83 protein-coding genes (1 of these 83 only partly in view) are annotated in these 84,598 nt (G+C 66.0%); 40 read left to right on the top strand and 43 right to left on the bottom strand.

All coding sequences use genetic code 11. The annotated features are described in order from the left end of the window. Together QRN53_RS20260 and QRN53_RS20255 are read right to left on the bottom strand one after the other, a co-directional pair. The coding region (locus QRN53_RS20260) for a hypothetical protein (protein WP_285245600.1) at positions 1-216 on the bottom strand (216 nt) is incomplete at its 3' end. A gap of 106 nt (positions 217-322) precedes the next feature. After that, a complete protein-coding gene (locus tag QRN53_RS20255; RefSeq protein ID WP_285245599.1) occupies positions 323-1,000 on the bottom strand; it encodes an ABC transporter ATP-binding protein in 678 nt (225 codons plus the stop codon). Positions 1,001-1,136: 136 nt separating this feature from the next. On the opposite strand from QRN53_RS20255, the gene QRN53_RS20250 reads away from it, so the two are divergent. Further along, positions 1,137-1,604, top strand: coding sequence for a hypothetical protein (locus QRN53_RS20250; RefSeq protein WP_285245598.1), 468 nt, complete (start codon positions 1,137-1,139; stop codon positions 1,602-1,604). Positions 1,605-1,639: 35 nt separating this feature from the next. On the opposite strand, the gene QRN53_RS20245 is transcribed toward QRN53_RS20250, so the two are convergent. Both QRN53_RS20245 and QRN53_RS20240 read right to left on the bottom strand, forming a co-directional pair. Next, complete coding sequence (locus QRN53_RS20245) at positions 1,640-3,124, bottom strand: sensor histidine kinase (RefSeq protein ID WP_285245597.1); 1,485 nt, start codon at positions 3,122-3,124, stop codon at positions 1,640-1,642. Further along, positions 3,121-3,831 carry a response regulator transcription factor gene (locus QRN53_RS20240; protein WP_285245596.1) on the bottom strand — a complete coding sequence of 237 codons (711 nt, stop codon included), beginning with the start codon at positions 3,829-3,831 and terminating at the stop codon, positions 3,121-3,123. Before QRN53_RS20240 ends, QRN53_RS20245 begins: the two co-directional genes overlap by 4 nt. A 173-nt stretch (positions 3,832-4,004) precedes the next feature. Here QRN53_RS20240 and QRN53_RS20235 point away from each other — a divergent pair, with 173 nt between their 5' ends. After that, a complete protein-coding gene (locus QRN53_RS20235) occupies positions 4,005-4,514 on the top strand; it encodes a hypothetical protein (RefSeq protein WP_285245595.1) in 510 nt (169 codons plus the stop codon). A 97-nt stretch (positions 4,515-4,611) separates the two neighbouring features. Here QRN53_RS20235 and QRN53_RS20230 read toward each other — a convergent pair whose 3' ends face one another. From QRN53_RS20230 to QRN53_RS20220, 3 genes are all read right to left on the bottom strand, one after another. Further along, positions 4,612-5,541, bottom strand: a complete 930-nt coding sequence (locus tag QRN53_RS20230; protein ID WP_285245594.1) for an undecaprenyl-diphosphate phosphatase — start codon at positions 5,539-5,541, stop codon at positions 4,612-4,614. Positions 5,542-5,614: 73 nt separating this feature from the next. Continuing rightward, entirely contained in the window at positions 5,615-7,435 is a 1,821-nt protein-coding gene (locus QRN53_RS20225) for a glycoside hydrolase family 15 protein (RefSeq protein ID WP_285245593.1), read from the bottom strand. 1 nt (position 7,436) lies between these two features. Next, entirely contained in the window at positions 7,437-8,486 is a 1,050-nt protein-coding gene (locus tag QRN53_RS20220; protein ID WP_285245592.1) for a glucose 1-dehydrogenase, read from the bottom strand. A 199-nt stretch (positions 8,487-8,685) separates the two neighbouring features. Here QRN53_RS20220 and QRN53_RS20215 point away from each other — a divergent pair, with 199 nt between their 5' ends. Further along, complete coding sequence (locus QRN53_RS20215; protein ID WP_285245591.1) at positions 8,686-9,192, top strand: DUF2127 domain-containing protein; 507 nt, start codon at positions 8,686-8,688, stop codon at positions 9,190-9,192. A gap of 121 nt (positions 9,193-9,313) precedes the next feature. Beyond that, positions 9,314-12,232, top strand: coding sequence for a PKD domain-containing protein (locus QRN53_RS20210; protein WP_285245590.1), 2,919 nt, complete (start codon positions 9,314-9,316; stop codon positions 12,230-12,232). A gap of 66 nt (positions 12,233-12,298) precedes the next feature. Here QRN53_RS20210 and QRN53_RS20205 read toward each other — a convergent pair whose 3' ends face one another. From QRN53_RS20205 to QRN53_RS20190, 4 genes are all read right to left on the bottom strand, one after another. Then, a complete protein-coding gene (locus QRN53_RS20205) occupies positions 12,299-12,766 on the bottom strand; it encodes a cupredoxin domain-containing protein (RefSeq protein ID WP_285245589.1) in 468 nt (155 codons plus the stop codon). Between the two features lie 56 nt (positions 12,767-12,822). Beyond that, positions 12,823-13,548, bottom strand: coding sequence for a class F sortase (locus QRN53_RS20200; RefSeq protein ID WP_285245588.1), 726 nt, complete (start codon positions 13,546-13,548; stop codon positions 12,823-12,825). A gap of 33 nt (positions 13,549-13,581) precedes the next feature. After that, positions 13,582-14,334, bottom strand: a complete 753-nt coding sequence (locus QRN53_RS20195) for a hypothetical protein (protein ID WP_285245587.1) — start codon at positions 14,332-14,334, stop codon at positions 13,582-13,584. 131 nt (positions 14,335-14,465) lie between these two features. Beyond that, positions 14,466-14,870 carry a hypothetical protein gene (locus tag QRN53_RS20190; RefSeq protein ID WP_285245586.1) on the bottom strand — a complete coding sequence of 135 codons (405 nt, stop codon included), beginning with the start codon at positions 14,868-14,870 and terminating at the stop codon, positions 14,466-14,468. 487 nt (positions 14,871-15,357) lie between these two features. On the opposite strand from QRN53_RS20190, the gene QRN53_RS20185 reads away from it, so the two are divergent. Then, positions 15,358-15,870: a hemerythrin domain-containing protein gene (locus QRN53_RS20185; protein ID WP_285245585.1), complete on the top strand. Its 513-nt coding sequence runs from the start codon at positions 15,358-15,360 to the stop codon at positions 15,868-15,870. A gap of 15 nt (positions 15,871-15,885) precedes the next feature. Here QRN53_RS20185 and QRN53_RS20180 read toward each other — a convergent pair whose 3' ends face one another. Further along, positions 15,886-16,800 (bottom strand): DMT family transporter, encoded by a 915-nt coding sequence (locus QRN53_RS20180; RefSeq protein ID WP_285245584.1) that lies wholly within the window; start codon positions 16,798-16,800, stop codon positions 15,886-15,888. A 51-nt stretch (positions 16,801-16,851) separates the two neighbouring features. Next, positions 16,852-17,916 carry a sodium:calcium antiporter gene (locus QRN53_RS20175; protein ID WP_285245583.1) on the bottom strand — a complete coding sequence of 355 codons (1,065 nt, stop codon included), beginning with the start codon at positions 17,914-17,916 and terminating at the stop codon, positions 16,852-16,854. A 191-nt stretch (positions 17,917-18,107) separates the two neighbouring features. Here QRN53_RS20175 and QRN53_RS20170 point away from each other — a divergent pair, with 191 nt between their 5' ends. Then, positions 18,108-18,521, top strand: coding sequence for a hypothetical protein (locus tag QRN53_RS20170; protein WP_285245582.1), 414 nt, complete (start codon positions 18,108-18,110; stop codon positions 18,519-18,521). A gap of 27 nt (positions 18,522-18,548) precedes the next feature. Here the strand turns inward: QRN53_RS20170 and QRN53_RS20165 are convergent, their stop codons facing one another. Continuing rightward, positions 18,549-19,316 (bottom strand): VOC family protein, encoded by a 768-nt coding sequence (locus tag QRN53_RS20165; RefSeq protein ID WP_285245581.1) that lies wholly within the window; start codon positions 19,314-19,316, stop codon positions 18,549-18,551. Positions 19,317-19,532: 216 nt separating this feature from the next. Here QRN53_RS20165 and QRN53_RS20160 point away from each other — a divergent pair, with 216 nt between their 5' ends. Both QRN53_RS20160 and QRN53_RS20155 read left to right on the top strand, forming a co-directional pair. Next, positions 19,533-20,210, top strand: a complete 678-nt coding sequence (locus QRN53_RS20160) for a peptidoglycan-binding protein (RefSeq protein WP_285245580.1) — start codon at positions 19,533-19,535, stop codon at positions 20,208-20,210. Positions 20,211-20,216: 6 nt separating this feature from the next. Then, complete coding sequence (locus tag QRN53_RS20155; RefSeq protein WP_285245579.1) at positions 20,217-22,685, top strand: hypothetical protein; 2,469 nt, start codon at positions 20,217-20,219, stop codon at positions 22,683-22,685. 91 nt (positions 22,686-22,776) lie between these two features. On the opposite strand, the gene QRN53_RS20150 is transcribed toward QRN53_RS20155, so the two are convergent. From QRN53_RS20150 to QRN53_RS20120, 7 genes are all read right to left on the bottom strand, one after another. Beyond that, positions 22,777-25,230, bottom strand: a complete 2,454-nt coding sequence (locus QRN53_RS20150; RefSeq protein ID WP_285245578.1) for a hypothetical protein — start codon at positions 25,228-25,230, stop codon at positions 22,777-22,779. 385 nt (positions 25,231-25,615) lie between these two features. After that, complete coding sequence (locus QRN53_RS20145; protein WP_285245577.1) at positions 25,616-26,035, bottom strand: hypothetical protein; 420 nt, start codon at positions 26,033-26,035, stop codon at positions 25,616-25,618. Positions 26,036-26,236: 201 nt separating this feature from the next. Continuing rightward, complete coding sequence (locus QRN53_RS20140) at positions 26,237-26,443, bottom strand: hypothetical protein (protein ID WP_285245576.1); 207 nt, start codon at positions 26,441-26,443, stop codon at positions 26,237-26,239. A 406-nt stretch (positions 26,444-26,849) separates the two neighbouring features. Further along, on the bottom strand, positions 26,850-28,961 hold the full coding sequence (locus tag QRN53_RS20135) for an Ig-like domain-containing protein (protein WP_285245575.1): 2,112 nt from the start codon (positions 28,959-28,961) through the stop codon (positions 26,850-26,852). Continuing rightward, positions 28,958-29,449: a hypothetical protein gene (locus QRN53_RS20130; RefSeq protein WP_285245574.1), complete on the bottom strand. Its 492-nt coding sequence runs from the start codon at positions 29,447-29,449 to the stop codon at positions 28,958-28,960. Before QRN53_RS20130 ends, QRN53_RS20135 begins: the two co-directional genes overlap by 4 nt. A gap of 1 nt (position 29,450) precedes the next feature. Continuing rightward, a complete protein-coding gene (locus QRN53_RS20125; RefSeq protein ID WP_285245573.1) occupies positions 29,451-30,587 on the bottom strand; it encodes a COG1470 family protein in 1,137 nt (378 codons plus the stop codon). A gap of 78 nt (positions 30,588-30,665) precedes the next feature. Continuing rightward, on the bottom strand, positions 30,666-31,136 hold the full coding sequence (locus tag QRN53_RS20120; RefSeq protein ID WP_285245572.1) for a hypothetical protein: 471 nt from the start codon (positions 31,134-31,136) through the stop codon (positions 30,666-30,668). A 689-nt stretch (positions 31,137-31,825) separates the two neighbouring features. Between QRN53_RS20120 and QRN53_RS20115 the strand changes: the two genes are divergently transcribed. From QRN53_RS20115 to QRN53_RS20105, 3 genes are all read left to right on the top strand, one after another. Beyond that, entirely contained in the window at positions 31,826-32,641 is an 816-nt protein-coding gene (locus QRN53_RS20115; RefSeq protein WP_285245571.1) for a response regulator transcription factor, read from the top strand. Positions 32,642-33,051: 410 nt separating this feature from the next. After that, on the top strand, positions 33,052-33,558 hold the full coding sequence (locus QRN53_RS20110; RefSeq protein ID WP_285245570.1) for a hypothetical protein: 507 nt from the start codon (positions 33,052-33,054) through the stop codon (positions 33,556-33,558). After that, positions 33,555-34,259: a DUF4832 domain-containing protein gene (locus tag QRN53_RS20105; RefSeq protein WP_285245569.1), complete on the top strand. Its 705-nt coding sequence runs from the start codon at positions 33,555-33,557 to the stop codon at positions 34,257-34,259. The genes QRN53_RS20110 and QRN53_RS20105 overlap by 4 nt, the downstream gene beginning before the upstream one ends. 34 nt (positions 34,260-34,293) lie before the next feature. Here the strand turns inward: QRN53_RS20105 and galE are convergent, their stop codons facing one another. The 5 genes from galE to QRN53_RS20080 all read right to left on the bottom strand — a co-directional run bounded on the left by galE (position 34,294) and on the right by QRN53_RS20080 (position 40,861). Then, entirely contained in the window at positions 34,294-35,328 is a 1,035-nt protein-coding gene (gene galE, locus QRN53_RS20100; protein ID WP_285245607.1) for a UDP-glucose 4-epimerase GalE, read from the bottom strand. Continuing rightward, entirely contained in the window at positions 35,324-36,406 is a 1,083-nt protein-coding gene (locus tag QRN53_RS20095; protein WP_285245568.1) for a putative glycoside hydrolase, read from the bottom strand. The genes galE and QRN53_RS20095 overlap by 5 nt, the downstream gene beginning before the upstream one ends. Then, the gene (gene pelF / locus QRN53_RS20090) at positions 36,403-38,148 is read right to left on the bottom strand and encodes a GT4 family glycosyltransferase PelF (RefSeq protein WP_285245567.1); all 1,746 of its coding nucleotides are present in this window, start codon (positions 38,146-38,148) and stop codon (positions 36,403-36,405) included. The genes QRN53_RS20095 and pelF overlap by 4 nt, the downstream gene beginning before the upstream one ends. 75 nt (positions 38,149-38,223) lie before the next feature. After that, positions 38,224-39,684, bottom strand: a complete 1,461-nt coding sequence (locus QRN53_RS20085) for a hypothetical protein (protein WP_285245566.1) — start codon at positions 39,682-39,684, stop codon at positions 38,224-38,226. 715 nt (positions 39,685-40,399) lie between these two features. Continuing rightward, the gene (locus tag QRN53_RS20080; RefSeq protein WP_285245606.1) at positions 40,400-40,861 is read right to left on the bottom strand and encodes an Lrp/AsnC family transcriptional regulator; all 462 of its coding nucleotides are present in this window, start codon (positions 40,859-40,861) and stop codon (positions 40,400-40,402) included. A 160-nt stretch (positions 40,862-41,021) separates the two neighbouring features. Here QRN53_RS20080 and pdhA point away from each other — a divergent pair, with 160 nt between their 5' ends. From pdhA to QRN53_RS20065, 3 genes are read left to right on the top strand one after another with little or no spacing between them, the layout of a single operon-like run. Then, positions 41,022-42,248, top strand: coding sequence for a pyruvate dehydrogenase (acetyl-transferring) E1 component subunit alpha (gene pdhA / locus QRN53_RS20075; protein ID WP_285245565.1), 1,227 nt, complete (start codon positions 41,022-41,024; stop codon positions 42,246-42,248). Next, positions 42,245-43,357 (top strand): alpha-ketoacid dehydrogenase subunit beta, encoded by a 1,113-nt coding sequence (locus QRN53_RS20070; RefSeq protein WP_285245564.1) that lies wholly within the window; start codon positions 42,245-42,247, stop codon positions 43,355-43,357. The genes pdhA and QRN53_RS20070 overlap by 4 nt, the downstream gene beginning before the upstream one ends. A 2-nt stretch (positions 43,358-43,359) precedes the next feature. Next, positions 43,360-44,895, top strand: coding sequence for a dihydrolipoamide acetyltransferase family protein (locus QRN53_RS20065; protein WP_285245563.1), 1,536 nt, complete (start codon positions 43,360-43,362; stop codon positions 44,893-44,895). A gap of 52 nt (positions 44,896-44,947) precedes the next feature. Here QRN53_RS20065 and QRN53_RS20060 read toward each other — a convergent pair whose 3' ends face one another. Together QRN53_RS20060 and QRN53_RS20055 are read right to left on the bottom strand one after the other, a co-directional pair. Next, positions 44,948-45,778 (bottom strand): class I SAM-dependent methyltransferase, encoded by an 831-nt coding sequence (locus tag QRN53_RS20060; protein WP_285245562.1) that lies wholly within the window; start codon positions 45,776-45,778, stop codon positions 44,948-44,950. Between the two features lie 35 nt (positions 45,779-45,813). Beyond that, on the bottom strand, positions 45,814-46,443 hold the full coding sequence (locus QRN53_RS20055; protein WP_285245561.1) for a TMEM175 family protein: 630 nt from the start codon (positions 46,441-46,443) through the stop codon (positions 45,814-45,816). Between the two features lie 169 nt (positions 46,444-46,612). On the opposite strand from QRN53_RS20055, the gene QRN53_RS20050 reads away from it, so the two are divergent. Then, positions 46,613-47,218, top strand: a complete 606-nt coding sequence (locus QRN53_RS20050) for a DUF1214 domain-containing protein (RefSeq protein WP_285245560.1) — start codon at positions 46,613-46,615, stop codon at positions 47,216-47,218. Then, positions 47,215-47,874 (top strand): DUF1254 domain-containing protein, encoded by a 660-nt coding sequence (locus tag QRN53_RS20045; RefSeq protein WP_285245559.1) that lies wholly within the window; start codon positions 47,215-47,217, stop codon positions 47,872-47,874. The genes QRN53_RS20050 and QRN53_RS20045 overlap by 4 nt, the downstream gene beginning before the upstream one ends. A 240-nt stretch (positions 47,875-48,114) precedes the next feature. On the opposite strand, the gene QRN53_RS20040 is transcribed toward QRN53_RS20045, so the two are convergent. Together QRN53_RS20040 and QRN53_RS20035 are read right to left on the bottom strand one after the other, a co-directional pair. Further along, entirely contained in the window at positions 48,115-49,362 is a 1,248-nt protein-coding gene (locus QRN53_RS20040) for an RNA polymerase sigma factor (protein ID WP_285245558.1), read from the bottom strand. After that, positions 49,362-49,697, bottom strand: a complete 336-nt coding sequence (locus QRN53_RS20035; protein ID WP_285245557.1) for a YciI family protein — start codon at positions 49,695-49,697, stop codon at positions 49,362-49,364. The genes QRN53_RS20040 and QRN53_RS20035 overlap by 1 nt, the downstream gene beginning before the upstream one ends. 408 nt (positions 49,698-50,105) lie before the next feature. Here QRN53_RS20035 and QRN53_RS20030 point away from each other — a divergent pair, with 408 nt between their 5' ends. Then, entirely contained in the window at positions 50,106-51,554 is a 1,449-nt protein-coding gene (locus QRN53_RS20030) for an FAD-dependent monooxygenase (RefSeq protein WP_285245556.1), read from the top strand. A 333-nt stretch (positions 51,555-51,887) separates the two neighbouring features. Here the strand turns inward: QRN53_RS20030 and QRN53_RS20025 are convergent, their stop codons facing one another. Beyond that, positions 51,888-52,625 carry a GAF and ANTAR domain-containing protein gene (locus QRN53_RS20025; protein WP_285245555.1) on the bottom strand — a complete coding sequence of 246 codons (738 nt, stop codon included), beginning with the start codon at positions 52,623-52,625 and terminating at the stop codon, positions 51,888-51,890. A gap of 143 nt (positions 52,626-52,768) precedes the next feature. On the opposite strand from QRN53_RS20025, the gene QRN53_RS20020 reads away from it, so the two are divergent. Then, positions 52,769-53,938: an acyltransferase family protein gene (locus tag QRN53_RS20020; RefSeq protein ID WP_285245554.1), complete on the top strand. Its 1,170-nt coding sequence runs from the start codon at positions 52,769-52,771 to the stop codon at positions 53,936-53,938. Positions 53,939-53,952: 14 nt separating this feature from the next. Here QRN53_RS20020 and QRN53_RS20015 read toward each other — a convergent pair whose 3' ends face one another. From QRN53_RS20015 to QRN53_RS20000, 4 genes are all read right to left on the bottom strand, one after another. Further along, positions 53,953-54,876 carry a cation diffusion facilitator family transporter gene (locus tag QRN53_RS20015; RefSeq protein ID WP_285245553.1) on the bottom strand — a complete coding sequence of 308 codons (924 nt, stop codon included), beginning with the start codon at positions 54,874-54,876 and terminating at the stop codon, positions 53,953-53,955. Between the two features lie 3 nt (positions 54,877-54,879). Beyond that, positions 54,880-55,638: a cation diffusion facilitator family transporter gene (locus QRN53_RS20010; RefSeq protein ID WP_285245605.1), complete on the bottom strand. Its 759-nt coding sequence runs from the start codon at positions 55,636-55,638 to the stop codon at positions 54,880-54,882. Then, positions 55,638-55,964 carry an ArsR/SmtB family transcription factor gene (locus tag QRN53_RS20005; protein WP_285245552.1) on the bottom strand — a complete coding sequence of 109 codons (327 nt, stop codon included), beginning with the start codon at positions 55,962-55,964 and terminating at the stop codon, positions 55,638-55,640. Before QRN53_RS20005 ends, QRN53_RS20010 begins: the two co-directional genes overlap by 1 nt. A 69-nt stretch (positions 55,965-56,033) precedes the next feature. After that, on the bottom strand, positions 56,034-57,569 hold the full coding sequence (locus tag QRN53_RS20000) for an LCP family protein (RefSeq protein WP_285245551.1): 1,536 nt from the start codon (positions 57,567-57,569) through the stop codon (positions 56,034-56,036). Between the two features lie 201 nt (positions 57,570-57,770). Between QRN53_RS20000 and ftsW the strand changes: the two genes are divergently transcribed. Next, positions 57,771-59,015: a putative lipid II flippase FtsW gene (gene ftsW / locus QRN53_RS19995; protein ID WP_285245550.1), complete on the top strand. Its 1,245-nt coding sequence runs from the start codon at positions 57,771-57,773 to the stop codon at positions 59,013-59,015. Positions 59,016-59,064: 49 nt separating this feature from the next. Further along, positions 59,065-60,270 carry an MFS transporter gene (locus QRN53_RS19990; protein ID WP_285245549.1) on the top strand — a complete coding sequence of 402 codons (1,206 nt, stop codon included), beginning with the start codon at positions 59,065-59,067 and terminating at the stop codon, positions 60,268-60,270. A gap of 471 nt (positions 60,271-60,741) precedes the next feature. Here the strand turns inward: QRN53_RS19990 and QRN53_RS19985 are convergent, their stop codons facing one another. Continuing rightward, positions 60,742-61,500, bottom strand: coding sequence for an ANTAR domain-containing protein (locus QRN53_RS19985; RefSeq protein ID WP_285245548.1), 759 nt, complete (start codon positions 61,498-61,500; stop codon positions 60,742-60,744). Positions 61,501-61,721: 221 nt separating this feature from the next. Between QRN53_RS19985 and QRN53_RS19980 the strand changes: the two genes are divergently transcribed. Both QRN53_RS19980 and QRN53_RS19975 read left to right on the top strand, forming a co-directional pair. Then, positions 61,722-62,240: a MarR family winged helix-turn-helix transcriptional regulator gene (locus QRN53_RS19980; RefSeq protein WP_285245547.1), complete on the top strand. Its 519-nt coding sequence runs from the start codon at positions 61,722-61,724 to the stop codon at positions 62,238-62,240. Positions 62,241-62,302: 62 nt separating this feature from the next. Further along, a complete protein-coding gene (locus QRN53_RS19975) occupies positions 62,303-62,752 on the top strand; it encodes a hypothetical protein (RefSeq protein ID WP_285245546.1) in 450 nt (149 codons plus the stop codon). Positions 62,753-62,921: 169 nt separating this feature from the next. Here QRN53_RS19975 and QRN53_RS19970 read toward each other — a convergent pair whose 3' ends face one another. Beyond that, entirely contained in the window at positions 62,922-63,245 is a 324-nt protein-coding gene (locus tag QRN53_RS19970) for an aminoacyl-tRNA hydrolase (protein WP_285245545.1), read from the bottom strand. A gap of 203 nt (positions 63,246-63,448) precedes the next feature. Here QRN53_RS19970 and trxB point away from each other — a divergent pair, with 203 nt between their 5' ends. Then, entirely contained in the window at positions 63,449-64,426 is a 978-nt protein-coding gene (trxB, locus tag QRN53_RS19965; RefSeq protein WP_285245544.1) for a thioredoxin-disulfide reductase, read from the top strand. 28 nt (positions 64,427-64,454) lie between these two features. On the opposite strand, the gene QRN53_RS19960 is transcribed toward trxB, so the two are convergent. Beyond that, on the bottom strand, positions 64,455-64,796 hold the full coding sequence (locus QRN53_RS19960) for a hypothetical protein (protein ID WP_285245543.1): 342 nt from the start codon (positions 64,794-64,796) through the stop codon (positions 64,455-64,457). A gap of 162 nt (positions 64,797-64,958) precedes the next feature. Here QRN53_RS19960 and QRN53_RS19955 point away from each other — a divergent pair, with 162 nt between their 5' ends. The 3 genes from QRN53_RS19955 to QRN53_RS19945 all read left to right on the top strand — a co-directional run bounded on the left by QRN53_RS19955 (position 64,959) and on the right by QRN53_RS19945 (position 67,499). Continuing rightward, the gene (locus QRN53_RS19955) at positions 64,959-65,396 is read left to right on the top strand and encodes a hypothetical protein (protein WP_285245542.1); all 438 of its coding nucleotides are present in this window, start codon (positions 64,959-64,961) and stop codon (positions 65,394-65,396) included. A 76-nt stretch (positions 65,397-65,472) separates the two neighbouring features. After that, complete coding sequence (locus tag QRN53_RS19950) at positions 65,473-66,690, top strand: MFS transporter (RefSeq protein ID WP_285245541.1); 1,218 nt, start codon at positions 65,473-65,475, stop codon at positions 66,688-66,690. A 107-nt stretch (positions 66,691-66,797) separates the two neighbouring features. Beyond that, positions 66,798-67,499, top strand: a complete 702-nt coding sequence (locus QRN53_RS19945) for an esterase/lipase family protein (RefSeq protein ID WP_285245540.1) — start codon at positions 66,798-66,800, stop codon at positions 67,497-67,499. Between the two features lie 102 nt (positions 67,500-67,601). Here QRN53_RS19945 and QRN53_RS19940 read toward each other — a convergent pair whose 3' ends face one another. The 3 genes from QRN53_RS19940 to QRN53_RS19930 form a co-directional block, all read right to left on the bottom strand. Beyond that, the gene (locus QRN53_RS19940) at positions 67,602-68,717 is read right to left on the bottom strand and encodes an ABC transporter substrate-binding protein (protein WP_285245539.1); all 1,116 of its coding nucleotides are present in this window, start codon (positions 68,715-68,717) and stop codon (positions 67,602-67,604) included. Between the two features lie 81 nt (positions 68,718-68,798). Continuing rightward, complete coding sequence (locus tag QRN53_RS19935) at positions 68,799-69,683, bottom strand: ABC transporter permease (RefSeq protein ID WP_285245538.1); 885 nt, start codon at positions 69,681-69,683, stop codon at positions 68,799-68,801. After that, positions 69,680-70,534 carry an ABC transporter ATP-binding protein gene (locus tag QRN53_RS19930; protein ID WP_285245537.1) on the bottom strand — a complete coding sequence of 285 codons (855 nt, stop codon included), beginning with the start codon at positions 70,532-70,534 and terminating at the stop codon, positions 69,680-69,682. Before QRN53_RS19930 ends, QRN53_RS19935 begins: the two co-directional genes overlap by 4 nt. Before the next feature lie 186 nt (positions 70,535-70,720). On the opposite strand from QRN53_RS19930, the gene QRN53_RS19925 reads away from it, so the two are divergent. The 8 genes from QRN53_RS19925 to QRN53_RS19890 all read left to right on the top strand — a co-directional run bounded on the left by QRN53_RS19925 (position 70,721) and on the right by QRN53_RS19890 (position 76,718). Further along, the gene (locus tag QRN53_RS19925) at positions 70,721-72,361 is read left to right on the top strand and encodes an ATP-binding protein (protein WP_285245536.1); all 1,641 of its coding nucleotides are present in this window, start codon (positions 70,721-70,723) and stop codon (positions 72,359-72,361) included. Continuing rightward, positions 72,345-73,022, top strand: a complete 678-nt coding sequence (locus QRN53_RS19920; protein ID WP_285245535.1) for a response regulator — start codon at positions 72,345-72,347, stop codon at positions 73,020-73,022. The genes QRN53_RS19925 and QRN53_RS19920 overlap by 17 nt, the downstream gene beginning before the upstream one ends. Positions 73,023-73,197: 175 nt before the next feature. Beyond that, complete coding sequence (locus QRN53_RS19915) at positions 73,198-73,737, top strand: alternate-type signal peptide domain-containing protein (protein ID WP_285245534.1); 540 nt, start codon at positions 73,198-73,200, stop codon at positions 73,735-73,737. Positions 73,738-73,808: 71 nt separating this feature from the next. Beyond that, positions 73,809-74,417 carry a hypothetical protein gene (locus QRN53_RS19910; protein WP_285245533.1) on the top strand — a complete coding sequence of 203 codons (609 nt, stop codon included), beginning with the start codon at positions 73,809-73,811 and terminating at the stop codon, positions 74,415-74,417. Next, positions 74,407-75,036 carry a signal peptidase I gene (locus QRN53_RS19905; RefSeq protein WP_285245532.1) on the top strand — a complete coding sequence of 210 codons (630 nt, stop codon included), beginning with the start codon at positions 74,407-74,409 and terminating at the stop codon, positions 75,034-75,036. Before QRN53_RS19910 ends, QRN53_RS19905 begins: the two co-directional genes overlap by 11 nt. After that, positions 75,037-75,534, top strand: a complete 498-nt coding sequence (locus tag QRN53_RS19900) for a hypothetical protein (RefSeq protein WP_285245531.1) — start codon at positions 75,037-75,039, stop codon at positions 75,532-75,534. A gap of 189 nt (positions 75,535-75,723) precedes the next feature. Further along, positions 75,724-76,098, top strand: coding sequence for a VOC family protein (locus QRN53_RS19895; protein ID WP_285245530.1), 375 nt, complete (start codon positions 75,724-75,726; stop codon positions 76,096-76,098). A 308-nt stretch (positions 76,099-76,406) separates the two neighbouring features. Then, a complete protein-coding gene (locus QRN53_RS19890; protein ID WP_285245529.1) occupies positions 76,407-76,718 on the top strand; it encodes a hypothetical protein in 312 nt (103 codons plus the stop codon). 16 nt (positions 76,719-76,734) lie between these two features. Here the strand turns inward: QRN53_RS19890 and QRN53_RS19885 are convergent, their stop codons facing one another. Then, a complete protein-coding gene (locus QRN53_RS19885) occupies positions 76,735-77,640 on the bottom strand; it encodes a phosphatase PAP2 family protein (RefSeq protein ID WP_285245528.1) in 906 nt (301 codons plus the stop codon). Positions 77,641-77,676: 36 nt separating this feature from the next. After that, entirely contained in the window at positions 77,677-78,855 is a 1,179-nt protein-coding gene (locus QRN53_RS19880; protein ID WP_285245527.1) for an MFS transporter, read from the bottom strand. 52 nt (positions 78,856-78,907) lie between these two features. On the opposite strand from QRN53_RS19880, the gene QRN53_RS19875 reads away from it, so the two are divergent. The 6 genes from QRN53_RS19875 to QRN53_RS19850 all read left to right on the top strand — a co-directional run. Continuing rightward, positions 78,908-79,900: an ABC transporter ATP-binding protein gene (locus tag QRN53_RS19875; protein ID WP_285245526.1), complete on the top strand. Its 993-nt coding sequence runs from the start codon at positions 78,908-78,910 to the stop codon at positions 79,898-79,900. 1 nt (position 79,901) lies between these two features. Next, entirely contained in the window at positions 79,902-81,524 is a 1,623-nt protein-coding gene (locus tag QRN53_RS19870) for an ABC transporter permease (protein WP_285245604.1), read from the top strand. After that, complete coding sequence (locus tag QRN53_RS19865; protein ID WP_285245525.1) at positions 81,521-82,015, top strand: GbsR/MarR family transcriptional regulator; 495 nt, start codon at positions 81,521-81,523, stop codon at positions 82,013-82,015. Before QRN53_RS19870 ends, QRN53_RS19865 begins: the two co-directional genes overlap by 4 nt. Next, entirely contained in the window at positions 82,012-83,028 is a 1,017-nt protein-coding gene (locus QRN53_RS19860; RefSeq protein WP_285245524.1) for a magnesium and cobalt transport protein CorA, read from the top strand. The genes QRN53_RS19865 and QRN53_RS19860 overlap by 4 nt, the downstream gene beginning before the upstream one ends. Before the next feature lie 61 nt (positions 83,029-83,089). Continuing rightward, positions 83,090-84,103: an o-succinylbenzoate synthase gene (locus tag QRN53_RS19855; RefSeq protein ID WP_285245523.1), complete on the top strand. Its 1,014-nt coding sequence runs from the start codon at positions 83,090-83,092 to the stop codon at positions 84,101-84,103. 224 nt (positions 84,104-84,327) lie between these two features. Beyond that, positions 84,328-84,598, top strand: partial view of a PhoX family protein gene (locus QRN53_RS19850; protein WP_285245522.1) — the 5' end (the start) only. 1,796 nt of this gene lie beyond the right edge of the window; only the first 271 of its 2,067 coding nucleotides appear in the window; it begins with the start codon at positions 84,328-84,330; its stop codon lies beyond the right edge, outside the window.

The following is an 84,598-nucleotide window of genomic DNA, read 5'->3' as shown; positions in this document are numbered from 1 at the left end:
CACCAGCGGGCAAATCAACTGGCCGCCCGTGGGCAGAAACAAATGGCCATTGACAATCTGCCAATGCGCCGCCGTCAGGCCCACCGTGCCCAGGCTCCGCCCCGCAATCTCTTTGCGAAGCGCCACGACCAGGGACGCCGCCACCAAGAGCACGCACCCTCCGGCCAAGGCGTACGAGTACACATCCATGAAGGTCTCGCGGACCGATGAACGCACGCTGTTGTATCGCCGGGTCCTGCTCCGGGTGAAGCGGACCACCTCCCGTGCAAGGTGCGACGTGTCCCCGTCGGACGTCTTTTGTTCCGATAACGGCCGCATCGAGTCAGGCGCCAGCAATAATCTCCGCACCCCGTTCCGTATCAACTGTCTCCACAACCTCATCAATGACCAGACATGCGGTTGCTGTCCGAACGAGCAACCGGGGGTCGTGCGTTACAAGAACTACCGTGGTGCCGGCGTCGGCAAGCTGTCTAATGCGTTCGGCAAGCGCGTCCCTCATCACCGGATCCAATCGCTGCTCCGGCTCATCGAGAATCAAGAGAGACGACGGCCGGATGAAAGCCGCGGCCAGGAGCAATCGCCGGCGCTGGCCCGAGGACAGCGCGTCAGGTACAGCATGCGACCGCTCTGCAAGACCGAAAAAGCCCAACTCTGCCTCGACCGCTTCCTCGGGGGAGCTCAGCGAGTGGCCCCGCGCTACCAACAGCAGATGCTCACGGACCGTCAACGACGGGAAAAAGACATCTTCATCGAATACAGCCGCAACGTAACGCCGGAACCACACCGCGTCAGGCATCACGGGCAACCCATGCACACGCACGTCTCCGGCCAAGGGGTCCTGGCGACCAGCCAAGGTCCGGACCACCGTGGACTTACCAGCGCCGTTGAAACCCACCAACGCAAGGACCTTCCCGGCAGCAACACCGAAGGAGACCTCTCCACATACCGGAGCCCCGGCATACCCCACTAACAATCGCTCAGCCTCAAGCACATCCCCCATCTTTCAACCCTATAGGGGAGTCCAGTGCCCTGGCTCACCACATTTCAAGTCGAGGTGTTGCGATGTTTGTCTGAAACTGCCCTCCCTTCTGTGCGCTGATTGGACGGCCGAATACCGTTTCCGTGACGATGGTGGGGTGAACGGAAACCGCGGTGTCCCGGAGGTGGCATTTTCGACTCCCATGCCGCGTCCATACCGTGCCGGCGTGATTGTCCTCGGCGCGGTGACCACTGCTGCCGTTGTGGTTCCGTTGGCCGCCGAGAACTCGATTGCCATGAGCGTGGTCCTGGTCATTTTGCTGGGAGCCCTGTTCTGGGCCGTCTTGAGCATGCAAACGGTGGTGCGCCTCGGAGTCGACGAGGTGCGCATCCGTGTGGCAGGCGTCTTCTCGACGACCATTCCCTACAGCCAGATCACCGGAGTTGCCCCTGACAGGGCTACGGGACTTCGTGAGGGAATGGGACTGCGTCTGTTGTCGAACAGAACCACTGGCTACCTGGTCGGCGGCCCCTCGGTGCGTATCAACACCAGCGGCGGCACCGCTGTCCTCGTCTCATCAAACATGCCGCAGGAACTTTCCGAGGCCATAAGCCGACACGTCTGAATTCAGCGGCGGCTGAGGCAACCAGGGCGGGTACCTTAAACGGCCGCCGAGCGGGGCAGCCGGATACAGAAGCAAGCCCCCGGTTGCTCCGGCGTGGAAGGTTCCACGGTGAGCTGGAGGTTCATGCGCTGCGCCAGCCGGGCGGCGATGGACAGGCCCAAGCCGGTGCCGGTGGGGCGTTGGCCGTTGTACCGCCGGGCCAGCACACCGCGGTCAAACGCGACGGCGGCGTCCTCGGGAGTCAGGCCCGGGCCGCTGTCACGGACCAAGATGGCAACGACGACGGGCGCGCCGGAGTGCCCCGCCGCCCCGGGTGCCTGGCCGGGGGAGCGGTGTGGGCCTTCGAGCCTGGCCTGCAGGACGAGGGGTTTCCCGGGTGGGGTAACGCGCAGGGCGTTGCCGATGAGCCCGTCAATGATCTGGCGGAGCCGTTGCGCGTCAGTCGCGACCATCAGCGGTGCCCCGGCATCCGGAGCGGGCAGCTCGAGCCTGAGGTCCACGCCGCCCTGCGCCGCCGCCGGCTGCCAGGCCCGCTGCGCCTGCTCCAGGAGCGCGGCGACGTCGACGGCGTGGACGTCGAGGGTGAAATCGTCCGCCTCCAGCCGGGCCAGGGCCAGCAGGTCACGGACAAAGCCGTCCAACCGGTCCGTCTCCGCAGCAAGGGTCTTCCCCACGTTCGCCATGTCGTCAGGTGGTATCAACCCGTCCTGCAAGGCCTCGGCGTAGCCGCGCAGGGCTGTCAACGGGGTGCGGATCTCATGCGAAATGGAGAGCAGGAACTCGCGTTGCCTGCTCTCGCTGGCCAGCAGCGCATGGTCGAGGGTGTTGATGGCTTCGCCCACGGCCCGGACCTCCGTGACCCCGGCCGGGCTGAGCTGCACGGTCCGCTCGCCTTGGGCCATCCGCCGGGCCGCCGCAGCCGTTCGAACCAGCGGGCCGGAGAGCCGCCGGGCCAGCAGCATGCCGGCCAATACCGCGATGAGCAGGCCCGCCGCCAGGGCCAGAAGCATGGGCTGGAGGAGCCGGGCGGAGGCCGCGTTTACCTCGGCCAGCGACCGGATAAGGGCGATCCCGCCGCCCTTGGTCAGCGGCCTGGCCTCTACGAGATACTGGACACCGTCCCGGGTGAGGGTACGGGAGACCTTCTGTCCGGAGAGCACCGGCCGGACCTCGTCCGGGCCCAGGACCCTGCCCGCCGCACCCGTGACCGAACCGGACGGGGTGATCGACGCGAGGTCGTAATTGTCAGGGCCCAGCAGGTGGCGTTCCCGCAGGTCCAGCGCCTGGGATGCCACCGGGGCCGCGCTGAACGCATCGGCCTGCCGGGAAAGCTGCTCGCGGGCCTGGGTCACTGCCGCGGAACGGACCAGGGGGAAGGCGACGCTGCCGGTCACCAGGACGGCCAACACAGCGACGGCGGCGGTCACCAGAGTGGTTCGGCCCGCCAGGGAACGCAGCCAAAGCACTGGCCCGCGGGGTTGCTGCTCCTGCGCCGCAGTCCCGGCCTGGCGGACGCTCATGCTCCCTCCGCGTCCGCGGAGTAGCCGACGCCGCGCAGGGTGCGCAGCGGGTTGCCGGCGCCGAGCTTGGAACGCAGCTGGGCGATGTGGACGTCCACGGTCCGCCCCGCGGAATAGTCTGCCTGGCCCCAGACCGCGGAGAGCAGCTGCTCACGGCTGAAGACCCGGCCAGGACTGGCCATCAGGTAGGCGAGCACATCAAATTCCCTGGCGGTCAGTTCCACGGCCTCGCCGTCCACGGTGGCGGCACGGGTCTCCGGGTCAAGGGCCACCGACCCGACGCGAAGGACGCCCCGGCGCGGCATTCCGCCGCTGCGGCGGAGGACCGTCTTGAGCCGGGTCACCAGTTCGCGCGGCGAAAACGGTTTGGTCAGGTAGTCGTCAGCGCCCAGTTCCAGTCCGAGGAGCATGTCCACTTCGTCATCACGGGCGGTGACGAAAATGATCGGGGTCCAGTCGTTCCGCGCCCGCAGCCGCCGGCATACCTCGATCCCGTCGATATCGGGAAGCCCAACGTCCAGGACCACCGCCACCGGTCGCAGCCCCCGGATCCGATCCAGGCCCCCTTCTCCGGTGGTTTCCACGTGGACCCCGAATCCTGCCCGGCTCAGGTAGATCCGCTGCACATCGGCGATGGCGCGCTCGTCCTCAATGACCAGCACCAGGCCGCGGGACTGGGGGGCGCCGGCAGCTGTTGGTTGTTCCATGTATCAATTGAACCCTCCGGCAACGCCGGCCCGGGGGCACCGCTCCCGGACTTTACGTTCCTCTTACATTCCCCGAACACGTCCCGGATCTGGCCGCGCCAGAGTAGGAAGCGCACAACACCACAGCCCCTGGCACAGACCGCCAGGGCATGGGATCTCTTGAGGAGCACAGCATGAACACCACACCCGCCGGGTCCGGCAACCGCATTGCACGACTTTGGGGAGTCCGAGGACGCACCACCGCCGCCGCGGTTGTCCTCGTCGGGGGAGCGGTCTTTGGGGCAACAGCAGCCTCGGCAGCCAGCCAGAGCCCCGCCCCTTCGGCCCCGGCAACCGCCTCCCCATCCGCAGCGGCCTCCGCCGGTGCAAAACACCCGGGCGCCCACCCCTTCGTCGCAGCACTCCGAACCGAACTCCGTGTTGATATTAAGGGCGGCGACGGCTTTGGAGACAAGGCCCACGAGATTGCGTACCGGCTGATCCATCGCACCGCAGCATTCGCCAAGCTCCCTGCCAACCTGCAGGCGGACCTGAAAACCCTGGAAGGCGCCGCGGCTTCCGACCGGGACGGCGATGCAGCCAAGATCAAGGACACCGCCCTCAACGGCGGCTACGGGGACAAGATCCAAAAGGAAGCAAAAGCCATCCAGGACAAGGTAAACCAGGCCCCGGCCAAGCAGTAACCGGTCCTGTTCCGGACGGCCCTGGCCCGTCAGGACGGTGGTGCTGCCCCAGCCGTATGGCTGGGGCAGCACCACCGCCGGAAACGGCCGCCCGTTCTTATCCCAAAAACAGCATGGCCGCGAAGTAGATCGCACCGCCGGCAACGCAGTAAATGGCGAACGGTATCAACGTCCGGGTCTCGAAAAACCTCAGCAGGAACTTGGTGGCCAACCACGCAGCAACTCCCGAGCACAGCGCTCCGACAAGGAAAACGCCGCGTTGATCGGCCATTGCCGGACTAAACAACTCGGGGAGCTTAAGGACCGCCGCCGCCCCAATGACGGGAGTTGCGAGCAGGAAACTGAACCGTGCAGCATTTTCGTTGTTCAGCCCTGACAGCAGGCCTCCCACCATGGACGAACCGGACCTGGAAATGCCCGGCAGGAGGGCCGCAGCCTGCGCAGCGCCAATGCCCAGGGCCTGTTTCCAGGACAGCGCAGTCGCGATCCCGGCGTCAGGGTCCCCGGTTGCCGCCGGCTGCGGCGTGCCCGCGTTGCTCACCGAGTCAGCCCGGGCGGAAACTCCACTCGGTTCAACCAGTTCCTTCTGCCGGGCCCGGAGGCGTTCCGCGGCGAACAAGACAAGTCCGTTCAGGACCAGGAACGCCGCGGCGGTCAGCGGGGAGGCGAACAGGGAACGGATGGGCTTTTCCAGGACCAGGCCCAGGATGCCGGCCGGGATGGTACCGACGATCAGGAGCCAGCCGAGTTTGGCGTAGGTGTCAGTCGGGCTGATTTTTCGGTGCCGGATGGAGCGGGCCACACCCTTGAAAATCTCGATCCAGTCTTTGAGGAAGAAGAAGAACAGGACAACTGCGGTGGCCAGATGGGTGGCGATGAGGAAGGTAAGGAAGTCACCCGAGTTCTGGTCCAGGTTCCACCCGAACAGCTTTGGGAGGATGACGCTGTGGCCCAGGCTGGAGATGGGAAAAAGCTCGGTGAGGCCTTGGAGGAAGCCCAGGATTGCAGCCTGGATCATGCTAATCATGGACGGACCCTATCCACTGTTGGTTTCAGGAAGAAAAACAAAGCGCGAACTCCAGGTCACGCCGGTGCGCGGTTCACCCTTGACCCTGCCCGTCACCAGGATGGGCCGCCGGAATCTGTTCATCGCTCCGGCCCGGCTTTCCGTGCTGGAGTTGAAAGGCCGTGGTGACCAAGGCGAAATGGCTGAAAGCCTGCGGAGTGTTGCCCAGCTGACGGCCTGCCTGGGCATCCCATTCCTCGCTGAGCAGGCCCACGTCATTGCGGAGGGCCAGCAGCCTTTCAAAAAGTTCCGTGGCTTCGGTCCGCCGCCCGGCACCCAGGAGGGCGTCTACCAGCCAGAAGGAACACGCAAGGAAGACGCCCTCAGTGCCTGGCAGCCCGTCGTCGCTATGTTCCGGCCGGTAACGCAGGACAAACCCATCCTGTGTCAGGTCACGCTGGATGGCGTCGATGGTCCCGACGACGGCGGGGTGGTCCGGCGGCAGGAAGCCGACGCGCGGAATAAGGAGCAGGCTGGCGTCCAGTTCAGTGCCGCCGTAGGACTGGACGAAAGAATTCATCGTGGCGTTGAAGCCGTGATCCATAACGTCTTTATGGATCGTGTCCCGCAAATCTTCCCACCGGTCCGCCGGGCCCGGCAGGTGAAACTGGCGGACGCCCTTGATCATGCGGTCCACAGCCACCCAGGCCATGACCTTGGAATGCGTGAAATGCCTGCGAGGTCCGCGGACTTCCCACAATCCGTTGTCGGGCTGCTGCCAGACACTCTCAAGGTGTTCCATCAGGGCAGTCTGGATGTCCCAGGAGTCGTCCGGGACGTGCAGCAGCGCGTTGCGGGTCAGGGAAAGCCCGTCGATGACCTCGCCCCACACATCCAGCTGGAGTTGGTCTGCCGCGGCGTTGCCCGTCCGGACCGGCGACGATTTTTCGTAGCCGGCCAGCCAAGGGAGCTCGGACTCGGGCAGCCGGCGGCTCCCGTCGAGGGAATACATGATCTGCAGGTCTGCGGGGTCCCCCGCTACCGCCCGGAGCAGCCACTGCCGCCAGGCCTTGGCTTCGTCCGTGTAGCCGGCCGTGATGAGCGATTGCAGGGTGAGGGTTGCATCCCGGAGCCAGCAGTACCGGTAGTCCCAGTTGCGCGGACCGCCGGGCTGCTCAGGCAGGGAGGTTGTGGCGGCCGCTACGATCCCGCCAGTGGGGGCGAACGTCAGCGCTTTCAGCGTGATCAACGAACGCTGGATGGCTTCACGGTACGGCCCGGCGGCTCCGCTGCGGGACGACCACTCCTCCCAGTAGTCCACGGTCTGGGAAAGCGCGGCAAAAGCATCCACCGTCCGGGAACGCTGACGGTAGCTCGGGGTCCAGGTCAGAACGAACGGAACTTTCTCCCCTTTACTGACGGTGAACTCGCTGAAGGTGCGCCGGTGTTCGCCGTGCATGGGGACAGATGAGGAGACGTGCACAGAGTCCGGGCCGGCGACGGCGTGGATCCCGGTTTTGGTCCGCCGCACCCACGGGACCACATGCCCGTAGTCGAAGCGCAACGCCAATTCGCTGCGGACCGTGACGGTGCCCTCCAGTCCCTCAACGATCCGGACGAGGTCGGCGGCCTCATCCCGGGGAGGCATGAAGTCGGTGACCCGCACCCGTCCCGTCCCGGTCTCCCACTCTGTTTCCAGTACCAGGGTGTCGTGGCGGTAGCGGCGGCTGGTGCAGCTGCCGCCATTCACGGGTGCCAGGAGCCACCGCCCGGCCTCAGGAGTGTCCAGGAGAGCCGCGAAACAGGCGGGGGAGTCGAAGTGCGGGAGGCACAGCCAGTCGATGGAACCATCCGTGCCCACCAGTGCGGCCGTGTGCAGATCGCCGATGATGGCGTAGTCCTCGATCTTCCGCATCTCAGCGGTCCTCGAAGCTCAGGACGACTTTCACGTCGTCGTCCCTGCGCCGGAAGGCATCGTCGAAGTCGGCCAGGGGGACCCGGCGGGAAATCAACCGCTGAAGCCAGCCTGCGTCCGCCTTTTCCAGGGCAGCAACGGCAGCCTCGTAGTGGCTCCGGTTCGCATTGACGCTGCCGAACACCGATTCGTTACCCAGAACCAGGCTCCGGTTGACGGAACCGACGTCCACGGGGTCGGTCTTGCCGGGAGAGGAAACCCCCGTCAGGCAGGTGACCGAATCCACGGCCCGGCATGTCATGGTCTCCAATACCACCGAGGCCACACCGGTGCACTCGACGAGCACGTCGGCTTTCACCCCGGACGTCGCAAGGCTTTCCGAGTGATAAATGGCGCCGAGGTCCGAGACGAGTTCTGGTTTGGGGCCGGTGGTCACTTGATCAAAAACGTGCACTTCCAAACCGCGCTGCACGCCCAGGAGCGCAGCCAGCAGGCCCACGGGGCCGGCTCCAGTTACCACAGCGGTCTTGGGCTCGAAGAAGGCGCGCGAACCAATCGCATCAATGTGCTGCCACGCCTTGGCGACGATGGTGGTGGGCTCCAGCAGGACGCCCACGTCTTCCATCGACGATGAAAGCCTTACCAGTGCTTGAGGATCGGCGCGGTAACGGTCGCGGGCAAACCCGTGCAGTCCCTTGATCCCATGTTCGGTATAGCGGCCGTTGCGGCACATGTCCCACTGACCGGCCGCGCAAGCCGGGCACGGGACAGGATCCGGACGCCGCACGATGGCCACCACCAGGTCCCCGGCGCTGAGTCCGCTGTCCTGCGGGGCTTCAAGGACCCGTCCGAGGTTCTCGTGGCCCAGGACAAGGAAGGGGGCACCCCCCGGGGCTTCGCCGTACTTGCCGGCGGTGATTTCCATGTCCGTCCCGCAGAGACCTACCGCCAGGGTTTCAACGAGGACTGAGCCTTCGTCAGTAGCGGGCTCGGCGATCTCCCTGATCTCCAAGGAATCGGCGGAACCGGGGACAACAGTCAGAGCTTTCACGATTTTCTCCCTACCTCAGGACAACACTTCCTGTGGCCGTTCAACCGGATCCGTGCAGAAATCGTGCGAATCCCCCGGCGCTTCACGTGAGCCTACGCAAAAAGCCTGAACGCCGGCCCCGAAAACGCTGGGATACCCAACATCACTGATCAGCGCGTGGTTCCCGGCATAGACTGCAGGGGTTGTCGAAGGGATGCGCATGGAAAAAACCCGACCGGGAACGGGCGTGCTGGACAGGACTTTCCGTGTCTCCCTTATCCTCAAGGGGCTGGACGGAGTCCTGGAGCTCATCGGCGGCATCCTCCTTCTGGTGGTCACTCCGGTTCAAATCAGCGATCTGGCCCGCTTCCTCACCCAGCACGAACTCGCCCAGGATCCGCGGGACTTCGTGGCCAACAGCCTGCTGCACCTGACCTCCAACCTGTCGGGATCGGCGTCGCTCTTTGGCGCTATCTACCTCCTGCTGCACGGCATCGTGAAGATCGTCCTGGTCTGGGCTGTCCTGAAGGAAAAGTTGTGGGCCTACCCCTGGATGATCGCGTTCCTGCTCGTTTTCATCGCCTACCAGGCGTACAGGATTTCGGTGGCCTTCTCATGGGGCATGGTGCTTCTGACCGCCTTTGACATCTTCATCGTGTGGATAACTTGGCACGAGTACAGGATCCGACGGGCGCAAAAACGGCTGCCTGCCAATGATGTGTTTTAGTTCTTGCGCTGTTTTGTATTGAGGTCTATCGTCTGGGCTAACTTTGAAATTTCGCTGTAACTGGGCCGGCGGATATGAGCAAATCAAAAAGTGCTAAATCCTAGCGCCCAGGAGTCCGTCCGTGAAGATCAAGCGTTCTCTGACGTGGTTGTCCCAAGCCGTTGTTGCGGCGGTAATCGTTGCGGGGTCCCTTCTGGCGTTGTCGCCGGCGGCCTCGGCCGATACCGTCTACGGTACGCAGAGCATCTCCTATTCCGGGGTGGCAAATCCGCCCACCTCGGATAAACCCCAGAGCAAACTGTGGTGGAACGACGGCTCCTGGTGGGCGGATATGTGGACCACCGGCAGCGGCTGGCATATTTACCGCCTGGACCGGGGAACCCATACCTGGGTGGATACCGGACTACTGAATGACGCGCGCGGAAATACCCTGGCCGATGTGCTGTGGGATGGCACACATTTGTATATTGCCTCCCACGTTGTTGGGGTTTCGACCAATTCCAGCCCGGTAGTTTCGGTGACCGGCCAGCCCGCCAATCTTTACCGGTACAGCTACGCCGGGGGCACGTACACGCTCGACGCCGGTTTCCCCACGGTCATCACGAACAACAGCAGTGAATCGATGACCATCGATGAAGACAGCACCGGCGCTATCTGGGCCACCTGGACCCAGGTGGCCGGCAACTCCACCGCCGGCTACACCAACACGGTGTATGTGAACGACTCGGCGCCGGGCGGCACCAGCTGGGCCAGCCCGTTTGTCATTCCGGTCTCCAACCCCAAGGCCTCCCCGGATGACATCTCTGCGGTTGTCGCGTTCGGCAAGAACAAGATCGGGGTGATGTGGAGCGACCAGCTCACCGGGTCCGTCTGGTGGGCCACGCGCACCGACGGCACTTCCCCCACCGCTACCTCGTCCTGGAACTTCCAACCCGCCATTCAGGGCAAAGGGCAGGCTGATGACCACCTCAACCTCAAGTCGCTGCAAGCAGATCCCAGCGGCAGGGTTTTCGCGGCCGTAAAGACCAGCCTCAACGACACCTCCACCGACCCCACGCTGCCCCAGCTTCTGCTGCTCGTCTTCAAGCCCGGTACCGGCGCCTTTACGAAATCGACGATTTCCACCATCGGTGACTGCGTTACCCGGCCCCAGATTGTCCTGGACACCCAAAACAATCTGGTCCACGCCTTCCAGACGGCACCCCCCACCTCGGTCAGCGGGTGCGCCTACTCGGGCGTGGCCGGCAGCATCTACGAGAAGACCGCGTCCATGGACAACCCGGTATTCGGCTCGGGCCGTGGAACCCCCATCATCCAGAGTGCATCGTCGTCGAACATGAATGACGTGACCACCACCAAGCAGGGCGTGAATGCCACCTCCGGCCTGGTGGTGATGGCCAGTGATGATGTCGCCAAGCGCTATTGGTTCTCGGACCGGCCGCTCGGACCGGTGGGTGTTGCTCCCGTGGCGTCGTTCACGGCCACGCCCACGTCCGGGACGGCGCCGCTGAATGTGGCTTTCACCGACACCTCTACCGGGTCACCGACGTCGTGGGCGTGGGATTTTGGTGACACCGGGACCTCCACTCTGCAGAACCCCACCCACAGTTACGCTGCGGCCGGGACCTACACCGCCAAGCTCACCGCCACGAACGCAACCGGCTCGGCGTCCGCCACCGCCACGATCACTGTCACCGCCGCCGCCGGTCAGGCTCCCGTGGCGTCGTTTACGGCCACGCCGACGTCGGGGACGGCGCCGCTCAGTGTGGCGTTCACGGACACCTCTACCGGGTCGCCGACGTCGTGGGCGTGGGATTTTGGTGACGGCGGGACGTCCACCGTGCAGAACCCCACCCACAGTTATGCTGCGGCCGGGACCTTCACAGCGAAGCTCACGGCCACGAACGGGTCCGGTTCGGGATCGGCTACCAGCACCATCACGGTCACGTCTTCGACGTCGACGACGCCGCTGGAGCTGAATGATGCCACCGTCGGTACGGGCTTGAACCAGTTCAATTACAGCGGGTCCTGGAGTGTCAGCAATCCGGCGTTGGCCTACAAGTCGGATAACCACTTCGCCAACGCCACGAACGCCAGCTACCAGGTGCAGTTCAGCGGTACCCAGGCCAAGATCTATGCGGAGAAGAGCTCGGCGCTGGGCATCGTAGGCGTCTCCATCGACGGGGGAGCCGAGACGATGGTGGACCCCTATGCCTCGACGCGGTCTGAACAGAACCTGCTGTACACCAGCCCCGTCCTGACCAGTGCCACGCACACGTTGAAGGTCCGCATCACCGGCACCAAGAATGCCACGGCCACCGGCACCTACGCCGCCGCCGACCGCGTGGAAATCATCACCAGCGGGACCACCCCGCCGCCTGCCCCTGCTCCGGTGGCGTCGTTTACGGCCACGCCGACGTCGGGGACGGCGCCGCTGAGTGTGGCGTTCACGGATACTTCCACCGGGTCGCCGACGTCGTGGGCGTGGGATTTTGGTGACGGCGGGACTTCCACCGTGCAGAACCCGACCCACAGTTATGCTGCGGCCGGGACCTACACCGCCAAGCTGACTGCCACGAACGGGTCCGGTTCGGGATCGGCCATCAGCACCATCACGGTCACGTCTTCGACGTCGACGACGCCGCTGGAGCTCAATGATGCCACGGTGGGTACGGGCTTGAACCAGTTCAATTACAGCGGGTCCTGGAGTGTCAGCAATCCCTCGTTGGCCTACAAGTCGGACAACCATTTCGCCAATGCGACGAACGCCAGCTACCAGGTGCAGTTCAGCGGTACCCAGGCCAAGATCTATGCGGAGAAGAGCTCGGCGCTGGGCATCGTAGGCGTCTCCATCGACGGCGGCGCCGAGACGATGGTGGACCCCTACGCCTCGACACGGTCTGAACAGAACCTGCTGTACACCAGCCCCGTCCTGGCCAGCGGCACGCACACGTTGAAGGTCCGCATCACCGGTACCAAGAATGCCTCGGCCACCGGCACCTACGCCGCCGCCGACCGCGTGGAGATCCTGTCGAGCTAGCTCGGGAGGGCATGGTTCCGGATCTACGCCCCGGCGATCGCTCCGCCGGGGCGTAAGGCTTTTGGTTTATTTGACCGTCAGGGTTCCGTGCATGCTTGCGTGGTACGTGCAGTGGTACGTGTAGGTCCCAGCCTTGGCCGGGGCGCTGAATGTGGCACTCGTCCCGGGCTTAACCATCACGTTGAAGGATCCGTCGTCGGCGGTTACGGTGTGGGCTTCGTTGTCCATATTCATGACGCTTACCGTCGCCCCGGCGGGGACGTTGTCAGCACCGGAGTAGACGAAGGACTTGATATGGATGGTCAGGTCAGCGCCCATTCCAGGAGACGCGGACGATCCTCCGCCCGGGGTCGCCATTGACGATGCCATGGCGGAACCGCTCATACCGGCGTCCATCGAGGCAGGCTGGGAAGCTGTGGACGCCGGTGCGGGGGCCGCCGCTCCTCCATTGGTTCCGCACCCGCTGGCACCAATGATGGTGGCCGCGCCGATTAAGGCCAGAGCGAGGCGTTGGACATTTGGTGTCGTCTTCATGGTGTTTCCCTTCCAGGGAAGTAGCGGGTGCTCCCGGCGGACCCAGCGGTGCCGATTCAGGCGGGGTGGCTGGAGGTCAAGTGTGCGTAGACAACAGTGTTGTCCAGGTACTCACGGGTGGCCGGGTCGTAGCCGCCGCAGGTAATAAGGCGGACTTCGGGCCGGTCCGCGTTTTGGTACACCTTCACGGTGGGGAACGTTGATTTGTGGTAGACATCCACCCTGTCCACTGTAAAGACCGCAGCGGTGTGGTCCGCGCGGGTGACAGTGATGGTCTGGCCGGCGGAAAGTTCGTGGAGCCGGTAAAACAGGCCAATATCGCTGGTGGTGCTGTTGACATGGCCCAAGATGACCGCAGACCCCGTTTGGCCCGGCGTGGAGGAGTCCTGATACCAGCCGGCGGGTGATCCGGGTTCCCCTGAAGGGGTCTGGACTTCGCCATTGGCTTGCTTCCCCAGAGGAATCACTGCAGCATCCACCCCAATGGTGGGAACCTCCAGCCGGACCGGAACAGACGCCGGCAGGCCGGCGTCCAGGGCAGCCGGCGGAACCGCGGCCGGTGGCGCGGGAGTGGTGGCCGGGCCGGCTGATGGGGTCGTGTTGGGCCCGGGGTCAGGGGACGCGGCAGCGGAAGGTGTGCTGGGAGCTGCAATTGTTCCCACGCTGACGGGAGGTTCAGCGTGGAGGCCCAGGCCGATGGTGGTGATGCCGCCTGCCAAGAGCAGCGCGGCCGCCGCGGACGCGATGAGGCGTCCACGGCGGCTGCTGTTCCGGGATTCCATCAGATCCCTGCCTGTTCCTCTTGCCTTCCGGGCCTAGGCTGCCATCTTGCGCCGGAGCGCGTAGGCTCCGCCAGCTGCCAGGACCAGGCCGCCGCCGGCTGCGAGCATGCCGAGGTCAGGGCCGGACGGGGCGGGCGCCGTGATGCCGGTGCCCGGGGCTCCGGCGGGCATTGCCTTCAGGCTGCCGCACAAAGCGGGTGAGGTGGCTGCCAGCGGCAGGGACGGGACAAGGTCGCTGGGCTCGTTCTGGGCTGCTGCGGGCAGCGTGGCCGGGTCCAGGCCGTGGACTACCACCACGGCGGTGCCGGCCTTGAGTGAATCAGCGGTCTTGGCATCCAGGGTGAAGGTCCGGTTGTACGTGTACGAGGCTCCCATCCCTGCGACCTTCAGGTCGGTGCCGGCAGCGGGGCTGGTATCACCACTGGTGGACAGTGTGGCGCCGATCCCGCCATAGAAGGGGGCGCCTTCCGTGGTGCTGATGACGCCGTCTTTGCTGGTGTCTGCCGACATATCCGGGCAGGTTCCCTTTGCGCCGATGTGGATGTGCTGGACGTGCGGGTAGGGATTGCCATTGAACATGGCAGCGAGTCCGGAAACTTTCTCCGTGACAGTTGCCTGGTCTCCGTTGACGGTGATCATGACTGTTCCGGAGGCGTTGCTGCCGTTGATCGCGGCAAGGTTGGCCTGGTACATCGTGCCGTTGTCGGCGGCCAGGGCCGGGCTGGTGGAGAGTGCAAGTGCCCCTAAGGCAAGAGCGGGGGCAATCAGGAAAGCGGATTTCTTCATGACATTTCCTCCATTGGAAATGGACGCTCCCCTGATGGGCCCGCCCATGACTGTGACATAGTAAGTTCGCTGTGCTTCAGGTCACGGATGGGAGGATCCAGGAAATTCCTCCGCAGACCGCCCGGGCCTGGCTATTCGGACCAGCAGGCGAGCACGGCGGTTGCCACATGGTAGGCGAAGGCATCCCTGGAAACGCCATGCGGGCCCACGGTGGCGGGGAGGGCGGTCGCGTCAACGGCAAGGACGAAATTGTCCTTGGCAAACACCGCCGAAGTCGGGGTCTGGAAGGCGGCAAAACCGAGATTGGCCAGCCCTTCAATGGGAGCGGCCCCGGCGGAGGAATTCTGCCGCCCTGCGAGATCTGCAGCGGCTGACTGGGCATCCGGTGCTTCTTTAACGGTGAGGACCAGGGGGCCGCCAGGGAGTGCGTAGGTACACGTATAGAGCTTGTCCGCCCAGGAATTTGTGGTGGCGGGCTCGGATGTGAGGGAGAGGGCCTTGACGATGTTCTCCCGAGTCTCATCGCCGCACACCATCGCTGCCGCGGCCGAGGGGCCATCCTTGGCATCGCCGGAAGAACCAGATGCCGACGGGGACGGTGAACCGCTACCAGCATGGGCACCGGCAGATGCGTCAGATGAAGCGGCCGGGGGTGCTGAAGCGCTGCCGGAGGCTGATGCACCACCCACGGCAGTGGTGCATCCGGACAGAACCAGCATCAGGAACGCACTAACAGCCGCCCCGCGCGCCATATGCCGGTGCGCCGCTTGCGGCCAGCTGTGGGAATTCATGGATACACCCTTCGTAAAGACTCCTGGACCGACATGGGCCAACCCGCCCCCTACCCAACTGTTCGTAGCGGCGGCCCACGTGGACCGGTTGTGACTCATGCCCGGACCCGGCAACCAGAGGGCCTCGCGCGGCCATGCGGTCGGCGCATCCTGGCTTACCGGGTGGCGGCGTCACAAATGGGTACCTTGGGAGTTAGTGCTGACAGGTACATCTCCCGCCGAAAGGACCACCATGGACATCGTTGAAGTTATTTTGAGTGACCACCACGAACAGCGGCGCCGGTTCGCCTTGCTCGACGAGATGCATGGCTCCGAGCCGTCCGACCTCGAGGCCGTGTGGAACCAACTCCGCATCCTGCTGGAGGTCCACGCCAAAGGTGAAGAGGAACTGTTCTACCCCGAACTGCTGACGTTGGGGGAGGGGGCCGGCGGGAAGGATTCCCCGGAGGACGAGACCACCGATGCCATCCATGACCACAATGAAATCCGGGACGCCATCAGTGAGGTCGCCCGGCACCAGGCCGGCACGCAGGAGTGGTGGAAGGCGCTGGCCAAGGTCAATGAGGTCAACGGCGATCACATGGCAGAGGAAGAACGCGAAGGCTTGACCGATTTCCGGCAGCACGCGTCCCTGGAGCTGCGCCACCGCCTCGGCCTGTCCTTCGCGATCTTTGAGTCGAAACACGCTTCCGGCATCAAAGCCCAGGACGTCAGCCCCGAGGAGTACGTCCGCGAGAACGAATAATCCGTCGCCTGACGGTCATCGTCTGACCCCTGGCCGGACCGGTTTCTTGACCGTGGCCAGCAGGAAGACTCCGGCGACCGCGGTGGCCCCGGACAGCAGGAACAGGACGATGGCCAGCGGGGGCGCTGCGGCTGCCTCGCCGAGGATGGTGACGCCGATGGCGACGGCCACCAGCGGGTCGATGACGGTCAGGCCGGCGACCACCAGCTCGGATGTTCCCCGGGTGTGGGCGTTCTGGACCAGGAAGCTGCCGGACAGGGCGGCGACGAGCAGCCCCGCCAGGCAAGTCAGTGACAGCCATTCGAAGTCGCCCTGGAACAGCCGGGCGATCACGGTCTTGGCCAGGGCTGCGACGAACCCGAACAGGATCCCGGCCCCGGCGGTGAACACCACCGCGCCCGAGCGGTGGCGCCACCGGGCGTACGCCACCCCCACACAAGCGAGGACGACGGCGAGCACGATCAGGATGGTGACCAGGTGGTGGTCGCTGATCTCCACGTCCTCCGCAGAGAATGCCGCCACGGTGACGAACACGGCTACTCCGGCAATGCAGAGGGCGACGGCGGTGAGGGCCCGGCGCCCGGGCGGCTTGCGGGTCATCCGGGCGGTAGCGAGGGTGGTGACCACCAATGCCACGGCGCCGATGGGCTGCACCACGATCAGGGGGGAAAACCTGAGGCTGGTCAGCTGGAGGAGGATGGCTGCGCCCAGCATCCCCGTCCCGGCCAGCCATGCCGGGCGGCGGACCAGGGCCTGGAGGCGTCCGCCGCCCATGCTTCCGGATGCACGCCCGGACGCGGCCGGCTGGTCTTCCACGGCCCGGTGCTGGAACAGCGTTCCCAGGGCGAGCAGGACCGCGCCGGCTGCGGCGATGGGAATCCCAAGCCAGTGGGAAGACATCAGTGCCGGCACAGCGGCTGACTGGATCATGATCCGACAGTACCCGTATTGGGCAACTGTGGACGGACGCCGGAACGGTTCCTATGAGGTTGTGGCAACGGCGAACAGTCCGGCGATGCCGAGCAGGTACAGCACGAGCACCACCAGGGAGTCCACGCCCATGGCCAGCACCTTCTTTTTCGGCCTGAAGAGCAGCCCCAGCAAGTAGACGAGGGTCAGCAGGATGGCCAGTGCCGTGAGGTAGATGTCGGTCGCCTGGGCCTGGGGAAGCACCGGCTTTCCCGTGATCAGCACGGCCGCGAGGAACAGTACGGGAAGGAAGGCGTTGCCGCCGAAGATGTCGCTGAACGCGAGTTTGTAGTCCCCCTGCTTGACCGACGTCAGCCCGGTGGAGATCTCCGGCAAGGAGGTGGCCAGTGCAAGGACGGTGGCACCGAACAGTACGCCCGAAAGCCCGATGTGGCCGGCGATCGCGTCTCCACTGCGCTCCAGCACCACACCGGCCCCCAGCGTGGCCAGCGCCGCGACGCTGAAGATCAGCACTGATGTGCCGGTTCGCAGGTGCTTGTTCTGCTCGCTGTTCTGCTTTTTGGAGTGGCCCCTGGGTTTGTCCTGGGCGCCCGGGGCATCACCCTGTTCGTGCCAAGGGAGGCTTTTCTGGGAGCGTTGGACGAGGATAAGTCCCATAATCCAGATCGCCGTGATGAGTACCGCCGCGGGCGTGAGCCGGAAGGCTACGAGGTTGCCGGGCATCTGGCTGCCCGCAATCACCACGCCCAGGACGGCGACGACGGTGACCGCCTCGATCACGAGTGTCAGGGACGCTGCCCTGTAGCTGAGGGGGTGGCCGCCTTTGGTGCCCAGGGCGTCGAGCACCACCAAGACCACCGTCTGGATGGCGATGCCACCCAGGATGTTCCCTACCGCGACGCCGATATTGTTCGACGCGGCAGCTGAGACCGTGATGGCGATTTCGGGCAGGTTCGTGGCGACTGCGAGCAGGATGAGCCCGCCCAGGGCGGACCCCAGGTGCAGCCGGTCATCGAGGATGTCAGTCTGTTTTGACAGCTGGATCCCGGCCACCCAGATTACGGCCGCCGCTGCGGCAAATATCAGCAGGAGGACTGCAAGGGGCAGTGATTCCAACCCGGTCTCCGTTCCTCAGGGCTGCATTGAGCCGTTGACGTGTACTCCATTCCTGTGGCGTACCCATATTTCCGGCGCTCATGTTTTCCGGGACGTACTGCACGTCTGTCGCGCGGCGTCGGGGAGGTGCGGGTGCCCGGCTCCCTGTTGGCTAGAGTCGTATTTTCGGCCCGGCGAAAGGGGGTGCGGCCATGGGGAAGCCCTATGTGCCCAATGAGCTGCTGTCGCGGCTGGTGGGGGACCGGCTGTACTCGGTGGAGTTCGTCCTCAACGACTACGTGCAGCTGCGGTTCCACGGCGCCCCCGGAGCCGGCCCGCTGACCCTTAACTGCTATGTGTGGCCGGTAATCCAGCAGGCCGGGCGCCGTTGGCATGAACGGGACCTTGGCTATGCTGATGCGCTGCGGCGGTTGACACCCGGCGTTGTGGTGTCAACCGCCGAAGCCACTTCTGACGGCATTCGCATTGGCCTCGATACGGGTGCGATCCATATCCGCCCGGCCAAGGACGAGGTCTTCGTGGAGATCGCCGAGCTGCACGGATTCGCGGACGGCGCATGGATGGTCTGGCGTCCGGGAGAGGACAGTTTCGAGGATTTGGCCTGACCCCGCGGCGGGCGAAAGGCCCGGAACCTAGCGCTGGGCGATCCTGAACAGTGCACCGGTGGGGTCGGTCAGGGCCGCGATGCGGCCAAACGGCGTGTCCTCAGCGGGATATATAACCTGGCCGCCCAGTGACGTGGCAATGTCCACTCCCGCGTCGGTGTTCTCGATCGCGAAGTACACCTGCCAGTTGGACGGCGCCCCGTCAGGGAGGTAGGAGGAGGCGTCCATGATGCCGGCACGGGAGGAATCACCGGATCCGAGCGTGGTGTACCGGAACTCTTCGGTGTCGCTCATGACGTCCGTCTCCCAGCCGAAGACGTCCTGGTAGAACTTCACCGACGGCGCGTAGTTGCGGGTGTGCAGTTCATGCCAGTACGGGGTGCCGGGCTCGCCCGCGGCCTGGAAGCCGGTGTGGCCGCCGAACTGCCAGGCCCCGATGGCGGCGCCGCCGGTGTCGCCGAACATGGCCATGTGGCCCTGCTCGGGAACCTCCATGGGCGGCATGAACACCTGTCCGCCGGCTGCCACTGCGGCCTCGGCGGTGGCGTTGATGTCCTCCACGCGCAGATACGTCGTCCACACGTCGGGGTAGCCGGATTCGCCGTCGTTCTTCATCATCCCGGCCACCGGCAAGCCGTTGGCAAGGGCTGTGATGTATCCGCCGTACTTCTCCTGGTCGCCTTCCTCGTACATCCAGCCGAACAGGCGGGTGTAGAACTCGCGGGACCGTTCGGGATCCGAGGTCATGAGGTCCGCCCAGCAGGGATCACCGGGGGCAAAAGTGGGCTTTGGCATGGGGGCTCCTTGGTTTGTTACGGAAAGGTGGACTGTCTGTCAGTCCTGACCGTAGCGCTGGCCGGCCGCTTTGCATACACCCGCCCCGGTACCTGCCCGGGCAGGATGCGGGGGTGCTGCAGTCCTTCGCAAAACTGCTAATCATGCTTACTATTGTGGGGCGCGGGCTGCCCGCTGGGGGCAGAGCACCCGCGCCGCACCGGAGGTCTCCCAAGCATGGACAACGAAATGCGTCCCCTCACCGATGAAGAACTGATGTCGGAGCAGGCCACCGCCCTGCCGGACAAGGAAGTGGCATCGGTCCTGGACCTGAACGCGGACCTGGACCTGGGTCTCCACACCGCAGCTCCCATAGACCTGGCCGTCGCGGCCAACGCGAACGTGGCGGCCCCCATTGATGCCTCCGCCTCCGCCAACATCCTTTCCTTCGGCTCCGATGCCCAGGCGCTCTCACACCAGGATGCCGCGATCGATCAGGGCATCGTTGCAGACGCCAATGCCAACTCCGCCCAGGACAGTGTGATCGGGCAGGGCGACGGCAGCACAGGCACCGGAACTACCGATCCAACAGCCGGGACCACCGATCCAACCGCCGGAACCGCACCGGCCCCCACCGGCACCGGTGGTGTCACCGGTGCGGCCGGTGCGCTGAACGGCAACCTGCTCAACGTGGACGTGAACCTGAACGCCGATGCTGCCATCGCCGCACCGATCAACGGTGCCGTAGCCGCGAACGCCAACGTGGCAGCTCCCATCGATGCCTCCGTGGCCGCGAACATCGGCTCGATCGGCAGCCAGTCCTACGCCATCTCGGACCAGAGCGCCAGCATCGCCCAGCACATCGACGGCGCGGCCAACGCCACGGCCGGCCAGCAGTCCAACCTGCAGCAGTAAGCCAAGATGACCCAAACCCACGGCGGGCCGCCTTCCGAGGCGGGCCCGCCGTCGTCACGCGTTTCCCTCGCGCAGGAACCGCCGGGCCAAGGAAGTACGACGGCGGGAGCCCACCTTCCGGCCCTGGCGGACGGCGTGCAGTTGCTTGGCACGGCAGAGGGCTCCGGCTACCGGGAGCCGCCCGCCCTGGTGCGCCGCGGCGACGGCCAGACCCTGCAGCTGACACGGCTTCTTTACCTGGTGCTGGAAGCTGCGGACGGGACGCGCGACCTGGAAGGAATTGCCCGGCACGCCAGCGAAGGGTCCGGGCGGCTGGTCAGTGCGGAGAACGTGCGCACCCTGATGGATTCGCAGCTGCTGCCGATGGGCCTGCTCCGGCTTGCCGACGGCACCCAGCCCGAGGTCAAGAAATCGAACCCGCTCCTGGGTTTGCGGTTCCGCTACATCGTCTCCGATCCCGAACGCACCCGCAGGATCACCGCCCCGTTCGCGGTCCTGTTCAATCCCCTGATCGTGGTGGTTGTAACGGCGGCGTTCCTGGCGGCCTGCTGGTGTGTGCTGATGGTCAAGGGCCTGGGCTCGGCCACCCACGAGGCGTTTGCCCAGCCGGCCATGCTCCTGCTGATCCTGGCCGTCACCATCCTGTCCGCCGGCTTCCACGAGTTCGGCCACGCCGCGGCCACCCGCAAGGGCGGCGCAACACCCGGGGCCATGGGCGCCGGGCTGTACCTGCTGTGGCCGGCGTTCTTCACCGACGTCACCGACTCGTACCGGCTGAGCCGCGGCGGCAGGATCCGCACCGACCTCGGCGGCCTGTACTTCAACGCGATCGTGGCCGTGGCCATCATGGCCCTGTGGTGGGCCACCGGCTTCGACGCGCTCCTGCTGGTAGTGGTCACCCAGATCCTGCAAATGGTCCGGCAACTGATCCCGCTGGTGAAGTACGACGGCTACCACATCCTGGCGGACGCCACCGGCGTGCCTGACCTCTTCCAGCGGATCAAGCCCACCCTCCTGGGGATCCTGCCGTGGCGGTGGGGGAACCCGGAAAGCAAGGTCCTCAAGCCGTGGGCGCGTGCCGTTGTCACCGTCTGGGTCCTGGTCACCGTACCGGTGCTGCTCTTCAGCATGGTGATGATGGTGATGTCCCTGCCGCGGCTGCTGGCCACCGGCTGGGCCGGCGTCGGGAAACAACAGGAAGCTCTGGCGGCGAGCCTTGCGTCCGGCGACGTCCTGGGCGTGGCGGCGCGGGCGCTGGCCATGGTGGTGGTGGCCGTACCGGTGCTGGGCGTCCTGTACATCCTGGCCAGGCTCCTGCGGCAACTGGTAACAGGTCTATGGCAGAAAACCAGCGGCAACCTGGTTCAGCGGACCATCGCCATGGGTGCCGTGGCGGTCCTGCTTGCCGGGCTGGCCTGGGCGTGGTGGCCCGACGCCGGGACGTACCGCCCGGTGCAGGCGTACGAACGCGGGACGCTGGGCGATGCCACCCGGGCCATCCTTCCTGTTCGCGACGACGGGGAGTTGCGGCAGGGCGGTGCGGGGCGGACCGTTGCATTGTGGCCGGCCGGAGCCGCCAAGCCCACACGGGACAACCCGCAGCTGAGCATGGTGCTGGTACCGGTGGGCGCAACCTCGCCCGGCGCATCGTCCAGCGCTGCTTCCGGCGGGGCCGCGCCCGCCTCTGCGCCGTCGTGGGTCTTCCCGTTCGACCGGCCCTCCGCGCCGGCCGCCGGCGGAAACCAGGCGCTCGCCGTCAACACCACCGACGGCTCCGTGGCCTACAGCGTGGCGTTCGCGCTGGTGTGGGCTGAGGACGGGGAACCGGTGACCAACACCAACGAGGCGTATGCTTTCGCCAACTGCACGGGGTGCGCGGCCGTGGCCGTCGGTTTCCAGGTGGTGCTGGTGGTGGGCCAGGCGAATGTCATCGTGCCGCAGAACCTCTCCGCGGCCGCCAACTACAACTGCCTGGACTGCCTGACCTATGCACTGGCCAGCCAACTGGTCCTCACGCTCGACGGTCCGCTGGATGCGGCGGCCAAGCAGCAACTGGAGGCCCTGTGGGCGCAGATTGCCGAATACGGGCGGCACATCCAGGACGTGCCGCTCTCTGAGATCCAGGCGACGCTGTCCGGTTACAAGGAGCAGATCACTGCCATCGTCAAGGGGAACTCCGTTGCGGGAGGGACCTCGGTAGCAACGTCCCCGGCGTCAGCCACCCCGAGCGGCACCCCCGCGCCAGGCCCCACCACCTCGGCGGTGCCGGGCGGCCCGGCTGCAGTCCCCGCGACGGCACCCGGCGAAACCTTCGCACCCGCCCCGGCAGGGACCGGGGCGGCCACCGCACCGGCGGCCCAGTCCGTGGAAGGCGGGCAGCCGACGTCGTCCGTTGACAATGCGACTCCCGCACCCACCACTGGCGCCGGGTACGGGGCCACGGCTGTACCGGTGCCCACCTCCAGCGCCGGGTGACCCGGTTAAGCCGCTGAGCCCGGCCCCCTTGGTAAGGGTGCCGGGCTCAGTGGATTGGTTCGGTTTGGTCAGCCGTGCAAGCGGCTTGGCCCTACGGCGCGGTGCCAGCGATGAAGTAGCCGGAGATATCGGAGATCAGGTCCGTGCTGCCGGGCGAGTTGTTCTGCAGGGTGATCTTGCCGTCGGCTCCGACGGGAACGGTCACATTATTCGGGATGGTCTGCCCGGCGCTGAAGTTCACGTTGGACGTCACCGGGATTGGTGTTCCGGAGGCGAAGGCGATGATGTGTCCGTAGGACTGCGGGCGGGTCACGGTGAGGTTGAAGACGATCGCCGAGACCTTTGCGGGCACGCCTGCCACGCCGGCAGCCTGGAAAGACACTGGCGAGAACGATGCCGCGGGTGCGGTGTTGCGGGTATCCAGGAGCCTGGTGGGCGTGACGGGTACGAAGGCCCCGGGAACGGTTGGGGTGCCGGCAATGTAGTAGCCGGCAATGTCCGCGATCAGGTCCGTGGTGCCGGGCGAGTTGTTCTGCAGGGTGATCTTGCCATCGGCCCCTACAGGGACGGTGACGTTGTTCGGGATGGTGTCTCCGGCGTTGAAGTTCTCATTGGACGTGACCGGGACGGGGGTGCCGGAGGCGTAGGCGATGATGTGCCCGTAAGACGTGGGACGGGTGACGGTGAGGTTGAAGACCACCGCGGAGACATTCGCCGGAACCCCGGCCACGCCGGCGGCCTGGAAGGATACCGATGAGAACGAGCCCACCGGTGCGGTGTTACGGGTGTCCAGGAGCCGGGTGGGGGCAACGGGAACAAACGCTCCGGGAACGCTTGGGCTTCCGGCGATGTAGTAGCCGGCGATGTCCGCGATCAGGTCCGTGGTGCCGGGTGAGTTGTTTTGCAGGGTGATCTTGCCATCTGCCCCCACGGGGACGGTGACGTTGTTCGGGATGGTTTCTCCGGCCACAAAGTTTTCATTGGACGTGACCGGGATGGGGGTGCCGGAGGCGTAGGCGATGATGTGCCCGAACGACGTGGGACGGGTGACGGTGAGGTTGAAGACCACGGCGGAGACGTTCGCCGGAACCCCGGCTACGCCTGCGGCCTGGAAGGACACCGATGAGAACGAGCCCACGGGCGCCGTATTCCGGGTGTCCAGCAGCCGGGTGGGAGTCACGGGCACGAAGGTACCCGGAACTGTGGGGGCAGGGGCAACGGTGAGCGGCCGGTCGGAGAACCAGTAGCGTTGGGCCACGTCGTCGCTGGCCAGCACCACCAGGCCGGATGCGCTGGTGACCGGCTGCTTGCTGGTGGTCACGTTGTTGATGTTGGGGGACGTCGGGTCCTGGATGACGGGGGTACCGCGGCCTGCCCCGAATACGGGGTTGTCCATGGAGGCGGTCTTTTCATAGATGCTGCCGGCTTCGCCGGTGTAGTTGCAGCCGCTGACGGAGGTGGGCGGTGCGGTCTGGAAGACATGCAGGAGGTTGTTCTCGGGGTCCAGCACCACTTGCGGGCGCGTCACGCAGTCACCGAGGGTGGAAATAGTGGTCTGGGTGAAGGCCCCGGTGCCCGGCTTGAAAACGAGCATCAGGAGCTGCGGAAGCGTGGGGTCGGTGGATACCTGGTCCAGGCTGGTCTTCACTGCCGCGAACACCCGCCCGGTGGAGTCGGCCTGCAGCGATTTCAGGTTCAGGTGGTCATCGGCCTGGCCGTTGCCTTTGACGGCTGCCTGGACCTTCCACGATGACGACGACGCCGGCGCGGTTCCGTCGGTGCGCGTGGCCCACCAGACGGATCCGGTGAGCTGGTCGGTCCACATCACGCCGATCTTCTTGTTGCCGTAGGCGATGACCGAAGAAATGTCGTCGGCCGCCGGGTGCGGGTTGGCAACGGGAAGCACAAACGGGGTGGACCAGGTGGCGCCGCCCGGTGCTGAGTTATTGACGTAAACGGTGTTGGTGAAACCGTTGGTTGCGTCTCCGGCCACTTCAGTCCAGGTGGCCCAGATGGTGCCGGTGCTGTCCTGGTCGATGGTCATGGATTCGCTGCTGTTGGGGGCGATCACTGACGGGAACCCACTGTCCAGCGTGTACTTGCCGTTGGCGTAGCTGTACCGGTAGAGGTAGGCGGGCTGGTTGGGAACCGAGGCCTGCGGCGCCGCTTCGGTGGATACCGTGACCACATGGGAGGCAATGTACAAGTGCGTGCCGTCCCACAGGGTGTCCGCCAGGGTGTTGGTGCGGCTGTCATTCAGCAGGCCGGTGTCAACCCAGGTCTCTGTTCCGCGGTCCAGACGGTAGATGTGCCATCCGCTGCCGGTGGTCCACATATCCGCCCACCACGACCCGTCATTCCACCACAGCTTGCTCTGGGGCTTGTCCGAGGTGGGAGGGTTTCCCGCACCCGCATACGTGATGCTCGGATGCCCGTAGGTGGTGTCCGTCGCCGCGTTGCCTGGCGCCGCCAGGACTGTCGCGGTGAGGACGGCGGCCAGGGCCAGTAACTGGGCCAGCCAAATAACAGAACGCTTAATCTTCATCACAGCTCTCCCGCGCTTGATCGGATTACCCCAAAGCCGGCCACGTCAGTGTGGTCCGGCAGCAGTTCTTATCCGGTCACGTGCGGGCACCCAAACCCCAGCGTCTATCAGCACACAGCTCGTGGCCGGTCTGCAGAGCCTATTGGGAGGATCCCTGACCCGTCATGAGTAGTAAGTACTCGAACTAATTCAGGGGGTACCTGTGCTGACCTTCGGATTTTCCCAGTCACTACCTGTTCAGGTCCGCCGGGAGCGGGTACCCCTGCAGTGCTGTTACGTGTCCACGCCGGCGCCGGCAGCCGCGGTCAAGCCGCTGGGCCCGGCCCCTTTTTGCAAGGAAGCCGGGCCCAGCGGGGAAGTTGCGTTGGTTTACGTTGCGGTGGAATCAGCCTTTCTGGCCGCCGCCGGGGCCTCCGGTGTCAGTGGAGGTCACGTTGAAGGAGGCGTCCAGGTAGACGGTGGCGCGGGTTCCGTCCGCCTTGACGATGTGGGCCTCGTACGTGGCGCCCTCGGCGTCGTTCTCCACGCGCTGGATGGTGGCCCCGGGGTTCGCTGCCAAGGCTGCATCCGTCACTTTGGTTGCGGTATCGCCGGTCAGGAGCGTCTCGGTGATGCCGTTGGCTTGGTGCCCGCCCTTGGATTCGTCGCGCGGAGCCGGAGTGGTGGACGGGGCGGTGCTGGACTGGGTGGTGCTTGAGTCCGTGGTGGCGGCATTGGCCGGCAACGCGGCACTGGCCAGGGCGCCGCCGCCGATCGCAGCGGCGAGGGCGAGGCTGGCAATCGCTGACTTCAGGGTGGTCTTCATGGTGGGGCTCCTTCTGGGTCGGCCCTCCGCTGGAGGGGAATGACTCAAGCATCCGGGCCCCGGCTGTTCCTGGTGTGGGGCTCCGCTGTGCAGCCGCTGTGCAGATTTGTTGTTCCCGGATCGGCCCTGTGGGCCCGGGCAGCAAACAGCCCCTGGCACATGGAGTGCCAGGGGCTGCCTTTGTTGCTGTTGCGGTGCCCGCTACTCCGCGAGCTTGCTGACGGCTTGCGCCCAAAGGAAGAACTTGTTGGTCCCCAAGTCCTTGACGGTCTTGATGTTCAGCGCCTCTTTGAGCTTTTGAGCGTCGCCCTCGGAGAGGCCCTTCAGTGCTTCGACCGGCGCCGCAGCCAAGTCATCGACGCCCTTGTCGAGGTATTCCTTGTCGAACTTCGCATTGATTCCAGCCATACTGTCCTCCTGGTGTTCGGTGGTCCTGACTGTGCTGGGGTGCACAAGCGCCATTGAACCACGGCGTTTATCAATACGCACGAGTTAATCCGGCCCCGGCCCGGGACCCGCCCTTTCTCGCGCCCCTGATTGCAGCCCCGGGGGCGCGTAGGCTGGTCTCAGTAGCCCTGTGGTCTGCAGAGGAGGCCCCGAATGCTCACCGGTCAAACCCTGGGTCCCAGCGTGGGAACGCTGGTGGCCGTGGCAGTGGCCCTCTACATCGTGCTGGTGGTCCGCCGGCGGAAGTAGCCGGCAGATCCACGCGGTCCACTTTCCTGGCGCGCCCCGGTAAGGCCTGCGCCGAGGACGAACTGAAATACAAGCAGCGCCTCCCCTCCGGAAAGTCGAAGGAGAGCCGCCGCGGTGTTTAGCCCAAGCCCGACTTGGAACCAACCGGGGATGTGTACGAGGACGTTCCAATCGGATTGCCCGCGACGTCGGTGAAGGTCTGTACCGGGCCGTAGCTTGGCTGCCCGGCGGGGACACCCGCATTCAGCGTGCCGGCGCCGGAACTGCCGTTGGGGGCATTGCCGAACTTGATGACCAGAGAGTTCGAGGCAGCGTCCCACGTGAGCGTGGACGCCGTGCCTTGCGCTCCGAACACCGCGTCCCCGCCGGTGAGGTAGTTGCCCCCGAGGGAAATAGTCCCCACCGAGCAACCGGCGAAGGTGGATGCCAGCGTGTCGTTGGTACCGGCGTCCACGATCTTCACGGTTCCGTTCACCGCGGTGCCGGTCCAGTTAGAGCAGATCTTGGTCAGGTCCATCTTCTCCGAGAAGGTGAGGGTTACGGTGTCCCCGGTGTCGGCGGAAGACTTGTTGGTATTCGTCGAGCCGCCGTTGGCCAGCGTGACCCCTGTAACCGCCGGGGCAATGACGTCCTTCGCGGTGATGCCGGACGCCGTAGCTGTGCCGGAGTTCCCTGCAGCGTCGGCAGTTGTCGCCGTGTAGGTCAGGGTTCCGTCCTTGAGTCCGGACAGGTCCATCGTTGCTGACCAGGACGTGCCCGATACCGTTGCCTGCTTGAGCACGCTATTGAACGCGGAATCCCGGACGGTCACGTTCACCAGGGTCCCCGCCTCAGTGGTCCCGCTTACCGGCACCGCGGCAACATTGCTGCTCATGTTCACGTACATGGGCGCCGTGATGGTCAGTGCTGGTGCCACCGTGTCCTTCGTGTCTGTCGCAGTGGCTGGGGCGCTGGTATTGCCTGCGGCATCGGTCGCGGTCACCGTGTAGGTGACCGTCCCGTCCTTGAGGGACGTGAGGTTGAGGTTCAGCGACCAACCGGATGCAGAAGGGGTGGCGGTGCCCGTGACCGGGGTGGCAGTTCCCGGGCTGGTGGCTGAAACGGTTACGGAGGCGCCGCTTTCGGCAGTGCCGGACACCGGAACCGCAGCAACCCCGGCACTGTTCACGTACGCCGGAACGCTAAGGCTCTGCGCCGCGGCCGGAGCCACCGTGTCCTTCGTGGAGGCGGCAGTCCTGGCGGCGCTGGTGTTACCTGCAGCGTCCGCGGCCGTGGCGGAGTAGCTGACGGTTCCCTGGTTCAAGCTGGTCAGATCCAGTGCGGCGGACCAGGTGCCCGTGCCGGAGGCAGTCACCGTAACCGGCACGGAATGCGCGGAACCGGGGTCGCTGGCCACCAGGGTGACCTTGGACCCGGCTTCGGCGGTGCCGGTCACTGGAACCGAGGACACATTGCCGGCATTGACGTACGCCGGAACGGTGAGCCCGGGCGCGGCCGGAGCCTGGGTGTCGATCCGCACCGCCTGGCTCTGCGCGGACCCGGCATTGCCCACTTTGACTGTGGCGAAGTACGTGAGCGTGTGCGTTCCGTCGCCGCTGACGGGAACGCTCGCCAAAGCGCCGTTCACACTCTGCTGCGCACCGCCGTCGAGCACGTAGGAAATGGTCGCGACGCCGGACCCGCCCGTGCCGTCGTCGGCCGTGATGGTCACGGTGACGGGGCTCGTGTTGTTCCACCCGGCCGCATTGGGTGTGGGTGAAATCCCCGAAACGGTGGCCACCGGTGCGGTGGAATCGCTGCTGGTGCCGTTGCTGCGCGGGCTCTCGGCGCCGGTCCAGAGGGCGATCGCCGGCGTCACCGTGTAGTACCAGACGCCGCCAGGCACAGACTGTTCTGTGCAGGCGAGCGTGGTGACGGTCCCGGCGCAGCCGCCGGTGGCGGGAGTGGCCGTGCCGCCGGTGGCCGCGGAGTAGCGGGCCACCGTGTAACCGGTGGCGGCCCGCCCGTTGACGGTGGTGCCGCCGGCCCAGGTGACGGTCAACGCGGCGCCGGTGGCACTGACGGCAGGCTTGGAGCCGGGGGAGAGCGAGTCTGCGGCGGCGGCCGCGTTGCTGCTGCTGGTGGTGGAGGCCCAGAAGGCGTAGGCGGCGGTGCCCGTGCCCAGCAGGAGCAGCAGGGCGGTGACAATCCAGGGCAGCCGGCGGGACGGGCGGCGGAAGGGGAACCTCATTTCCGCACCTCGGCCGTCACGGGGACGCTGAAGGTTGCGCCTTGGCAGGCGGCGAGGGAGGTGGTGTCCATGGTGGCCGCTCCGGGGAGGGTGATAAGTGCTGACGAGTTGGCGGCAACGTAGGTTGCGGGGGAGAGCGGCGCGGCCGGTCCGGTGAAGCGGACGCCCGTGGTGGTGCAGCCCGGATGCGCGGCATCCGGTGCGGCGGGCCCGTTGGCAGTCACGCCGTAGACCTGGACCGGGTAGGGGTTGGGATTGGTAAGGCGGAGCACGACGTCGGCGCTGCCGCCCGGGTAGAGCGTTGTCTTAGGGCTGTCGCTTGCCACCAGGGCGTCAACGGTGACCGCCTGCATGGTGCCCGCCGCGGCGGATCCGGAGCCGCCCCCTGCCGCGGACCAGTAGGCGTAGGCGGTGCCGGCGCCTGCCGTGGCCAGGAGGCCGGCGAGGGCGGCGGCCTTGATGCTGCGGCGCCTGTTGAGGCTTGTCATTTCAGTTCCCCTGTCCTGAACCCGAGTACGTGAGCTGGAGGGTTGCGCCTTTGCAGCCGTCCTGGTTCCTGGAGCTGTCCAGCATCCCCACCCGCGGCCAGGCGGACTGTGCCACGCGGAGCCCGGACAGTGAACTGCTGCCTGCCGGTGCCACGAGCGGGTATGGCCCGCTGTACTGGGTAAGCGTGAAGTCGGCCGCCGTACAGGCCAGGTTCTTCGCCACGGCATCGGCGCTCCTGGTAACCCCCGCGATAGCTACGGACAGGTTGGTCAGGGACAGGGATTTGTTGTTCGGGTTGCTGATCTGCAGGTCCAGCCCGGCCGAGGTACCGGGCTGCAATGTCCCGGGCACGTTTCCGGAGAGGGCGAACTGCTTGATGGTTGAATCGAGGACCAGCTGGACGTTTGCGTAGGCGTACTGCGACTTCCCGGCCGAGTCCTTCCCGGTCCCTACCAGGTACAGGTTGAAGCTTCCGCTGGGTGAAGCGGCCGTGGTTGCCACCTGGAGTGTGCTCGAGTTGCCGGTGGTCCCTGTGGGAGAGAACGTTGCCGTGGCGCCGGCCGGCAGCCCGCCCAGGACGCTGAACGAGACGGCGGCGGGGAAGTTGTTGCGGGTCAGTTGCAGGGTGTACACGGCGGTGGCACCCGGCGGGACGGTGACGGAATCCGGGGCGGCGGCCACAGAGAACGCGGTGGACATCTTGTAGTTCACGGTGAGGCTGGCGTCCACGCTGCCGGACACCTTGCCGCCGGTTCCCGTGATGGTCACGGTGCTGGTGCCGGCCGGGGTGGTGGCGCCGATGGTGGCGTTCAACGTGGCGGTTACGGTGCTGCCCGAGTTAAGGGTGACGGACGACGGCGTGAAGGCGCCTGACGCGCCGGCCGGCAGTCCCGCGGTGGCCAGGGTGACCGCTCCGCTGAAGCCCCCGGTGGACGTCAACGTCACCGTGTAGGCGGCCGATTGGCCCTGCTGGACGGACTGGCTGGCAGGGGAGACCTGCACAGTGATGCCCGGCTTTGGATTGTTTGCCGCCGCTATCAGCGCTCCCGCACTGGCCAGCAACAACAACAGCGCTATCAGCGCTGCCTTGATGCCGGTCCGTGTGCGGTGCCGCGATGGCCCGTCCTGCTCGTGCACCCTGTGCCCCCTTGTTCCTTGGTGCAAATGACGGCAAGCCGGGGGCGGAGAGTCGCTCCGCCCCCGGCTGGCTGTGTGTTAGTTGCTGCCGACCGTCACAGTGATGGTTGCGCCCTTGCAGGCATCCTGGTTGGTGGTGGGGAGATCGCTCAGGGTCAGCGTTCCCGTGCCCAGGTCGGTGGTAGCGCCGGGGAGGACGGTTGTCGGACCGGCGGGCACTGTCGCCTTGAACCAAGCAGGATCGCATACGCCAGTCACCCCAGCCGCAACCGTCGTGGTGACAACAGGATTGATCAGAGTCACAGGAGTGCTGCTGGTATTGGGGTTGGTGGCGGTGTAGGTGATGGTCTTGGCGGGGCCGCCGGGGTTAACCCCGGGATCCACTGTGACGTTGATGGCGACGGGGGTTGTGGTGTTCGATGCCGTGGCCGATCCGTTGCCGCCGCCGGTGGTGCTCCAGTAGGCGTACGCTGCGCCGCCACCAACAGCCACCAGTGCAGCGGACATGGCGACTGCGGCGATCTTGTTCTTCTTCGTCATTTTGCGCATGGAAAGACTCCTTGTGTGTGTGATTGAGTACCCGTTCCCCCATAGGTGGCTCCATCGAGGTGCCTTCCGGTGGATCGATGACCCAATATTTACGAACGCGAAAGGGCGCAACAACACGTAGCGGTACCTGAATTTCCAGCGACTGGTGAATTTCCACTACTTGGAAGAATGTTCAATTACTCGCATCATCATTCAGGCCCGCTCCGGACCACGCCGCAGCCGGCAGGAAAGGGTTGCACCCATGCCCGGCTAACGGCAGGCGGCCTGCGTGTCACTGTTCGGTCCGCACCGTCATCTTCTTGGCGAAGACCATAATCTTGCTTATTATTAGGATGGCCAAGCTTTTGACCTGCGTCGATACGCAAAAGCGCACCCTGGGGCAAGTAGTGCAGCCTCCCAAAGCAGGTACCCAGTACCCGGGCCAACGCCGGGAAGACGCCCTATTCTGCACTTTGATGGAGATATGTGGACGGAGCCCGCTGCGTCCACAAAGAGGGTGGGATGACCTGGGTGGGCAATTAGGTGAGTTGCATAACTTTGCACCAATCCAGGGCCTATCTGGCTGCGAACGCTTACTACCGTGTAAAAGGGCCAAAAATGGCCTGGCCGCCAGCACCGAAAACTTTCGAAATTAGGGGTTGCAAGGAAACGAACACGGCTGGACCAGGGAATTGGATTGGGGGAATTGTTTGGAACGGGGAAAGGTCGTAGTCGTCGAGGACGACCCCGACCTCCAGGTGGTGGTTGGTGGCATTCTGAAGGAGGCTGGATTCGGAATCCATGCGTTCGGCCACGGGCAGGCCGGGGTGGCCGCTGTGGACCGGCACAAACCCGAAGTTGTGGTTGTGGATCTGGGATTGCCGGATATCGACGGGTTTGAAGTGACGCGCCGCATTCGGGCTTTCAGTAATGCCTACATTCTGATTCTGACCGCAAGCAGCAGTGAAATGGATACCATCCTGGCGCTGGAAGCCGGAGCGGACGATTACCTCACCAAGCCCTTCCGGGCCCGCGAGTTGCGGTACCGGGTGGAGGCACTTCTGCGGCGTCCCCGGCTCCGCACTGACACGCCGCACCTCACTGTCTCTTCCCTCGACGTTTCTTCGCTCGACATGCAGGACGACAATGCCGCGAACGGTCCCGGCGCCGTGGAGACTCAGCCGGTGGTCCTCGAACACAACGGACTCAAGCTGCACCCTCCCACGAGGACCGTGCGCAAGGACGGTGTTGAGCACCAGGGACTCACCGCTTCCGAGTTCGACCTGCTGCATGCCCTCCTGGCCGGGGGACGAGCGATCCAAAGCAGGGAGGAGCTGGCTCAGGCGTTGCGGGCGGCCCAAGGCGTCCCGGAGGGAAGTGAGCGCGCCGCGGACGAACAGGTCATCCAGGTCCACATTGCCAACCTGCGCAGGAAACTGGGCGACAGTGCCGCAAACCCCCGCTGGGTGGAAACGGTTCACGGATTTGGTTACCGGATGGCCGCACCCGAAATTCCGGAGGACTGAGCCATACTGCATGCGTTTTCGCTGTTTCCCTTGTACATTGCCCGGGAATCAGTTTGAATTAGCGCCATCGCGTGGGGCGACGTTATGTGGTTCTTGGTCTCTGGTGCTTGGCACCGCTTTAGGAAGAAGCTTCTGTGAAAGCGATGCACGGGCTGGGTGTTGTCAACTTTTTAGGGAATGCTGTTCCATTCGGAAAATCCAGGGGACTGCGAAAAGCGGCAGCGGCATTGTCCCTGCTGGCGGCCACGGTCTCCCTTGCCATTCCGGCAGCAAGCACCGTACCCGCGGCCACGGCGGCGGACATCCAACCGGGTCAATGGACCTCCTTGGCCGCCGGCCCGGCACCAGCCAGTAACCCCCTTCAAGGCTTTGTTCCTTATGCCGGGCCGTATGAGGCCCTCCCATACTCAATGGAGTGGTTCTACATCCCGGTGAATGCCGTGGTTACCGGCGCTGGGACCTACAACTGGTCCGCCCTGGACTCGCAGTTGAATGCCATCGCCTCCCGCGGCCACCAGGCGGTGTTCAGGTTCTACCTCGATTACCCCGGCCGCCCCACGGGCGTGCCGAAGTACCTGCTGGATGCCGGGTTGGCCACCCACTCCTATGCCGATTACGGCAACCAAGGCATCAGCGTGTCCCCGAACTATGACGACCCCCGGCTGGTCCAGGCGTTGAACGCGTTCATCACCGGGTTCGGTGCCCGCTACGACGGTGATCCCCGCATCGGTTTCATCGAAATGGGACTCCTGGGATTCTGGGGGGAGTGGCACACCTACCCGCATGACGGATACGCCTCCCGGAAAACTGGTCAGCCTCGGCCACCAACCAACAGAGCATCCTGCAGGCCTACACCACCGCTTTTACCAGGACCAAGCTCCAGGTGCGCTACCCAACGTCAACCAACAGCAGCATGAACGTTGGCTATCACGATGACTCATTCGCGGCCGAAACCCTGCCCGGATCAGGCTGGAGCTTCGTGGACAAGCTTCAGCAGTCTGGAGCAACGGACAAATGGCTTACCCAGCCCGTGGGCGGCGAACTGCGCCCTGAACTCCAGCCCTGTATCTTCAGCGCACCGGTTCCCTGCCCCTCGGTGGCCGACCCGGACCAGAAGGACTTCCCCGGCAGCGTTGCAGCAACACATGCCTCCTGGATCCTTAACCAGTACGCATTCAGCCCCAAATACGGGGCAGATGCGGCGGCCAAAGCAGCCGCGGCTTCTACGTCCTTGGGGTACCGATTCCAGGCAACGGGCTTTTCGCTGGCACCCGGAGCCCAGCAGGGCCAAAACGACCTCAACGTTGCGCTGCGAAACACCGGAACGGCGCCGTTCTACTACGACTGGCCGGTCCAGGTGGCCGCCGTCGGCTCTGACGGCAAGGTTGCCAGAACCTGGTCCACCTCCTGGAAGCTGACCACCCTCAAACCCGGGATGTCTCCCACCTGGAAGACGCAAATCAGCACCAGCGGACTCACGGCAGGCTATTACACGCTGGTCATGCGGCCCGTGAACCCGCTGAACAACGGGGTTCCCCTGCGCTTCGCCAACGCCACCCAGGACCAGACACTCCCGGGATGGCTCACGCTGGGCCGCAGCTACTTCGCTGCGTCCTGACCTCCACGCACTCCAAGGACGTCACCACCCTCAGCTACGGCACCGCGGGGACCGCTTCCGTGCGGTATCCGTTGGGGTTGTTCTCCTGCCAGCGCCAGGAATCCGCACACATGCTCTCCAGCGTCTCGGCAGCCTTCCAGCCGAGGTCGCGGAACGCGGAGGACGGGTCGGCAAGGCTGACAGGGGCATCCCCTGGCCGCCGGTCCGCGAGGTTGTACGGAATTGAGCGCCCGGCCGCTTTTTCGAAACTGCGGATGATCTCCAGGACGGAGTGTCCCTGGCCGCTGCCCAGGTTCCAGGTGTGGACGCCCTGGTGGTCCGACAGGTAGTCCAACGCAGCCGAGTGTCCGGCAGCAAGGTCCATGACGTGGATGTAGTCCCGGACCCCCGTCCCGTCGGGAGTGGGGTAGTCGCTGCCGAAGACGTTCACGGTGTCCCTGCGGCCAACCGCCACCTGGCTCACGAACGGGAAGAGATTGTTGGGCGGCCCCAAGGGATCCTCGCCGATCAAGCCTGATGGGTGGGCCCCCACGGGATTGAAGTAACGCAGCAGCGCCATCCGCCAGCGCGGGTCCGAGGCCTGCAGGTCGATCAGGATTTCCTCGATCTGCTGTTTGGTGCGGCCGTAGGGGTTGGTGGCGCCGCGTGCATAGCCTTCCTTGAGCGGCATCTGCGGGTTGTTCCCGTACACGGTGGCGGAGGAACTGAAGACGAGGGTCCTCACGTCATGGGCGTCCATGGATTCCAGGAGGTTCAAGGTTCCCGTGACGTTGTTGCGGTAGTAGCGCAAGGGTTCCTGGACCGATTCGCCGACGGCTTTCAGGCCGGCGAAGTGGATCACGGCGTCCACCGGGTTGTGCTCAAAGACCCGGTCAAGCGCCACCGGGTCCGTGATGTCCGCTTCAAGGAACACCAGCTCGCGGCCGGCGATTTTCTGCACCCGCAGCAGCGATTCGTACTGCGAATTGCTGAGATTGTCGACGACGGTGGCGTCGTGCCCGCCTTCAAGCAGGCGGAGGATGGTGTGGGAACCGATGTAGCCGCAGCCACCGGTGACTAGGATCTTAATTTTTCTGCCCTCGCTGATAGACAACGCCCCGCTGAGGGGGCAGGACCACGTGTTTGGGTGCCGGCTGCCCGGCGGCATCAACGAGCCCGGAAGGTACCTTGATGCGGCGCCTGCTGCGGCCGTCATTGTTGAAGTTCACCGCGGCCCAGCCGCCGGTGAACGTCCGGGACCACACATGCCGTTGGCCCTTCGGCTGCCCCTGGGGACTTCCCAAGGACCAATCGAGTTCGGCAATGTGCTGCGTCCGGCTGTAGTCGTCATGCGCGGTGGCCACGTAAGAGCCGCGGCCGCCGCCGAAGATCCAGAAGGCCGCCAGCCCGTACCGGAAATTCGGGTGGCCGTCATTCCCGTCCGTGGGAACGCGCAGGATCGACAGTCCGGGCCCGTCTGCCTGCGGAAGCTGGGCTTCGGCAGTGCGCGGGTCGAACAGGTCGGACGGGCCGAAGCCGAGCCACACTTCCTCGAATCCGCCGCCGTATGCTGCGTGGGAGGCCCACCGGCCCGATTCGCGGCGTGACTCTGCGATGTTGGGGACCAGGACTTTGCCTATGCTGTTCAGCGCCGCACCGGCAGCATGGACCAGCTGTCCCAGGCTGTCCCGGAAGTCGGCCATGGACGCGGCTTCCTGCACTGGAGGCTGGATCCCGTAGTAGTCGTCGAAGACGTCATTGTCGGCCATGACGCCGTCAAAGGGGGACCCGGCCAGCTCGGCGGTGACGTTCTCCACCCAGCGGGCGCGGTACGCAGGGTCCCACACCTTCATCTGCCAGTGCCCGCCGTATCCGTTCCACTCGATGCGCTCGCCGGTGAGCCGTTTGGCGAACCATGCGCCGCCGTCGTCCTCTGCCTCCCGGTGGGACACGCCGGAACTGTAGATCGGGCCCGGTTCGTAGTCCCGGGTGGAGGACAGGCACTTGTAGCACAGGACGGTCATGTCCGGGCGGCGGCGCTTGAGCTCGGCCGCCGCCTCCAACTCCCACGGCTGCAGGATCGCGGCGCGGTAGTGCTCCGCGGCAAAATCGATCTGCTCGGGTGAAACCGGATCACCGTAGCGGATCCACGCCCCCACGCCCGTCACAGCTGGACCGCTGTCAGGACCTCCGTGGGAAGCTCCACTTTCAGCTCCGCAGCTTCCGCCGTCTCCGCAGCTTCCGCGGTCTCCGCCGCAACGGGGAGGTCCCCCAGGGCGCGGTAGATCTGGTTGTAGGAGGACATGACCTCGTGCATCTGGAAGAACTCCTGCACTCGGGTGCGGGCGTTGGCCGCATATTCGCCGTAGGCGTCCAGGTTGCCGATGACGGCCTGCACGGCATCAGCCATCTGCACCACGTTGCCTGGGGTCACCGTTTCACCGCACGCGCCGATGGTCTTCCCGTCGGTGGTCAGCAGGTAATCGGCGATCAGCTGGGCCACGCCGCCAACATCGGAACCAACCGTGGGAATGCCGGCGGCCATGGCCTCCAGGATGACGATGGGCTGGCCCTCGTTGTAGCTGGGAAGGACAAGGAGGTCGAACTGGTCAAGCATTTCGCGGACGTTGACCGTGCCGTGGATGGTGACCTTGTCGTGCAGGCCCAGCGATTCGATCTTGGCGAGGCAGGCTTCGTAGTATTCGGGCACGTGCTCGGTGGGGCCCAGGACGTCCAGGTGCAGGTTGGGGTACCCGCGCTCGGTGAGGACCGCCATGCTGGAGAGCAGGTCCAGCAGGCCCTTGATGGGGACAACACGGGCAATGTAGACGAGCCGCCAGACGTGGTCCGCGGAGTCCTGCCGGAGGGTCTCCAGGACCTGGCGGCGCGCCCGGTACTTCTCGTCGAACTCCTCGATGACCATGCCGTTGGGCACCACCACTGATTTGTCGATGTCCGTACCCAGGCGGGCTGCCTCGGTGATGGCGCTGGGGTAGAGGTAGGTGATCAGGCGGGCGCTGGGGTAGCAGAAGCGCCCCATCTCGGTCCACCACGCCATCCACGCGCGCTGCTCGGCAGTCACGTCGAAAGTCCGGTAATCGTCCGCAGTGATGGACAGGGCCATGTTGCGGTCCAGCAGGGTGTTGACCGTGTCCCTGACGTACAGGTTGTGCTCGGTCAGCAGGAAGGACGTGTCATGGTCCCTGGCTGCCGCTGCCCCGAGGAGCGAGGCGTAGCCGGTGGTGTGGGCGTGGTAAACCTTGGCCCGCGGCATAGTTTCGCCGGTGATGGCGTAGGCCAGCGAGAAGAAGTTCCGGAGCACCCAGAAGGATTCCGCGAGCGGCAGGTTCAGTTGCGGCATGCGCTCATGGAGGGCCTGCATGAATTCCCGTGATCCGAGCAGGGCCCACAGCGGGTACTGCCGGGTCCGCTTGTTGAGGCCTTCGTCGATCAGGTCCCAGAGTGGGTCAACCTCGCCGCGCTCTGACAACGCGTAAATGGCGTCGAACAGGCGGTGGGAAAGCTCTTCACGCTGCTTGGGGTCCATGCCCAGGTCCTTCACGGAGACCGCCATGTAATCGTCGCGGTGTTCCTCCATGCTGAGGAATACCGTCCGCACCCAGCACACGTTCGCGGGCATCCCGTACAGGTCGGTCAGGGGCGCGCTGGAGTCCCAGGTGATGTGGATGATGCCGTAGCTGAGGTCCGGGTTGTGGGTCACGATGTCGTGCACCACCGCCGATACGCCGCCCTTCAGGTAGGGGTACGTGGACTCCATCACGATCGCAACGTCAACATCCTGGTACTCAACATCCCAGGCCGCCTGTGCTGCTGCCGGTCCCGCCGGGATCACTGACGGCGACGGGTTGCTGTTCCAACGGGTCTTAAGGTTCCTAAGTGTCGAGTACATGGTTGGTTTCCTCACCTGGTGTTCTGAAGGCTCAAGCGTTTTCGGTCTGACTGGGGGAAGAGCAGTGGTGGCCGGTCACCACGTGGTGGCATGACGCCAGAAGAGCGTGTACTCGGGCTGGCTCCAGTGCCGCTTGTACAGGGTCCAGCCGACGGCGATCAGCACCATGTCCGCGGCGCCGAGAATCAGGTAGCTGGCCGAGTGAAGGGACGAACCGATCAGGTGGGCTCCTCCGGCGAACGCGGCGATGCAGACTGCAAGGTGGACGGCGCCGATGATCTGGGGTGTGACTTTCTCGCCGATGAAGTCCAGCTCGTAGTTCAGGAGCGTGAGCATCATGAACGCCCAGGAAGCCAGAGCGGCTGCAACCGTCAGTACCGTGTCCGCGGGATCCAGGCCGGACACGGCCAGCGAAACCGTGAGCGTGAGCAGGGCGGCGATGGCTCCCGTGAGGACCACGGACCGGTCCAGGACGCGGACCAGCCGAACGGAGCTGCCCTTCAAGGTGGCCACGGGTGCGGTGGCGATGTCCTTGTGCAGGCGGCCCAGGGCCCTGTCAACGCCGGGTGCCAGGTGGACGAAGTAGAAGTTGTAGGCGATCACGGCCGGAAGCATGGCGGCGAAGACGGCCACCACTTGGAATGCTCCACCGGTTACCAAAAACAGTGCGTATTTGTCGGCCCAGAGGACGGCACCCAGCAGCAGGCCGCGGACCAGGTCCCCACCGAACACGCGGGCGTCCAGGTGCTTGGTGACGCTCAGGTGGCGCAGGTTCGTGCCGATGGCGACGAGCTGGGTGGCAGTTCCCACCAGCGGCGGCAGCCACCACGCGGTGGGCGCCAGGAACAGGGCTGCCGCGTAGCCCGACCAGGCCGCTGCCCACAGGCCCCGGCGGTTGGCGACGTTGGCGAGTACCAGGGACTGCACGAAAAGCAGGTGCAGGACGCACAGCAGAACGTAGTGCAGCATGGCGTTCCAGGACCAGCCGGTGGCCAGCCACAATGGAACCGCGAAGACTGCCACCAACGGCAGGGACTGGACGAACATCAGTGGCCAGAACTGGCAGAACCGGCGCGTGATTTCACCCAGGTTGCGCTCGGCCATCAGGTCACCGAGCACGCGGTAGATGGGCAGGCATGCCGCCTGGGCCAGCCATGGGACGGTGACCGAGGACGCAAGCACCACATAGGTCAACGGGACACCGGCAACATCGACCCTGGCCATCGCCGGGCTGACCAGTGGGTAGACGGCGTTGAGGAGCAGGACAGGCGACAAGTACAGGAGCAAAGCCGCGCCGAGTCGTTCCTGGGAACGACCTTCGGCCCGTTGGTCAGCCTTGGAGGTGCGCGGGGTGACGATCAGGGCGATCGCCAGCAGGAGGGGCAGGACAGCCGCCGCCAGCACCAGCACGGGCGAGTCGATGCTCAGGAGCCGGCTGCCGAAGGGCACGGAGGCTGACAGGACCAGTCCCACCACCACAAAGACGAACATCTGGCGGGCATAGGTGTCGTGCAGCAGAGATTTGAGGGACGTCATGTCTTCCTTGGGGCAGCTGGCGGGTTCCGGGCGGACCCCGCGGCAGTTCGACGGCGCTCGCGGCGCCTGGCAGGGTTTCCGGGCCTGCTTCATCGCCACCCGTCCGGGCTGCCGAGAGGGTGGGCTGGAAGCAGAAGTGATTGGTCGTGGCTGGGCCGACGTCCCGATGCCTCACCGACCAGTGGTGGCTGATCGGCCGCGTACAAGGCAGCGGGTGACGTCAGCGTCGTGAACTGATGGTGCTGGAACAGAGACCTGAGCTAAGGGGCCGACGACGACTGGGGGATGCGCCCCGGTCTCAGGAGGGCGCATTACGCCGCCGGCCCCGGTAGAACCCCGGAACCCGTTCGGGCCCGGAAACTTGTGGCTGTTTGGCGGCAGGACAGGCGAAGGACCTCGAACAAACCATCATTCAGATCCGGACCGCCCTGGGGCCCGCGCCGCCGGCAAGCCTCCAGTGGCCGCCACCCGAAGGAGTACGTTTATCCAACGATTAGGGGCCTGCACCAAAGGCTAAAGTGCCAGCCTCAAGACGGGGGCATCTTTTCAGTCAAGACAAAACTAATGATTTTAGTAATTGTTCCTAAGGCTTCCTTAAGGGGCAGTGCCGCATCTTAAGAACCTGTGCTGGGGACGCGCAGCGGCATGGAAACTGCGCGTCGGGGGCGACCATTCGCGTCGCCGGCGGTGAGCCCAGCCAGCCTACCTGCAGTTCCTAGCGCGTATCCACGTCCTCGAAAACCAGGAACGTCTGCGTGTCCAGCACGCCGGGCATGGACTGCAGCTGGTCGAAGATAACCCGGCGCAGGTCGATGTTGTCCACGGCCCGGACCAGGAGGATCACGTCGAAGTCGCCACCCACCAGTGCAATGTGGTGGACCTCGGGAATGGCACCGAGTTGGTCCCGGAGTTCACGCCACGAATCCTGCTTCAGCTTCAGCGTGACGTACGCGGATGACTTCAGTCCCGCCTTGATGGGATCCACCAGCGCCGTGAACCGGGTCAGCACCCCGTCGCCGGTCAGCCGGGCGATCCGGGAATAGGCGTGCGCCCGGGAAATGTGGACGTTTTCCGCCACCTGGGTCACGGACATCCTGCCGTCCCGGGTGAGCTCGGTGATGATGCGCCGGTCAATCTCATCCAGCGGGACCTCGGTTGCGGCATCCTTGCCAGACATTTTGTCCACGGCTCCAGTCGGTAATCCACGTCACAGTTATAAATCGTCTTCCATATTAGGCACTTGGGAGCAGCTTCTCCACGATTTGCGCACCTGGTAGATACGAAACCTGCTGCAGGACCATACTGGGAGCGAATAGTGGCAACCGAAGGACGGACCAATGACGATCTCCGGAGACCACACCGCGCCGGACACCACCAGCACCGAGTCAGCAGGAACCGCGCTGACCGACGCTGTGAAGAAGTTTGGCATCACGGTGGAGGACTACATGCTCCCCGCCCGGCACCAGATCCAGATGGTGGACCCGGACGGCCGGCTCATCCCCGAAGGTGAGCAGGGCACCCAGCCCGGCCACGAATACCCCGTGCCCGGCGACAAGGAACTGCTGGCAGCGTACGGGCAACTCGTCGTCGGCCGCCGCGTCAACGACCAGAACTCCGCCTTGGTCCGGCAGGGCCGCATGGCCGTCTACCCCTCAAGCCACGGCCAGGAAGCCTGCCAGGTTGCCGCCGCACTGTGCCTGTCCGAGGGCGACTGGATGTTCCCCACCTACCGCGACGCAGTGGCCGTGATGACCCGCGGCGTGGACCCGGTGCAGGTGATGACCATCTTCCGGGGCGACTGGCACGGCGGCTACGACCCCCTCGAATACAAGGTGGGCATCCAGTGCACGCCGCTGACCACCCAGCTGCTGCACGCCGTCGGGGTGGCCCACGCCGCCAAACTCCGCGGCGAGGACACCGTGGTGCTGGCCATGTGCGGCGACGGCGCCACCAGCGAAGGCGACTTCCACGAAGCCCTCAACTTCGCCGCCGTCTTCCACCTGCCGGTGATCTTCTTCGTCCAGAACAACAAGTACGCCATCTCGGTGCCGCTGGCACACCAGTCCGTGGCGCCGTCGCTCGCACACAAAGCGGTGGGCTACGGCATGGCGGGCGAACGCGTGGACGGCAACGACGTCGTGGCGCTCCTCGCCGTGCTGGACCGCGCCGTGAAGCTCGCCCGCGAAGGCTCCGGCCCGCTGCTGGTGGAAGCCAACACGTACCGCATGCAGGCCCACACCAACGCCGACGACGACACGCGCTACCGGGAGAACAGCGAGGTTGCGGAGTGGCGGGCCAAGGACCCGGTCAACCGGATGCGCACCTACCTGACGGACCGCGGGCTGTTGGACGACGACGGCGAGGCGCGGATCCGCGAGCGCGCCGAGGCCGTTGCCGCGCAGCTGCGCGAAGGCCTCAGCGAGGATGTGCCCGTGGACCCGCAGGAACTGTTCCGGCACGTCTTCGCCCGGCAGACACCGCAGCTGACGGAAGAAGCCGCCCTGCTCGCCGACGAGCTGGCCCGCGACGCCGCCGCTACTGATTCGAAGGAGGCCGGCAAGTGAGCCCCACCATCACCACCTCGTCCGAGGCCAACGGCAACGTTTCCGCCGCCACAGCCCGCGCGGCAGCGTCAGCTGCTGCATCCGCCGAAGCCGCCGGCCCGCAGCCGGTCACCATGGCCAAAGCCCTCAACACCGCCCTGACCGACGCCATGTCAGCAGACTCCTCCGTCCTGGTCTTCGGCGAGGACGTAGGGCTCCTGGGCGGCGTCTTCCGCATCACCGACGGCCTCACCGCCACGTTCGGCGAGCAGCGCTGCTTCGATACCCCGCTGGCCGAATCCGGGATCGTGGGCATGGCCGTGGGCATGGCCATCAACGGGATGCGCCCGGTCATCGAAATGCAGTTCGACGCCTTCGCCTACCCGGCCTTCGAACAGATCGTCAGCCACGTGGCCAAGATGCACAACCGCACCAAGGGCGCCGTCAAGCTGCCCCTGGTGATCCGCATCCCCTACGGCGGCGGCATCGGGGGAGTGGAACACCACTGCGACTCCTCCGAGTCCTACTACGCGCACACGGCCGGCCTGAAGGTCTACACCCCGGCCACCGTGGCTGACGGCTACAGGATGCTCCGCGAAGCGATCGACTCCGATGACCCCGTCATCTTCATGGAGCCCAAGAAGATGTACTGGACCAAGGACCAGGTGGACTTGGGTGAGCTGCGCCGCCACCACGCGGAAGGCACGACGGCGGGACGCACCTCCGAAGGCCGGGCCGCCGTCGCCCGTCCCGGCACGGACGCCACGCTGATTGCCTACGGTCCGTCCGTTCCCACCGCGCTCGCCGCCGCCGAAGCCGCTGCGCTGGAGGGGCGCTCGCTGGAGGTCATCGACGTGCGGACCATCGTGCCGTTCGATGATGAGACCGTGTGCGAGTCCGTCCGCAAGACGGGCCGGGCCGTGGTGATCGCCGAGGCACATGGGTTCGCGTCCGTGTCCTCCGAGATCGTGGCCCGGGTGCAGGAGCGTTGCTTCCACTACCTGGCCGCCCCCATCCGCCGCGTCACCGGGTTCGACGTCCCGTACCCGGCGCCCAAACTTGAGAAGTACTACCTGCCCGGCGTGGACCGCATCCTCGACGCCGTTGACGACCTTCAGTGGGAGAACTGACCATGAGCGAACCACGCGTATTTTTGCTGCCGGACCTGGGTGAGGGCCTCACCGAAGCCGAATTGGTCGCCTGGCACGTGTCCGTGGGCGACGAGATTGTTGTTGACCAGCCCATCGCCGAGGTGGAAACCGCCAAGTCCGCAGTGGAGGTGCCGTCGCCCTACGCCGGAATCGTGACCGAGCTGCACGGGAAGCCGGGGGAGACCCTGGACGTGGGGAAGCCTCTGATCTCGGTGACGCCGGTGGCCGCCGCGGATGATGCCGCCCCCGCCCCTTCGCCGGGCAGCATTCGTCCTGCGGACGATGCTGCCGGCTCCGACAGCGGCACCGGACTTCCCAATGCTCGCAAGCTCGCATCGGGTCCCTCGTCCGGTTCCTTAGATGCCACTCCCGGGGCGGCATCATCCGCGTCGGCTGAAGCGGAAACGTACCGCGAGGAAGAAAAGGCCGGGTCCGGGAATGTGTTGATCGGTTATGGCACTCCTGGCGGTCATGGCCAAGCCCGGCGCACCCGCGCCCCGAAGACCGCCGTCGCGCTTGCTGAACCTGCTGAACCAAAGCCCAGCGAAGACGATCTCACCCTCCTGCGCACCCGCGTCCCCGGCAAGCTTGGCGCCGTGATCTCACCGCTGGTCCGGCGCATGGCCCGGGAGCACGGGGTTGACCTCGGCGGCCTCCGAGGCTCCGGCGACAGCGGACTCATCATGCGGCGCGATGTCGAGGCTGTACTGAAGTCGGCAGCGCCTGCAGTTGAGCCTGAGGCGACACGGGTGGCGGAGCCGGAACGTCCTGTTGAAACCGTTGAAGCCCAAGGGCGCGACCCACGCACCGGCCTGGCCATCTCCGCCCGAACTCCGGTCCGTGGTGTCCGGAAGGCCGTGGCGGCGAACATGTCACGCAGCCGCTCGGAAATCCCGGAAGCCACGGTGTGGGTGGATGTGGATGCCACCGCGCTGATGGAGCTGCGCGAGGGACTCAAACCCGGCGGAGCAGAGGCACCCGGCCTGCTTGCCTTCATCGCACGGTTCGTCACCGCAGGCCTGAAAAAGTACCCGGAACTGAACACGCGGATCGAAACGGCGGAGGACGGCTCCCAGGAGATCGTGTCCTTCGACGGGATCAACCTCGGCTTCGCTGCCCAAACCGAGCGTGGCCTGGTGGTGCCGTCCGTCCGCGGCGCCGAGAAACTTAGCGCCCGGGAACTGGACGCCGAAATCCGCCGGCTCACCCAGGTGGCCCGGGACGGCAAGGCGACCCCTGCCGAGCTGGGCAGCGGCACCTTCACCTTGAACAACTACGGCGTTTTCGGCGTCGACGGCTCTGCGGCGATCATCAACCACCCCGAGGTGGGCATCCTCGGCGTGGGCCGGATCATCGACAAGCCGTGGGTGGTGAACGGCGAACTGGCTGTCCGGAAGGTCACCGAGCTCACCCTGACGTTTGACCACCGGGTGTGCGACGGCGGCACGGCAGGCGGCTTCCTCCGCTTCGTGGCGGACGCCATCGAGAATCCCACGTCCTTGCTGGCGGACATCTAGGCCAAGGCGGAGCAACCGGCCGTCTTGGCCCGTCAATCCCGGGCCTGGGCCGTCAAGACAGTGTGGCGGTCACCAGGTGGGTGCGCAGACTCGAATCGTGCCCGGCTGCTCGTGCGCCGGAATGGGGGCTTAGCCTGCCGAAGTTTGCTTCCGGCATGCCCGGGTGGACCACCGTGGTGCTGCTCCACCCACCTGCCTCGAACAAGGCCTCGGGCGAATCCGTGCAGAAAGGCAGCGGGCGGCCGGCTTTCTTCCGGGCGGCCACCAGTGGTGCCATGTGTTCCAGCGCCAGGAGACCGGTGCCGAAAATATCGGCGAGGAAAATGGAGCCTGTGGCGGACAACGCCGCGGCGGTGTTGACCAGGGACGCGGCATCAGCTGCCGCGAGGTAGTAGAAGAGCCCTTCGGCTACCCACACCGTGGAGCGTCCCGGATCGAAGCCGGCATCGAGCAGGGCTCCTGTCCACGGGCCGGACAGGTCAGCGTGGACGCAGCGACGTTCACAGCGGGCCTGTGCGGTGTCCAGGATGATTTCCTTTTCGGCGAACGCTTCCGCGTAGTCCACCTCGAACACGGTGCACGGCACCGCCAGCGGGAGCCGGAAGGCCCTGGTGTCCATGCCGGCCCCGAGGAGGACGATTTGCTGGTGGTGCTGCGCCGCGCGAAGGATCTGGTCGTCAAAATAGCGGGTCCGGACCGGCAGGAACGGATTGTAGGGCGCGGCGTCGAGGGCAGCCTTTCTGGCTTCTCCCGCCAGCTGTCCGGCCCACGGGTCGTTGAAAAGCCTGTCCTCCCGCGCAGATTCAAGGGCCCGCGCGGCGGCAATCCAGCGGCCGGTACCTATCACGGCCGCGTGTGCCTGAGGCTGGTGTTCCAGGGTCATTCTTCCGTCCTGGCAGAGGTGTTGTTTGTGGAAACCTACGGCACGGTGGGGCCGGAGGCTTCTTGGCCGCTGGCGTCGTCGGGCTGGTGGGCGCGGTACACGAAGTGTTCCACCCGGCGGTCCGGGACCAGCCAGATCAGTGCCACCACCGTGTAGATGGCGATTCCCAGAAGCGGCTGGGCGAGCGTCAGCCCGATGCCCAGCAGGTAGATCAGCGGTGAGGCCTTCCCTTTCCAGTCCCGTCCCAGCGCGCGTGCCACGGAACCGGTCCTGCCCTGTTCACGAATGAGTGCTTGCTCCAGGACGTAAAAAGCGATCGCGGCGCAGAGAAGGTTGATGCCGTAAATGAGCACCGGAACTTCAACGAACGCAGACTCATCCATCCACCGGGTGGTGAAGGGAAACAGGGAGAGCCAGAACAGCAGGTGCAGGTTGGCCCAGAGGATGGCGCCATTGACCCGGTCTGCCAGCTGGATCAGATGGTGGTGGTTGTTCCAGTAGATCCCGACATAGACAAAGCTCAGCAGGTAGCTCAACAACGTGGGCAGGACCCCGGCGATCCCGTGCCAGGTGGGTTCCTCCGGTGCGCGCAGCTCCAGCACCATGATGGTGATGATGATGGCCAGCACGCCATCGCTGAACGCCTCAAGGCGGTTTTTGTTCACGGTTCTGCCCTCCTCGAAAAGCATAGTGCTGCACACCTCCGCCTACCGGCGTGGGTGCTGCCCTGGGGTCGTTGTATGGAGGAAACCGGGCTAGATTTTCACGCATGACTGCCAAAACCTCGAAGCCATGGTTCCGGATTAACACGCGTGCCGGGATGGGGATGCCGGGGTGAGCGGCTTCCTTGCCTGGGTTGCGGGTTCCGGTGTTGTGCAGGGCCTGATCATGGGCCTGACCTTCGCGTTCCTGACCACCGTCCTGATCCTGAACGGGGTGGCGAAGCGTGAGACGAAGACCGTTAACGGCTGGAGCGCGGTCCGCAACGCTGGTCATCCAGGTAACGGGCTGCTGGTCAGGGCGGCCCTGCAGAAGGCGCTCCCTGTGGTCAACGTGTTCGAAGAAGCCGCTTACTGGACAGCGACCACTGACAGCGAGGGAAAGCGTTTCAGTGGCGAGCATGCGTATCGCCTTCATTTCGCAGCAGATCAGCTCCCTCCGAACAACGCCTTTTGGTCGCTCACCGCGACGGACACGGTGGGGTACATGGTCAACTCGCCAGAGGGGCGGCCAACGGTCAACAACCATTCTGGCCTGGTGCCTAACGCCGATGGCTCGGTGGACCTACTCCTGCAGCCACACCAGCCATCCACTGCGGCGCCGAACTGGCTGGCCACACCGCAGGGCCGATTCAAGCTCATGCTCCGCGCCTATCTGCCCGGACCGGCCATCATCGATGGCCGGTACGAGGTTCCGCCGGTCGTGATGGTTCAGCCATGAATCGCCTCATCCTGAAATACGCCAGTCCGGCGACAATCGCCATCCTGGCAGTCTTCGCGTGGGTCACGTACCGGCGAATCGCGGCCGGTGGCCCGGGTGCGATCGTTTTGCCGGCCGCGATAGCTGTGGCCGTCTGGTTGATCGGTACATTCGTCTTCATCTACCTCTGGCCGCGGATCACGGTGGGGGGCTTCAAACGCATATTTGCCAGGCGGGGCTTAGGCGGCGGACCGATCCCCGTCAACACGATTTACGCCGTGCCGGACAGTTCCTCCCAGTCGGCGTTGTCCGGCAGCGTCATCGCTACCGGCACCGACGACGTCCTTTACGTTGGCGGCTGGTTGGACGTCAGCGCCGGACCGCAAATACTGCATGTGCCCGGGATGGGTGACCGCTACTTCAGCGTCCAATTTACCGATCCCGCCAGCGGCGGCAACTTTGCCTATGTGGGCACGCGTACCACCGGAACCGCCAGCGGTGACTTCTTCCTCTGCAAACCCGAATGGGCGGGCGAAACGCCACCCGGAATGACCCGCATTGATGTGCCCCACAAAGCCGCCTTGCTGATCGGCCGGGTCTTCGTCGCCAACGAAGACGACCGCCACGGGGCATACGAACTGGCCAAGCGCATACAGCTCACGCCAAGCGTCCGGTAGTGGCAGGAACCGTCGTCGAACTTCTGGCCTTTTTTGGGATCAGGGTCTTTACGCCCTAGCGGAAGGTCACTAAAGTGATTTAGGTCATAGTCCGGATGGGCGCCCGGGGGCGTCCGGGAAGGGGGAGTGCATCAACACCGACCAATATCGGAAGCCAAATGACAACCACTACGTTGAAAGCCCCTCCTAGGAGGGGCTTTCCCTTTGCCTTGGGGCACGTCGGACCGCTGACCGGTGGCGTCAGCCGGCCAGGCCGCCCAGGCGCCCGCGGAGGAAGCGCTGCTCCGCTTCGTTGTCGGTGAGGATCAAGGCCTCCTGGAACGCCACCCGCGCCTCCTCCGGACGGCCCAGCCGGACCAGGAAGTCGCCGCGCGCCGCGGCCAGGTATTGGTACCGGGCAAGCTGCGGCTCGGCGCCGAGAACATCCAGTTCTGCCAGCCCCTCGGCCGGCCCCACCGCGAAGCCCAGCGCGATGGCGCGGTTGAGCCGGACCACCGGGGAGGGCCACCGCTCCATCAGCAGGTCGTAAAGGCCCAGGATTTCCTGCCAGTCGGTGCCGGACCAGGACCCGCTCTCGTCATGCACGGCGGCGATCGCTGCCATGAGGGCAAAGCGGCCCGGGGGCCGGGACGCCAGGGCCTCGCGCAGGAGGGTTACTCCTTCCGTGACGGCGTGCTTGTCCCACCTGGACCGGTCCTGGTCCTCCAGCAGGATAAGGTCCTGGTTTTCATCCACCCGGGCGTCCCGGCGTGCTTCGGTGAGCAGGACCAGAGCCAGGAGCCCGGCCACGTCGGGGTCGGCAGGAAGCAGTTCACGCAGCAGCCGGGCCAGCTCCACGCCGCGCTCCGCAAGGTCCCGGCGTATCAGGTCGGCTCCCGCGGGTGCCGTGTGACCGGTGGTGTACACGAGGTAGACCACCGACAGCACGGCGTCAACGCGCTCGTGCAGCTCGTCCGAGGACGGCACCCGGTAGGGGATGCCTGCGGCCGTAATCTTCTTCTTCGCCCGGGTGATGCGCGCCGCCATGGTTGCCTCCGGGACCAGGAACGCCCGCGCCACCTCGGCAGTGGACAGCCCGCACAGCAGCCGCAGCGTCAGTGCCACCCGCGCCTCAGGGGGCAGGGCCGGGTGGCAGCAGGTAAAGATCAGCCGCAGCCGGTCGTCGGGAATATCGTCAGCCTCCGCGCCGTCGCCCTCGTTGTCCGCACGGTCAAGGAGCTTGGGCAGCGCCCGCTCCGCTGTTGCCGCGCGGCGGCGCATATCCAAGGCCCGTCGTCGTGCCGTCACCGTCAGCCACGCCCCGGGGTTGTGAGGGATACCGTTCCCGCCCCACGTGGACAAGGCGCTGGCGTACGCGTCCTGGACGGCTTCCTCAGCGGCGTCGATGTCGCCGGCAACCCGCACGGTGGCCGCCAGCACGAACGCCCACTCCCGCCGGTGCGCATCGGCAACCGCGGCAGCAACCTCCGAGCCGGCGGCCCGCGCCATCAGCTGACCACCCGGACCGGCCACACCTCGACCCCGACGCCCGCGGGCACCTCCTTGCCGATCTTCAGCGCCTCGTCGAGGTCGGCCGCCTCGACCAGGTAGTAACCGCCCAGTGTCTCCTTCGACTCGGCGAACGGCCCATCCGTCACCAGGAACCCTCCGCTCCCGTCGCGTCGGATGGATGTCGCCGTCGAGGACGGATGCAGGGCAGCGCCGCTGATCAGCGAAGCCCCGCGGCGTTCCATGAACTCCTGGTAGTTGGCGCTGATCGACTCGCCTTCCGCCTGCCGGGCCACCGATTCGTCCTGGTAGATCAGGATCAGATACTTGGACATTGAAAACTCCCTTCGCTTGTCAATAAGAGCCCACTGTTGGAGCCCCTACCCATACGACGCGCAGGGAAAGCCCGGATCGACAACGCTTTTCAAAAAGATCGCCCGGGCGGCAGGGTTTGCACCGCCGCCGTCATCGATTCCTTTACGCCGGGCGTAAAGGAATCGTTAAAGTTTCGGCCGAAAGGGCTGTTGCCGGGCACACCCGCCATGTCCGGCCAGTACTTTGGATGCAGTGCCGCCTTCTCAGGGACCCCCAACCTGGAGAAGGCGGCACACCCGCGTTAAAAGCAATACTCCCTGTACTTCCAAGGTATCCCGCCCCGGGGGCCTTGCCGCAAGGCCCCCGGGCTGTCGCATACTGGGTGCCGCAGACCGGCTGTCGGGTGCGGGCGCAGGGCGGGGGACAACATGCATGATGTGGTGGTTGTGGGGAGCGGGCCCACGGGTTTGATGCTCGCGGCGGAGCTGCGGCTGGCGGGTGTGGACGCCCTCGTCCTGGAACGGCGGCCGTCCCAGGAGCTGGCGGGCTCCCGCGGGGGCGGAATCCATGCGCGCACCATCGAGCTGTTGGACCAGCGCGGTATCGCGGAGCGTTTCCTCGCCGAAGGCAAGACCGTGCAGGCGGCAACGTTTGGCGCCACGCAGCTGGACCTGGGCGGCCTCCCCACGCGCCACCCCTACACGCTGGCCCTGTTCCAAAACCACATTGAGCGGTTGCTGCTGGGCTGGGTCCAGGAGCTGGGCGTTCAGGTCCGGCGCGGCGTGGAGGTCACCGGAGTGGCCGCGGACGACGACGGCGTGGACGTCCAGCTCGCGGCCGGCGGACCCGTGCGGGCCAGGTTTGTCGTGGGCGCCGACGGCGGACGCAGCGTGGTGCGGCGCTCGGCGGGGATCGGCTTCACCGGCCCGGACGCCACCCGCAGCAGCCTGATCGCCGAGGTGAAGGTGGCGGGGGAACCCGTGCAGCAGGGCAAAGTGGACGCCCGCGGCATTCACGGGCTCTACCCGATGGGGGAGGGCATGGTCCGGGTGGTGGTGACCGAAGCGGAGCTGGTCCGAGCCGCCGAGCCGACCATGGAGGACCTGCGCCGTGCCTTGGCCGAGGTGTTCGGCACGGACTTCGGCGTGCACAGCCCTGCCTGGCTCTCGCGTTTCACGGATGCCACCCGGCAGGCGGAGTCCTACCGGAAAGGCCGCGTGCTGCTGGCCGGCGACGCCGCGCACGTGCATTCCCCAACCGGCGGGCAGGGCATAGGCCTGGGCCTCCAGGATGCCGTGAACCTCGGCTGGAAGCTCGGGCAGGTGGTCCGTGGAATTTCCGGGAATGGGCTGCTGAACACCTACCATGCGGAGCGCCACCCGGCAGGGGCCCGGGCGCTCAAATACACCATGGCCCAGTCCCTGTTCCAGAAAGCCGATCCGCGGCAGGAGGCGCTGCGGGACCTCCTGGACGAAGTCCTCCGCCGCGAGGGCGCCGGTGCTCCAATGGCCGGATTGGTGACCGGGCTCGACGTCGCCTACGGGCCTGGGACGGGCCACCCCCTGGCAGGGCGCCGGATGCCGGACCTGGACGTTTCCACCGCTGGAGGATCCGTGCGGATGTATCAGCTCCTGCACCAGGCCCGTCCCGTCCTGCTGGAACTGGGCGGCCCCGCCCTGGACGCGGGCGCGTGGGCTGGGCGGGTGCAGCATGTTTCCGGGACGTACGACGGCGCGTGGGAGCTTCCGGTGCTGGGCGTGGTGCCCGCACCCACGGCAGTCCTGGTGCGTCCGGACGGCCATGTGGCCTGGGTCGGTGAGCACTCCGCCTCGGGCTTGCCGGACGCGCTGGCGGAGTGGTTCGGTGCCGCGCGCTGAAATCCTTGCATGATCTTGACCCAAAATTTCGCGTCGAGACGCTGTCCGCAAGCCCGGATCAGTTGCTACGCTGGCCCAAGGTCAGGCAGACGGCCAACAATGCACCGTCTGAGGACTATCCGTGACCGCTCTCCCCACCGCAACCAGGCCAATGCCCTGCGTGTATCTACCGCCCACATAGCCGGCGCGGGTGTGGCCCAAAGGAAATCCATGGTTCTGGGGTGGGCCAAGGGGATCCATGGTTCGGGGGTGGGCCACATCCGTGCCTTACGCTCCGGGAGTCAGCAGCGTGGCTGGCTCCCGGGCCGGTTCCACGGCCACCGGCCCGGAGCCTTAGTCCTCGAAATAGGCGGCGGTGGGCTGTGATCCGGTGAACCGGTCCACCAGGGATTGGGCAAGATCATGGAGTTTTTGGTTCCGCGTGTTGGAGGCGCGGCGGAGCAGCTCAAAAGCCTCGTATTTGCTGCACTTGTTCTGTGCCATGAGGATCCCGCAGGCAATGTCGATGGCGGTCCTCGTGTCCATTGCCGCCTTCAGGTTCTCGGCGCGCTGGTCCGCGGATGCGATCCGAATGGCCAGGCGCAGCGCCATGCCTGCCATGCCGGCGAACCGCACAGCCTCGGCCACTGCCCGCTCACTGAACAGCCCGCTGACGGGTGCGAAGAAATCCAGCACCGCCCCGGCGTCGTCCTGCAGATGCATGGGGACTCCCAAGGCGCTGGCGATACCGGCGGCGGAGAGCGCTTTGCGGTACTCCGGCCACCGCGGATCGGAGTCCACGTCACCAAGGAGGACGGGAACACCGGTATCCAGGGCGTCCACGCAAGGCCCGTCTCCCAGGGATTGTTCAATCCTGTCCAGCACCACCGCGCTGCTGCTGCTGCCGCCAATGGTGGCCGTGTGCTTGCGCCGGCGCAGCGTGACGGCGCATTCAACCGACGTGCCGGTGGTGTCCGTCATGGTGACCGCCGCGAACGTGGTGATGGCGTCCAACACGGATTTAATGTCCTCCGTGCTGCCGATCAGGTCGACGAGCCGTTCGAAATCTTCTGCCAAGTCCTGGTCCACCATGTGTTCAATGTAGAAGGCACGGCGTCCGGCCACAAGCCACGATGTGGAGCCCGGTTTTCAGGTTCCGCCCAGCTTCCATACAGGGCAGTTATGGAAACGTTATATATGCTTGCTTAGTGGTTTTTAGGTCAAGCAGTGGAACTTTGTCATCCGCGGAACGCCCGGCAGCGCCCGGAACGGGGCTCATCGCCGGGCGCAAGCATGCCTTGGACGGGCTCCGCACCATCGCCGTGGCAGGGGTCTTCTTCTTTCACACGGCCACCGATCTGGTCCCCGGGGGATCGATCGGCGTAGACGTCTTCTTCACGCTCAGCGGCTTTGTGATCACGCTGCTGATCATGAAGGAGTGGAGCGCCACCGGCCGGCTCCACCTGGGCATCTTCTACGCCAAGCGCCTGGCCCGGCTCTGGCCCGCTTTGCTGGCGCTCTGCGCGGTAATCCTGGTGGGCGGCTTCCTGTTCCCGGCCTCGGGCTGGGGCGGCCAGGCGGGGTTTGTCCTGCCTGCGGCAACCTACGTGATGAACCTGGCGCACTTTGGCGTGTTCGGCGACTCCATCGCCGGGGAAACCCTGGGCCCCACCTGGACCCTTGCCGTCGAGGAGCAGTTCTACCTGGTGTGGCCTCTTCTGCTGCTGGTGATGCTCCGATTCTGGAAGGTCCGCACGGTCGCCTTCGCCACGCTGGCAGTGGCCGGCGCGTTCCTGCTGAACCGGTTCCTTCTGGTGGCCGACGGCCAGCCGCTGGCCCGGATCTACAACGGCCCGGATACCCGCGCAGACGAGCTGCTGATTGGCTGCGCCCTTGCCCTGCTGTTCACCTCCGTGCGGGACGGCTCCCGGCTGCATGGTGCATTGGTGTCTGTAGCCCGTTGGGGTGCCCCCCTGGCGGCAGTCACGCTTGCGGCCGCCCTGTTCCTGCTGAAGGAACCGGACACGCCCGGGGTATGGTTCACCGCTTTCTGGGCTGCCGGGCCCGCCGTGCTCGCCCTGCTGTCCGCGGTGCTGATAGGTGCCCTGGTGCTCCAGCCGGCCGGATTCGCGGCACGGATCCTGAGCCACCCGTGGCTCGCCAAGCCCGGCCGCGACCTGTCGTATGCCATGTACCTGTGGCACCTGCCGGTGTACCTGTTGCTGATGCGGCTGATCCCGGCACTGCCCCTCCGCATCGCACTGACCGCCGTCCTCACCGTACTGGTGGCATACGCGTCGTTCCGCTTTGTGGAGCGGCCCCTGCGGCAATGGGCCAACGCAAAGCTGGAACCCGCCGTCGAGCCGGCACCTCGTGAAGGCGCCAAGGAGCCGCTGCCCGTCTGAACGGGCTTCCGCCGTCAGTGCTGGATGCTTTCCTGGTCGCGGTGTGCTGCCGGTTCAATCTGGAACGTTGAATGCTCCACGCTGACGTCGAAGTCCTTGGCCACACAGCGCTGCAAGTCGGCCAGGATGCTTGCCGAATGTCCGTCGCGCATGCACTGATCCTGCACCGTGACGTGGGCGGAGAGGACCGGGACGCCGGAGGCCACGAGGGAAGCGTGCAGGTCGTGGACGTCGATGACGTGCGGCAGGGCCAGGATGTGTTCCCGGACCTTGGCCAGGTCCAGGCCCGGGGGAGTGCTTTCCATCAGCACGTTCACGGTGTCCCGGAGCAGGCTGAGGGTGCGGGGGATGATCAGCGCACCGATCAGCAGGGATACGACGGCATCGGCACGCGTCCAGCCGGTCAACGCGATGACCAGCGCCGCCACGATCACCGCGAGGGAACCCAAAGCGTCGTTGAGCACCTCAAGGAACGCGGCCTTCATGTTGAAGTTGTGGTGCCGGCCGGAGGCGAGCACCAGCAGCCCCACCGCATTCCCGGCCAGGCCGATGACGCCGAACCACAGCATGAGGGAGCCGCCCACCTCGGGAGGGGCAAACAGCCGGCGGATACCCTCCACGATGACGAATCCGCCCACGCCCAGCAGCAGGGCAGCCTGCCCGGCAGCCGCAATGATTTCGGCGCGCTTGTAACCCCACGTGCGTTTGTGGGTGGCCGGCTTAAGGGCCAGGGACGCCGCAATCACCGCAATGAGCAGCCCGGCGGAATCGGTGAACATGTGCCCGGCGTCCGCCAGCAGGGCCAGGCTGCCGGTGAGGATTGTTCCGAAGATTTCGGCAAGCATCACGGTGAACGTGATGGCGAAGACCAGCAGCAGCTTGCCGCGCTGGCCGTGGTGGTCCGCGCCGCCGTGGGAGTGGTCGTGTCCGCTGCCCACGGGTCAGCCCTTCCTTAGGCCGGGCATGCCCAGCGGTTGCCTGGCGGGGGCGCAGCACCCGTCGGTGGCCTGGTCTGCAGCGTGGCCCGTGCCGCAGCAGTCATCGGCGCCCTGTCCGGGGTGCTCCACTGCGGAGCCCGGAATCGTGCAGCAGGCGTCCCCACGCCACGCATTCACGCCCTCACGGACGGCGATTCCCGCAATAACCAGGGCTGCGCCGGCGTCTGCCCACCACCAGCCCAGGGTGCTGTTCAGGATCAGGCCAACGAGCAGCACTGCGGAGAGGTAGGTGCAGAGCAGGGTCTGCTTCGAATCGGCCACCGCAGTCCGGGAACCGAGTTCGCGGCCGGCGCGCCGCTGGACCCATGACAGGACAGGCATGATGGCCAGGCTCAGGGCCGCAATGACGATGCCGGCAACCGAGTGCCGGGCTTCGCCCGTGCCTGCCAGCGAGCGGATGGCGTCCAGGGCCACGAACGCTGCGAGGGCGAAGAATGAGATGGCGATGATCCGCAGCGTCAGGTGCTCGCGCCGCTCCGGGTCCTTGGCGGAGAACTGCCAGGACAACGCCAGCGCGGACGCCACCTCGATCACCGAGTCCAGTCCGAAGCCGATCAGGGCCGAGGAGTCCGCCACGCCCCCCGCCCACAGCGCCACGGCGGCCTCGATGACGTTGTACGTGATGGTGGCCGCCGCGAGGAGCCGTATCCGGCGGCTCAGTACCCGCCTGCGTTCCGCGCCGGTCGTGTGAAGTGCCGTCATCACGCGACGCATTCCCCGTCAGGGGCGCAGCAGGTGGGGTCCACCGCAAGCACCACGTTGATCAAGTCCGTGATGGCGTGGCCAATCCGGGCATCGGCGAGCTCATAGCGGCTCCGCCGGCCGTCCGGAACGGCAACCACCAGGCCGCAGCCGCGCAGGCACGCCAGGTGGTTGGACATGCTTTGCCGCGAGACCCCCAGGCTGTCCGCCAGGTCCGAGGGGTACGATGCCGCCCCGGAAAGCGCCAGGAGGATGCGGGCACGGGTGGGGTCTGACACCGCGTAGCCGAACCGGGCCAGCACGGGAGCCTGCGTGAGGGTCTGCATGAACCCAAAGTACATAGCTGGCTGTATTCAGGCAACTATGTACTTTGGGTCCGGGCTGCGCCCGGCTTGCTATTGGCCGGAGGTGTTGGTGGCCTGGCAGGTCTGGTCGCTTCCGGTCTGCGCCACCACGCTTCCGGAATCGGATGACGACGGCGGCGCGGCCGGCTTGTCCCCGGTCACGAAGTCGGTGCCGGCGGAGAGCTGCACGCCTTTGATGTTGGCCACCTGCTGGACGCTGCTGGCCGGCAGGCCGAAAAGGGCGGCGACGTCTGTTGCAACATCCTCGTACCCGGCACTGTAGTAGACCATGGTCTGGGTGCGGACGGTAGCCTGGAGCTTGGTCACCTTCGTGAAGCCGGCGTCGGACAACAGGCCGGCGATCGCGGTGCCGCGGGCCGCCACGCCCGTGCCGTTGGCAACGGAAATCGGCTGCAGCGCCTTGTCATAGGCCGGTGCCGCGGGCGTCGTGGGCGCCGGGGACGGAGCGGCGGTGGCCGGCTGGCTCAGGTCCGGGTTGCTGCGGAGGGCGGCGAAGAAGTTGGACGCTGCAGGCTCGTCCAGGACCAGCCGGTTGGGATCCTGCGGTGCCGGGACGGTGGGGGTGGTGATGAAGTTGACGCTTGCAGGATCGATGTTCTTCAGCCGGTTGGCGATGGTCAACAGGGACGGCACCGAGGACAGCCCCGAATCCACGGTCAGGTTCTTGGTGACGGTATCGGCAATGGTCAGCACCTTTTGCGGGTTCCCCAGGGTGCCTTCGGACTTCAGCTTCCGCGTGAGCGAGGCCAGGAAGCCCTGCTGGGCCTTGATCCGGCCCAAGTCTCCGCCGTTTGCGAAGCCGTGCCGGGTGCGCAGGAACGCTAGGGCCTGTTCGCCCTGCACCTGTGAGGTGCCGGCGGGCAGGTGCAGCCCGGAATCGGGATCGTCCACGGCATCGCTGACGCACACGTCAACGCCGCCCACCGCGTTGGACAGTTCCTTGACGGCGTTGAAATCAGCCATCATGAAGTGATCGATCTCCAGGCCGGTGAGCTTGTTCACCGTGTCCACGGCGCAGCCGATTCCGGCCTGCTTCATGGCGCTGTTGATCATGGCCCCCTGCTGGGCGGGATACTTCTGCCCGGTCTTGGAGTCAGTGCAGGCCGGGATGTTCACCAGGAGGTCGCGGGGAAAGCTCACCACGTTGACGTGCTTGTTGTCCGCCGAAATGTCCAGCAGCATCATCACGTCCGACTGTCCGTAGCCGGAGGAGTCGTCCGCGCTGCCGTACTCGCTGTTGTTTCCGCTCCTGGTGTCCGAGCCAAGGACCAGGATCTGCATCCGGTCGGTGCTGTCGTTGACCGCACCCTCGGTGCGTTCCCCACCGGCGGTCAGCGCCGCTGTGCTGATGTTGGACTGCAGGCGCCAGGCCCAGTAGCCACCGAACGCCAGGACACCCACGAGGAGGACGGACGCCACAACAACCACGGCCTTGACCCAGCGCGGGGCACGGCGGCGGACGCTGCTGTGGCGGGAGCTGGCGGCATACAGCTCGCCTTGGCCGGGGTAGGCTGCCGGAGTGGAGCCTTCCTGTTCCGGGCCGGGGGATTTTCTGGAACCGAACACGACGAAATGACCTTCGGGAGGGGACAGGTTTCCGCTACCCTACAGGGCCAAGCTGGCAATTTGCCCGGAATGCCTGATTTCCCGGCCGCGCCGGAGCCGCCCCCCGTCCGCGGGGGCGTACTCTTTCTTCTCGGCGGTCCCCGCCCCGGACAAGGGCCCGGCCGTGCAGGAAGCCCAGGGTGCAGGCTGAGGAACGGACAGATGGATACAGCTCAAAAACAACGCGGAGCGGCCCGCCCCGCCCGACGCCGGTGGGGAAAGCTCACCCTGTGGCTGGAGGACGATTCGCCCGGACGCCTCCGCCCGCTGATCCTGGCGGTGGTCCTCACGCTCTCGGCGATCGGACTCGTGGAAGTGGCATCGGCGTCGTCCGTGGAATCCGTGGCGGCAGGAAACAACCCCTACGATCTTCCTCTCAAGCAGGCCATGTGGACCGTGGCGGGCGTGGTGATCATGCTGCTGCTGGCCCGGCTGCCGGTACGCCGGATCCGGCGCCTGGGCTGGCCCATGCTGATCGGTTCGCTGGTGGCCCTGATCCTCGTGTTCACGCCGCTGGGCATGTCCGTGAACGGCAACCGGAACTGGCTGAGCGTGGGCGGCTTCACCGCCCAGCCCTCCGAGTTCGCCAAGCTGGCCTTGATCGTCTGGGCCGCCGCCATCCTGGACCGTAAAAAGGCCCTGCTGGCCAACTGGAAACACGCCGTGGTCCCGCTGGGCCCCGCCGGTGGGTTGATCATGATCATTGTGGCGCTGGGGCACGACCTCGGTACCACCATGATCATCATGATGATTCTTGCCGCCACCATGTTCTACGGCGGCGTACGGATGAAGGTGTTCTCCGTGGCCGGCCTCATCTGCGTGGTGGCCGCCCTGGTCCTCGCGGCCACCAGCGGCAACCGGATGGGGCGCATCTCCTCCTGGCTGGGCATGGGGTCGGACGAGGACGCGCAGGGCATGGGCTACCAGGCGCAGCACGGTGCCTACGCGCTGGCCTCCGGCGGCTGGTTCGGCGTGGGCCTGGGGCAGAGCCGGCAGAAATGGAACTGGATCCCGGAAGCCCACAACGACTTCATCTTCTCCATCCTGGGCGAAGAACTCGGGCTGGCCGGAACCCTCCTGGTCCTGGCCTTGTTCGCGATCCTCGCCATCGCCGTCTTCAAGACCATCGCCCGCACCACGGACACCTTCTCCCGGATCGTTGCCTGCAGCGTGATCACCTGGATCCTGGGCCAGGCGGTGATCAACATCGCGATGGTGAGCGGGCTGCTGCCGGTTATCGGAGTCCCGCTGCCGTTCATTTCCTACGGCGGCTCGGCCATGGTCTCGTCCCTGGCCGGCATCGGGGTGATCCTGGCCGTGACCAAGCCGGAAAAGCCGGTCGCCGGCTCCCCGGCCCGGGCGGCGGAGCCGGCGAAGCAGGTGAGGGACCACGAGTACCAGCAGTAGCGCCGGAAGGGCCGCCCCGGCCCTTCCCCTGACCGCCATCCGCTTCATCGTGGCGTTTGGCGTTGTCAGTGCGCTGATGGACATGGTGTACGAGGGCGCGCGGAGCGTCACCGGGCCCTACCTTGGCGCCCTGGGCGCCTCGGCACTTTTGGTCAGCGTGGTCACGGGCGCGGGTGAGGCTGTTGCCTTGGTCCTCCGCCTGCTGTTCGGGCGGCTCGCGGACCGGCCCGCGCTCCGGTGGGCACTGGCCATCTCCGGATATGCCCTCACCGCTTTGTCCGTTCCGCTCCTGGGCATCAGCAACGCACTGTGGATCGCCTGCCTCCTTGTCCTGGCCGAGCGCCTGGGTAAGGCCGTGCGGAGCCCCGCCAAGGACACCATGCTGGCCGAGGCCGGCTCCGCCCTGGGCCAGGGCAAGGCCTTTGCGCTGCACGAAGCGCTGGACCAGGTGGGGGCGCTGCTGGGGCCGCTCCTGGTGGGCGCGGCCCTCGCCCTGACCGGAAGCTACGGCCCGGGCTTCCTGCTGCTGGCCGTTCCCGGGCTGGCGGCCATACTGCTCCTGTTTTGGCTGAAGAAAAAGGTGCCGGATCCGGCCGCGTACGAGACCGTCCCGGCCCGGCCGTCACCAACGGGACCCGGCAACCCGGAGGCCGGTGCGGGTCCCGGGGACGATGAGGAAAATTCCGGCCGGACTGCACCATTTCCCCGGCAGTACTGGCTCTATGCCGCGTTCAGCAGCCTGACCATGTTTGGCTATGCCACGTTCGGGCTGCTTTCATTCCACCTGGTGGATGCCGGACTGCTGCCGCCCGCACTGGTCCCGGTCTTATACGCAGTGGCCATGGGCGTTGACGCCCTGGCGGCGCTGGCCTCAGGCTGGCTCTTTGACCGGGTGGGCCTGAAAGTCCTCGTGGTCCTGCCGGTACTTGCCGCAGCCGTCCCGTGGCTGGGGTTCAGCAACAACACCGCGCTTGCCGTGGCGGGAGTGCTGGTGTGGGGAGCGGCGATGGGCGTCCAGGAAAGTACCATGCGGGCCGGTGTGGCAGGGTTGGCGCCGGCCGCCCGGCGGGGGAGTGCTTACGGGATGTTTACGGCCTGCTACGGCCTTGCCTGGCTGGCCGGGAGCTTCCTCATCGGCCTGCTCTACGAACAATCAATTCCGGCTTTGGCGGTGACCATCACCGCGGTGCAGGCGGCGGCCCTGGTGGTCTTCGCGGTGGTCCGCCCGCACGCCGGCGGCCTTAAACCGACCTGACGTGGCGCCGCCGGGGCTTAGGCGACGGCACTCTCAATCTCGGGGCATTCACTGCAACGGACGTCCGCAACCAGGGAACCGGCGTCGTCCTTTTGGAAATGGGTGACGTGTTTAGTGGCCCTGCCGCAGGTGGGGCAGTAGCTCTGGCTTTGTTTAGTCCACATGCATGAATAATACGGAACGCCCCGGCAAAGGGAAGATCATGGACTCCAACTATGTGGATGACCGCAGCTGTCCTTAACCGGATCTTGACCAAACATGCTGGCGATCCTTCAGCCAACGCTGAGTTTCGGCGCGTAGCTTGGGCTCATCAGGCAGGTATCAGAGCGGCACGGATGGAGCGCAGGGCAATGACCATTACCGATTACTTCGTAGCTCTCGGCGGCATGTTGGCTTCCCTCGGGGGCGCGGGCCTCCTGGCGGCCGGACTCATCCGGGCACGGGCGCGCCACTAAGCTTCTACGGCGGTCCTCAGGCAAACGCGGGAGGTTCGAACCTGGTACCTGCCGCGCCGCTGGGCATGGCGCTGAGAATGCTGTCCGCAACGCTGCGGACCTTCAGGTTGCGGTGCCGCGACGCGCCGGCAAGCTTGCTGAACGCCTCCGGGTAGGAACACCGGTTTTGCGCCATCAGCACCCCGCAGGCCACATCGATGGAGGTCCTGCTCTCCAGGACCTGTTTCAGGTTGTCCCCGGAACGGATGACGCCGTGGACATCCAGCGCCAGCTTCAGGCTCTGCGAGGCCACCCCGGCAAACCAGGCCGCCTCGTTGGTGATCCTGGTGATGAACGCGTAGTTGCCGTGGGCCAGGAACTCCAGGGCCCCTGACGAGCCGGGCCGCAGCTCGAGCGGGAGCACTAGCGCCGCCCCGTAGCCGCCGTCCAGCAACCGGCCCCGGTAGGCCTGCCACCGCGCGGGGGAGCCCGTGGGGTTGACCACCACGGGACCTGACAATGACGCCCCCAGGGCCGTGGGTCCGTCCCCGTGTTCCTCTTCGACGGCAGAGAACCGGGCTGCCCCGGGCGTGCTTCCGGCCCCGGCGGCATAGGTCCGCTGCCTGTACAAAACGGCGCCGCACTCAATCACTGAGCCGGCGGTGCTGCTGAGCCACCTGGCCCCTGCATCGGCGAGTTTCTGCAGGGACGCTGCGTCGTCGTCGGCATCTGTTACCAGATCCAGCAGGAACCCGTTCCGTTCGGGTCCCCTGTTATGCGCCGGGCCAACCGCCACCCTGCACCCCCGTTCACATTCTGTACCCAGTGGCATCGGCCGCCGCAGGTTTCTTAGAAATTTATTGGGCCGCCCGGGTGGGTGCACGAGTAGCCGGTACTCTACTTTTCCCGGCGCCCCGAGCAGGTACTTGCCCGGGGTGATTTCGGGGGCAGCTCCGATCCATGGGCTACGATAGATTGGTTAGACAGCCAAGCAAGTAGGATATCGAAGGAATTCGCATGAACCCGCATGGTGCAAGCGAAGGCTACTCGTACCCCACCCTGGAAGACTCCGAGCCCAGGGCCCTTGATGTGATCAACGCCCTCCGGGAGTTCCGCACATCAGAAACGGCAATGCGTCGCCGGACCCGGTCGTCTCCGGCGATGGGGGAGACGGACCTTCTGGCCCTGCGCTACCTCATCGACGCAGAAGCCGCCGGCGCGGGCGTCCGCCCCACGGAACTGGCCGGCCGGCTGGGCATCACCTCGGCCTCCATGACAACGCTCGTGGACCGGCTGGTCGCCAGCGGCCACGTCACGCGCGAACGCCACCCCTCGGACCGGCGCGCCATCATCCTCAGGCCCGCGCCCGGCGCCGATGAGGAAGTCCGGCACAACCTCAACCAGATGCACAAACGCATGCTCGAGGCGGCTGAGTCCTTGTCTGCGGAGGAAATCAGGGCGGTGATGCACTTCCTCCAGCGCATGCGCGAGGCGGTGGATACCGTAAACCTGGCCCCGCACGCGGTATCAAGGTAGACAACGAAGTAATCCTAGTTAGACTAGCTACATTGTTAGTGAACTATCGGATGGTGGATCGAATGACTGCAGTACTTGAACCTCAGGCGGCCGGGCATTCGATCCCGGTGAAGATACACACCGAAGTTCCCGTCCAGAAAGTGGAAACCTCCGCGCTGGACCTCAAGACATCCGCTGCCCCCATGCACTGCGGCATGGAGATGACAGCCGCACCCGTTCCCATTGCCTCCCTGGGCTGGGCGCCGCTGGAGCTCGGCTCATCCGAATGGTCCTGTCCCTGCGGGTACAGGATGGACGACGGGCCCGCGGGAGATCCGCTGGATGCCGTACGGTTGGCTTCCGCGAGGGTTGAAAGCCTCCAATGGGAGCTGGATGCCGCACAGGAGGGGTTCGCCAACGCCGTCCGCAGCGCGTGCCGGATGGGTGCTGCGCCGGACGCGCTGGGCAATGCCGCAGGCCTGACCGCAACGGAACTCCAGGAGTTCCTCGCCGGCACCAACCGGCTGCTGTAGCTCACACCGCTGTTGGGCTGGGCCGTCTCGAGCGCGCCGGCCCCAAAGCGCGAAGTGCAGCCACCCGTCTGTTCGGGTGCAGCTGCACTTCGCTGGTTTAAGCGGTGGAGAAGAATATGGGCGGCCGGCTCTGGCCCGAAGTGGGGGCGCGGCGAGCGGCCGGACGTGCCTATGCGGCGTGGCGGAAGGCCGGTGCGGAATGATGTCGCCGGTCAGCAAGCACGCTGATGGTGCAGGGTGCTTGTTCGGGATCGATGATCGCCGGCAGGTGCCTGGCCCGGGCTGCGGACCGAAGCATTTCCAGCGCCTCCTCATCCACCCAGGCGCTGGAGATATCAAGCTCCAGGTCCAGGCCCCCCTTGAGGGAGTTGGCACGCTTTGCCACGACATACAGTGCGTTGACGCTGTGGATGGTGATATGCCCCTTTGCAATCACCTGGGCCTTGCTGTGGTCCAGGTCAACCCGTACCACGATGCTGAGCTTTGAGTTCAAGTTGTAAAGCCTTCCCCGGCATTGGCTGCGACGCTGCAGCTTCTTGCATGGCCCGTTTGCTTGAGCCTCAATTAGATTAGGCAACCAATGTGATCTGCGCAACATCCCGGCATTTATTACATCAAGTTGGCGTTGGCTCTCCCAAGCCGATCCATGATGTGATCAAGGCACGCCCCAGCAGTACCGCCTCCTAAGGAAACTCCATGAGCAAAGAACAGCTGATCATCATCGGTTCCGGCCCGTCCGGCTATACCGCCGCCATCTACGCAGCCCGCGCCGGGCTGAACCCCCTGGTCCTGGCCGGCTCCGTCACGGCCGGCGGTGCCCTGATGAACACCACCGAGGTGGAGAACTTCCCTGGTTTCCCCGGCGGTATCCAGGGCCCGGAGCTCATGGACGGGCTGCAGCAGCAGGCAGAAAAGTTCGGCGCACGCATTGAGTACGACGACGCCACATCCGTTGAGCTCAACGGTCCCGTCAAGCGTGTGGTCACCGGCGCCGGGGAGACCTACGAGGCCAAGGCGGTCATCCTGGCCACCGGTTCGGCCTACAAGGAACTCGGCCTGCCGGAGGAGAAGAAGTTCAGCGGCCACGGGGTCTCCTGGTGCGCCACCTGCGACGGGTTCTTCTTCCGCGACCAGGACATCATCGTTGTCGGCGGCGGTGACTCCGCCATGGAGGAAGCAACGTTCCTGACCCGCTTCGGCAAGACCGTCACGGTGGTGGTCCGCAAGGGCGAACTGCGGGCGTCCCGCATCATGGCCCAGCGGGCCAAGGACAACCCCAAGATCCGCTTCGCCTGGAACTCCGCGGTCACCGCTATCCACGGCGACGGCAAGGTCACCGGCGTCACCCTCACGGATACCCGCACCGGCGAAGCCCGGCACCAGGACGCCACCGGCATCTTCGTGGCCATCGGGCACCTGCCGCGCACCGAACTCGTGGCGGGCCAGGTGGATCTGGACGAGGAGGGCTACATCAAGGTGGACGCCCCTACCACCTGCACCAACCTCTCCGGGGTCTTTGCCTGCGGCGATGCCGTTGACCACCGGTACCGGCAGGCCATCACGGCGGCCGGCACCGGCTGCGCGGCGGCCCTGGATGCGGAACGCTTCCTGGCCGCCCTGGAGGACGCGGCCAGCATCGCGACCGCGCTGGTGGAGGAACCGACGCACAACTGACGGGCAGTCCAGCGGCGGGCCCCCGGGGTCAGACCACTTCGGGGAGCCTGCCCGTTAATACAGAGACGGGCGCCGAGGACCAGCGTTCGCGCTCCGGCTCGTAGGAGATCACCATCGATGCGTCGCTCTCGCGCGCCTCGTCGATGGCCAGCAGCAGGGCGTCCTCCATGTGCCGGGCGTACTCCAGCCTCTCCGGCAGGGAGCCCTGCAGCCCGGCGTCGTCAATCAGCACGTGGCCTTTGCCGTCCACAATGACCTTCAGTGAATACCCGCTGTCCTCGTGCCGGGACCCGCGGGTGGACGAAATCTCGGTGACTCGATCTGCCCGGACCAGCCCGTTGCCCAGCGTGCGAACCCACACTTCACCCATGAATGACCTCCCCTTGGCTGTGGGCGCGAATCAGCGCCCCATAAGGCGAACGCTACTCCTCGGCGGGACGTTTGTGACCCCCGTATTTTTACCGCCAGGAACCGTTGCGGCGGGGGACCTTCGGCCCTTCTGGCACGCGGCCGGGCCGGGGATGGTGGTGCCATGGCGGACAGGACTTCCCCCGGCGCGGGCGGCAACCTTGGCTCCGCTGTGGTCAACGCCCTGCTGCTGTACGGGATCAACATCTGGCCGGGTTGGCAGGTGCTTCCCTTCCTCACCGCCGGCATGGCCCGTGTCCTGGACCTCATCAACGCATCGCTGATCGCCGGCATCGTGGTGGGCGTTGTCTGTGTCCTGATCCGGTCCCGGGTGCTTCTGGCCGTGGGAAACCTGGTGGCACTGGGCTTCAGCATGGCCGCCATCATCCGCGTCTGGGAAGTCTTCCCGTTCGACTTCACCGGCGGCTGGTCCGGCTGGCCGGTGCTGGTGCGGGTTCTCCTGGTGGTTGGCATGGTGGGCTCGATCATCGGGGCCGTGGCGGAACTGGTCAACCTGGTCAGGGCGTTGGCGGGAATCGGGCCCCGGCCCCGCAGGCGCTAGCGTCTGCGGGACTGCCGCGCTTGTCCTGCGTCACGCCACGCCCTGATGCGATGGCGGCGGCCATAGGATAAATCTGATGACTTCCCCGGATGATGCCCAGCCCTTCAGCCTGCGCAGTATTGCCGTCGCCGCGTTCGGTCCCACGTTGCTTTTCGGAATCGGCCAGGGCGCCATCCTCCCGGTGGTGGCGTTGTCCGCCCGCGAGCTGGGTGCCAGCGTGGCCGTGGCGGCCCTGATCGTGACCCTCATCGGCCTGGGCTCCTGGTTCTTCAACCTGCCCGCGTCCCTGGTGACCCTCCGCTTCGGAGAGCGCTGGTCCATCGTGGGCGCCGCGGTCGCTGCCGGCCTGGCCCTCGCCGCTGCCGCCACCTCCGCCCTTGCCCCCAACGGACTGTGGCTGCTCGCCGTGGCGATGACCGTCGTCGGGATGTCCGGGGCTGTGTTCGGCCTGGCGCGGCAAAAGTACCTCACCGAGGCCGTGCCCGTGGCGTTCCGTGCCCGGGCGCTGTCCACTTTGGGTGGCGTGAACCGCATCGGCGTGTTTATCGGCCCCTTCGCCGGCGCCGCCGCGATGCAGTTCTTCGGCATCTCCGGCGCCTACTGGGTGGGAGTGGTGGCCATGGCGGCGGCAGCGCTGCTGTCCCTCACCATTCCGGACCTGTCGACGCCGGACGTCCCCTCCGGAGGGGACGGCGCCCCCCAGCCCACGCTCCGGAGCGTCGCAGTCTCGCACGCCGGCGTGTTCCTCTCGCTGGGCGTGGGCATCCTGCTGCTCAGTGCGCTGCGGTCCTCACGGCAGGTGGTGATCCCGCTCTGGTCCGACCACCTGGGCATGGACGCCACCTCCGCGTCCCTGATCTACGGCCTGTCCGGCGCGATCGACATGCTCGTGTTCTATCCGGCCGGCAAACTGATGGACCGCAAAGGCCGGCAATGGGTGGCCATTCCGTCCACGCTGCTCATGGGAACCGCGCTGCTGCTGATCCCGCTCACCGGATCGTTCACGGGGCTGCTGCTCGCTGCGCTGCTCATCGGCTTCGGCAACGGCATCAGTTCCGGGCTGGTGATGACCCTTGGCGCGGACTTCTCACCGGACCGCGGCCGCGGCCAGTTCCTGGGCCTCTGGCGGTTCATGGCGGACGCCGGGTCCACCGGCGGTCCGGTGCTCCTTTCCGGGGTGACGGCCCTGGCCTCCCTGGGGCCGGGGATCTCAGCCACGGGCATCCTGGGGTTCGCGGCGGCCGCCGTGTTCGCCGTCGTCATTCCCCGCCTGAAGCACCGCCGCAACTACTAGGTGCTCCATCAGATATGGCTGGTAAGCGGGCGTTTCAGGAACCATATCTGGAAAGGCAACCGGGCGTGTTCGGTGGGGAGTGCCCTGGCCGAGGCTATTCTCAAAACATGACCCACCCCGGCGAAAGCGCCCGCATCAGCCCCCTGCACAAAGCCGTGTGGTGGTCGCAGGACTATGCCTATGCCACGGGCTGGCAGGTCAGGGGCTTCCTGTCCCGCGTACAGCCGGCCTCCTTCCGCACCGGCACCCTGCAACCGGTGGTGATCATTCCCGGCGTCTACGAAAACTGGCAGTTCATGATGCCGCTCATCCGGGTCATCCACGATGCAGGGCACCCCGTCCACGTGGTCACGGTGCTGCAGCGCAACAAACTCAAAGTTCCGGAGGCCGCACGGCTGGTGGCCCAGCACCTGGAGGAAGCGGGCCTCCACAACGCCATCCTGGTGGCCCACAGCAAGGGCGGCCTGATCGGGAAATACGCCATGCTGTCCCTGGATCCAGAGCACCGGATCGACCGGATGATCGCCGTATGTGCGCCGTTTTCCGGTTCCCGCTACGCCCGGTACATGCTGCTGCCCAGCCTGCGGATCTTCTCCCCGCGCAACGCCCTGACACTGCAGATGGCCCGCGAGCAGACCATCAACAGTCGCATCACATCCCTGTACGGTCCCTTCGACCCGCACATCCCGGAGGGCAGCGTGCTCCCCGGTGCCACCAATATCGAGTTGCCGGTGGCCGGGCACTTCCGGATCCTCGGTGATCCCGGGACCGCGAGGATCATTGTGGAGCAGCTGGGCCTTCCGGCCTGACACGTGGCGAGAGGGCCTGACCGGGCCGCGTTGCTGCACGCGTGTTAAGAGCCATGCCCCCGGAAAGCGCGGGCTTTCCGGGGGAGCATGGCCTGTCCCTTCCTAGCCGTCGGTACCGGCGGGGGTGGTGGTGGCGGTGTAGCCCTCGAGCTTCAGCGCCGCCTGGGCGTACTTCTGGTCGAACGTGTCCGCCATGTTGACCTTGGAGGTATCAACCCCAATGGTCTTCTCCTCTTCGAAGACCGTCTTGGGGCCGCCCGCCGGCATGATGCCGTCAGGCAGGAACTGGCCCTTGTCCTGGTCCAGGGCCTTGACGTAATCGTCCTTACTGATGGTGCTGTTCTGGACGAAGGCCGGCGGCAGCTTGTCCGCGATCTCCTGGGCAGAGTGGGTGCTGATCCAGTGCATCGTGTCCACGAGCGCATCCACTACTTTCTGGGCTTCATCCTGGTGGCTGTTGACCCAGTCCGTTTGGGCGAGCAGCCCGGCGGACGGCAGCGAACTGCCCAGGGCCGCCTTGGCGCCATCCGCCGTCGCCAGGTCAATGGCGGGAACCGCAAGGTTCTTGGCCTCCAGGGCGCCCACCGTCGGCTGGGTGGTCATGACGCAGTCGGCGGAGCCGCGCTGGATGGCAGCGATGGCGGTGGCGCCGGCACCTACGGCGATCGTCTGGTAATCACTCTTGGACAGGCCGGCCTTGGAAGCGATGAACTGCGTGAGTTCGTCCGTCCCTGAACCAAGGTCCGTGACGCCCACAGTCTTTCCTTTGAGGTCCGCTCCGGAGTGGACGTTGGCCTTGGGGCTGCACATGATGCGCTCGCCGGGTGCGCCGGAAAGCTGGATGAGGTTGGTGACCTTCTTGCCCTTGGCCTGGAAGTCCACGGTGTGGATGTACCACGCACCGGCCATGTCCACCTGCCCGGACGCCATTGCCTCCTCGGCGCCCACGCCGCCCTGCTGCTCGGTGGAAAGTTCCATCTTGACCCCGTACTTCTCGTAGTAGCCCAGCTGCTGGGCCAGTTGGTACGGGAGGTAGATCTGCTTGTCGATGCCGCCCACCATCATCTTTACCGTGGGCATCGAACTGGTGTCGGCGGACGCACTGCTGCCCGCGGTACTGCCGCTGGCGGCGGGGGTGGAGCTGTTGCCGCACGCTGCCAGGCTGAGGGCTACGGCTCCGGCAGCTGCGGCGGCAAAGATAGGGCGCTTCATCATCATTGTTTTACGCATCCTTTTGTTTGTCCCGAAGGGGACATGGTTGTTGTGGGGTAAAGCTGGTGTGGCGGGTTGCTTGCGGGCTCAGATGGCCTGGGCCTCGGAACGGTTTGGCGGACGCCATTTGAGGAGCCTGTGCTCAAGGAGATTGATCAGGGATTCGGCAAAGAGGGTGACGACGGCGATGATCACCATGCAGGCGAAGACCGTGTTGGGGTCGAAGGTCCCCTGCGCCTGGCTGATGATCAGGCCGATGCCTTTCTGTGCGCCGAGCACCTCGGCCACCAAGGCGCCGATGATGGCGAAACCGAACGCCGTGTGGAGGCTGGCGATGATCCACGTCATGGCGGATGGGATGGTGACGTGCATGGCCACCTGGTAGGGCGAAGCGCCGAGTACCCGCACGTTCGCCACCAGGTTCTGGTCCACCTCGCGGACGCCCTGGAATGCATTGAAGAACACCACGAAGAAGACCAGCACCGCAGCGAGCAGGATTTTCGGGAAGACACCCAGGCCGAACGCCACAATGAAGATCGAGCCGAGCACGATACGCGGAATCGAATTCACGATCCGGATGTAGGGCCCGACGACGGCCGACAGGTACTTGTTGGACCCCAGGAGAATGCCGAGGATCACGCCGACGAAGGTGCCCAGCAGGAAACCGAAGAATGCCTCCTGTGCCGTGACCCCCAGGTTCTCCCAGATGGTGCCGAACGCCGTACCTTCGGTGAAGAGCTTGACCAGGCTGTCCCAGATTTCGGAGGGCTGGCCGAAGAAGAACTTATCCACCCACCCCTCCGTCGTGAACCACTGCCAGCCGCCCACCACCGCTACCGCCAGGACTATCCGGCCAATCCAGATGGACGCGGACCGTCGACGGGCCTTGATCCGGCCCGCATTCTTCGCTGCTGACTCTGGTTCCACTGGCTTCTCGCCTTTGCGGGTTTCGCTGTGAGTAAGGGTTGTCATGCCGCACCTGCTGACACGGCGTAGGCACGGGTCACTTCGTCCTTGAGGGATTCCCAGATGCGGCCCTGAAGTTCCAGGAACCGCTCTTCGTGCCGGATTTCCTGGACGTTGCCGCGCGGCCGGGGAAGATCGATATCGAAGACGTCCTTGACCGACCCGGGGCTGCTGGTCATGATCACCACCCGGTCCGAGAGTGCCACGGCCTCGTCCAGGTCATGGGTGATGAACAGGACCGAGGGCCGCAATTCCTCCCAGAGCTTGAGCAGTTCGTTCTGCATGATCGCCTTGGTTTGCACATCCAGGGCACCGAACGGCTCATCCATGAGGAGGATCCGGGGATTGTTGATCAGGGCCGCCGCCATGGCCACCCGTTTGCGCATGCCGCCCGAGAGCTGGTGCGGGAAACGGTCCTCGAACCCGGCCAGGCCCACCCGGCGAAGCCAATCCCGGGCGAGGTCCGTGGCCTGGCGCTTTGGCGTTCCCAGCAGGATGGGTCCCATCATGACGTTGCCGAGCACGCTCTTCCAGGGAAACAGTGCGTCTGCCTGGAACATGTAGCTCACGCCGTTGGTGATGCCTTCCACCAGGTTGCCGCCCACCTTCACCGAGCCGGCGCTTGGCGTCTCCAGCCCCGAGACCTGGGCCAGGGTGGTGGACTTGCCGCACCCCGTGGGACCGACGATGGAGCAGAACTGTCCTGCCTCGACGGTCACCGACACGTCACGGATGGCCGTGAACGTTTCGCCCTTCGGCGTCAGATAGCGCTTGGTCAGGCCGGACACCTCGATCCGTGCCCCTTCCGCGGCTTTCGGCGGGGGGCCCGGCGGCCTGGGGGTGGGGGTGCTGTTCATTGCAAGACCTCGCTGTCTTTTGTCCATGTAGTCCGGGTTCGTGATGTTCATCACTGGAACTGTGTGAAGCTTAGGGAGTGATCATTTGCGCCAGGAAGACTTCCGTACGATGTGTGCTTTAGCCGCAAAAGTGCACGTTTTGTGCGTTTTCTGCCGCCGCGGAAAAACAGTGCCGGAGGGGCCGCAATGATGCAGGATTCCGTGGCGCAGCGGCCACGGACCGGCAGGCGCTTCACAACCCTGACCGCCCAAATCCTGCTGGCCTCGCTGTCGCTGCTCATTTTCACGGTGGCCCTGGGCGGATTCCTCTTTTCGATGATCAGCAACCAGACGCTGGACCAGCAGTACCAGCTGCGCGCCCTGGGCATTGCGACCACCACGGCGCAGATGTCGGAGATCCGTTCCGCGGTGGCGTCCGGGGACCCCGGCCATGTCATCAATGGAATTGCCGGCCAGGTGATGACGGCCGCCCGGACCGATTACGTGGTGGTGACTGACCGGGAGGGCGTACGGTACTCACACCCGGATCCGGCGTTGATCGGCCGCCGGCTGGAGGAACCGGTGGCGGTCCTGGACGGCCAGACCCACGTTGGTTTCGACCCCGGAAGCCTGGGCCGCTCCGCGAACGCCAAGGCCCCCATTTTCGGCGCCGACGGCTCGGTGGTGGGCCAGGTTTCGGTGGGGATCGAGGACACTCAGGTCCTGAGCAACCAGATGCAGAACATCTGGCTGATTACGGGATTTTCTGCCTTGGTCCTGGCCTTGGGCGTCGCGGGTTCCCTGCTCCTCTCCAGGCGCATCAAGCGGGTCACGTTCGACCTCGAGCCAGCCGAGATCGCCTCCCTCCTCCAGGAACGGGAGGCCTTGCTTCATGGAATCCGGGAGGCCGTCGTCGGACTGGATGATGCCGGCAAGGTGACGGTGATCAACGAAGAGGCCCGGCGGCTGCTCCACCTGGAAGGCGAGGCATTGGGGAAACCCATTGCCGACCTGCTTCCGCACGGCCGCCTCCGGGACTTGCTGGCCGGCGGGCTCCCCGGCGCCGACCAGGTGGCGTTGACCGAGGACGCCCTGCTGGTTGTCAACAGGATGCCCGTGGCCACCGCCGGCCGCAGCATTGGTTCGGTGGTCACGCTTCGGGACCGGACCGAAATTGAAGGCCTGGTCCGCGACCTCCACTCCATCCAGGGCCTGATGGAAGCCATGCGCGCCCTGGAGCATGAGTACGCCAACCGGCTCCACATTGTTGACGGGCTGTTGGAAATGGGGGACCTGGACCACGCCAAGAGGTATGTCTCGCAGGTCTCCACCATGTCCAGGTCCCTGGGTGAGAGGCTGCGTGCCACGATTTCGCCGCCGGAGCTGGCCGCCTTGCTGCTGGCCAAAGTGGCGGTCGCCGCCGAACAGGACGTGCAGATGGAGGTGACGGCCGATTCCAGGCTGGAACATCCCGAGGTGGACCCTACCGAGCTGGTAACCATCGTTGGGAACCTCCTCGACAACGCCGTGGATGCGCTGGCGAATACGCCGCGGCCCCGCCGTGTGACCGTGCAGCTCGATGACGCGGACGGCGTCTTTATCGCTGTCCGGGACAACGGGCCCGGTGTCCCTGCCGACAAGGTTGGCCAAGTCATGGTGGACGGCTACTCAACCAAGGACCCGCGGCCCGGCATGCGGCGCGGGATCGGGCTGGCACTGGTGAGCAGGATCGTCCGCAGGGCGGGTGGAACGCTGGATGTGTTTCCGGGTCCCGGCGGTAACTTTGAAGTGTGGCTGCCGGCAAAGACGCAGGCAGCGGTTGAGGACAGGAGTGCAGGCGTTGATTAAGACGCTCGTAGTGGACGACGATTTCCGGGTGGCAGGCATCCATGCGGCCAGGGTGGAGCGGGTGGACGGATTCGAATGCGTCGGCCAGGTCTATACGGCGGCGGCGGCGCGGGAGGCAATTGTCCGCCTCCAGCCGGACCTTCTCCTGCTGGATATCCACCTGCCGGACGAGGATGGACTCTCCCTCCTGCGGTCCCTGCAAGCAGCCGGAACCCAAATAGACAGCATCGTGATCACCGCGGCGCAGGACCTGGCCACGGTCAAGTCCGCGATGACCAGCGGAGCCATCTATTACCTGGTCAAGCCCTTCGGGTTCGAGCGGCTCCGCACGCAGCTGGAGGCCTACAAGAAGTGGCGCGAGGAGCTTGAGTCCGTTTCGACGGCGAACCAGGCAACCATTGACAATCTCTACAAGGCGCGGTTGGCAGGGATCAAGGCAGCCGCCCCGGCACCGCGCCTGCAGCCCACCATGCAGAAAGTGTTCGACGCCGTCCGGACGGCCCGCGGGCCCGTCAACGCTGCGGAAATTGCCGAGCAACTTGGCGTCAGCAGGCCAACCGCCCAGCGCTACCTGAGCACGCTGGAACGGAAAGGCCTCCTGGTCTTGGACCTCACCTACGGCAGCACCGGAAGGCCGTTGAACTCCTACACCGTGTCCTGAGCAAGCAGCCATGGCAGCCGAGGGTCCAATCCCGTATTAGTGCAGGTCAGGCCCCGGTTGAAATTTCAAATACCTTGAGCATTTGTTGACCCTTTACCCCCTCACTTCCTGAGCTTGGCCCTGCAAGGTAGGTCCCAGCTAGTCAAACGAACACCATAAAGTCTGAGGGGACATCATGAAGAACAGCACTCTGGTCAAGGGAACTGCCGCCATCGCCGTTGGCGCCGCACTGCTGCTGGGCGGCGGGGGAACCCTGGCCAACTGGAACGCAGAAGCAACCGCCGCGCCGGGCACCATCGTTGCCGGTGACCTGAACGTCACGGCCGCCAACGGCGTCTGGACCGACCGTGCCGGCACCGTCATCCCGGACATCACCGCCTACAAAGTCGTTCCCGGCGACAAGCTCACGTTCACCCAGCCGCTCACCGTGAAGCTGGTGGGCAACAAGATGGCCGCCAACGTTGCCACCACCGGCATCACCCCCACCAACGGCTTCACGTCTACCAACGTCTCGGTCAGCGCTCCGGTGCTCACCGTCGGCGGCACTGCGGTTTCCAACCCGCTCAAGCCCACCGGCTCGGACCAGACGGTCACCGCAACCATCACGTTCGAATTCCTGTCCACCACCACCGGCCGCGCGGACACCACGGCGAGCTACAACTTCGGCAGCGTAGCTTTCCAGCTGACCCAGGTAACGCAGCCCGGCCTTTCCTAGCCTGACTTGGCCGGGTGGCCCCAGGGCCACCCGGCCGGCAGCACGAGGAAACAGGACCAGGAGGAAACCGCATGCGCACCAAGCGCGCACTGAAGGCGGCGGCGTTGATCGCCGCGGCCGTGGTCCTCGGCCTGTTCACCGTGCAGGGAACATTTGCCCTCTGGAACGCCTCGGCAGTGGCCGCTCCCGGAACCGTCTCGGCGGCGTCGTTTGATGTAGCGCTGACGGCGGTCAACTCCGGGGCCACCACCAACATGACCCTGGCCAACGGGACTCCGGCGAACCTGGCACTGTCTCCCGCAGGGACCCTCGGCCCGGGCACCTCAGTCTCCGGGGGAGTGGTGGTCACCAACAACACCAACGCCGGCGGCCAGTTCAACACCACCATCACGGTGGGCCAGCCAACAGTGGCAAACTCCGGCAGCGGAACCCTGGCCTCCTACATCATCGTGAACTCGAAGACCGCCGCCTCCACTACGGAATGCAGCTCCAGCACCGGCTACGCGCAGATCAGCACCAGCGGTCTCGTCTCGCCCACGCTGGGCAAAGGCGGTTCCACCATCTTCTGCTTCCAGGTCAGCCTCGCCTCCGGCGCACCGTCAACAGTGAAAGGACAAGCAGTGACCATCACCCTTCCACTCACCGCACGTCAACTCTGCGGGGTGCCCAGTGGCTGCTGACCTGACCGAACGCCTTCTCGGCGGAGGCACCGAACCGGCAACTCCGGCAGCCGCGCCAAAACGGTCACGCGGGCGCAAAGGTGCCTGGGCCGTCGTCGGACGCATGCTGAGCATGGCAGCGATGCTGGTGGCGCTGTTCGCCGCCCTTGTCCTCATCGTGGTTCCGGTGGCCACCGGTTCGCAGACCTACACCATACTGACCAAGTCCATGGCGCAGCACTACCCGCCGGGCACCTTCATGGTGATGAAACCGGCGCCGTTCGACGAACTCAAGTACGGCGACGTCATCACCTTCCAGTTGTACTCGGGCCGGCCCGATGTGGAAACGCACCGGATTGTCGGGTTTGGGTCCACCCAGTCCGGCGAGAAGACGCTCATCACCAAAGGCGACAACAACGGCGCCAACGATCCCGAGCCCATCCGGGCCATCCAGGTCAAGGGCAAACTGTTCTACGCCGTCCCCTACGTTGGTTTCGTGGCAAACTTCCTGGGCAACTCGGACCGGGAAATGTGGACGGTCATCGCGGCCGTGGCACTGATCGGCTACGGCTCCATCACGGTCTACAAGTCCATGCGCAAGACCCGCAAGCAGGATGACCCCGCTGCCGAGGCGGCCTAAGTGCCGCGGCTGGGGAACATTCCAGGCGCCGGACTGGCCGTAGGGGCGTTCGCGCTCACGGTGCTGCTGGGCGCAGGCACCGGCACGGCCTCGGCCCTCTGGCAGCAAAGCGCGACGGCGACCATGGCCGTCACGGCGTCCGGAACCTGGCCGACTCAATCGTTCTCCGGATTCACGTGCACCAACGACAGCCCCCGGCAGACAGCAACCCTGTCCGCAGTGGGGTCCACGGCGCCCACGGCACTCAGCTACGCCGCGCTCCAATCGAATGGCACCTACGGGCCGGCCTACACCGAATCGGTGAGCCTGGGAACAACCAGCACGGTCACTCTGACCATTGCGTCGAAGATCGTGGTGGCCAACCGGACCACCACCCCGTTGACCATCCGGGTGACGGCGACGTACGCGGACCAATCACAGGCCACCGCCTCGGCCACGGTGTCGCTGGAGCAAGGAAACAACAGCAACAAGGTCACCTGCCTGTCCACCACGTTCTAGGCGCCGGCCATCCGCCAGCCCGGCGGAAGAAGGTGCCGCTGCACCCCCCCCAGCAGTGGCGCCTCCTCCTGCAGAGCTGGCCTGGCGGCCACCATATACCCGGCGAAGGGGAGCCCGTGGGCACCCGACGTGGAGCGCAGACGGAAGATACGCCGCGAGAAGGGGTTTGCGCGTCGGTAGACTGCGGTCATGTCATCCCGAATCAGTGAACTCGTCCTGAACTGCGCCGACCCCGGACTGCTCGCGCGGTTCTGGTGCGGGGTCCTTGGCTACGTCGAGCTGGACCGGGAGGAGGGTGCGGTCGAAATAGGGCCGGCCGCCGGGTTCGGCGGACTCCAGCCCACCATCATCTTCAGCCGCAGCAGCAACCCGCGGGTGGGTCGGCTTCCGCTGCACATCGATATCAACCCGGTGGACCGGGACCAGGATGCCGAACTGGAACGGTTGCTGGCGCTGGGTGCCCGGCCGGCGGACGTCGGGCAGACGGGCGGGGAGCAATGGCACGTCCTGCAGGACCCGGAGGGCAATGAGTTCTGCCTCCTGCGCAGGCGGCTCGAACCCTGAGCCTGGCCCGCCGCAGATACTGGAGCGCCTGGGGGCGCCCACTTCAAGACGCCGCCAGGCACTAGCAACTATCGACGGCGGCGCTCAAGTTACTTGGAGCAAATTCCGCAAGGTTCGGTCAAGAGTTTCCGCTGCCGGCCGGGTGCCCGGCCGGCCCCGTAAAATGGGGCCGCCCACCGGCGGATCCTGGGCTGCCCGCGGGTCCCGTTCGGGTACAACGACCCCTTACCGGCGCACCGGGAAGGGGCTAAATTGTAGCTACGGATCCGGGCGCTACCCATCCCGCCCGCCGCTATGGAGGGACGAACGTGGAACTCTTCAGCGACAAACCGGCCGTCGCTGCCGCGGCCCTCACCCGGCTTGTCGCCGCCGAGTCCCGGGCCCCGGGAAAGCCGGCCGGCAGGCTCCAGGCGTACCTCAGCGACCTGGTGGTGCGGAACGGGCCCAGCATAGTTGAGCAGCTCGCCATCGAACTGGCACGCCAGCACCTGGCCACCATGGACAGGCTGGCCAAGGAGACGGGAAAGCCCGCCGCCCGCTACCTTGACGAAGTTGAGCTGGCGGCCGCGATGGAGGAAAGCATCGGCCGGGATTCGGCGGACCCCGGCGACGCGTACTGACGGCGCCGGTAATCCTCTACAGGCCGGGAGCGTCCCTGCGCCGGGCCGCGAACGCGAACAGCGACGTTGTTGCCACCGTGGCCAGGTACCCCGCGATGACAATCAGCGAGATCCCGGCCCAGAAGTAGTTGGTGGTGCTTGATTCCTGCCAAGGGCCGGGCGCAATCCGGATGAGCGAGTAAAACGCCACCCCGGCCGCGGCCAGCCCGATCAGCACCGGAAGCGTCAACCAGATGCGGGCCGAGCCTAGATGCCGGCCGAACCCGTCCCACTCATTCCAGGAACCACGGCGCAGGATCAGCCAGCCCGCGGGGATCATGAAGGCGCCCACCAGGAGGAACGCGGCCACCACATCCGCGGGCCGGTGCCACTGGTTGATCAACGTGGAGGCGCCGGAGGCGATGGCAAAGGAACCGCCAATAAAGCCGGCCATGGGGCGCCACCGCGGGGATGCCATCAGGAACACGGCGGCCGCAGCGGACGCCGCCAGCGTGGTGTGCCCGGACGGCAGGGAGTTGAGCTCAAGGGTGAGCACGCCTTTGTCAGGGCGGGGCGGCAGCAGGTCCTTGAGTACCTGCGTTGCCACGTTGGCGCCGATGCACGCCGCCACGGCGATCCCAGCTTCCGCCCAGTGCCGCCGGATCACCGTGACGAACAGAACCACGACGGCGGCCATCACCAGGGAGATCGTGGGCAGCCAGTCCAGGAACTGGGTGGCGGCCTTCCCGGCGGGTCCGTGAATGTCCACGGCTTCCACTAGAGCGGATTCATCGATGAACTGGCCTGTGGCCGTCTGGACGAAGAAGTTGTAGGTGGCAACCAGCCCGGCAACGCAGGCCACTGTGGACAGCACAAACAGGAAGGCCGAGCCCGGAGCAGGCCGGGACAGTGTCCGGGTGGGGAGTTGCCGTGAAGAAGTCATCGCGCTTAAGGGTGACACAAAAAGCTGGACGGCTGCTCAGGGGCCGGTGGCACCCGGCTTGACGGGGTCGAGCCGGGGGATGCTGGCTGCCCCCACCAGGACCGCAAGGACACCCAGTCCAAACGGCAGTGCCGTGGCCGTGGCAATGCCGCCCACCAGGAGCGGGCCGCCGGCATCGCCCAGTTCGCGGCCCAGTTCGGCCGAGCCCATGGTCCGGCCCATCCGCTCTGGCGGCGTGGTGTCCGCCAGATGCGCGAACCCCAGGGGCGTGGCGGCGCCGATCCCGGTGCCGATGCATGCCGCGGCGACGAAAATGGTCACCACGCCCGGGGCCACGGCAACCGCGGCGATGCCGGCGGCGATCAGCAGGAGCCCGGCGGTGGTGCCTTTGTTGTCGGTGACGGCGTTCCGGTCCCGCAGCCGCCCGATCCACGGCTGGGTGAGCACCGACCCCAGCGCCACCACGCTCACCGCGGCAGTGCCGGCGAACGCGTCCATGCCATGGCGGGCGGCCAGCGCGGGGAGGAAGCCGACGGCGGCACCCAAGGCTCCGGTGGACGCGGCAAGCACCAGCGTGGGCACCAGGAACCGGCGCTCGCCAATCTGCCGGGCGAGGTCCATCACCGTGTACCGCTTCCGGGGCAGCGGCGGCAGGTGCGGGACGGACACCAGCACCCAAAGCGCCGTCACCGCGGCCACGGCGGAGAGGGCTCCGAACAGCAGGGGAAAACCGCCCGCCAGGATCAGCCCAGCGCCCAGCGGCGGGCCGATGATGTAGCCCAGGCTCTTCCAGGACCCGTACCTGCCAAAGTAGGTGCCCGCCTTTCCGCCGCGGGCCATCCGGGCCACCATTGCGGACGACGCCGGCGAGAAGGCCGACGCAGCCGCCCCCTGTCCCAGCCGGGCCAGGGCAAGGACCAGGGGATCGGCCGCGCCAAGTCCGATCAGCGACAGCGCGGCGAAGGCCAGCAGCCCGCCCACGACCACGGGTTTGGCGCCGATCCGGTCACTGAGTGCGCCGAAGACGGGTTTGAGGAACACCTCGGCGACGTCGTACAGGGCCAGGAGGATGCCGAGGTTCAGCAGCGTCAAGCCGATATTGCCGCTCTGGGCGCCCAGCGCGGCCGCGATGCTGTGGGCGCCGAAAGCAGTGACGAACCCCGCTGCATACAAGGGCGCCGAGGAGGAGCGGGCAGCCTGGCCATCAGTGCTCATGATTGGGACTTTAGTACCTTCACAAACTTGTGAAAACTCCGAAGCTTAATCCATGAACACTGTCATCCAAACTGTGGGCCTGCATAAGAATTTCGGCAGGGTCCGGGCCCTGGACGGCCTGGACCTCGATGTCCGGGCAGGGGAGATCCATGGCTTCCTGGGACCAAACGGGGCGGGGAAATCCACCACCCTGCGCATCCTGCTGGGCCTGGCCAAGGCATCATCCGGTTCGGCCACCGTCCTTGGCCTGGACCCGTGGACCCGGGCCGTTGAACTGCACCGCCGCCTGGCCTACGTCCCCGGGGACGTCCGGCTGTGGCCCAACCTTTCCGGCGGCGAGACCATCGACCTGCTCTCCCGGCTGCGCGGCGGAACAGCGGACGGTGCCGGGTACCGGCGCAGCAAGGACCGGCTCTGCGAGGCCTTCGACTTTGATCCGGCCAAGAAAGGGCGCGCCTACTCCAAGGGCAACCGGCAGAAGGTGGCGCTGATCGCCGCCCTCGCCACGGACGCCGAGCTCTACCTGCTCGACGAACCCACCAGCGGCCTTGACCCGCTCATGGAGGCGGTCTTCCGCAGGGAGCTGCTCGCCGTCGTCGAGCGCGGCGCCACCGTGCTCCTCTCCAGCCACATCCTGACCGAGGTGGAGGTGTTGTGCCACCGGGTGAGCATCATCCGCGCCGGCAGGATCGTGGACGGCGGCACGCTGGACTCCCTGCGCCACCTCACCAGGACCGAGATTTCATTCGCCGCGGACGGCATGGACACGAACGCCCTGGCCCGGCTGGGTGCCGTGCATGACCTGACGTTCGACGCCGGCCGGGTCAAGTTCAGCGCGGAATCGGACCGGGTGGCGGAGGTGCTTCCCGCCCTGGGCGCCTTGGACGTGAAGGGGCTGACCATCAACCCGCCCTCGCTCGAGGAGCTGTTCCTGCGGCACTACGGAGACACCACGGCAGGCGCCCCCTCCGAAGCCGGGGCCGGCAACGGGGACCACCGGCACGGCGCGCGCCGGCACCTGCTCGGCGCGAGGGGACGTGCCTGAGATGGCAGTCCTCATGATCCTCTGGGGCCAGCGGCTGCGCCGCGACCGCTGGCAGCTGCTGAGCTGGATACTGGGAATCGGCGCCTTCGCCCTGTTCGCTGCCTCCGCCGTGAGCCAGACTTACGGCAATGCCGCCAGCCGCGCCGAGATCCTCCAGGTGGCCATCGCCACCCCTGCCATCCTGATGCTGCGCGGCCTGCCCCGCGGCGCTGAGCAGGGCGCCTTCACGTTCTTCCTCGTCTACGCCTTCCTGGCACTGCTGGCCGGACTGATGAGCACTTTCCTGGCTGTTCGCCATACCCGGGCCGACGAGGAAACCGGCGGCGCCGAGCTGGTGGCGGCCACCCCCGCGGGACGGCTGTTGCCCACCATCGTCACCGTGCTGCACGGTGCGGCCGCCAACGTCCTGGTGGCGCTCGCCGTCTGCGCCGGCCTCGCGGTCCAGGGCCTGGACCTGCAGGGGTGCCTGATCGCGGGCGCCGCAACGGGCGCCGTCGGCCTCTCATTCCTTGGCGTGGGCATCCTGGTGGCCCAGTTCATGAGCACCTCGCGCGGGGCGAACGGCGTCTCCTCTGCACTGGTTGTCCTGGCCTATGTGCTGCGCGGGATCGGTGACGCCACCGGAACCCCTCACGCTGACGGAACGTCCATGACCGAAGGAGCCGCCAGCTGGTTCTCGCCCATCGGCTGGGGCCAGCAGACGTTCGCGTTCTCCGGGAACCGGGCCTGGCCGTTGTTGCTGCCGCTGGGGCTCGGCGTCGGCTGCCTGGGGGCCGCATGGGTCATCCTGGGCACCCGGGACAGCGGCGCCAGTGTATGGGGTGCCCGCCCCGGACGCCTCGCCGCCCGGCCCGGTCTCCGAAGCCCCGCCGCCCTCGCCCTGCGGCTGCAGGCCGGGTCGATCATCGGCTGGGGACTGGGCGGCCTGGCCCTGGGGCTGCTGGCGGGGTCGTTGGGAAAGGCGATTGCCGCCGTCGACACTCCGGACACCAATATCACCGCCGTCCTGAGGTCGATGCTCCAGTCACAGGGAACCTCCCTGACCCAGCTCATGGTCTCCGTCCTGTTCTCCATGGCCGGGATCCTGGCCGCAGCCTGCGCCCTTCAGGCCGTCATCAGGCTCAGGCAGGAAGAGGCCGCAGGAACCGCGGAACTGCTGCTCGCCGCACCCGTGGGGCGGATGCGCTGGCTGGCCGGCTACCTGGTGCTCGGCGCCGCAGCCGTGGTCCTGGTGATCGGCTTGACCGGTGTGGGCACCTGGCTCACGCTGGCCGGCTCCGGCGACCAAGCCATGCCGGCCGATGCGCTCTGGCAAACCGCGCTCGCGCAACTGCCGGCGGCGCTGATCTACCTCGCCGTACCCGCCCTGGTATTCGTCCTGTGGCCCATGGCGACCATCGGCGTCGGCTGGGCCCTGCTGGGGCTCGGGGTGTTCCTCGGGATCTTCGGCGGCATGCTCGGCCTGGATCAGGGCCTCCGCGACCTCTCCCCGTTTACCCACACCCCTGTCCCGCACGGTGACGCGACGGACTGGAGCGGGGCCTGGTGGATGCTGGCCATTGCCGTTGCTGCGGGCGCGCTGGCCGTTGCGGCGATGCGGCGGCGGGAGGTGGGGGCGGCATGAGCACCGACACAGGGGTAGCCGCCGCGCGGGACGCCGGAGTGGCCGCAGCCGCTGCCGAACGGACCGCGGCCGCGTTCGCCGCCGCCGGGTTCCCCAAGATGCCCGCCAGGACACTGCTGGCACTGGTGTCATCCGAGCAGGGGAGCCTCACGGCCGCGGAGCTCGCCGAGCGGCTGGGGGCCAGCGCCGCCGCCGTGTCAGGGGCGGTGCGCTACCTGCAGACCGTCGGGTTCGTGCACCGGGTATCGCAGCCCGGCAGCCGCCGCGACCTCTACGCACTGCACGACGACGAATGGTATGTGGTGTCCATGCGGAACAGCCCGATTTACGGGAAGCTCGCGGACCTGACGGACGCTACCGCAGAGGCCCTGCCGGAAGGCTCGGCGGCACGGGCGCGGGTGGCCGAGATGGCTCTCTTCTACCGCTTCCTCCAATCGAGGATGCCGGCCTTGCTGGACGACTGGAAGCATGAGCGGGAGGCGCAGCCATGACCATCATCGACAACGCGGTGTACGTGAATGGAGTCCGGACCGAGGACCCGGAGGACCTGGATGAGACCTACTTCCTGTTACGGCAACGCGAGGGCATGGCGTGGATCGGCCTCTACCGGCCTGACGCCGCCGAACTGCACTCCGTCGGCGAGGAATTCGACCTCAACGCCCTGGCCGTGGAGGATGCGCTCGCCGGCCATCAGCGGGCAAAGCTGGAGCACTATGGCGAGTGCCTGTTCCTGGTGCTTCGGCCCGCCAGGTACCGGGACGACGTCGAGAAAGTCGATTTCGGCGAGATTCACGTCTTTGCCGGCGAGGAGTACGTGGTCACCGTCCGGCATGCCGAGTCCCCGGACCTGGCCAGGGTCAGGCGGCGGATGGAGGCCATGCCGGAGTTCCTTGCCCTCGGACCGGACGCCGTGCTGTACGGCATCCTGGACCAGGTGGTGGACGAATACGAGCCCGTGGCCGCCGGGCTGGAGAACGACATCGATGAGATCGAGGACGACCTCTTCGGCGCGGACCCGGATGTGTCCCGCCGCATCTACGAGCTGTCCCGCCAGGTCATCATGTTCCAGCGGGCCACCAGTCCGCTGGCCGGAATCCTGCAGGCACTCATGGCCGGAACCCCGGACCGCGAACAGGCCTACGAGCTCCGGGACCACTACCGGGACGTCCTGGACCATGTGCTCCGGCTCAACGAGCGCGTAGCCGCCTTCCGGGCCCTGCTGCAAAACGCGCTCGCGGTCAACGCCGCGCTGGTGGCACAACGCCAGAACGACGAAATGAAGAACCTGACAGTTTCCAGCTACGCGCAAAATGAGGAGGTCAAGCGGATCTCCTCCTGGGCTGCCATCCTGTTCGCCCCCACGCTCGTGGCATCCATATACGGCATGAACTTCCGCATCATGCCCGAGCTTGAGTGGGACTACGGCTACCCCTATGCGATCGGACTGATGCTGGTACTGGGGCTCATCCTGTACCTTGCGTTCAAGCACAACAAGTGGATCTAGGTTCTCCACACAGCCTGTGCGGGCAGATCCTTGAGGCTGGCGCCCCCGGTACAGTGAACGCATGCCTGCCCGTGATGCGCTGATCCCCCCGCTGGACGAACTGCTGGCCGCAGCGCACGTGGTCAGCCTGCCCATGCGGGTGAAGTTCCGCGGCATCATGGGACGCGAATCCCTGCTCCTCCGCGGACCTGCCGGCTGGGGCGAATTCTGCCCGTTCCCGGAGTACGGCGACGCGGAGGCTTCCCGCTGGCTGGCCGCCGCCATCGAAGCGGGCTGGCAGGGCTTTCCGGCGCCGCTGCGCACTTCCGTGCCGGTCAACGCCACCGTTCCTGCAGTTCCCGCGGACCGGGTGCCGGAGGTGCTGGCCCGGTTTGGCCGGGTGGACGCCGTCAAGGTCAAGGTTGCCGAGCGCGGACAGTCCCTGGACGACGACGCCGCCCGGCTTGAGGCCGTGCGTGCAGCCCTGCCCGACGCCGCCATCCGGGTGGATGCCAACGGCGGCTGGGACGTGCCCGGCGCCGTGGCGGCCCTGACCCGGCTGGCGGCGGTGGGGCTCGAGTACGCCGAGCAGCCGGTACCCACCATCGAGGGGTTGGCCGAGGTCCGTACCCGGCTGCGGGACGCCGGAACGCCGGTTCTCATCGCCGCTGATGAAAGCGTGCGCAAGGAAACGGACCCGCTGCGCGTCGCACGGGCCGGTGCGGCGGACCTGATTGTCGTCAAAGTGGCCCCGCTGGGGGGAGTGGGGCGCGCCCTGGACATCGTGGCGCAGGCAGGACTTCCCGCCGTCGTCAGTTCTGCGCTGGACACCTCGGTGGGAATCCGCGCAGGCCTGGCCCTAGCCGGCGCGCTGCCGCATCTGCCGTACGCGTGCGGCCTGGGAACGGTGTCCCTGTTTGAATCGGACATCACCCTGGACCCCCTGGTGGCCGACGACGGCGCGATCGGCCTCCGCGACGCCGTTCCCGACGCCGGGCTGCTGGAGCGGTTTGCGGCTCCGGCGGAACGCCGGGACTGGTGGCTGGCCCGGCTCCGCCGCGTCCACGCGCTCCTCACCCCATCGACTGCTGAGTAAATGTCGTTCTGGGGTGCCATAACGACATCTACTCAGCAGTCGATCACATTCACCCCCTCAAGGCGCTGAAACTTCGGCGGCTGCCCCTTTGAATTTGGTATTTCACAGGTTTCTTTCAGCCTTTTCATGGGTTAACCTCAGGTTCATCTGAAGGGCGTCAATATTTCAGAACGGGCTGGAAGGGTGAACGGGCACCCCAGAGACATTCCTTCGGAAGGTTCCCCATGTCTGAAACTGCCCGCAAATTCACCCTGTTGCCCATGCTCGGCCATACGAAGGGCAAGCGCAGCCCGGTCACATGTGCACTCAAATGCGACAACGCGTGCGCCGGCGAGGTTTGCAACACCAGCTCCAACAGCTACTTCCGCGACATCGCTTCCGCCACCCTGTCCCGCCGCGCCGCCCTGGGCCTTGGCGCCGCCGGTGCGCTCGCCGTCGCCCTCGGTTCAGCCGTAAGCTCCGCCGAACCTGCCTCCGCCGCCGGCCTGTCCAAGG

Origin of the sequence: Pseudarthrobacter sp. fls2-241-R2A-127, assembly GCF_030209355.1 — a bacterium.
GTDB lineage: Bacteria > Actinomycetota > Actinomycetes > Actinomycetales > Micrococcaceae > Arthrobacter.
The sequence above is the reverse complement of the archived record's forward strand: the minus strand, read 5'-3'. Positions and strand labels throughout refer to the sequence as shown.

What these genes read in the sequence shown, in the direction of transcription:
- QRN53_RS20255 (WP_285245599.1), bottom strand. Translation starts at nt 1,000, where the DNA reads ATGGGGGATGTGCTTGAGGCTGAGCGATTGTTAGTGGGGTATGCCGGG.
- QRN53_RS20245 (WP_285245597.1), bottom strand. Translation starts at nt 3,124, where the DNA reads ATGAGCGTCCGCCAGGCCGGGACTGCGGCGCAGGAGCAGCAACCCCGC.
- QRN53_RS20240 (WP_285245596.1), bottom strand. Translation starts at nt 3,831, where the DNA reads ATGGAACAACCAACAGCTGCCGGCGCCCCCCAGTCCCGCGGCCTGGTG.
- QRN53_RS20235 (WP_285245595.1), top strand. Translation starts at nt 4,005, where the DNA reads ATGAACACCACACCCGCCGGGTCCGGCAACCGCATTGCACGACTTTGG.
- QRN53_RS20230 (WP_285245594.1), bottom strand. Translation starts at nt 5,541, where the DNA reads ATGATTAGCATGATCCAGGCTGCAATCCTGGGCTTCCTCCAAGGCCTC.
- QRN53_RS20225 (WP_285245593.1), bottom strand. Translation starts at nt 7,435, where the DNA reads ATGCGGAAGATCGAGGACTACGCCATCATCGGCGATCTGCACACGGCC.
- QRN53_RS20215 (WP_285245591.1), top strand. Translation starts at nt 8,686, where the DNA reads ATGGAAAAAACCCGACCGGGAACGGGCGTGCTGGACAGGACTTTCCGT.
- QRN53_RS20205 (WP_285245589.1), bottom strand. Translation starts at nt 12,766, where the DNA reads ATGAAGACGACACCAAATGTCCAACGCCTCGCTCTGGCCTTAATCGGC.
- QRN53_RS20200 (WP_285245588.1), bottom strand. Translation starts at nt 13,548, where the DNA reads ATGGAATCCCGGAACAGCAGCCGCCGTGGACGCCTCATCGCGTCCGCG.
- QRN53_RS20195 (WP_285245587.1), bottom strand. Translation starts at nt 14,334, where the DNA reads ATGAAGAAATCCGCTTTCCTGATTGCCCCCGCTCTTGCCTTAGGGGCA.
- QRN53_RS20190 (WP_285245586.1), bottom strand. Translation starts at nt 14,870, where the DNA reads ATGGTGTGCGGCGATGAGACTCGGGAGAACATCGTCAAGGCCCTCTCC.
- QRN53_RS20185 (WP_285245585.1), top strand. Translation starts at nt 15,358, where the DNA reads ATGGACATCGTTGAAGTTATTTTGAGTGACCACCACGAACAGCGGCGC.
- QRN53_RS20180 (WP_285245584.1), bottom strand. Translation starts at nt 16,800, where the DNA reads ATGATCCAGTCAGCCGCTGTGCCGGCACTGATGTCTTCCCACTGGCTT.
- QRN53_RS20170 (WP_285245582.1), top strand. Translation starts at nt 18,108, where the DNA reads ATGGGGAAGCCCTATGTGCCCAATGAGCTGCTGTCGCGGCTGGTGGGG.
- QRN53_RS20165 (WP_285245581.1), bottom strand. Translation starts at nt 19,316, where the DNA reads ATGCCAAAGCCCACTTTTGCCCCCGGTGATCCCTGCTGGGCGGACCTC.
- QRN53_RS20160 (WP_285245580.1), top strand. Translation starts at nt 19,533, where the DNA reads ATGGACAACGAAATGCGTCCCCTCACCGATGAAGAACTGATGTCGGAG.
- QRN53_RS20155 (WP_285245579.1), top strand. Translation starts at nt 20,217, where the DNA reads ATGACCCAAACCCACGGCGGGCCGCCTTCCGAGGCGGGCCCGCCGTCG.
- QRN53_RS20150 (WP_285245578.1), bottom strand. Translation starts at nt 25,230, where the DNA reads ATGAAGATTAAGCGTTCTGTTATTTGGCTGGCCCAGTTACTGGCCCTG.
- QRN53_RS20145 (WP_285245577.1), bottom strand. Translation starts at nt 26,035, where the DNA reads ATGAAGACCACCCTGAAGTCAGCGATTGCCAGCCTCGCCCTCGCCGCT.
- QRN53_RS20140 (WP_285245576.1), bottom strand. Translation starts at nt 26,443, where the DNA reads ATGGCTGGAATCAATGCGAAGTTCGACAAGGAATACCTCGACAAGGGC.
- QRN53_RS20135 (WP_285245575.1), bottom strand. Translation starts at nt 28,961, where the DNA reads ATGAGGTTCCCCTTCCGCCGCCCGTCCCGCCGGCTGCCCTGGATTGTC.
- QRN53_RS20130 (WP_285245574.1), bottom strand. Translation starts at nt 29,449, where the DNA reads ATGACAAGCCTCAACAGGCGCCGCAGCATCAAGGCCGCCGCCCTCGCC.
- QRN53_RS20120 (WP_285245572.1), bottom strand. Translation starts at nt 31,136, where the DNA reads ATGCGCAAAATGACGAAGAAGAACAAGATCGCCGCAGTCGCCATGTCC.
- QRN53_RS20110 (WP_285245570.1), top strand. Translation starts at nt 33,052, where the DNA reads ATGGAGTGGTTCTACATCCCGGTGAATGCCGTGGTTACCGGCGCTGGG.
- QRN53_RS20105 (WP_285245569.1), top strand. Translation starts at nt 33,555, where the DNA reads ATGAACGTTGGCTATCACGATGACTCATTCGCGGCCGAAACCCTGCCC.
- pelF (WP_285245567.1), bottom strand. Translation starts at nt 38,148, where the DNA reads ATGTACTCGACACTTAGGAACCTTAAGACCCGTTGGAACAGCAACCCG.
- QRN53_RS20085 (WP_285245566.1), bottom strand. Translation starts at nt 39,684, where the DNA reads ATGACGTCCCTCAAATCTCTGCTGCACGACACCTATGCCCGCCAGATG.
- QRN53_RS20080 (WP_285245606.1), bottom strand. Translation starts at nt 40,861, where the DNA reads ATGTCTGGCAAGGATGCCGCAACCGAGGTCCCGCTGGATGAGATTGAC.
- pdhA (WP_285245565.1), top strand. Translation starts at nt 41,022, where the DNA reads ATGACGATCTCCGGAGACCACACCGCGCCGGACACCACCAGCACCGAG.
- QRN53_RS20065 (WP_285245563.1), top strand. Translation starts at nt 43,360, where the DNA reads ATGAGCGAACCACGCGTATTTTTGCTGCCGGACCTGGGTGAGGGCCTC.
- QRN53_RS20060 (WP_285245562.1), bottom strand. Translation starts at nt 45,778, where the DNA reads ATGACCCTGGAACACCAGCCTCAGGCACACGCGGCCGTGATAGGTACC.
- QRN53_RS20045 (WP_285245559.1), top strand. Translation starts at nt 47,215, where the DNA reads ATGAATCGCCTCATCCTGAAATACGCCAGTCCGGCGACAATCGCCATC.
- QRN53_RS20040 (WP_285245558.1), bottom strand. Translation starts at nt 49,362, where the DNA reads ATGGCGCGGGCCGCCGGCTCGGAGGTTGCTGCCGCGGTTGCCGATGCG.
- QRN53_RS20035 (WP_285245557.1), bottom strand. Translation starts at nt 49,697, where the DNA reads ATGTCCAAGTATCTGATCCTGATCTACCAGGACGAATCGGTGGCCCGG.
- QRN53_RS20030 (WP_285245556.1), top strand. Translation starts at nt 50,106, where the DNA reads ATGCATGATGTGGTGGTTGTGGGGAGCGGGCCCACGGGTTTGATGCTC.
- QRN53_RS20025 (WP_285245555.1), bottom strand. Translation starts at nt 52,625, where the DNA reads ATGGTGGACCAGGACTTGGCAGAAGATTTCGAACGGCTCGTCGACCTG.
- QRN53_RS20010 (WP_285245605.1), bottom strand. Translation starts at nt 55,638, where the DNA reads ATGACGGCACTTCACACGACCGGCGCGGAACGCAGGCGGGTACTGAGC.
- QRN53_RS20005 (WP_285245552.1), bottom strand. Translation starts at nt 55,964, where the DNA reads ATGCAGACCCTCACGCAGGCTCCCGTGCTGGCCCGGTTCGGCTACGCG.
- ftsW (WP_285245550.1), top strand. Translation starts at nt 57,771, where the DNA reads ATGGATACAGCTCAAAAACAACGCGGAGCGGCCCGCCCCGCCCGACGC.
- QRN53_RS19980 (WP_285245547.1), top strand. Translation starts at nt 61,722, where the DNA reads ATGAACCCGCATGGTGCAAGCGAAGGCTACTCGTACCCCACCCTGGAA.
- QRN53_RS19975 (WP_285245546.1), top strand. Translation starts at nt 62,303, where the DNA reads ATGACTGCAGTACTTGAACCTCAGGCGGCCGGGCATTCGATCCCGGTG.
- trxB (WP_285245544.1), top strand. Translation starts at nt 63,449, where the DNA reads ATGAGCAAAGAACAGCTGATCATCATCGGTTCCGGCCCGTCCGGCTAT.
- QRN53_RS19960 (WP_285245543.1), bottom strand. Translation starts at nt 64,796, where the DNA reads ATGGGTGAAGTGTGGGTTCGCACGCTGGGCAACGGGCTGGTCCGGGCA.
- QRN53_RS19955 (WP_285245542.1), top strand. Translation starts at nt 64,959, where the DNA reads ATGGCGGACAGGACTTCCCCCGGCGCGGGCGGCAACCTTGGCTCCGCT.
- QRN53_RS19950 (WP_285245541.1), top strand. Translation starts at nt 65,473, where the DNA reads ATGACTTCCCCGGATGATGCCCAGCCCTTCAGCCTGCGCAGTATTGCC.
- QRN53_RS19945 (WP_285245540.1), top strand. Translation starts at nt 66,798, where the DNA reads ATGACCCACCCCGGCGAAAGCGCCCGCATCAGCCCCCTGCACAAAGCC.
- QRN53_RS19940 (WP_285245539.1), bottom strand. Translation starts at nt 68,717, where the DNA reads ATGATGATGAAGCGCCCTATCTTTGCCGCCGCAGCTGCCGGAGCCGTA.
- QRN53_RS19935 (WP_285245538.1), bottom strand. Translation starts at nt 69,683, where the DNA reads ATGACAACCCTTACTCACAGCGAAACCCGCAAAGGCGAGAAGCCAGTG.
- QRN53_RS19930 (WP_285245537.1), bottom strand. Translation starts at nt 70,534, where the DNA reads ATGAACAGCACCCCCACCCCCAGGCCGCCGGGCCCCCCGCCGAAAGCC.
- QRN53_RS19925 (WP_285245536.1), top strand. Translation starts at nt 70,721, where the DNA reads ATGATGCAGGATTCCGTGGCGCAGCGGCCACGGACCGGCAGGCGCTTC.
- QRN53_RS19915 (WP_285245534.1), top strand. Translation starts at nt 73,198, where the DNA reads ATGAAGAACAGCACTCTGGTCAAGGGAACTGCCGCCATCGCCGTTGGC.
- QRN53_RS19910 (WP_285245533.1), top strand. Translation starts at nt 73,809, where the DNA reads ATGCGCACCAAGCGCGCACTGAAGGCGGCGGCGTTGATCGCCGCGGCC.
- QRN53_RS19895 (WP_285245530.1), top strand. Translation starts at nt 75,724, where the DNA reads ATGTCATCCCGAATCAGTGAACTCGTCCTGAACTGCGCCGACCCCGGA.
- QRN53_RS19885 (WP_285245528.1), bottom strand. Translation starts at nt 77,640, where the DNA reads ATGACTTCTTCACGGCAACTCCCCACCCGGACACTGTCCCGGCCTGCT.
- QRN53_RS19880 (WP_285245527.1), bottom strand. Translation starts at nt 78,855, where the DNA reads ATGAGCACTGATGGCCAGGCTGCCCGCTCCTCCTCGGCGCCCTTGTAT.
- QRN53_RS19875 (WP_285245526.1), top strand. Translation starts at nt 78,908, where the DNA reads ATGAACACTGTCATCCAAACTGTGGGCCTGCATAAGAATTTCGGCAGG.
- QRN53_RS19870 (WP_285245604.1), top strand. Translation starts at nt 79,902, where the DNA reads ATGGCAGTCCTCATGATCCTCTGGGGCCAGCGGCTGCGCCGCGACCGC.
- QRN53_RS19865 (WP_285245525.1), top strand. Translation starts at nt 81,521, where the DNA reads ATGAGCACCGACACAGGGGTAGCCGCCGCGCGGGACGCCGGAGTGGCC.
- QRN53_RS19860 (WP_285245524.1), top strand. Translation starts at nt 82,012, where the DNA reads ATGACCATCATCGACAACGCGGTGTACGTGAATGGAGTCCGGACCGAG.
- QRN53_RS19855 (WP_285245523.1), top strand. Translation starts at nt 83,090, where the DNA reads ATGCCTGCCCGTGATGCGCTGATCCCCCCGCTGGACGAACTGCTGGCC.